The 115,343-nt window shown below is 62.5% G+C and carries 98 protein-coding genes, 1 tRNA gene and 4 pseudogenes (2 of these 103 running past the window's edge); 52 read left to right on the forward strand and 51 right to left on the reverse strand.

Going from position 1 to position 115,343, the window contains the following annotated elements; all coding sequences use genetic code 11:
• The 3 genes in view from LZC95_04440 to LZC95_04450 are tightly spaced (at most 39 nt apart) and all read left to right on the forward strand, a layout consistent with a single transcriptional unit that may run on beyond the window.
• Positions 1–668, forward strand: partial view of a TonB C-terminal domain-containing protein gene (locus tag LZC95_04440; protein ID WXA96088.1) — the end only. It extends 1,036 nt beyond the left edge of the window; only the last 668 of its 1,704 coding nucleotides appear in the window; its start codon lies off the left edge, out of view; it ends in the stop codon at positions 666–668.
• A gap of 9 nt (positions 669–677) precedes the next feature.
• The gene (locus LZC95_04445) at positions 678–1,853 is read left to right on the forward strand and encodes a hypothetical protein (GenBank protein ID WXA96089.1); all 1,176 of its coding nucleotides are present in this window, start codon (positions 678–680) and stop codon (positions 1,851–1,853) included.
• 39 nt (positions 1,854–1,892) lie between these two features.
• Entirely contained in the window at positions 1,893–2,987 is a 1,095-nt protein-coding gene (locus LZC95_04450) for a trypsin-like serine protease (protein WXA96090.1), read from the forward strand.
• Here LZC95_04450 and LZC95_04455 read toward each other — a convergent pair.
• Complete coding sequence (locus LZC95_04455) at positions 2,947–5,076, reverse strand: bifunctional aldolase/short-chain dehydrogenase (GenBank protein ID WXA96091.1); 2,130 nt, start codon at positions 5,074–5,076, stop codon at positions 2,947–2,949. The genes LZC95_04450 and LZC95_04455 overlap by 41 nt on opposite strands.
• Positions 5,077–5,296: 220 nt before the next feature.
• Here LZC95_04455 and LZC95_04460 point away from each other — a divergent pair.
• Positions 5,297–5,368 (forward strand) — tRNA-Val (locus tag LZC95_04460).
• A gap of 168 nt (positions 5,369–5,536) precedes the next feature.
• Here LZC95_04460 and LZC95_04465 read toward each other — a convergent pair.
• Both LZC95_04465 and LZC95_04470 read right to left on the reverse strand, forming a co-directional pair.
• Entirely contained in the window at positions 5,537–5,803 is a 267-nt protein-coding gene (locus LZC95_04465) for a hypothetical protein (GenBank protein ID WXA96092.1), read from the reverse strand.
• A 208-nt stretch (positions 5,804–6,011) separates the two neighbouring features.
• Complete coding sequence (locus LZC95_04470) at positions 6,012–6,281, reverse strand: hypothetical protein (GenBank protein WXA96093.1); 270 nt, start codon at positions 6,279–6,281, stop codon at positions 6,012–6,014.
• 222 nt (positions 6,282–6,503) lie between these two features.
• Here LZC95_04470 and LZC95_04475 point away from each other — a divergent pair, with 222 nt between their 5' ends.
• The 10 genes from LZC95_04475 (at position 6,504) to LZC95_04520 (ending at position 15,061) form a co-directional block, all read left to right on the forward strand.
• A complete protein-coding gene (locus tag LZC95_04475) occupies positions 6,504–6,824 on the forward strand; it encodes a TetR family transcriptional regulator C-terminal domain-containing protein (protein WXA96094.1) in 321 nt (106 codons plus the stop codon).
• 181 nt (positions 6,825–7,005) lie between these two features.
• Positions 7,006–7,680, forward strand: a complete 675-nt coding sequence (locus tag LZC95_04480; GenBank protein ID WXA96095.1) for an RNA polymerase sigma factor — start codon at positions 7,006–7,008, stop codon at positions 7,678–7,680.
• A gap of 84 nt (positions 7,681–7,764) precedes the next feature.
• On the forward strand, positions 7,765–8,211 hold the full coding sequence (locus tag LZC95_04485; GenBank protein ID WXA96096.1) for a cytochrome c: 447 nt from the start codon (positions 7,765–7,767) through the stop codon (positions 8,209–8,211).
• Between the two features lie 52 nt (positions 8,212–8,263).
• Complete coding sequence (locus LZC95_04490) at positions 8,264–8,716, forward strand: hypothetical protein (GenBank protein ID WXA96097.1); 453 nt, start codon at positions 8,264–8,266, stop codon at positions 8,714–8,716.
• Between the two features lie 162 nt (positions 8,717–8,878).
• Positions 8,879–9,643, forward strand: a complete 765-nt coding sequence (locus tag LZC95_04495) for a glutathione S-transferase family protein (protein ID WXA96098.1) — start codon at positions 8,879–8,881, stop codon at positions 9,641–9,643.
• Positions 9,644–9,710: 67 nt separating this feature from the next.
• Entirely contained in the window at positions 9,711–10,208 is a 498-nt protein-coding gene (locus tag LZC95_04500) for a MarR family transcriptional regulator (protein WXA96099.1), read from the forward strand.
• A gap of 21 nt (positions 10,209–10,229) precedes the next feature.
• Positions 10,230–13,010, forward strand: a complete 2,781-nt coding sequence (locus LZC95_04505; protein WXA96100.1) for a winged helix-turn-helix domain-containing protein — start codon at positions 10,230–10,232, stop codon at positions 13,008–13,010.
• 113 nt (positions 13,011–13,123) lie between these two features.
• Positions 13,124–13,516: a hypothetical protein gene (locus LZC95_04510; GenBank protein WXA96101.1), complete on the forward strand. Its 393-nt coding sequence runs from the start codon at positions 13,124–13,126 to the stop codon at positions 13,514–13,516.
• An 11-nt stretch (positions 13,517–13,527) separates the two neighbouring features.
• Positions 13,528–14,313 (forward strand): MipA/OmpV family protein, encoded by a 786-nt coding sequence (locus LZC95_04515; protein WXA96102.1) that lies wholly within the window; start codon positions 13,528–13,530, stop codon positions 14,311–14,313.
• Between the two features lie 31 nt (positions 14,314–14,344).
• Positions 14,345–15,061, forward strand: a complete 717-nt coding sequence (locus tag LZC95_04520; GenBank protein WXA96103.1) for a molybdopterin-dependent oxidoreductase — start codon at positions 14,345–14,347, stop codon at positions 15,059–15,061.
• A gap of 150 nt (positions 15,062–15,211) precedes the next feature.
• Here the strand turns inward: LZC95_04520 and LZC95_04525 are convergent, their stop codons facing one another.
• Positions 15,212–16,372, reverse strand: a complete 1,161-nt coding sequence (locus LZC95_04525) for an alpha/beta fold hydrolase (GenBank protein WXB00298.1) — start codon at positions 16,370–16,372, stop codon at positions 15,212–15,214.
• Positions 16,373–16,461: 89 nt separating this feature from the next.
• Entirely contained in the window at positions 16,462–17,037 is a 576-nt protein-coding gene (locus tag LZC95_04530; GenBank protein WXA96104.1) for a TetR/AcrR family transcriptional regulator, read from the reverse strand.
• Positions 17,038–17,338: 301 nt separating this feature from the next.
• Here LZC95_04530 and LZC95_04535 point away from each other — a divergent pair, with 301 nt between their 5' ends.
• Both LZC95_04535 and LZC95_04540 read left to right on the forward strand, forming a co-directional pair.
• Positions 17,339–18,280 carry an SDR family oxidoreductase gene (locus LZC95_04535; GenBank protein ID WXA96105.1) on the forward strand — a complete coding sequence of 314 codons (942 nt, stop codon included), beginning with the start codon at positions 17,339–17,341 and terminating at the stop codon, positions 18,278–18,280.
• Positions 18,281–18,295: 15 nt separating this feature from the next.
• Entirely contained in the window at positions 18,296–18,820 is a 525-nt protein-coding gene (locus LZC95_04540; GenBank protein ID WXA96106.1) for a hypothetical protein, read from the forward strand.
• 88 nt (positions 18,821–18,908) lie between these two features.
• Here LZC95_04540 and LZC95_04545 read toward each other — a convergent pair whose 3' ends face one another.
• Both LZC95_04545 and LZC95_04550 read right to left on the reverse strand, forming a co-directional pair.
• Positions 18,909–19,292: a hypothetical protein gene (locus tag LZC95_04545; GenBank protein WXA96107.1), complete on the reverse strand. Its 384-nt coding sequence runs from the start codon at positions 19,290–19,292 to the stop codon at positions 18,909–18,911.
• Positions 19,293–19,371: 79 nt separating this feature from the next.
• Positions 19,372–21,195 (reverse strand): glycoside hydrolase family 15 protein, encoded by a 1,824-nt coding sequence (locus tag LZC95_04550; GenBank protein WXA96108.1) that lies wholly within the window; start codon positions 21,193–21,195, stop codon positions 19,372–19,374.
• A 130-nt stretch (positions 21,196–21,325) separates the two neighbouring features.
• Between LZC95_04550 and LZC95_04555 the strand changes: the two genes are divergently transcribed.
• A complete protein-coding gene (locus LZC95_04555) occupies positions 21,326–22,372 on the forward strand; it encodes an SDR family oxidoreductase (GenBank protein WXA96109.1) in 1,047 nt (348 codons plus the stop codon).
• An 18-nt stretch (positions 22,373–22,390) separates the two neighbouring features.
• Here the strand turns inward: LZC95_04555 and LZC95_04560 are convergent, their stop codons facing one another.
• Positions 22,391–22,909: a YbhB/YbcL family Raf kinase inhibitor-like protein gene (locus LZC95_04560; GenBank protein ID WXA96110.1), complete on the reverse strand. Its 519-nt coding sequence runs from the start codon at positions 22,907–22,909 to the stop codon at positions 22,391–22,393.
• A gap of 401 nt (positions 22,910–23,310) precedes the next feature.
• Here LZC95_04560 and LZC95_04565 point away from each other — a divergent pair, with 401 nt between their 5' ends.
• Positions 23,311–25,209 (forward strand): pyrroloquinoline quinone-dependent dehydrogenase, encoded by a 1,899-nt coding sequence (locus tag LZC95_04565; protein WXA96111.1) that lies wholly within the window; start codon positions 23,311–23,313, stop codon positions 25,207–25,209.
• A 139-nt stretch (positions 25,210–25,348) separates the two neighbouring features.
• A complete protein-coding gene (locus tag LZC95_04570) occupies positions 25,349–27,202 on the forward strand; it encodes a hypothetical protein (protein WXA96112.1) in 1,854 nt (617 codons plus the stop codon).
• Positions 27,203–27,218: 16 nt separating this feature from the next.
• Here LZC95_04570 and LZC95_04575 read toward each other — a convergent pair whose 3' ends face one another.
• The gene (locus LZC95_04575; protein WXA96113.1) at positions 27,219–28,289 is read right to left on the reverse strand and encodes an alpha/beta fold hydrolase; all 1,071 of its coding nucleotides are present in this window, start codon (positions 28,287–28,289) and stop codon (positions 27,219–27,221) included.
• Between the two features lie 41 nt (positions 28,290–28,330).
• Here LZC95_04575 and LZC95_04580 point away from each other — a divergent pair, with 41 nt between their 5' ends.
• Complete coding sequence (locus tag LZC95_04580; GenBank protein WXA96114.1) at positions 28,331–31,129, forward strand: helix-turn-helix transcriptional regulator; 2,799 nt, start codon at positions 28,331–28,333, stop codon at positions 31,127–31,129.
• A gap of 182 nt (positions 31,130–31,311) precedes the next feature.
• Positions 31,312–33,414, forward strand: coding sequence for an alginate lyase family protein (locus tag LZC95_04585; protein WXA96115.1), 2,103 nt, complete (start codon positions 31,312–31,314; stop codon positions 33,412–33,414).
• A gap of 17 nt (positions 33,415–33,431) precedes the next feature.
• Here the strand turns inward: LZC95_04585 and LZC95_04590 are convergent, their stop codons facing one another.
• Positions 33,432–35,339, reverse strand: a complete 1,908-nt coding sequence (locus tag LZC95_04590; protein WXA96116.1) for a glycoside hydrolase family 3 C-terminal domain-containing protein — start codon at positions 35,337–35,339, stop codon at positions 33,432–33,434.
• A gap of 648 nt (positions 35,340–35,987) precedes the next feature.
• Here LZC95_04590 and LZC95_04595 point away from each other — a divergent pair.
• From LZC95_04595 to LZC95_04605, 3 genes and pseudogenes are all read left to right on the forward strand, one after another.
• Positions 35,988–37,550 carry a glycoside hydrolase family 5 protein gene (locus tag LZC95_04595; GenBank protein ID WXA96117.1) on the forward strand — a complete coding sequence of 521 codons (1,563 nt, stop codon included), beginning with the start codon at positions 35,988–35,990 and terminating at the stop codon, positions 37,548–37,550.
• 209 nt (positions 37,551–37,759) lie between these two features.
• Positions 37,760–39,010: pseudogene (locus LZC95_04600) on the forward strand (glycoside hydrolase family 6 protein).
• A 76-nt stretch (positions 39,011–39,086) separates the two neighbouring features.
• Entirely contained in the window at positions 39,087–40,334 is a 1,248-nt protein-coding gene (locus LZC95_04605; GenBank protein WXA96118.1) for a glycoside hydrolase family 5 protein, read from the forward strand.
• On the opposite strand, the gene LZC95_04610 is transcribed toward LZC95_04605, so the two are convergent.
• Genes LZC95_04610 through LZC95_04645 form a run of 8 tightly spaced genes read right to left on the reverse strand, consistent with a single transcriptional unit; the run spans position 40,273 to position 50,169 of the window.
• Positions 40,273–41,964: an acyl-CoA dehydrogenase gene (locus LZC95_04610; protein ID WXA96119.1), complete on the reverse strand. Its 1,692-nt coding sequence runs from the start codon at positions 41,962–41,964 to the stop codon at positions 40,273–40,275. The two genes, LZC95_04605 and LZC95_04610, sit on opposite strands and share 62 nt — an antisense overlap.
• Positions 41,961–43,709, reverse strand: coding sequence for an acyl-CoA dehydrogenase (locus LZC95_04615; protein WXA96120.1), 1,749 nt, complete (start codon positions 43,707–43,709; stop codon positions 41,961–41,963). The genes LZC95_04610 and LZC95_04615 overlap by 4 nt, the downstream gene beginning before the upstream one ends.
• Positions 43,710–43,730: 21 nt before the next feature.
• Positions 43,731–44,804 (reverse strand): 3-oxoacyl-ACP synthase III family protein, encoded by a 1,074-nt coding sequence (locus LZC95_04620; protein WXA96121.1) that lies wholly within the window; start codon positions 44,802–44,804, stop codon positions 43,731–43,733.
• On the reverse strand, positions 44,801–46,555 hold the full coding sequence (locus tag LZC95_04625) for an AMP-binding protein (protein ID WXA96122.1): 1,755 nt from the start codon (positions 46,553–46,555) through the stop codon (positions 44,801–44,803). The genes LZC95_04620 and LZC95_04625 overlap by 4 nt, the downstream gene beginning before the upstream one ends.
• A complete protein-coding gene (locus LZC95_04630) occupies positions 46,552–46,782 on the reverse strand; it encodes an acyl carrier protein (protein ID WXA96123.1) in 231 nt (76 codons plus the stop codon). The genes LZC95_04625 and LZC95_04630 overlap by 4 nt, the downstream gene beginning before the upstream one ends.
• Before the next feature lie 32 nt (positions 46,783–46,814).
• Positions 46,815–47,858 (reverse strand): beta-ketoacyl-ACP synthase 3, encoded by a 1,044-nt coding sequence (locus tag LZC95_04635; protein WXA96124.1) that lies wholly within the window; start codon positions 47,856–47,858, stop codon positions 46,815–46,817.
• Complete coding sequence (locus LZC95_04640) at positions 47,843–48,718, reverse strand: hypothetical protein (GenBank protein WXA96125.1); 876 nt, start codon at positions 48,716–48,718, stop codon at positions 47,843–47,845. The genes LZC95_04635 and LZC95_04640 overlap by 16 nt, the downstream gene beginning before the upstream one ends.
• On the reverse strand, positions 48,715–50,169 hold the full coding sequence (locus LZC95_04645; GenBank protein WXA96126.1) for a tryptophan 7-halogenase: 1,455 nt from the start codon (positions 50,167–50,169) through the stop codon (positions 48,715–48,717). The genes LZC95_04640 and LZC95_04645 overlap by 4 nt, the downstream gene beginning before the upstream one ends.
• A 640-nt stretch (positions 50,170–50,809) precedes the next feature.
• On the opposite strand from LZC95_04645, the gene LZC95_04650 reads away from it, so the two are divergent.
• Entirely contained in the window at positions 50,810–51,733 is a 924-nt protein-coding gene (locus LZC95_04650; protein ID WXA96127.1) for an MBL fold metallo-hydrolase, read from the forward strand.
• A 28-nt stretch (positions 51,734–51,761) separates the two neighbouring features.
• On the opposite strand, the gene LZC95_04655 is transcribed toward LZC95_04650, so the two are convergent.
• On the reverse strand, positions 51,762–52,091 hold the full coding sequence (locus LZC95_04655; GenBank protein ID WXA96128.1) for a hypothetical protein: 330 nt from the start codon (positions 52,089–52,091) through the stop codon (positions 51,762–51,764).
• 119 nt (positions 52,092–52,210) lie between these two features.
• Between LZC95_04655 and LZC95_04660 the strand changes: the two genes are divergently transcribed.
• A complete protein-coding gene (locus LZC95_04660) occupies positions 52,211–52,351 on the forward strand; it encodes a hypothetical protein (GenBank protein ID WXA96129.1) in 141 nt (46 codons plus the stop codon).
• A 558-nt stretch (positions 52,352–52,909) separates the two neighbouring features.
• On the forward strand, positions 52,910–53,524 hold the full coding sequence (locus LZC95_04665) for a hypothetical protein (protein ID WXA96130.1): 615 nt from the start codon (positions 52,910–52,912) through the stop codon (positions 53,522–53,524).
• Positions 53,525–53,882: 358 nt separating this feature from the next.
• Here the strand turns inward: LZC95_04665 and LZC95_04670 are convergent, their stop codons facing one another.
• Together LZC95_04670 and LZC95_04675 are read right to left on the reverse strand one after the other, a co-directional pair.
• Positions 53,883–54,920 carry a peptidylprolyl isomerase gene (locus LZC95_04670; GenBank protein ID WXA96131.1) on the reverse strand — a complete coding sequence of 346 codons (1,038 nt, stop codon included), beginning with the start codon at positions 54,918–54,920 and terminating at the stop codon, positions 53,883–53,885.
• A 58-nt stretch (positions 54,921–54,978) separates the two neighbouring features.
• On the reverse strand, positions 54,979–55,452 hold the full coding sequence (locus LZC95_04675; protein WXA96132.1) for a DUF2505 domain-containing protein: 474 nt from the start codon (positions 55,450–55,452) through the stop codon (positions 54,979–54,981).
• Positions 55,453–55,898: 446 nt separating this feature from the next.
• On the opposite strand from LZC95_04675, the gene LZC95_04680 reads away from it, so the two are divergent.
• On the forward strand, positions 55,899–57,353 hold the full coding sequence (locus tag LZC95_04680) for an alpha-amylase (GenBank protein WXB00299.1): 1,455 nt from the start codon (positions 55,899–55,901) through the stop codon (positions 57,351–57,353).
• A 21-nt stretch (positions 57,354–57,374) separates the two neighbouring features.
• Here LZC95_04680 and LZC95_04685 read toward each other — a convergent pair whose 3' ends face one another.
• From LZC95_04685 to LZC95_04700, 4 genes are all read right to left on the reverse strand, one after another.
• Positions 57,375–58,166, reverse strand: a complete 792-nt coding sequence (locus LZC95_04685; protein ID WXA96133.1) for an SDR family NAD(P)-dependent oxidoreductase — start codon at positions 58,164–58,166, stop codon at positions 57,375–57,377.
• A gap of 82 nt (positions 58,167–58,248) precedes the next feature.
• Positions 58,249–59,637 carry a hypothetical protein gene (locus LZC95_04690; protein WXA96134.1) on the reverse strand — a complete coding sequence of 463 codons (1,389 nt, stop codon included), beginning with the start codon at positions 59,635–59,637 and terminating at the stop codon, positions 58,249–58,251.
• Between the two features lie 59 nt (positions 59,638–59,696).
• A complete protein-coding gene (locus LZC95_04695; protein WXA96135.1) occupies positions 59,697–60,242 on the reverse strand; it encodes a GNAT family N-acetyltransferase in 546 nt (181 codons plus the stop codon).
• 68 nt (positions 60,243–60,310) lie between these two features.
• On the reverse strand, positions 60,311–60,586 hold the full coding sequence (locus LZC95_04700; protein WXA96136.1) for a hypothetical protein: 276 nt from the start codon (positions 60,584–60,586) through the stop codon (positions 60,311–60,313).
• A 110-nt stretch (positions 60,587–60,696) separates the two neighbouring features.
• Here LZC95_04700 and LZC95_04705 point away from each other — a divergent pair, with 110 nt between their 5' ends.
• Positions 60,697–61,107, forward strand: coding sequence for a MerR family transcriptional regulator (locus LZC95_04705; GenBank protein ID WXA96137.1), 411 nt, complete (start codon positions 60,697–60,699; stop codon positions 61,105–61,107).
• On the opposite strand, the gene LZC95_04710 is transcribed toward LZC95_04705, so the two are convergent.
• The 4 genes from LZC95_04710 to LZC95_04725 form a co-directional block, all read right to left on the reverse strand.
• Positions 61,066–61,638, reverse strand: a complete 573-nt coding sequence (locus tag LZC95_04710; protein WXA96138.1) for a hypothetical protein — start codon at positions 61,636–61,638, stop codon at positions 61,066–61,068. The two genes, LZC95_04705 and LZC95_04710, sit on opposite strands and share 42 nt — an antisense overlap.
• 139 nt (positions 61,639–61,777) lie before the next feature.
• Positions 61,778–62,224, reverse strand: a complete 447-nt coding sequence (locus LZC95_04715; GenBank protein WXA96139.1) for a DoxX family protein — start codon at positions 62,222–62,224, stop codon at positions 61,778–61,780.
• A 102-nt stretch (positions 62,225–62,326) separates the two neighbouring features.
• Entirely contained in the window at positions 62,327–63,343 is a 1,017-nt protein-coding gene (locus tag LZC95_04720) for an NAD-dependent epimerase/dehydratase family protein (GenBank protein ID WXA96140.1), read from the reverse strand.
• A gap of 66 nt (positions 63,344–63,409) precedes the next feature.
• Complete coding sequence (locus LZC95_04725) at positions 63,410–64,342, reverse strand: LysR family transcriptional regulator (GenBank protein ID WXA96141.1); 933 nt, start codon at positions 64,340–64,342, stop codon at positions 63,410–63,412.
• A 148-nt stretch (positions 64,343–64,490) separates the two neighbouring features.
• Between LZC95_04725 and LZC95_04730 the strand changes: the two genes are divergently transcribed.
• The gene (locus LZC95_04730; protein ID WXA96142.1) at positions 64,491–65,213 is read left to right on the forward strand and encodes a class II aldolase/adducin family protein; all 723 of its coding nucleotides are present in this window, start codon (positions 64,491–64,493) and stop codon (positions 65,211–65,213) included.
• A gap of 99 nt (positions 65,214–65,312) precedes the next feature.
• Here LZC95_04730 and LZC95_04735 read toward each other — a convergent pair whose 3' ends face one another.
• Positions 65,313–65,849, reverse strand: a complete 537-nt coding sequence (locus LZC95_04735) for a hypothetical protein (GenBank protein ID WXA96143.1) — start codon at positions 65,847–65,849, stop codon at positions 65,313–65,315.
• Between the two features lie 985 nt (positions 65,850–66,834).
• Here LZC95_04735 and LZC95_04740 point away from each other — a divergent pair.
• Positions 66,835–67,533, forward strand: a pseudogene (locus tag LZC95_04740) (chitosanase).
• Between the two features lie 352 nt (positions 67,534–67,885).
• A complete protein-coding gene (locus LZC95_04745) occupies positions 67,886–68,773 on the forward strand; it encodes a hypothetical protein (GenBank protein ID WXA96144.1) in 888 nt (295 codons plus the stop codon).
• A 12-nt stretch (positions 68,774–68,785) separates the two neighbouring features.
• Here LZC95_04745 and LZC95_04750 read toward each other — a convergent pair whose 3' ends face one another.
• Entirely contained in the window at positions 68,786–69,595 is an 810-nt protein-coding gene (locus LZC95_04750) for a polysaccharide lyase family 7 protein (protein ID WXA96145.1), read from the reverse strand.
• Positions 69,596–70,121: 526 nt separating this feature from the next.
• On the opposite strand from LZC95_04750, the gene LZC95_04755 reads away from it, so the two are divergent.
• A complete protein-coding gene (locus LZC95_04755) occupies positions 70,122–71,969 on the forward strand; it encodes a hypothetical protein (GenBank protein WXA96146.1) in 1,848 nt (615 codons plus the stop codon).
• Positions 71,970–72,017: 48 nt separating this feature from the next.
• Positions 72,018–72,722, forward strand: a complete 705-nt coding sequence (locus LZC95_04760; GenBank protein WXA96147.1) for a hypothetical protein — start codon at positions 72,018–72,020, stop codon at positions 72,720–72,722.
• 36 nt (positions 72,723–72,758) lie between these two features.
• Here the strand turns inward: LZC95_04760 and LZC95_04765 are convergent, their stop codons facing one another.
• Positions 72,759–74,369 carry an amidase gene (locus tag LZC95_04765; protein WXA96148.1) on the reverse strand — a complete coding sequence of 537 codons (1,611 nt, stop codon included), beginning with the start codon at positions 74,367–74,369 and terminating at the stop codon, positions 72,759–72,761.
• A gap of 189 nt (positions 74,370–74,558) precedes the next feature.
• On the opposite strand from LZC95_04765, the gene LZC95_04770 reads away from it, so the two are divergent.
• A complete protein-coding gene (locus LZC95_04770) occupies positions 74,559–74,756 on the forward strand; it encodes a hypothetical protein (protein WXA96149.1) in 198 nt (65 codons plus the stop codon).
• A gap of 29 nt (positions 74,757–74,785) precedes the next feature.
• Here LZC95_04770 and LZC95_04775 read toward each other — a convergent pair whose 3' ends face one another.
• Positions 74,786–75,160, reverse strand: coding sequence for a DUF190 domain-containing protein (locus LZC95_04775; GenBank protein ID WXA96150.1), 375 nt, complete (start codon positions 75,158–75,160; stop codon positions 74,786–74,788).
• A gap of 467 nt (positions 75,161–75,627) precedes the next feature.
• On the opposite strand from LZC95_04775, the gene LZC95_04780 reads away from it, so the two are divergent.
• The 3 genes from LZC95_04780 (at position 75,628) to LZC95_04790 (ending at position 79,332) form a co-directional block, all read left to right on the forward strand.
• Positions 75,628–77,451: an FG-GAP-like repeat-containing protein gene (locus LZC95_04780; protein WXA96151.1), complete on the forward strand. Its 1,824-nt coding sequence runs from the start codon at positions 75,628–75,630 to the stop codon at positions 77,449–77,451.
• Between the two features lie 79 nt (positions 77,452–77,530).
• Complete coding sequence (locus LZC95_04785; GenBank protein ID WXA96152.1) at positions 77,531–78,220, forward strand: TetR/AcrR family transcriptional regulator; 690 nt, start codon at positions 77,531–77,533, stop codon at positions 78,218–78,220.
• Positions 78,217–79,332, forward strand: a complete 1,116-nt coding sequence (locus LZC95_04790; GenBank protein ID WXA96153.1) for an FAD-dependent monooxygenase — start codon at positions 78,217–78,219, stop codon at positions 79,330–79,332. The genes LZC95_04785 and LZC95_04790 overlap by 4 nt, the downstream gene beginning before the upstream one ends.
• On the opposite strand, the gene bioD is transcribed toward LZC95_04790, so the two are convergent.
• The 8 genes from bioD to LZC95_04830 all read right to left on the reverse strand — a co-directional run bounded on the left by bioD (position 79,310) and on the right by LZC95_04830 (position 93,016).
• Positions 79,310–79,954 (reverse strand): dethiobiotin synthase, encoded by a 645-nt coding sequence (bioD, locus tag LZC95_04795; GenBank protein WXA96154.1) that lies wholly within the window; start codon positions 79,952–79,954, stop codon positions 79,310–79,312. The genes LZC95_04790 and bioD overlap by 23 nt on opposite strands.
• A 179-nt stretch (positions 79,955–80,133) precedes the next feature.
• Positions 80,134–80,451 (reverse strand): hypothetical protein, encoded by a 318-nt coding sequence (locus LZC95_04800; protein WXA96155.1) that lies wholly within the window; start codon positions 80,449–80,451, stop codon positions 80,134–80,136.
• A gap of 103 nt (positions 80,452–80,554) precedes the next feature.
• On the reverse strand, positions 80,555–80,920 hold the full coding sequence (locus tag LZC95_04805; GenBank protein WXA96156.1) for a hypothetical protein: 366 nt from the start codon (positions 80,918–80,920) through the stop codon (positions 80,555–80,557).
• On the reverse strand, positions 80,917–81,396 hold the full coding sequence (locus LZC95_04810) for a hypothetical protein (GenBank protein WXA96157.1): 480 nt from the start codon (positions 81,394–81,396) through the stop codon (positions 80,917–80,919). The genes LZC95_04805 and LZC95_04810 overlap by 4 nt, the downstream gene beginning before the upstream one ends.
• Positions 81,393–86,738, reverse strand: coding sequence for an AAA family ATPase (locus LZC95_04815; protein WXA96158.1), 5,346 nt, complete (start codon positions 86,736–86,738; stop codon positions 81,393–81,395). Before LZC95_04815 ends, LZC95_04810 begins: the two co-directional genes overlap by 4 nt.
• A 266-nt stretch (positions 86,739–87,004) precedes the next feature.
• Positions 87,005–87,901, reverse strand: coding sequence for a DUF6268 family outer membrane beta-barrel protein (locus LZC95_04820; protein WXA96159.1), 897 nt, complete (start codon positions 87,899–87,901; stop codon positions 87,005–87,007).
• Between the two features lie 204 nt (positions 87,902–88,105).
• Positions 88,106–92,386: an ATP-binding protein gene (locus tag LZC95_04825; GenBank protein ID WXA96160.1), complete on the reverse strand. Its 4,281-nt coding sequence runs from the start codon at positions 92,384–92,386 to the stop codon at positions 88,106–88,108.
• A 162-nt stretch (positions 92,387–92,548) separates the two neighbouring features.
• Positions 92,549–93,016 (reverse strand): hypothetical protein, encoded by a 468-nt coding sequence (locus LZC95_04830; protein ID WXA96161.1) that lies wholly within the window; start codon positions 93,014–93,016, stop codon positions 92,549–92,551.
• A 677-nt stretch (positions 93,017–93,693) separates the two neighbouring features.
• On the opposite strand from LZC95_04830, the gene LZC95_04835 reads away from it, so the two are divergent.
• From LZC95_04835 to LZC95_04850, 4 genes are all read left to right on the forward strand, one after another.
• The gene (locus LZC95_04835; GenBank protein WXA96162.1) at positions 93,694–94,869 is read left to right on the forward strand and encodes a sensor histidine kinase; all 1,176 of its coding nucleotides are present in this window, start codon (positions 93,694–93,696) and stop codon (positions 94,867–94,869) included.
• Positions 94,870–94,938: 69 nt separating this feature from the next.
• On the forward strand, positions 94,939–95,757 hold the full coding sequence (locus LZC95_04840) for a phosphatase PAP2 family protein (GenBank protein ID WXA96163.1): 819 nt from the start codon (positions 94,939–94,941) through the stop codon (positions 95,755–95,757).
• A 93-nt stretch (positions 95,758–95,850) separates the two neighbouring features.
• Entirely contained in the window at positions 95,851–97,458 is a 1,608-nt protein-coding gene (locus tag LZC95_04845; protein WXA96164.1) for an MYXO-CTERM sorting domain-containing protein, read from the forward strand.
• A 298-nt stretch (positions 97,459–97,756) separates the two neighbouring features.
• Positions 97,757–98,089 carry a hypothetical protein gene (locus tag LZC95_04850; GenBank protein ID WXA96165.1) on the forward strand — a complete coding sequence of 111 codons (333 nt, stop codon included), beginning with the start codon at positions 97,757–97,759 and terminating at the stop codon, positions 98,087–98,089.
• A 72-nt stretch (positions 98,090–98,161) separates the two neighbouring features.
• Here LZC95_04850 and LZC95_04855 read toward each other — a convergent pair whose 3' ends face one another.
• From LZC95_04855 to LZC95_04865, 3 genes are read right to left on the reverse strand one after another with little or no spacing between them, the layout of a single operon-like run.
• Complete coding sequence (locus LZC95_04855; protein WXA96166.1) at positions 98,162–99,229, reverse strand: HAMP domain-containing histidine kinase; 1,068 nt, start codon at positions 99,227–99,229, stop codon at positions 98,162–98,164.
• A gap of 56 nt (positions 99,230–99,285) precedes the next feature.
• Entirely contained in the window at positions 99,286–99,483 is a 198-nt protein-coding gene (locus tag LZC95_04860) for a hypothetical protein (protein WXA96167.1), read from the reverse strand.
• Between the two features lie 59 nt (positions 99,484–99,542).
• Positions 99,543–99,806 (reverse strand): hypothetical protein, encoded by a 264-nt coding sequence (locus tag LZC95_04865; protein WXA96168.1) that lies wholly within the window; start codon positions 99,804–99,806, stop codon positions 99,543–99,545.
• A 370-nt stretch (positions 99,807–100,176) separates the two neighbouring features.
• Here LZC95_04865 and LZC95_04870 point away from each other — a divergent pair, with 370 nt between their 5' ends.
• Positions 100,177–100,683 carry a DUF1360 domain-containing protein gene (locus tag LZC95_04870; protein ID WXA96169.1) on the forward strand — a complete coding sequence of 169 codons (507 nt, stop codon included), beginning with the start codon at positions 100,177–100,179 and terminating at the stop codon, positions 100,681–100,683.
• 15 nt (positions 100,684–100,698) lie between these two features.
• On the opposite strand, the gene LZC95_04875 is transcribed toward LZC95_04870, so the two are convergent.
• Positions 100,699–102,891 (reverse strand): ATP-binding protein, encoded by a 2,193-nt coding sequence (locus tag LZC95_04875; GenBank protein WXA96170.1) that lies wholly within the window; start codon positions 102,889–102,891, stop codon positions 100,699–100,701.
• Positions 102,892–103,164: 273 nt separating this feature from the next.
• Positions 103,165–104,058, reverse strand: coding sequence for a hypothetical protein (locus tag LZC95_04880; protein WXA96171.1), 894 nt, complete (start codon positions 104,056–104,058; stop codon positions 103,165–103,167).
• Between the two features lie 285 nt (positions 104,059–104,343).
• Between LZC95_04880 and LZC95_04885 the strand changes: the two genes are divergently transcribed.
• From LZC95_04885 to LZC95_04920, 8 genes are all read left to right on the forward strand, one after another.
• Entirely contained in the window at positions 104,344–105,030 is a 687-nt protein-coding gene (locus tag LZC95_04885; protein ID WXA96172.1) for a DUF421 domain-containing protein, read from the forward strand.
• A gap of 4 nt (positions 105,031–105,034) precedes the next feature.
• Positions 105,035–105,547 carry a hypothetical protein gene (locus tag LZC95_04890; GenBank protein ID WXA96173.1) on the forward strand — a complete coding sequence of 171 codons (513 nt, stop codon included), beginning with the start codon at positions 105,035–105,037 and terminating at the stop codon, positions 105,545–105,547.
• Between the two features lie 65 nt (positions 105,548–105,612).
• Entirely contained in the window at positions 105,613–106,761 is a 1,149-nt protein-coding gene (locus tag LZC95_04895) for a DUF2252 domain-containing protein (protein ID WXA96174.1), read from the forward strand.
• 43 nt (positions 106,762–106,804) lie between these two features.
• A complete protein-coding gene (locus LZC95_04900; protein ID WXA96175.1) occupies positions 106,805–107,179 on the forward strand; it encodes a hypothetical protein in 375 nt (124 codons plus the stop codon).
• 47 nt (positions 107,180–107,226) lie between these two features.
• Entirely contained in the window at positions 107,227–108,354 is a 1,128-nt protein-coding gene (locus LZC95_04905; protein ID WXA96176.1) for a hypothetical protein, read from the forward strand.
• Positions 108,351–108,812 (forward strand): hypothetical protein, encoded by a 462-nt coding sequence (locus LZC95_04910; protein WXA96177.1) that lies wholly within the window; start codon positions 108,351–108,353, stop codon positions 108,810–108,812. The genes LZC95_04905 and LZC95_04910 overlap by 4 nt, the downstream gene beginning before the upstream one ends.
• Complete coding sequence (ubiG, locus tag LZC95_04915) at positions 108,779–109,531, forward strand: bifunctional 2-polyprenyl-6-hydroxyphenol methylase/3-demethylubiquinol 3-O-methyltransferase UbiG (protein ID WXA96178.1); 753 nt, start codon at positions 108,779–108,781, stop codon at positions 109,529–109,531. The genes LZC95_04910 and ubiG overlap by 34 nt, the downstream gene beginning before the upstream one ends.
• Positions 109,532–109,566: 35 nt before the next feature.
• Entirely contained in the window at positions 109,567–110,940 is a 1,374-nt protein-coding gene (locus tag LZC95_04920; protein WXA96179.1) for a cytochrome P450, read from the forward strand.
• Positions 110,941–111,029: 89 nt separating this feature from the next.
• Here LZC95_04920 and LZC95_04925 read toward each other — a convergent pair.
• The 5 genes and pseudogenes from LZC95_04925 to LZC95_04945 form a co-directional block, all read right to left on the reverse strand.
• Positions 111,030–111,122 (reverse strand): annotated as a pseudogene (locus LZC95_04925) (stress-induced protein).
• A 69-nt stretch (positions 111,123–111,191) separates the two neighbouring features.
• Positions 111,192–111,215, reverse strand: a pseudogene (locus tag LZC95_04930) (hypothetical protein).
• Between the two features lie 742 nt (positions 111,216–111,957).
• The gene (trpA, locus tag LZC95_04935) at positions 111,958–112,719 is read right to left on the reverse strand and encodes a tryptophan synthase subunit alpha (protein ID WXA96180.1); all 762 of its coding nucleotides are present in this window, start codon (positions 112,717–112,719) and stop codon (positions 111,958–111,960) included.
• Positions 112,706–113,941, reverse strand: coding sequence for a tryptophan synthase subunit beta (gene trpB, locus LZC95_04940; protein WXA96181.1), 1,236 nt, complete (start codon positions 113,939–113,941; stop codon positions 112,706–112,708). The genes trpA and trpB overlap by 14 nt, the downstream gene beginning before the upstream one ends.
• Positions 113,938–114,663 (reverse strand): GntR family transcriptional regulator, encoded by a 726-nt coding sequence (locus LZC95_04945; GenBank protein WXA96182.1) that lies wholly within the window; start codon positions 114,661–114,663, stop codon positions 113,938–113,940. The genes trpB and LZC95_04945 overlap by 4 nt, the downstream gene beginning before the upstream one ends.
• A gap of 209 nt (positions 114,664–114,872) precedes the next feature.
• Between LZC95_04945 and LZC95_04950 the strand changes: the two genes are divergently transcribed.
• Positions 114,873–115,343, forward strand: partial view of an aldehyde dehydrogenase family protein gene (locus LZC95_04950; protein WXA96183.1) — the beginning only. It continues 945 nt past the right edge of the window; 471 of the gene's 1,416 nt are visible here — the first part of the coding sequence; the start codon lies at positions 114,873–114,875; its stop codon lies beyond the right edge, outside the window.

Raw genomic sequence — 115,343 nt, forward strand, 5'->3', positions numbered from 1 at the left:
GGCAGGATCAACTGCGCAAGGAGCGCCTGGCCGACGGCGAGCGGCGCAAGAGCGAGCACCGTGGCTCGTGGGTGGCGTCCAACTTCGAGCGGTGGCGGAGCGCCATCGAGAACTACGTGACGTCGGTGAAGCCGGGAAACACGACCGCGCTCAATACGGCCAAGGTGCCCTTCGCGACGTACCTCGTGTCGATGCACAATCGGATTCACCCGATTTTCGCGGACAATTTCCTGGGATCGCTGGATAGCCTGCCGCCGTCGCACCCGATGAACGACCAAAAGCTGGTGACGCGGCTCGAGATCGTCCTGACGAAGGAGGGGCAGCTTCATCATATGGGTGTCGTGAAGACCAGCGGCATTACCGCCTTCGACATCGCGGCCCTGGACTCGGTGCAGCGCGCATCGCCCTTTGGGACGGCGCCCTCGGCCATCGTTTCGCCGGATGGTCGCGTGTACCTGCATTGGGAATTCCACCGCGACGACTACGCGTGTTCGACCATCAATGCGCGGCCGTTCATGCTTTCCACCCCCCCGTCCTCGCCGCCGGAGGACCCCACCCCGTCGCCGCTGCCGCGTCCGAGGCCCAACGAGGGGCCGCCGCAAGGCAACACCCCGGATACGCGTCAGGGCTTCTTTTTGCCCCCAACACGAATGGGTACATCGGGCTAGACTGCCGCCGTGCTTGCCCCTGCTGATCGTCCGTCGCACGAAGACTCCAAGGGCGACCCTCCGCCCGAAGCGTCCCCGGCGCCCCATTCTTCCGGATCGCCCGGGACGAAGCCTGCTCCCGTCGTGCGCTCGACGTGGATCCTGCGCGTGGCGGCGGTTTGCGGTGTGGTGGCGGCACTATTGGGGCGCATCATCGCGCCGGGGCTTCGGGGCAATGCCTCGGAGAACGTCGTGGTCTTTTGGGATCGCGCGGCGGCCGTCAGCTCCTACGCGATGTCGTGCATCCTCATCGCCACGCTGCTCATGGGGCTCTTCGAGGTGTCGCGCCGGCCGAGGCTCGGATTCGGCGTGCGCATCGCCACCGTCATCAGCGTGGGCATCGTGGTGGCCACGGTGCTTCCCGCGTTCCAACGCCGGTTGCCACTCGCCCTCGCCGTATTGATGTCGATTGCAACGAGCAGCCTGGCGATCAGCGCCGCGCTCAATTCGCTCCGTTCGGCGCATACGCGTGCGGTGGGTGCGGTGTTGGGCTTTTTCGGAGTTGCGGCGTTGGTGCGTTTGTTCGCGTGGGAGCTCGCTGTGGTGGCGGGCGATCACGCGAGTGCGAACTTGTACGGGTGGAGTCGTGTGGCGGCGACGGGTGCGGTGGTGTTCGAGGGCATCGCGCAGTTGATCGCGGCGGCGTGGCTGGGGACGCGCACGCGTTTGCTCGGGCAGATCATGTCCAGCGTGGCCGTGGCCGCGGCCTTCGTGGTCACTTGGGGTGCGGCGCGCGGGGCGCAGCCGGGTGCCGAACCGTGGCAAGCGGTGCTGCATACGTCGCTGGGTGAAGCGGTCGGCGTTCCACCATCGTATGGCCTCGGCGCGATTGCGACCTTTCTCGTGGCGGCGTCGATTCTGTTCGCCGTGGTGGCCGTGCTTCAACGGCGTCAGGTGGTGACCATCACGAGCGCGCTCGCGCTCGCGCTCATCGGGCGCGGTGCCTACGATGCGCCGCTGCGAGCGCTGGCGGCGGCCGCGGCTGCGGTGTGGATGATGCTCGCGTTCTCCGACGACCGCGCCATGTGGCGCACGCTTCTCGCCGAGCGCGAAGAGCGCCTGCGCCGTGAAGATGGGCGCAACGCGAACGAGGACGAGGCGCGGCTCGGCACCGAAGAAGCGGTGGAGAAACCCGGACCCGGCTAGGGCCATCAGAATTCGGGAGTCCCCACTTCCGGAGGTCTGATGCGGGCGAACGCGGGTCGGGCAATGGCGGTGGTGTGCCTCTTGATGGCCGCTGGCTGTGAGCGCAGCGTGCCCGAAGAGGAAACGGCTGCGGAAACCGCGCAGGCCATTCAGGGCGGCGAGATCGACGTGCGCGACGCCTTCGCCGTGGGCATCGTGGATCGGCAAACGTCGGTGCTGTGCTCCGGCACGCTCATCGCGCCGAATCTCGTGCTGACCGCTCGGCATTGCGTCGCGTCCATCAGCAGCGAGGTGGTGCGCTGCGCGACCGATACGTTCGGTCCGGCGCGCGATGCGAGCTCGTTCTGGATCACCAACGACGTGCGCTTGCAGAATTCGCAGGCGGTGATCTACCGGGCGAAAAAGGTGATCGTGCCCGACAGCCCAAAGCTTTGCGGAAACGATATTGCGCTCATCCAGCTGGAGACGATGCTGCCCGAGGGCTCGCCCATGGCCACGCCGGCCATCGAACGGCCGCTCACCGATCCGGGCTACGACCGCTCCGTTGCGGCCATTGGCTACGGGGCCATCTCGCCGGCCGGCAAAGGCGCGGGCACGCGCCGCATCCGCGAGAACATTGCCATCGCGTGCATCCCGGGCGACGCGAAGATCGGTTGCCCGAAGGACGATGAGCTACGGGCGAGCGAATTCATCACCGACGATGGAACCTGCCAGGGAGATTCGGGCTCGGGCGCCTTCGAGCAACGGGGCTACGCCTCCGGCAATGCGCTGACATTCGGTGTGCTTTCGCGCGGGGGCCAGGACCACGACGCCGACAAATGCATCGGCGCTGTCTACACGCGGGTGGATGCGTTTCGTGATCTCATCGTGAACGCGGCGCTGGAGGCTGCGCGCGATGGTCAGTACGAGCCGCCTGCGTGGACCAATGCACCGCGCATCGACTGGGCCGATGCGGGGCTTTTCTCGGACGGAAACAGCGATCTGTCCGGCGCAGGCAAGGCGAATTCGGGCGAAGCCGGCGATAAAGGCTGCACGGCCTCGGCGCACCTGACGGCGGGCGAGGCCATGGGATGGCTTGCTGCGATGGCGCTGCTCAGCGCGGGAAGGCGGAGGAGTTCCCTCCGTCGACGGTGATGACGCACCCGGTGGTGACAGCTGCCAGCGCCAGATAGACGAAAGCGTCGGCCACGTGCTCGCCCTCGACCTCGCGCGAGAGGAGGTTCGAGCGGAAATACTCGTCCACGGTGAGCCCGCGGTTTTTCGCCCGCGACTCGGCCAGGCCGCCGCCGAACAACTGCGTGCGCACGCGATCGGCGTTCACCGCATTGGAGCGGATGCCGTACTTCCCGAGGTCCACGGCGTATTGCCGCATCAAACCGACGAGCGCGGATTTGGCGACGGCATAGGGCCCGAAGCCCGCCCCGGGGTTGAACGCCGCCTTGCTGGCATTGAAGAGGAGCACGCCGCCGGTGCCTTGCGCGAGCATCACCTCCGAGGCCGCCCGCGCCACGTGATTGTGCGCGAGCAGGTTGATCTCGAGCGAATCGCGAAGGACTTCCTCACCGCGCGCGGTATCGAGCCGGCCTTCCGGCGCATTGCCCGCGTTGGAGACGACGATGTCCAGGCCCCCGAAGAAGGCGACGGCGCTGTTGGTGGCGGCGATGACGCTCTTCGATTGGGTGACGTCGCAGGTGATGGCCAGCGCCGTGCGTTTCCCGTGCTTGGCCGCGAGCCCTTCGTGAACGTGCGCCAGCGCCTCGCCATCGCGATCGAGCAAGGCCACGTGCGCCCCGAGTTGGAGGAGTTTTGCCGCGGTGGCCTGCCCGATGCCGGAGGCAGCGCCGGTGACCAGGGCAATCTTGCCGGAAAGCGGGGCCGGGGCTTTCTTGCCGAGCTGCAGCTTGGCCTGCTCGAGGCTCCAGTACTCCATGTCGAACAAGTCGGACCGGCTCACCGGCTCGTACGTCCCGATGTCCGCGGCGTCGGTCATCACTTGCACGGTGTGCTCGTAGATGTCCGCCGCGATGTCGGCCTCTTTCAGGGTGCGCCCCACGGCGCAAATGCCCACGCCGGGCAGGAGAATGACCCGAGGCCAGGGGTCGAGCTTCTTGCGCTGCACGTTCTTCGCGCGGCACATCGACTCGAAGTAATTGTCGTAAGCATGTGCATACTGCACGATGGCGTGCTCGACGCGGTTGCGGAACTCGTCGAGGTCCGCATAGTCGGGCTTGGAAAGGAAGATCGCCGTCGGCTTGGTGCGAATGACGTGGTCGGGCGTGGCGCACCCAATGGCCACGAGCTCCTCGGCATCGGGCCGCTCCAGGAAGGAGAGCACCGTGTCGGTGGTGCGGACGGACAGGAGCGGCCCGGATTCACCGGCCTCGCCGGCGAGCTTGGCGAGCACGCCGCGGATGCGTGGCAGGAGGCGCGCCCGGTCGGAGTTGCCCCAGAGCATGTGGCGCGAGGACGCCAGGCTGCCGGCAGGGGAGATTTGGCCGGGCAGAAAGCTCGTGGTGCGGCGCGAGTCGGTGAGGTACCGCTCGGCGCGGGTCACCGCGGCGATCATGGCTTCGTAGCTTTCCTTCGCCGTCTCGCCGAAGGTGAAGATGCCGTGTTTCTCCAGGACGATGAGCGTCGGCGTTTCGCCCTTTTTGACGACGGCGTCGAAGGCGTCGCTGCATCGCTTCGCGAGCTCGAAGCCGGGCATGACGTAGGGGACCCATACGAGGCCGCGGCCATAGACGTGCGAGCAAATGCGCTCGGCATCGGGCTGGTCGGCGATGGAGAGCACCGCATCGGCGTGCGTATGATCCACGAAGCGCGCGGGAAGCCAGGCATGGAGGAGCGTTTCCACGCTGGGGTTGGGCGCATGCGCATCGAGCAGGGCGAGCCGCAGCTCGTTGACCATTTGCTCGTCGGTGAGGGCGGGGAGGCTGCGAAGCTTGCGAAGTGTGGCGAGGCGCACGGCGGGGTGGCCGGCCGGCTCGATGGAGGCCAAGTCGCTTCCCGAGCCCTTGATGTAGAGGACCTCGACGCCCTCACCGAAAACGTCGCGCTCGACGCCTTTGGCGGAGGTGTTTCCACCGCCGTGCAGGACGAGCGACGCATCTTGGCCGAGCAGGCGCGCCGTGTACGTGCGAGCGGCGACGGTTTCTGCCACCCCGCGCGAGGTCAAAGTCTGCTGAAAATGCGCCGCTTCTGCATCGACGTACCGTGATCTCACCGCTTACCTCATAGCAGGGGCGCACTCCTTCGTGGTGGAGCATTACCTTGCTACGGTAGCGCCCGTCGCAGCGGACAATGCCGGCGCCGAAGCCGTGCGAGACGAAAAGCGCCGAGCCCGCACCGCGGTATTTCCGCTGAGTTGTGGCGATCGTACGAGGAACATTCGCGGTCGCCTTGACAGCGGGAGCGCGCCTCGCTATTCCACGCTCTCGCAAAGCAGGCGCGTAGCTCAGTGGTAGAGCACTACCTTGACACGGTAGGGGTCGTTGGTTCAATCCCAATCGCGCCTACAATTACTCCACGAGACTCAAGTCCGTGGAGTTTTTGATTTTGTGGCCCGCGTCGATTGGCGTGAGCTGCCTCTTCGAAATCGGGTGCGGCGTCTCTGTATCCCGAATTGCATCCCGAAAACGGGAGTCGCATTCGCTCTCCAACGCGTAGTGCTTGCACGTTGCCGTTCAGGGGGAAAGGCTCTCGTCGGACGCGTCGGTGTGGATCGCGGGGTCATCCTCGGTCGCGCGCGTGCCCGATCGTGAATACGACTCGCGACAATTGTCGATGCAATGCTCGTGTTCCTCTTGGTTGTTGCAGCCAAAGGCTGGATGGCGACTGCAGCTATCCTCGCACGGGTCGGAGGCCTGGGCACGACGCACGTGGACGGTGCTGACGAGGGATGGAATCATTACGAGCACCACGCAGGTTGGAATGAATCGGCGTCTGATCATGCAGGGACTCTGCACCGCCCATCGCGGACCTGGCGACTGACACGACCTGACACTTGGGACTCGGAGACCGCTTGTCGCGTGGCCGGCGCGAGGACCGATGGTGCCCATCCAACCCCGCGAATGCCTCTCATTGTCGAGCCGGGGGCATGGAGCGCGTGACTTGACCTGGCGCTCTCCGAAACGGTGTTTCTCTTCAGCCGACTTGCCGTCACCCCATTACCCTGGGCGGGTACACCCATCGATAGAGTTGCCACGCGGTCAGTCCTGCGGGAGCCGCTTGCAAGACTCCGGTGATCTCGAAGAGTACGTCGTTGGGCATTTCGTAGGTAGGCGGTGGAAACAGCCGCAGCATCCACTCCATCGAAACACCCGCAAAATAGAATGCGTCCTTCGCGACGTGATTGTAGAGGCCCTCGAAGGCACCGAAGAAGAGGACGGGAACGACGAGTGTCGTTATTCCGAAAATCCAACGCGCCAAGGAATGCGCTGCGTGTGCCGAGAATCACCAGCGCCGCGGGAATGCTGATCAAGAGAACGTGATAACGCGTGTCGGGGCGACGTCGGACGCTCGACCTTCTATACGCACTTCGCCGACAAGGAAGATCTCCTGGTCAGCGGATTCGACGAGTTTCGGAAGGAGCTCCGCCGGCGATTTCCCTCCACGGGTGCCGGGAGCGAGCCGCTCGCGTTCGCGCGCGCGATGATTGAACACGCGCAGGAGTACCGGCCGTTGGTTCGCGTTCTCATCGGCAAGCGCAGCGGGCAGGTGGTGCAGAATCGTTTTCGCAAGCTGATCGTCGAGCTCGTCCAGGAAGATCTCGCCGGCTTCGCGCCCGCCGGTCCACCTCGGGACGCGATGGTGCACTACATTGCGGGAGCGTTCTTGGAATTGCTCGCGTGGTGGCTTGATACGCGAACCCTGCTGGATGCATCCGAGCTGGAGGAGCTCTTCCATCGATTTACGAAGCCAATTCTGCACCGATGGGTTCCGGGGACGAGAAATGGTACGAAGATACGGTAGGAACACTGCATATATGCCGACGTGCACCGGGCCCGACTGAAGAGCACGGCTCGTGAAGCCCAAAGCGGCGGGGTATCGACCGTCCCCGGCGCAAGTGCGGCCCCCTTGGACCTACGTTCGTCATTTTCCCGGGAACCTTTCACGCCGAAAGGGACTCCCTTCCTTCGTATAGGTATACGACATGAACCTCCCGGAGCCGTCCAGCTTGGAACGCCGCGAGCTTGGCACTGATGAGCAGGTCGTGGCACGCGTTCTCGCCGGGGAGGAGCACCTCTTCGAGGTGATCATGCGTCGCAACAACACCCGACTTTACCGCGCCGCCCGTTCGATTCTTCGCAGTGACGATGAAGCGGAGGACGTGATGCAGGACGCGTATGTTCGGGCGTACGCGCATCTTGGCGACTTCCGCGGGGCAGCGGCTTTCTCAACCTGGTTGACGCGCATCGCGGTGCACGAGGCACTCGCACGACTCCGGCAACGTAAGAAGAACGTATCCATCGATGATGAACTCGATGTCGAGGATGAAAGCATGGGCGCGGAAAGCCGAAGTCCTGAACAGTGCACGCATGACGGGGAGCTTCGCGGTGTGCTCGAAGAGGCAATCGATGCGCTTCCTGTTGCTTTCCGAACCGTCTTCATACTGCGTTCGATCGAAGACTTGAGCGTCGCAGATACCGCCGCCACCTTGGGAATTCCCGAGGAAACGGTGAAGACACGGCTTCACCGGGCGCGAAGGCTTCTTCGAGAGTCTCTGGTCGAACGCCTCGAAGCAACGTCCCGCGATGCATTTGCATTCGAGCGACCACGCTGCGACCGAGTGATCCGCGCGGTGCTCGAGCGAATTCGTGCGCACTGAATGACGTGAGCGGGAACCCCAGGGCTCCTCGCGACTCCTTTTGGTATCCCGACCACTCGCGGGAGAAAAGGGAGCACGCCGACGATGCCTCGAACTCTTCTGTCATTCATCTGTTCTGTCGTACTCGCATTCGGATGCGCAGGTTCGAATCAAGGAGAAGCGCAGTCTCCGCCGCCAACCGCAGCGGATGACGGGGAGGTACAGGCGGCGCGCGGTGCGAAGCTGTACGCTGCACGCTGCGCACTCTGCCACGGAGCAAGCGGCGAAGGCTCCCGTGAAGGTCCTCCGGTCGTGGGGAAGGATGCACTTCCACGAGATCCACGGCCGAATCAAAAATATCGCAAAAGCCAATTCAATACAGCACTCGATGTCGCGCAGTTCGTCAGCAAGAATATGCCTCCGAAGAACCCAGGCTCGCTTAGCGAAAGCGAATACTGGGACATCGTGGCTTTCGATCTAAAGGCGAACGGCGTATCGGTCGCGGGTAAACATATCGACGTGTCGAGTGCCGCCAATATCAAGTTGCACTGACCCAATCCGGGTCGTTGTTTGGAACGCTCGATTTCAGCAAGGAGATTCGATCATGCCGGCTCAGATTACGGAAGCAAATACTGCAATTCCGCATCGCGGTGCCATCGCGGCCCGTGACGCTCTCAAGACGCCGTCGAGGCAAAGCTACGAGGTCCTGCATTGGGGCTTCACGGCGGCGCCGGTCTTATTCGGCGCAGACAAATTCTTTCATGTGATGACCAACTGGGACGCCTACCTCTCACCGGCATTCGCCCAGCTTTCGCCTTTCACCGTGCATGGGACGATGCTCGTGGTGGGTGTGATCGAAATGGCCGCCGGCCTGCTTGTCGCGTTGAAGCCGAAGATTGGAGGCGCGGTCGTTGCGGTCTGGCTTGCTGGAATTATCATGAATCTCGCATTCCTAGGCCATTCGTGGGACATCGCGCTACGCGATTTCGGGCTCATGCTCGGGGCCATTGCGCTCTCGCGAATGGCGGTCGCGCACGAACACCACGAGATTCCCTGACGAAGTTCTGCGGTCCAAGTGTCCACGACGCTCGATCCTTGCTGCCGCTCATACGCGGTACGTTCACGGCGTGAATTGCTCCTCTTCGGTCTCCGTCGCGAACGTTTTCCGTACAGGTATGCTCCCGTGGAGTTGGAATCTGAGCGTCGATGCTTCAGAGTGATGGCGGTGAACTATCCGGAACTATGGCAATTCCGCTTCTCGATGTATCCCGAAAAGGCGCGCTGGGCGCTGGACTACAAGAGCGTGCCACATGTCCGCCGTTCGTTGTTGCCGGGACCGCACGCGCTGACGCTGATGCCACGCTTCGGCCAGAAAACCATGCCGATCCTATGTCATGACGGCCGCGTGCTGAAGAATTCGGGGACGGTTCTGGACTACGTCGAGCGAACCTGGCCCGACCCACCGCTGTACCCTGTGGACCCGCAGCAGCGTGCGCAGGCGCTGGAGATTCAGAAGTGGTTCGACGATATCGGTCCGGCGCTTCGCCGTGCAGCTTTCTTCGAGTGGCTACCGCATACCGAGTACGCCGCACGGGTCTTCGCTATGGGCTTTGCGGAGTGGCAGCAGAAGGTGTACGCGTTTGCCTTTCCTTGCGTCCGTGCGGTCATGCGCATGGACATGCATATCGGTGCGAATGGTGCAGAAACCGGCCGCGAGCTGACCAAGGAGGCGCTCGACTTCGTTGTACGCCATGCCACGAAAACCGGCTATCTGGTCGGCAATCGCTTCAGCATTGCCGACCTGACCGCCGCGACGGTGCTTCAACCGACTTGCCTGCCCCCTGAGTACCCGGCGCTGGCGCCGGAGCCGCGCCCCGCGGGCTGGCAGCACTGGTTGAAACGCTGGCAGGATCATCCCGGCCTCGACTACGTGCGGCGCATGTATCGCGATCATCGCGGACAGAGCTGCGCGGTTTCGGAGTGACGGTATCCGTCGGCTTAGCTTACGGCAAGCATTTGCTCGATAATATTTATCGCGATATAGTTATCGCATGGTAGCGATGAAGGATCTCACGCTCGAAGACCAACTCTGCTTCGCGCTCTACGGAGCCAGTGTTGCGGTCCAGCGTGCGTACAAGCCGCTCCTCGATGAGCTGGGGATCACGTACCCGCAATACCTAGCTCTGAGCTCGCTATGGGAAAACGACCGACAGACCGTGGGCTCGATCGCGCGCCGACTCGATCTCGAACCGAGCACGATCACGCCGATCTTGAAACGGCTCGAGCAGGCGGGGTTCGTGACGCGCAAGCGGCAAGCGAATGACGAGAGGCAAGTTGTCGTCCGCCTCACGGCCGCAGGGCGCTCGATGCGCCAGCGCTCGATGTGCCTTCCGATGCGACTTTTCGAAGCCGCCGGTATGCCCCCTAGCCGGCTCATTTCGCTGTTGAAGGAAGTGAAAGCGTTTCGCGAAGCCGTCGCCCGTTCAAGCCGGCGTGATATCCCCGCGGTGCCCCGCGGGCTAACTGCCCCCGTCAACGCTCCGGCGTAACGTGACTGGAGGTGCGCGTTGGTGACTTCGTCTTCCGAGGTGCTCGCATTCGGTCCATTTCGCCTTTCGAGGCGCGAGCGCCTGCTCACACGGGACGGCGTGCCGGTTGACATCGGAGGGCGCGCGCTCGATCTGCTGACGGCGCTCGTGGAGCAACGCGGGCGCGTCGTGTCCAAGCGTGAGCTGCTCGAGCGCGTTTGGCCCGACGTCGTCGTCGAGGACGGAAGCCTTCGCTTCCACATGGCGGCGCTGCGCAAAGTGCTGGGGGACGGCGAAGACGGCGCTCGCTATATCAGCACGCAGGTCGGTGTCGGTTACGCGTTCGTTGCGTCCGTCGAGGTCATCGTCGCCGAGCGAGCGCCCGCGCAGCACCGGGTCGAATCATCGATCGTGCGTAGCCTGCCCGCGCGCGCGCGGGTGATCGGCCGCGCGCGCGAGCTGACCCTCCTTGCCGAGCAGGTTGCGTCCGCGCCTCTGTTCACGCTCGTGGGGGCCGGCGGGGTTGGAAAAACGACGGTCGCGGTCGAACTCGCACATCGACTCGCGGGGCACTTCGAGCACGTGAGCTTCATCGATCTTGCATCGCTGCAGGACTCCACGCTCCTCGTCTCGACTTTGGCCACTGCGCTCGGAATACCGGTGCAGGCCGAGGACACGATCCGTGTGCTCCTAGGGCACATCAGCAGGCGCAAGCTGCTTCTCGTGTTCGATAATTGCGAACATCTCATCAGCGATGTCTCGAGCCTCGTCGAAAAGATCGGCGACGCGGCTCCTGACGTGTGCGTCTTGTCCACGAGTCGGGAGTCGCTCCGCGTTCGCGGCGAACGCATTCATTGGTTGGGCGGCCTCGAGTATCCGGTCGACCCGGCGGACATGTCGCTGGAACAGCTCCTTGCGTATCCTGCGATCGAGCTATTTGCGGAGCGTGCACGGGCGGCGGACAGCACGCTGCAGATCGATCTCGCCGCGGCTCTCGTCATTGCCAACATGTGTCGGCGGGTCGATGGAATGGCATTGCCGATCGAGCTCACCGCGGTGCGCGTGGCGATGCACGGCTTCGAAGCGACGGCGCGGATGCTGAGCGAGCATTATGCACTCAGTTGGGCCGGACGACGCACCGCGATGCCTCGTCAACAGACGCTGCAGGCAACACTGGACTGGAGCTATGATCTGCTTTCGGATATCGAAAGGCTCACCCTCGATCGCCTGTCGGTGTTCGTTGGTTCGTTTACCCCGGAAGCGGCGCTCGCCGTGGTCGGACGCTCCCCGCTCGCCGCCGGTCGGGCGCTCCCTGCGCTGGACGAGCTAACGGCCAAGTCGTTGGTCGCAACCGATCGCGGGGCGAGCCGCGGAGGCTACCGCCTCTTGGAAATGACCCGTGCGTATGCGCGGGAAAAGCTCAATGCGCGAGGCGCCACGGAGGTACAGGCGACTGCACGCAGCCATGCGACGTATTTCGCGCACGGCGTGGAATTCAATGCATCGCAGTCCGAGCTCGTAGCGTCGCTGGGTAATATCCGGGGTGCCCTCTCGTGGTGCTTTGGGCCCGATGGCGACCCGGCGCTCGCCCTCCAAGTTGCAGCGCGGTGCGTGCCGGTGTTGCTGAAATTGGCTTTACTCGACGAATGCCGCAATTGGTGCGAGCGCGCGCTCGCCCTCATGGAGGATGCGCACCGTGGCACGGCCATCGAGCTCGAATTGCAAGGCGCGTTGGGAACCTGCTTGATGTTGACGCGCGGACATGGCGACAGGGCCGAAGCCGCGCTGCGGCGGGGCCTCGCGCTCTCTTCCGAGCTGGGTGACGACTGGAACGAACTGCGGATGCTGGGACGTCTTCACCTCTTTCACGAACGCATCGGGGACTTCGCGACCGCACTCGCGTGGGCGGAGGATTCCCGGCGGGTCGCCGACAAACTCGGTTCATTCGAAGCACGGGCGGTTTCAGATTGCCTGTTGGGCATCTCGCATCACTTGGCAGGAGAACAGCTACGGGCGCGGGGCGAGCTCGAGCTCTCATTGGATCCGACGTTGCCGCCCGATCTTTATCGAAGCCGCTCCGGGATTGCGCTCGCGCGTTGCCTTTGGTTGCTGGGATATGCGGACCAAGCGCGGGCCGTGGCCGAGCGAACGATTCGCTACGCAGGCGCGTTCGGAAATCCCACCATGCAATCCCTCGTTCGGCTCTGGAACTTGTCGGTGTGTTTGTGGTCTGGCGATCTCGAGAAGGCTCAAGAGGATCTCGGCGTGTTTGCGAGCCTCGCGGAAGCCAATGCATTCGAGCTGTACATCGTGGCGGCGAATGGCTTCCGCGGCCAGCTCGCGATCCTTCAGGGCAGGACGGAGGACGGCGTACGCCAGTTGGAGGCAGCGCTGGCTCGTCTGCGCACGGCTCATTACGCGATGCTGACGAGTACCTTCGTACCGGTGCTCGCAACGGGCTTGATCGACACCGGTCGTAACGATGAGGCTCGCAGGCTTCTCGACGCGACCATCGACGATTGCCGTCGCAATGGTGAGCTGTTCGCACTGCCGGAACTCTTGCGCGTGAAAGCTAGAACGGCGAGCCTTGACGCCGAGAGGTGGCTGCACGATGCCCTCGATTGCGCGCGAGGGCAGGGAGCGCGCGCGTGGGAGTTGCGCGCTTCGAATGATCTCGCACGCGCCTGGCTCGAACGCGGCCAAGTCGAGGACGCTCGGCAGCTGCTACGGCCGCTTCGCGATGGCTTCGACGAAGGCCTCGATACGATCGATATTCGTGAAGCAGATCAGATACTTGCGCAGATCGCTCGCAGCGCCTCATAGCGCCTAACGAGGCATAACGTGCCTCGAGCCGTGCCGGCGGGCAGCTTGGTTCTCGAAACGCGGCGCACGTTGCATGCCCCTATTCGAAAGCCACGCAAACCACGGAGAACGCAATGCAAAATTACCCCGATAACCGAGTTTCGATATCGCCTTCGAACCGTTGGCTCAAAAGCTACTATTTCGTCGGAGCCGCTGTTTCGACTGGTTGGCTCGTTGCGGCGTTGGCGCTTGGAAAAAGCGCGCCGACACTTTCGGCCGTTCTCCTCGTGGCCTATCCGGCCTGGGACGCGATTGCCAATTTCCTCGACGCTCACAAGTCTGGAGGACGGAGGGCCAACCTCAGTCAGACGCTCAATCTCGTGATCAGCATCATCACCGCCATCTGTGTCGGCGTGGCGCTCGGCGTCAGCATGAATGCCGCCTTCGGCGCGTTTTACTTTTTGGTGTCGGCGTTCTGGCTGACCTTCAAGAAGGTCCGTCCGCATACGGCGGCCGTGCACGGCTGAACGTGCCCATCGTGTCCACCAATATTCGATGGCGAAGCACCGTCGCGGTCCTCCTTACGCTAGGTGCCGCGAACCTCGCGGGTGAACGGATTGCACGCGCCGACGAGCCCGACGTGGTCTCCGAGCCCGCACCCGTGCGCCCCGCCGCCGTGCGTGTCGCGGTCGGCGCCGGCGCGATCACGATGCCCGAGTACCCGGGCGCGGCGCGCACGCGCATTCTCCCACTGCCATACATCGACGCGCATGCCGGGCCGCTCTACGTATCGACGCTGAGGGGCATCGGTCTCGAGATCGGCGAAGGGGCACTTTACGGTGGCGCGAGCGTCTACGTGGACCTCGGGCGCAAAGAGAGTTCCGACCCCGAGCGGCTCGCGGGTCGCGGTGATATCGGCTTGGCCGCAGACCCGCGCGTCTACGTCGGGTTGCGGCACGCGCTCGGCAGGACAGCGCTCGTGCGCGTCGAGAGCTCGCTGCATCGGCATCTCGGCGGCAGCGACGCGTTCCTCGCGGACGCGAGGGCGGGGGTGTCCCTCTTTCTCGAGCGCCGGTGGACGCTCGACGGGTCGGTTTCTACGACGTGGATGGACGCACGCTACGCGCGCACGTTCTTCGACGCGAGGGGCAGCGGTATTCGCGACGTCACGATCAGCGTGTTCGGCTCCTACGCCATCAACGAGCGCTGGTCGGTGGGCGCGCTCGCACGCGCGGGTGTGCTCGTGGGAGACGCTGGCGCGAGTCCCGTTGTCGCGACACGGCTACAGCCGTCCACTGTCACGTTCTTGCGCTACGACTTCTGATGTTGGGACACGTTTCACTCGGTGAATTACAATGGATAAACCTTCTCGCGTCATCAAGCCGAGCATGCTCGGCCGGCGCACCCTGCTAAGAGGCATCGCAACCGGCACGGGCATCATCGCCCTGGGCGGTGCGACCCACGTCCTGGCCGACGACGACGCCAGCCGCCGCGCGTCCTCCCTGAAGCGCCCCGATGGTCGCCCCCGGCTGCCGCCGAGCCAGTTCTTACTTCAGCGGTTGCGTCCGATGGGCGGAAGCGAAGGCGATCCGAGCGCGAAGAACTTCAAGCTGCGCGTCTACGGCGAGGTGGAAGCACCCTTCGAAATCGACTTCGCCGAGCTGCTCGAAATGCCACAGGTCGAGCAAACCTGTGACGTTCACTGCGTGACGAAATGGACGGTGCTCGACAGCCACTGGACCGGGGTTCGCGTGGCCGATCTCGCGGCGCGCGCCAAGATGAAGAGGACCGCACGCCACGTCATCTTCGAAGGCGCCAACGGTTACACGTCGAACGTGCTCGTGCGCGAAGCGCTCGCGCCCACCTCGCTCGTCGCCCACCGCTACGAGGGTGCACCGCTGGCACGTCCGCACGGAGCACCGGTGCGTGCGTTGGTGCCGGATCTGTATTTCTGGAAGAGCGCGAAGTGGCTCAGCGGCATTCGATTCAGCGCCGTCGATCAACCTGGCTATTGGGAGGTACGCGGTTACAACAACCACGCCGATCCGTGGAGAGAAGAACGATATGGCTGATGACGGCCCTCCACTGGCGAGAGCGAAAAGATGCTGGGCCGCTTTCTCGTCTCGGAGAAAACAACGCGCTGGACTACGGTAATTACGCGAGCAACGTCTCGCTCGCTCGCGTGCAGTTCGTCTGACCGAAAGCAAGCTGCTGAAACTTCGTCAGTCCTTGGCGAATCGAGCTCGTATCCAAGCGGTAGCCTCGTCGAAGGATTCACCAACGACAATCGAACCATGGTCGGCATTCTCGCGCACGCGCAGCACGACATTGGAACCATTGGCCTCGAACTCCTGACGAAGGAGCTCGGTCCAATGGGGTAGGATGATGCTGTCGGCGCCCCCTTGTAGTATCAGCGCTGGAGTCGAGATGGTGAGCTGACCTGGATTCTGGTCGCCGAGAGCCGTTTCGAGACCCGCCAGATCGGCGTGTTCGGCAAAATACATGTTTGGCGGTAGCCCACCGAACGAGTCCGATGCTTGGAATTGGACCAGACAGGCGGTCTCGGTCTGTGGCCACAATGACTTCGCTTGCGCCGATAGCAACGAAGGTATCTGCAATTGCGGATATGCGACGTCGACACCTCGTATGGCCATCATACCTACGGCACCAAGTACCCCCGTTGGGCTGCTGGTCGCGATGAGAGGTCGAAGCTGCTCACGAAAATGTGAAGCGGGCGCAAACGCCACCGTGCCGACGACGTCGATATCCGGTGTCCACTCTGGCGCCAGGCCCGCGGCCCACAAGGCGGCGTGCCCACCTTGCGAGTGGCCTGCAATGACGACTCGATTGCTCAGCGTGCCGTCTGCCTGCTTCGCCGCTCGCACGATGTCGAGAACGGCACGGCCCTCGGAGACCCCAATGATGTAAGGATGTGGCCCCGGCGTGCCAAGGCCTTCGTAGTCCGTGCGCAGTACCGCCCAACCATTTTGCACCCAACGATCGAGTGCTGGGACGATATACGAATCGATCGAGTGGGTAGGCGCGTCCGGGGTGTCCAAGGATGGTGCGCAGGAGGTCCCTATGCCGGACGTGCCATGGGCATACGTGATCACTGGCCATCCACTTGCCGGCGGGTTTCCGGGCGGGACGGAGAGGATGCCCGAAATGGCAATCGCCGCCCCGTGAAGATTCGTCGATCGGTAAAGCAACAATAGGTTCTTTGCGGCGTGTGGTAGCGCAGCGGTCGACGGAAAGTCGCGAATCCAGATCAGGTCTCCATGGGTGTTCCCGGTCAACGGGGACGGAGGTTGGTAAAATGCGAGCCCTGATGGTCCCCGCGTCGGTCCGGTTCGGCGATCCGCTTGGTCCGTACAACCAACCATCGAAGAGATGATCGGGAAAAGGGTCGCGCAAGCGATCGCCCGCAAGTACGTCGTCACGGCATCCCTCCTAGGAAGTCGAGTTCTCTCGGCTATTTCACGTCACGAGTTTCATCGTTCGGTCGCGCTTCAGCGAAGCGCTCGCACAGAAGCTGGATCCGTCGTCGGAGAACGCTCGTCGACGGGATGTCCGTCCCCGACAACCCTTCGACGGAGAGCATGAAAACCTCCGCGGCACTCTTGTCGCCGAGAATGGCCTGCGTGTATCTCAGACGCATACGCTCTCGTTTATCGACGCCTTCTGGATCGAAACGCTTGCATGCTTGATAGAGCTCGGGCGCCATGGGGGACCCCATCATCTCGTCCCATGGTTCAAGGTATAGAATCTCGTAGATTCGAAGCAGCTTGTCTCGCTTGCTTCCTGCTCCGGCGACGACATGTGCGGCGCGCTCGTAGCGCCCCACGAAGAGGTCCTCGAAGACGGCTTGGAGGAGCTCCTCCCTGTTCTTGAATTTCCGATAGACCAACCCGCGCGAGAGATTGGCTCGCTTGGCAATATCGTCCATCGAAGATTTGTCGAAGCCAAACTGAACGAACACCGCTCGTGCACTTGCCAGAATTTGGCGACGCCGAAGAGTGTCGCGTTCGTCCGTGTCCAAGGTCGTCATTCTGGGTTCCCTAACCGGCGCTCGGCAGATGAACCGCATCGTTGCGGCCTGCTTCTCGTTGTAAGGGAGCGAGCTCGTGCATTCTGTGGACGCGAGTGGCGCGCCTTCCGGCGATCAACCGACCAGACGACATGGTTTGGCGACGTTCGTATCTCACCGTACTCGAGTTACATTTTATACATAGTTTGTCAAAATTTATCTTTTGTCACATGCGTCACGCATTGACATTGGAGCGCTCCATTGTCACATCGAGAGCAAGGCAGCGCTGGGGCGTGACAGGGGCGCGCGGAAGGAGCGAAATATGGATTTGCAGCACACGAAGTGGACGCAGGCGCAGCTTCCGAGCATGACCGGAAGAACGGTGTTCGTGACCGGTGGTGCCAGCGGAATCGGTTTTCAGGCGTCCAAGGCTTTGGCTGCGTGTGGTGCGCGCGTGATCGTGCTTGGGCGCGATCGCATCAAGGGAGAAGCCGCGGTCGAGGCCATTCGCGAGCATTCTCCAGATGCCGTCCTGGAATTTCAGGAGATGGATCTCGGACGCCTTGCGTCGATTGCCGCCTTCGCGGAGCGCTGGCTCGCGACCGGCGACCCGGTACATCTGCTCTTGAACGTCGCCGGAGTCATGGCGGTGCCCCGTCGAGAGGCAACGGCCGACGGCTTCGAAGTGCACATGGGAACCAATTTTCTCGGACATTTTGCTCTTACAGCCCACCTCCTACCGGCCCTGCGCTCGGGCCATGCGCGCATCGTGACCGTCAGCGCGGCGGTCGGCCGCTGGAACATGGCGCGGCTCGATCCGGAGGATCTGCACGCCGAACGACAAAGTTACTCGCCCATGGGAGCCTATGCGCGCAGCAAGCTCGCCGGCATCATGTTCGCGGTCGAACTGCATCGGCGCGCAAGCGCGTGTGGCATCACCAGCGTAGCCGTGGATCCCGGTACTGCCGTCACCAATCTGCAGCGCAATGTTGCCGGTCTGAAAGGGGCCATCGGCAGAGCGCTTTCCACGACACTGGGGTACCCGTTGACGCGCGCGGCGGAGAACGTGCTCTTCGCCGCAACCATGTCGGCGCCCACGGAGTCCTCGCTCATCGGGCCATCGCCGGGGTACGTCGTCCAGCGTTGTGCATCTCCCGGTGATGTTGGCATCCCCCCGCTCGCCCGAGATGCGCGCGTTCGCGAAGCATTGTGGCGGAAGGCCGAATTGTTAACAGCCGTAACCTATTCGTTTACTCAACACTGAGGCGCGAGGAAGGCCATGCACGAGATGGTGCTGCAATACTACGACGCCGAGCGAGCCTCGGGCTTGATCGGTATGGAGGTTGGCCTTGGGTTGGCGGTGCTGGGACTGGTATTTTGGTCCCAGTGCGATAGCGCGACGCTTGGCCGAGGCATGGCGTACGGATTCGTCGTCTTCGGCGTGCTGCTGGCACTCGTCAGCGGACGGTACGCATGGATCGTGGAACGGCGAGCGCGCGACGAAAGTGTCATGTTTGCCGAGCAGTCCGAAGCGGCGGTGGCCTGGCGCGAGCTGGCCCGCGTCGAAAAGGTGCTCCGCACGAGTTATACGGTGCCACTCGCCGCATTCACGGCATTGATCGCCGTGGGCGTCGTCGTCGCGCTTCTCTCGAATCAGGCGCCGGCCCGTAAAGGCGTCGCGCTCGCATTCATGATCGTCGGTGTGCTGGGGCATACGCTCGAGGCACGCTCGCTCGAGAGAAATCAGGCCTATCTCGGGCGAGTCCGCGCGAGTGTGGCCTCGTTAGGAACGGCATTCGATTAGAATGAGTCGTCGCGCAATCAGGTCGTGTACACGAGATGACGTGACCCGGTGGCGGCCCAGCGAGGTCCCCGTGCTTCGAGCAAAGGATTCATCCCGGCGTGTAGAAAACGCCGAGAATGATCCCGAATACCACGTGCGATACGAGCGCGGAGATTGGCGTTCGGATGCCATAGTTTCTGGCAAGGAAACCGGGGGGCTCCAGTTGCCGCGCGGCGGTAGGTACTCCGATCTCACTGGCCATGCGGGGATGCATTCCGGGCATGGCTGGCATCGCCACGGTGAGCACGAAGCCTCCGTGAACGAGCCCAATGGCCGCGCCGAACCACCATGCGAAAAGGCCAGTTGCATGAAAGGCGACAACGTAGACGAGTGAAAAGATCCAGCCGTTCAGAATGTGAACGAAAATGCCAATTATCTTGGCTCTGTCACGATTCGGCGTAAAAATGCTTCCAAGCATGTAGGGAATGCTCATCCGAGTGAGCCCGAGCCCTTGGCTCCCGGACATCAGGGCCGTGAGCACGACCGTGCTCGCAAATCCCCAGACGAGCCAGCTACCCCAGTTCATCGACCGCCCCCTTTGCTGCCCGTCGCGCCTCGATGGCGAGGGCTGCGCAAATGAGCCCGACGTGCGTGAATGCTTGAGGAAAGTTGCCGAGAGCTTCGCCCGTCTCCAGGTCCATCTCCTCGGCGAACAATCCCAGATCATTGGCATAGGACAGGGTCTGCTCGAACCAAAGTTCGGCTTCCTCGAACGTCTCATCGCTGCGGGCCAGAAGCTCGGCCACCCAAAAGCTGCAAATTCCAAAGGCGCCCTCGCCCTGCGCGCGGCTTCCCTCGCCTCGAAAGAGAAGCCCTGGTCGCGCGATAAGGCATTTTCGCACTCGCTCGAACGTATCTCTCATTCTTGGGGCCCTCACGTCGGTGAAGCCGTACCAAGCAAGGAGGAGCAAACTGGCGTCCACCGCCTCGCCCCCGAGCACGTGCGTGTAGCTGTGCAATCGCGGATTCCAGGCTTTCTCTTCGATCTCTGCCCGAATGGCGCGCCGCTCGTCGTGGAACACGTTCATCGGAATACGTCGAACGTGGCCGCGACCATGGAGCTCGAGGAGTCGGTCCAGGGCCGTCCAGCATAGGAGGCGTGAGTGGGTATGATGGCTGGGGTCCTCGCGGGGTTCCCAGAGCCCGTGGTCCGGCTTGCGCCAGTTTGCGCAAACGTATTTACCGAATCGGCGCAGCATTCGTTGCGTCTCTGCGTCGAGCCGGAGGCCCCAACGGCACATCTGGGCGACGGCATCGATGACTTCACCGTACACGTCGAGCTGAATTTGCGCCGCCGCGGCATTGCCGACCCGAACTGGGCGAGAGCCGCGGAAGCCGGTCAGGTGAGTGAGCGTCTGCTCCTTTCGAGGCACCTCGCCGTATACGTCATAAAGCACGCAGAGCTCCGGCTGAGTGAGCCGGGTGCTGTGCAGAAGCCAGCTCACGAAAGCAATGGCCTCCTCGACGTATCCAAGTTCAAGGAGGGCACGAACCGTCAACGAGGCATCGCGTGGCCAACAATAGCGATAATCCCAATTCAGATCCGCCCCCCAACGCTCCGGGAATGACGTCGTTGGCGCGGCCACGATGGCGCCTGACGGTGCATGGCAGAGAAGCTTCAGGACGAGCAGACTACGCATGACGCGCTCTCGGTAGCGGCCTGAATAGGTGCATCGACTTGCCCATCGACGCCACCACATCGCCGTCCGTTCGATCCTCGCCGGGGCGGCGCCGCCAAGTGGTGGCAACACCGCAGGGGCTTCGGTGTCGAAGGTCAATGAGAAGCAACGACGCTCACCGGCGCGAAGCCCGAAGCGGCCAACGACCACGGAGTCACGAAGCTGGAGTGCTTCATCGCCGCGTAACGTGTAAAGGGCGTGTCCGTGCTCCAGCCGCATGCCCAATGTGCCGGCCGAGCGGAGCGAAAGGGTTTTGCGCGCGTAATCTGGTCGAGGTTGAAATTCGAGATCGATTTCGACTTCGCCCCGGATGCATTCGATCATGCGGAGCAGTTCGTGTTCCGGAACGAGCATTCGGCGCGTGTCGTCTTCCCCGAACACCGTCATCGAATCCGTGAGCCGAGCCTCACCGGTGGATGTCTCGAAGGTCGTCACCAGGATGTTCGAGTCGCGCTGGTAAGAGCGTCGGGTTCGGAGTGTGGCGATCGGGGTCACGCGCCAGTGGCCGCCCTTCGCCGCATCCAACGCGGCCGCAAGAAGCGAAGCGCTGTCGAACCGTGGCCAACAGAGCCAGTCGATGGCGCCTTCCCGAGAGACGAGCGCGGCGGATCGGCCGTCGCCGATGATTCCGTAGTCGTGAATCCTTGGCGAGTGCATACCACGTTGGATCGCGAGCAAACGCCACGCCGACGCGGGCCGCTGTCAGGCTGAGCGGGCGTTGCGTCGTGTTCGCCTTCGGATCGGTCCAGATTCCATATCCGGCATCGCCGATGCACTGCGTACCGGCATGATGTCGCATCATGCGTCCCTTGCGGGAAAGGTCGCGGTCGTGACTGGAGCTTCGAGTGGCGTAGGGCGCGCCCTGGCGCGTGCGTTCGGCGACCGAGGGGCCTCGGTCGCGTTGATCGCAAGAACGCGCGACGCCCTGGATGCCGCGGCCGAGGAGATCGTACGAGCGGGAGGGCGGGCGATGGTCTTTCCGTTGGACGTCTCCGACGCGCAAGCGGTGGAGAGCGCGGCCGATCGGGTCGTCGCGGAATGGGGATGCATCGATATTTGGCTGAACGACGCCATGGTGTCGGTATTCGCGCCCGTGATGGATACGCGGCCCGAGGAGTACCGTCGTGTGATGGAGGTGAACTACCTCGGATACGTCCACGGCACGCTGTCGGCGCTCAAGCACATGCGAGCGCGCAATCAGGGACTCATCGTCCAAATTGGGTCGGCCCTCGCATATCGCTCGATTCCGCTTCAAAGTGCCTATTGCGCCTCCAAAGCTGCCATTCGCGGATTCACGGATTCGCTCCGCTCGGAACTCGTTCACGACGGGAGTCGAATTCGCATCGTCATGCTGCAATTGCCGGCGGTGAATACACCGCAGTTCCAGGTAGTGCGCAATCGGCTGCCGAAACATCCGCAACCGGTGCCGCCCATCTATCAGCCCGAGGTGATCGCCGAGGCCGCGCTCTATGCGGTCGAGCACCCGGCTCGCGAGCTGTGGATCGGCTGGAGCACGCTGAAGGCCATCGTGGGCCAGCGCCTATTCCCCGGTCTATTGGATCGATACCTCGCGAGGCGCGCTTATGACGCGCAGCAGACCGACGCCTTGCGGCACGCGCACGCCGACAACGTCGATGTGCCCGTGCCCGGCGATCGCGGCGCCCACGGCGAATTCGACCGCTGGTCTCGCCGCGGCAGCACGGAATTATGGCTGCGGATGCATCGTCACGCGTTCGCGGCGGCGCTGTTTGCCATGTTCATCGCCGTCGGCATCGCCGCGGCCGTACCGCAGGATAGCCCAGCCAGCGATCCATATGGAATCACCTTTCCATGAGTTCTCCGCGGTCATCGCTCAGGGCGTCTTGGCGAAGGTGCCAACGAGCTCCCCACGCCCGAGGACGTGCCCGTCGACGGCCTTGGTGAATTCGGCGAACGTCAGAGGCGCGGTCGTTACGATGCGCGTGTCGAGCGCGTAAATCCGAAACATGTACCGGTGCCGCCCGCTCGGCGGGCATGGGCCTGCATAGCCCATTCGTCCAAAGTCGTTCATCCCTTGCAGGGCGAGGTCGGTGGATTCACGCACGCCGCCCGGTAGTGTGCGCAGCGACGGTGCCATGTTGAATGCGATCCAGTGAACGAATGGATGTCGATCGGGCCCGCTGGTCGCGTCCTGATCGATGACGATGAGCGCAAGGCTCTTCGCGTCCGACGGCGCATCGGTCCACGTCAGGGGCGGCGATAGGTCATTTCCCTGACAGGTACACTGCGACGGGATCGCGGCACCATTTCCAAAGCTCGAAGAAGACAACTTGATGGGAGCGGCCGACGCTGCGGTCAAAGCAAGGCCGGCAAAAAGGACCAGCCATCTCATGATGGACCTCCTTTCCTTCCAGCATTCAAAAAGAGCATCTCGTGTGCCGGCTGGGCGACCAAAGCGTATTCTCGACCGTGGCGCGGAGCGATTTCGCACCGGCGTAGCCGTTTGCGACATCATGCGAGCTCACGGCCGGTCGAGCACGATGCGACCGAAATCTGCAGAGGCGAGATACCTCAGCCACAATCTTCGTCACGTCGCGATGGATCGTCCGCAGTTCGGCGAGTGTCGTGGGCCTCCCATTGGATTCCCCTTCGGGTATAGTCGCGCCGTTCTTCTTGAATCAAATACGACGGGAGAAAAGCATGAATCGTCGTTGCACCCTTCTGTGTGGATTGGGGATTGTCGCGCTTATCGCGGGAAGTGGGAATTGCGCGAGTCCCGGCGATGCGCCGTCCATGAGCACGGAGAGCGCTCTCGGTTTCCCCAACGATGGCGAGTGGCCGGCGTACGGGCGTGATCCAGGCGGCGCGCGGCACTCCCCGCTCACGCAGATCGATCGCGACAACGTCTCGCGCTTGCAGAATGTGTGGACATTCCATACCGGCGATATTTCCGACGGGCGGAATCATCCGACCCCGAGCAACTTCGAGGCGACACCGCTTTACCTTTTCGGCACACTCTATCTGAGCACCGGCTTCGATCGCGTGATCGCACTCGATCCGGATACGGGCGCTCAGCGCTGGGCATTCGATCCAAAAATCAATCTCGACGTCAGGCGGCCGGGCGGGCTCACCTCGCGCGGCGTGGCCGCCTGGGAAGACATTTGGGCGCCCGCGCATGCCCCTTGCCGGCGGCGCATCTTTCTGGCCACCCTCGATGCGCGGTTGATCGCGCTCGATGCGCTCACCGGGAAGCTTTGCACCGATTTTGCGGACGGCGGCACGGCGAGCGTCAAAGGCGGGCTCGACGATCTGGAGGCAGGGCATTTCGGTATGACGTCGCCGCCGGCCGTGGTCAATGGTGTGGTGATCGTCGGCTCGAGCGTGGTCGACGGCGTGGGCGTCGCCGTTCCCAAAGGATTGGTGCACGCGTTCGATGCGCGCACCGGTGCGGCGAAGTGGACGTGGGATCCCATCCCGCGGCGCCCGTCCGATCCGGGCTATGACGCATGGTCCCCGAAAGACGCCGCTCGCACCCGGGCTGCCAATGTGTGGACGGTCATCGCGGTGGATGCCAAACGCGATTTGGTCTTTTTGCCGACGAGCTCCCCGGCGCCGGATTATTACGGCGGTTTGCGCAAGGGCCCGGGCCCTCATGCCGATTCCATCGTGGCCCTGCGCGCCTCCACGGGCAAGTTCGTTTGGGCATATCAACTCGTTCATCACAATCTATGGGATTACGATATTGCGGCGCCACCCGCCTTGACCGTCGTACGGCATCACGGCAGGAAGGTGCCTGCCATTGCGGCGGCCGGCAAAACGGGATTTCTCTTCGTCCTCGACCGTGAAACCGGGGTGCCGCTTTTCCCGGTCGAGGAACGTCCGGTGCCCGCCAGCGATCTTCCGGGCGAAGAAGCCTATGCCACGCAGCCGTTTCCGATCGCGACGCCCAATTTGGTGGGCGATACGACGATTCCGCCGGCAAGCGCCTTTGGCCTCACGCCGGGGGACGTGGCCGCGTGCGCTCGGCTCATCGCGGAGGCTCGTTCCGAAGGCATCTTCACCCCCGTGAGCCGTCGCGGATCGATTCAGTTTCCGGGGCCGGTGGGTGGCGTCAATTGGGGCGGTATGGCCATCGACGAAGCGCGCGGACTCCTGATTACTGCCGTCAATCGCCTGCCCGATCTCGTGCGCGCCATTCCGCGCGACGAGGCGTACGTGCCATTTCCCGGTGAAGCCTTCTACGAGCAGACGGGGACTCCTTATCGCGTCGGCCGGCGCGTGCCGGTCGGGCCCGAACTGGGATTGCCGTGCACGCAGCCGCCGTTTGGCAAGTTGGTCGCCGTGGACCTCGGCACCGGCAGAATTCGATGGGAGGTCCCCGTTGGCCGGCTCCCGGGAACGGAGCAGATACCAGGCGCCGAACGATGGGGTTCGGCAACCCTGGGGGGTCCCATCGTCACCGACGGCGGCCTTGCCTTCATCGCGGGCACGATGGATGACGCCATTCGGGCTTTCGATATCGATACCGGAAAAGAGCTATGGAAGGCACCGCTTCCTGCAGGCGGGCAGGCTACTCCGATGACGTATCGTTCACCGCACGGAAAGCAATTCGTGATCATCGCCGCGGGCGGAAGCACGTTTCTCGGGCGGCCGCCCAGCGACGCACTGGTTGCATTCGCATTGCCCGACTGATCGCGAAACGTGCGTCGTCCCTTCGCCGCGCGTGTTGTGCGATGTACCTCACCACGACCGCAGTGGATTGTGGGATATCGTAGTTGCTTATCGGCAACGCGGCATCGCATGTCCTCATCGATCGGGTGGGGAGGTCGCGATGAAGCGAGTCATGAAAGCCGCGCTCGGCATGTCGTTGGGCCTCTTGGGCGGAATCTCGGCGTGCTCATCGCGTGCGCGCGTGGATCTGACCATCGAGGCGGCGGGGCCCGTGATGGCGCCCGGCGAAACCGGTGCGATCACGCTGCGCGTGGGCAATCGAGGTCACGATGCCGCCCATGGTGCGGAAGTCACCATGGTGACGCCGTTCTTCGTCAACTTCGCGCGACCGGTGCCGCCGGATTGCGAGCTGCGGTACCAGAATTTCGATCCGTATCTTCCGGAGGTGCTGGTCTGCCAGCTCTATGAGACCATCGCGCCTGGCGCGCAGCGGACGCTATCCGTACCCGTGGACTTGGCGCCGGGCGGAGCTAGGGGACGAAGCAGCGGCAGCGTGCTGGTGCTGCCCGCGTCGGGATCGCGGGACAAGGAAATGGCGCTGTCGGACAACCAGACGCAAGCTTCCGTCGTTCGGCTGCACCGTGCGGGCGAGGCTCCGCCGAGCGGTAACGACGTGGGGATCTACCTCGCCGGGGACGAGGTGCCCATCAGCGTGGGGAGCCACACCGCGACCACACTGACCATTGGCAACGCGGGGCCAAACGCCACGAGTGCGCCGACTCGCGTGATTTACCGCACGCCCTTCTTTACGAATATCGATCACGAGACGCCGTTGCCCGTGGGCTGCGAAATGCGATTGACGGATGACGCGCCCAATATCCCCGAAATCGTGGAGTGCGGTATCCCCGCGAAGCTGAAGGCGGGCGAAGAGCAGCGACTTCGAATTCCGCTGACGTTGGTTCCGGACGGCCCAACGGGTCGACAGCTCGGATGGGGGCTCGCGGCTCCCGGAGCGTCATCCGATGTCGATGGGTTCACCGAGGACAACATGGTTGGCATTGGAATGCTCATGTTGACGGGCCCCTATGCGAGTGCACTCGGTCCGGATACGGAGGGCACCACGCTGGCGGGGCCGCCCGTGCGCTGGAGCGGCGAGCCGCCGACGGTACCCTCGCGCGGGGTCGATCTGGTGGTGAGCTCGGACAACCTGGTGGTGACCCCCGGAACGAAGGCCACCGCCGCCGTTCGCGTGGTCAACCGCGGCAATGTCGCAACGCAATCGCCCGCGCGCTTGGTCGTCGTGTCGCCCTTTTATGCCAACATCGATCGCGCCGCACTTCCCGCCGGCTGCGCGGTCGTGGTGAGCAATCCGCTGCCGAACATTCCGGAGGTCGCCGAGTGCAGCATTCCGGCCGGCCTCGGCCCGGGCGAAGAACGCACCGTCGAACTGCCTCTCGACGTGTTATCCGGTGGTCCCACGGGCCTCGGCGTCGGGACGATGTTCGTCGGTACCGGTCCGAGCGGCGTCGAGCTTTTCGTACTCGACAACACGTCGCGCTTTTCCGTCCAGCGTTCCGCCGTCGAGGGCAGGTCGCTCGATGCGAGGGTCGATCTCTGGGTGAGCAATGACCAGCCGGTCCTCGGGCCGAACCAGCCGCGGAGCGTGACCTTGCGGTATGGCAACATCGGCCGGCTTTCCACGAAGGCGCCGAGTCAATTGGTCTATGTGACTCCGTTCTACGTCAATGTCGATCGTGCGATGGCGTTGCCCGCGGGCTGCCGCGTGCAGGCGGATCATCCGGATCCATTGATTCCCGAAACGGTCATCTGCACGATTCCGGCGGGGCTCGGGCCGGGCGAGGAGCGCCCGCTCACACTTCCCCTCGCGTGGGTGCCGGGCGGTTCGGCGGGCCAACTCGTTGGCAAGGTGAGCTTCGTGCCCGGTGCCGGCGACCTGGAGATCCACGAGGACGACAACTTGCACGACGCGAAGGTGATCGTCGTCGGAAAGTGATGGGTGGACTTCACCATTACATGGCGCGAAATAAATGAGCGTACAATCGGCTGACCGGAATTTTCTCCGGGCGCCCGCGCAGGGTCAACTGCAGCTTGCCTGCATCGTCACGTTGTGCCGAATCGATGGCATCCGTGCGCACGACCAGCGCGCGGTGCACCTGGCAGAACACGTTTGGGTCCAATTGCGGTAACAATTGTTTGAGCGGCGTACGAATGAGATATTCGTGTGTGGCGGTCAGCACGCGAACGTATTTGTCGGCGGCTTCGAAATACTGCACCTCGTCCATCGGCACCATGTGCACGATGCTGCCGCCTGCATCGCTGGCAGCAATCCGTTTGAGCGGGGCAATGGGAGGCGTTGTGACGTCTGCGGCGCTCAGCACGTGTCGCCATTGCGACAAGGCTCGTTCGAAGGCGTCGGCATCCGGGGCCCACCCTCCCGCGTTGGGCCGATACGTGGGCGCGCGGCGATGGATGGCGGGCGCCATGAAAAGGTAATTGTCGAACAACGCCTGGCGCGTGCCACCGGCCACGCGGATGGCGAAGCCGCCGCCCGCCGAAAAGCCCACCAGCGTTTTCGGACCTGCTGGTTGCACGGCGTGCATGAAGTCCTCCATATCATCGTCGAGCTGGCCGATGTAAGCGATGTCGCCACGCGGGCCCGAGTCACCGTGGCCGCGCATGTCGAACGCATCGACGGCGAATCCGGCCTGCGCAAAGCACTGTGCGAAGGGGTGCATGCTTCGACTGCTGGCCGAAGAGCCATGCACCAGCACCACGCTCTGGAGACGCTTCTCGAACTGCAAGAGGTGGATGGATCGTGGGCAGGCTGGTTTTACAAATTCGGGTCTACCGGTACCCTCAGCGGAAATCGCGGCCTGACGACCGCGCTTGCCATCAAAGCCATCAAGCCGGCACGGCTCAACGCTCGAGCTTGTCGACACCGCCGTTGTGGCCACTGATCTGATCCCGCGTCGGGTCATATTCCACTTCACGAAGGGGATATAAACCGATCGCCCGGTCCGGATGTGCCAGATGTGGCAGAGGTCGCACTGCTCAAAGGTAGATGCTTCGTTCGCATCCAACGGTAGGCTTTCCTACAGAGGAGCCATTAGATACTCGGCGCATGGGGGCGAATTTTGGCGAGCCAAAGGCAACCGGAGCGACAGGTGTGAGCGGGGTAGGCTACGCCTTTGGCGAGTTTCGCTTTTCGCCCGAGGCGCGCAACTTGTCTTTGTGGGGCGAGTCGCTGCATCTCGGCTCACGGGCACTGGGCATCCTTCGCGTCTTGGTAGAACGCGCGGGGAGCGTCGTCACGGTCGATGAACTACTGACGCTGGTCTGGCCCGATACGACCGTCGAGGAGACGAATCTCCGCGTCCAGATTGCTGCCCTGCGCAAGGTGTTCGCCCGTGGTGAGCAAGGGCGGGGCGCTATCGAAACAGTGCCGCGCGGCTATCGGTTCACGCTTCCCGTATCGCGGTGGGCGGACGATTCGAGTGAAGCTGAATCGCCCGCCGAGCACACCGACAACCTGCCGGCGGTGCTCGCCACCACGGTAGGTCGCGCGGAAACGATTGCTCGCCTCGCGCGCTTGCTGACAGAGCAACGCCTGGTCACCATCTGCGGACCTGGTGGAGTGGGCAAGACCACCGTGGCCATCGAGGTGGCGCGGCATTGCCTGCCGCGCTTTGCCGATGGCATCTGCTTCGTGGATTTCTCATCCATCGCCGATCCTGGCCTCGTCACCAGCGCGATAGCCTCCGCGCTCGGGGTCGCCGTGCATTCGAACGAGCCCATGGCGGGTGTATTTTCCTATTTGCATAAGAAGCGGATGCTGCTTCTGCTCGACACATGCGAGCACGTGGTCGACGCGGTCGCGAGTTCGGTGGAATTGTTGCTTTCGCAACTTTCCCATCTTCGTATTCTCGCGACCAGCCGCGAAGTTCTACGTGCGACGGGAGAATGGGCTTATCGCCTTCCCTCATTGTCCCATCCTACGCATCCGGACGGGTTGACCGCGGCCGATGCGCTCTCGTATTCCGCGGTGGATCTCTTCGTTCAATGTGCGCGGGCAACCTGCGATCAATTCGAGTTGCAGGATGCCAACGCCGCCGTGGTCGCGGCGATCTGCCATCGCCTGGATGGCATGCCGCTGGCCATCGAGTTTGCCGCCGCGCGCGTGGGGGAACTTGCCCTTCGCGAGATTTCCGCACGGCTCGACGACCGGTTCAACACGCTCACGCGAGGCCGCCGAACGGCGCTGCCGCGGCACAAAACGCTGGCGGCCACATTGGAGTGGAGTTACCAGCTCCTGCCGCGCGAGGAGCAAGCCATGCTGCGGCAGCTCTCGGTTTTTCGGGGTAGATTCACCGCCGATGCGGCGCTTGCCGTCGCCGGTACACGATGGGCGCGCTCGACGGCATTAACCTATCTGTCGAATCTTTTTTCCAAATCATTGCTCACCGTCGACGTCGGCGGGGAAGCGCCGCTTTATCGATTGTTGGATACGACCCGCGCCTTTGCGGCCGAACAGCGGACCGCGGAGGAGTGGCACGAGGCCTCACTCCGTCACGCGACGCATATGCTCGCATCGCTCAAGGAGTTCGACATCGATTACGAGTCCGGCGACGATCGCGATTGGACCGAGCACCATCGCACGTTGATCGATGATCTGCGCGGTGCAATCGCGTGGGCCCTGTCCGAGTCCGGGAGTCGCGATTTGGGCCTCCAACTCATAGGTAACGCCCTCCAGATCTGTTACGCGCTATCCCTTTTCGACGAATGTGCACGTCGGCTGAAAGGCGTGCTCGAGGCCACGCCCGAAACCCCTGTCACGGATCCGCTCGCGTTGGGGCGTGTCTGGCAAATGTACGGGCACGCGATGTGGCAGACGGCGGAGCCTATCCAAACAGTGATTGGCGCCTTTCGAACCACCCTTGAGTTGGCCCGGAATGCAGGCTCCATCGAGCAGCAACGGCAGGCGCTCTTTAGCCTGCATCTGGCTTTTGCTCAGAATGGCGATTACGCGCAGTGCTTGTCCGTCGCGAAGGAATACGCATCCATCGCAAAGACGTTCTCTTCGTTCGGGGTCGCGCTCAGGCACCAGAGAATGATGGCCGTGGCGCTTCACGGCACGGGAGAGCAGGAGGGAGCGCGAGCCTACGTAGCGCAAATGTTGACCGATGAGGCAGATCCCGCGGGCAAGGGCCGCCCGCGCGGCATTCGAGTGAGCACGTGCGTGGCCATTCGCCCGACGCTTGCGCGCATTCTCTGGCTGCAAGGTTATCCAGAACAGGCATGGGAATGCGCTTGCAATGGTGTCGAGCGTGCGCGCGCCATCGACCAGCCTCTCCAGGTGGCATGGGCGATCGCTTTCGGTGTGGTTCCCGTTGCGTGTTGGATGGGCAAAATCGCGGAGGCGAAAGAATTCGCGGATTTACTTCTCGCAACCTCGTTGGAGCACTCTCTCATCCTCAACTATCGCTTCGGGCAGGCCTACCAAGCCGTTTTGGACGGTACGTTCGATGCGGGCGGGGAACCACCGGGCGGCCCATACCTCGCGGATCTCGTTGCAACGATGGATGAAGGGGCGGCTACGGAGGCTGCCCTCATGCGCGGCGAACACGGTTCCGAAACATGGTGCACGGCGGAGATGCTTCGGATTCGGGCCGCGCGACTCCTCGCTCAAGGCGATGCTGACGATGATGCGGAGGCTCTTCTCCAGCGATCGCTGGATGTCGCGCGGCGCCAAAAGGCGTTGGCCTGGGAGCTCCGAACGGCCACGACGCTCGCGGAGCTTTGGCAACGTCGAAGCCGACGCACCGACGCGCTGGAGGTGCTCTCCCCAGTGTACGAGCGGTTCACCGAGGGCTTCGACACGCGGGATATGGTGCGCGCCGCGGCAATCCTGAAGTTGAATTGATATGTGGCGATAGCGACGATGTGCCGCGATGCCCCACAAGAATGAGGCAAAACGGCACTTTGCGGTTCCATGCTTACTTTCCCGCGACGTAAGGTTGCGCCATCGATCGATTCCCTCGTTCGCGCGACCGCACGGGAGGAGCTCGGCAATAGCCCTCACAGGGATGCATCGATATGAAGAACATGAGAATCGAAGTGCCTCCGGCATTCCGCCTTTCACGGCGGGGCCTGTTGGGAGGTTTGGGCTCGATGCTGGCGCTCTTTCCAGCATGCGGTGACGGAAATGGTGATGGCCAAGGGACGAATGCGACCACCGATCCGAAGGGCGACGGCGGTGCAATGGTTGGCGATGCCGCCGTCCCGCGCAGCTTCCGCCATCCGGGCCTCTTGCACACGGAGGAGGATTTCGCGCGGATGCGCGCCAAGATCGCCGCCGGGGCCCAGCCTTGGGTCGATGGATACGGCGCCCTCACGCGCAGTGGTCGCGCGCAGCTCGGAAGCGTTCCGCACCCGCTCCAGACCGTGGACCGCGGCGGCTCCGGCGAGAATTTTCGTACGATGGTCGAAGACCTGGAGCGCGCCTACCAATTTGCCCTGCGCTGGAAAGTATCCGGCGATACCGCGTATGCCGATTTGGCGGTGCAGTTCCTCGATGCGTGGTCGTCGACCATGACGACGCTCACGGGTAGCGCGGATCGCTTCATCGCCGCGGGGTTGTACGGCTACCAATGGGCCAATGCCGCGGAAATCATGCGCACCTACCCGGCGTGGCCCGCCGCGAGCGTGGCGAGGGTGCAAAAGCTGCTCCTCGAAGTCTTCTATCCTCTTTGCCACGATTTTTTGCTCGAGCACAACGGCGCTGTCATTACCAACTACTGGGCCTCGTGGGACCTTCTTACGTTATGCGGAATTCTGGCCATCGGCGCCTTTTGCGACCGAGTGGACATTTACAACGAGGCCATCGACTACTTCCAAAACGGACGCGGCAATGGTGCCATCGCCCACGCGGTCTACATGATCCATCCGGGCTACCTCGGCCAGTGGCAGGAGAGCGGGCGCGATCAAGGGCATTCCACCCTGGGCATCAGTTGCCTGGCATCGCTCTGCGAGATGGCCTGGAACCAGGGGGATGATTTGTACGGGTACGACAACAACCGCTTTCTTGCCGGCGCCCAGTACGTGGCGAAATCCAACTTGAAAGATGCGACCGGCAAGAGCTATGAATTGCCATTTTCAACGTACGTCAACAACCAGGGCACGATGACCGCCGTGTCCACGGCCGGTATGCCGAATCTGCGGCCTTGCTGGGAGTCGATTTACAACCATTACGTGAATCGCAAGGGCCTTGCCGCGCCGTGGGTCAGTGCGATTGCCGCGCAAATTCGGCCAGAGGGCGGCACGTGGAATGGCGACGATCCGAGCTTTGGAACGTTGACCCATTCGCTCGATCCCATCGCGGAAGGTCGTGCACCGAGCGGGCTGACCGGCCGCGTCGTGGGTGGGAAGGTGCTCCTTTCGTGGTGGGGGAGTGCACACGCTACGGGTTACCAAGTGAAACGCAGTGCATCCGCGGGTGGTCCCTTCGAGAGCCTCGCCCGCGTCGATGAACCATGTACCTACACGGATGCGCCGGGCCATGGAGTCTGGCACTACAGCGTGGCGGCGATGGGCGCTGGCGGCGAGAGCCTCGCTTCCAACGTGGTGCGCATCGCACTTCCCACGGAGGCGCGGCTGCAGCTCCAAGATGGCGCTCTGAAGGGAGGGGCAAGTTGGGGCGATGGTGGTGTGCTGCTGCTCGATGGCGCCAGCGGCCATCTCGAGCTGCCGCAGGGCGGGCTTTCCGAGTTGGGCGACTTCACCATTGCGCTTTGGGTCTACTGGAACAAGGCTACCGCCAACACGCGCGTGTTCGACTTCGGGTCCAGCGACATCGCCTACATGGCCCTGCTCCCGCGCGATGCTTCGGGGATATTGCGCTTTGCCATGACTGGCACGACCTATTACGGCGAGCAGAGCATCCGTGCGAAGAGCGCGCTGCCGACGACCGCCTGGGTGCATCTGGCGGTAACGCTCTCCGGCACCGCCGGCACGTTGTACGTGAATGGGGCCGTTGCCGGAACCAACGACGCCATCGCCCTGGCGCCATTTCAACTTGGGAGAACCACGCGAAATTGGCTGGGTCGCTCGCAATACGCGAGCGACCCGTACTTCGATGGCCGCATGCGCGATCTGCGCATCATCAGCGGAGCCCTTGGCCCGTCCGAGATCGCTGCGTTGGCCAAATGAACTTCATCGAGCGAGACTCAGTACTTCAATCCGAAGCCATACGGAAACAGCGGATCATACCCCGGATCGTCCTTGTGGCTCGGAAGCTGCGAAATGGACTTGGGCCACGTGATCGGAAGCTTGCCCACGAAGTTGCGCCGGCCGAAAAGGACGTCGGCCACGCCCTGGCCTTCGGTACCCGGTAGCCAGGCGGCGACCAATGCATTCATCGTGTTCACGCGATCGGTCAAGATCAGCGGGCGGCCCGAGACCACGACCACGACGCACTTGGTGGCGCCGCACACGTTGTCGATGGCGGCCTGGTCTTCCGCCCTGAGTGGAAGATCCGCGCGGTCGCCCGGGCCTTCCGCGTATGGCGTCTCTCCCACCACCACGATACCCACGTCGTAGCCGCTCGACTGCTCCGCCGTCGGCGTCTTCACGTAGTCGACGGTGCTGCGCTTGCCGGCGGTCTGACGGATGCCCTCGAGGATCGTCGTACCCATCGTGTGGTGGCCGCTCATGCCCTGCCAGGTGATCGTCCAGCCGCCCGCTTGATTGCCCAGATCGTCGGCGTTGGTGCCGGCCACCAGGATGCGTGTGCCATGCGATGCGAGGGGCAGTACCCGGCCCTCGTTCTTCAGGAGCACGAGCGACTCTTGCACGGCCTTGCGCGCGAGTGCGCGATGCGCCTTGCTGCCGAAGCTATCCGCATAGCGGTCGCTCGAGTACGGATGCTCGAACAGCCCGAAGCGGAATTTCTCCCGCAGAATGCGCGACACCGCATCGTCGATGCGGCTCTGCGCCACATTGCCGGCTTGCACCTCCGCCTTCAACGTGGTGATGAACGGCTTGTAATCGAACGGCACCATCACCATATCGATGCCCGCATTGATGCTCGTGCGAACCTGGTACGGATAATCACCGGGGATCTGCTCGATGGCATGCCAGTCGGACACGATGAACCCCTTGAAGCCGAGCTCCTTCTTCAACACGTCCGTCAGCAGGTACTTCTGCGCATGCATCTTGGTGCCATTCCAACTCGAGAAGGACGCCATCACCGTGGAGACGCCGCGCGCCACCGCCGCCTTGAACGGAGGCAGATGCCGCGCGCGTAGCTCGGCCTCGCTCACCTGCGTGTCGCCTTGGTCGATGAGGTAATTTTCCGTCGTGCTGGTGCCGAACTTCGTTCCGCCGTCACCCACGTAGTGCTTCGCCGCCGCGAGAATGCTGCCGGGCCTTCCGGGCAACCCTTGATACCCATCGATGATCGCCGAGAGCGACGTGGCAATCTCCGGCTCCTCACCGAAGCTTTCGTACGAACGACCCCAGCGCTCGTCCTGCACCACGCACAAACATGGGCTGAAGGTCCAATGCACGCCCGTCGCCGAGACTTCCTCTGCCGTGGCGCGCCCGATCCACCGTACGAGGTTTGCATTGCGACTCGCACCCAGTCCCAAATTGTGCGGGAAAACGGTCGCGCCATACACATTGCCGTGGCCATGCACGGCGTCGGCACCATAGAGCAGCGGAATCCCAAGGCGCGACGACAGGGCGAGCTTCTGAAATTCGTCGACCATCTTTCGCCAGGCCTCGGGTGTATTGCCTTCGGGGGTGCTACCGCCGCCCGAAAGAATGCTGCCGATGCCATAATCGCGAATGTCGGTCGTGGGATTGGTGGCGTTGAACGATGTCCGTTCGGCCTGGGTCATTTGCCCAATCTTTTCGTCGAGTGTCATCCGAGCCAGCAAATCCCGAACCCGCGCATCGAGTTTTGCTTCCAGCGAGGCCGCATCTTCTGCCCCGATGAACGCCGATGTCGATTCTTCCGCCGTGTCTTCTCGCTCCGCATCGCGCGGACCCGATTCCGAGCTACACGAAACGAGAGAAGAGAGGGTGGCCGCGGCCATCACGAGGCCACGCGGCAAACGTGCGAGATGTCTCATGAGCAACTCCGTGGGTTGTTGACGATTGCGAGCGCAACTCAACCCATGGACGAAATGCCAGCTCTACGCGTAAATAGCATTTCGTTCATGGTCCTATGCCTTCGAAAATTTCCGTCGAATAGCTGTTGATGCATTGCGACATTTTGGTCCTGCCGCAATGATAGTATAAGGCAAATTGCCAATCGGTGAGCAGTCGAAATGATTCGAAACTGCGTTCCCGAAATCGTCGAATGCGTTCGACGCGTCACGAAATGTTCTAAGCGCATCACAGGGGCTCCTGCTCGCTCCAAACGAACCAAATGGCGCACTGAATGCGATTATCGACGATGGGTTTGGAAAATGGTTGAGATTGTCGGCCTCGCGCTTGGTCCACGATAAGGTGGTGTTTTCGATTTTACGAATCGCCATGTAAATCGATTAATTTGTTATGTGGATTTCATTTCTCGTTGACTTGCTGGCGTCCAGCAACATAAAGAGCGTCTCCGATGGTCTGAATCTCCAGACCGGGGGAGGGCAATGACCGATGAGATGAAGCGTAGCGGCTTCGGATGACGCGCGGACCGCGCCGCGATCACGAATGCCGTGAATGAATCGTCGCGTTCTTACCGGTTTTCATCGAATCTCATTTATCTCTGGCGGAGGTCCATCATGCGCTCCAAGAGAACCACTCGACTGTTCGTACCGATTGTCGGTGTACTTGCTATCGGATGCAGCCTCGGTCCGGTTGCTTGCAGCAGCCAATCCGAGGAAACGGCGGACAAAGCCGCGGCCACCGTGGCGGTGCCCGTCACCGTCGACACCCCGGCAGCCGCCGCCGCGGTATTCCGGGTCAATCCACAGGGCCGAATCACTAAAAATGGTCAGGTATTCCCGATGCGTTGTGGATCCTGGTTCGGACTGGAAGGCCGGCACGAGCCATCCAACGATCCAACGAACCCCAGCGGCGCTCCGATGGAGTTGTACGTAGGAAACACCTTCTGGGCCAACGGAGGATCGGGGACCGGCCGCACGATCCAGCAGACGATGGCGGAGATCGTCGCCATGGGTATCAACGTGGTTCGGCTCCCGGTCGTTCCGCAAACGCTCCGCGCCGACGACCCGCAGGGCCGCGCCCCGTACTTGAAGAACCACTCATCCGTCCGTGTGGCCAACGCACGGCTGGCGCTGGAGCAGTTCATCAAGCTCGCGGATCAGAACAACATCGAAGTCATCCTCGATGTGCACTCCTGCTCCAATTACGTCGGCTGGAGGAAGGGACGCCTGGATGCCCGCCCGCCGTACAGCGATCGCAATCGAGACAATTACGATTTCAAACGAGAAAACTACTCCTGCTCCGCAACGGGCAACCCCAGCTCGGTGACCACGATTCACGCCTACAATCGAACGATGTGGCTGAACGATCTCCGCACGTTGGCTGGGCTCGGTCAGCAACTGGGTGTGGACAACATCATCGGCATCGACATCTTCAACGAGCCCTGGGATTACACGTGGCAGGAGTGGAAAACGCTCACGGAAGCTGCGTATACGACGATCAACGCCGTCAATCCCAATACGTTGCTGTTCGTTCAGGGCATTTCGGCGACGGCCGGAAATCAGGATGGTACGCCGAGCACCGTCGTCCAGGTGCCGCACGGGGATCCGGCCTCCAACCCGAACTGGGGCGAAAACCTGTTCGAGGCGCGCAACAATCCGATCGGTATCCCGAAGGAGCGGTTGGTGTATTCACCGCATACCTACGGTCCCTCGGTATTCGTGCAGAAGATGTTCATGGATCCCGCCCAGCCGCAATGTGCGGGGCTGGAGGGCGATGCGGCCGGAGACGCGAAGTGCAAGATCGTCATCAACCCATCGCTGCTTCGTGCGGGTTGGGAAGAACACTTCGGTTACCTGAAAAATCAAGGCTACGCGGTGGTCGTCGGCGAGTTTGGCGGCAATATGGATTGGCCCCTTGGCCAAGCCAGCATCCGCGATCGCAACCGCTGGAAGCACATCACTCCCGGCGTCGATGGCGCCTGGCAGAACGCCTTCGTCGACTACCTGGTCTCGAAGGGCATCGAAGGTTGTTATTGGTCCATCAACCCCGAATCGGGCGACACCGCCGGTTGGTATGGCCACGCGTACGATCCCATCAACAACACGGCGGGTTGGGGTGAGTGGCGGCCCTTCGATTCCCGAAAGACCACGCTGTTGAATCGGCTCTGGGGCAGGTAGGGCCGTAACTGCCAAGTATCTCTCCTGCGTCACTGCCATTGAATTTCCGATGGAGGTCCATCATGTACCATCTCGACACGACTCGATTGTTCGTCTTCCTCGTTGGTGCACTTGCTCTCGGACCGGCTTGCAGCAGTCCGGCAGAGGAAGCGCCCGGAAATATCGGCTCGTCGGCTGCGGAGAGCGCCGCGAGCACCGCGCCACTGGTCAAAGTGGATAATCCGTATGCCGGCGCGCGGGTCTACGTCAACCCGGACTGGTCGGCCAAAGCGGCCGCGGAGCCGAATGGCAGCCGGATTGCCAACCAACCCACCGCCGTGTGGCTGGATCGGATCGCCGCGATCAACGGCACGTCGGGTGCGCGCGGGTTGGTCGCGCATCTCGACGAGGCGGTGCGGCAGGCGGGCGGCAACCCGCTGGTGATCCAACTGGTGATCTATGACCTGCCCGGACGAGACTGCGCGGCGCTCGCGTCCAACGGCGAGCTCGGACCGACCGAAATCGGAAGGTACCAGCACGAGTACATCGACGTCATTGCCGGAATCCTTGCCAGGCAGGCATATCGCAACTTGCGGATCGTCACGATCATCGAGCCGGACTCGCTCCCGAACTTGGTGACCAACGCCGATGGTCAGCCGGGCGCGACGCCGCAGTGCGCGACGATGAAGCAGAATGGCAACTACATCACCGGTGTCGGCTATGCGCTGCACACGTTGAACGCGGTTGGTAATGTGTACAACTACGTCGACGCGGGACACCATGCCTGGCTGGGATGGGACTCCAACTTCAACCCGGCCATCGACGTGATGAAGCAAGCCGCGACGGCGGCCGGCGCGACCGTCAACGACGTGACAGGATTCATCACCAATACGGCAAACTACTCGGCCCTCGTGGAGCCCTACTTCAAGGTGACCGACACGGTGAATGGCAGCAGCGTCCGACAGTCGAAGTGGGTCGACTGGAACTACTACGTCGACGAGCGCTCGTTCGCCACGGCATTCCGGAATGGCTTGGTGAGCCGAGGAGGCTTCCCGTCGAATATCGGTATGCTGATCGACACGTCGCGCAATGGGTCGGGAGGATCGGCACGGCCGACCGGACCTGGGCCAATGACCAATGTGGATGCCTATGTGAACGGCGGCCGAATCGATCGTCGCATCCATGCGGGCAACTGGTGCAACCAATCCGGTGCCGGGATTGGTGAGCGGCCGCGGGCGAATCCAGCATCGGGAATCGATGCCTACGTCTGGATCAAGCCACCGGGTGAGTCGGACGGTTCCAGCACGTACATCCCGAACACCGAGGGCAAGGGCTTCGACCGGATGTGCGACCCGACGTACACCGGCAATGCCCGCAACGGCAACAACATGTCCGGAGCGCTGCCCAACGCCCCGCTGTCCGGGCACTGGTTTTCGCAGCAGTTCCAGCAGTTGATGGCCAACGCCTTCCCGCCACTGTAAGCCCCGGCGGGGCGTGCCACGCGAACCCTATTCAATCTCAATGGCCCACACTGTCCGAGCGAGGAGATCTCCCATCATGAAAAGCTTCAATCACCTCACGGCGCTGGTCTTCACGCTGTTCGTCGCGATGACCGCGAAGCCCGCTCGGGCAGCCACGGCCGGCACCGGTTACTGGCACACGAACGGCAGGCAGTTGCTCGACGCCAACAATCAGCCGGTGCGAATGGCCGGGGTCAACTGGTTCGGTCTCGAGACCGCGAACTACACCCCGCACGGGCTCTGGGCGCGGGGCTACAAGGACATGCTGAACCAGATGAAGAGCCTGAAATACAATACGATCCGGCTCCCGTTCTCCAATCAGCTGTTCGATGCCGGCAGCACGCCCAACAGCATTCGATACGACCTCAATCCGGACTTGCAAGGATTGTCCGGCATTCAGATCATGGACAAGATTATCGCCTACGCCGGGCAGATCGGGATGAAGGTCCTGCTGGACCGGCACCGTCCGGATTCCGGTGGACAGTCCGCGCTTTGGTACACGAGCGCTTACCCGGAGAGCCGCTGGATCAGCGATTGGAAGATGCTCGCCCAGCGCTATCTCGGCAATACCACGGTGATTGGCGCCGACCTGCACAACGAGCCGCACGGCCCCAATGGCGCCACCTGGGGCACGGGAAGCATCACCACGGATTGGCGGCTCGCGGCCGAGCGGGCCGGCAACGCGATCCTGGCGGTCAACCCCAACTGGCTGATCGTGGTGGAGGGCATCGACGTCTTCAACGGCGACGCCTACTGGTGGGGTGGCAATTTGCAGGGCGCGGCGCAGTTCCCGGTCCGGCTGAACGTCGCGAACCGGCTGGTCTACTCCGCGCACGACTACGCCACCTCGGTGTATCCGCAGCCGTGGTTCTCCGACCCGAGCTTCCCGAACAACCTCCGTCCACTCTGGAATCGAATATGGGGCTACCTGGTGCAAAACAACGTGGCGCCGGTGCTGCTCGGTGAGTTCGGCACGACGCTGGCCGACCCCCGAGATGAGACGTGGCTGCGTACCTTACTGAATTACCTGGGCACCGGGGTTAATGGCATTAGCTTCACGTTTTGGTCATGGAATCCCAATTCCGGTGACACCGGCGGGATCCTCAACGACGATTGGACGACGGTCAACACCAGGAAGCAGAACATCCTGCAACCGTTCCTCGTCGGTGTGTCGGCTGCCTCACACTCCGAGAGTTCGACAGCGCCAGAAACCACGTCGTGGATCAACCCTTCAATGGTTCGCCATCGAGACAGCACGAGCGATTGTGCTCTACCCGATCTCTGAGCTCGACGAAGAGCGGCTCGACGACCTCCCTGGGCAACGCGGTGCTGTGACCCTGGATGCGCTGTGTGAGCCGGGTCAGAGCTGCCCGTATCCACTCGGTTCCCGCGAGCCAGTGCCCGGGCTCATGGGCTCGATGCTGGCGCCAAGTATGAATGCACGCGCTTGCTGCCAACAAAAGAGGATAGCGTTCTGCGACTCCAAAGGCGGCCGCACTGGCCTCCACACCGCGATCGGCTGGCCGCATATGGCGGGCGGTTTCGGCCAATTGGCCTAGTTCACCGGCCAGACTGCGGATCATCTGGCCGATGGCTTCCTCGCCGGGACGCGCGTAGTCGCTTTCGGCGGCGACGAGCAGCATCGAGGCCAGCGCGTCTTGGTCGAGCCCCGCGATGCGAAGTCGAGAGAAGTCGAGCGGCGGCAGAACTTCGCCATGGCCAAACAGTGCGGCGGGTGCCTCCGCGGCTTTCCAGCCGCGACACGCCATATCGTACAACTGCGGTAAAATGGTAAGCAGGCACGCCGTCGAGCCGGCATGTCCAAGGCTGATTACGGGCACGTCGCGGTAGTGCTTCCCGAAGATGGCATGCGCACCTTCGCGCAAATAGAACCGGGCGCCGAGGATGATCGACAGATCGTTCATGGCCTGTTCAATCATCGACGGTACGAGGTATTTCACGGACGCCGCCCACGCGCTTGCCTGCTCGGGAAACAGGTGCATCCCTCGCGCGACCGATCGCGCGAAGCAATCGGCAATCAGCAAATCCACGAATACCTGTGCCAGCGCGTTCCGCGCGTGGGGGAGCTCGCTCACATGGGTCGAGTACAATCGGCGTTCGGTTGCGAATGCCGTGACCGTGCGCAGCCCCGTGTCCAAGATTCCCAGCGCCATGCCGGGCAATGCCGCCCGGGTGATCTGGAAGGATCGCAATGCCGTCTGTACGCCGGATCCCTCTCGGCCGAGCAGGCTGTCATGGGGGACCGCACAATCATTGAATTCGATCCCGCCCAGCATGCAGCCGCGCATCGCAGAGGTTCGATATCGGGGAAGCAGGCGAACCTGGTCTCGCTCTAGTGCACGGGTATCCACGAACAACAGCGAATGGCTCCGTGCACCGGGCGCATCATTGGTGCGGGCGAAGAGGACCATCGCGGCCGCGCGCGCACAGTTGTTGATGACCTGCTTGTGCCCGTCGAGTCGGAACATCGTCCCGTCGCGGCGCGCTCGAAGCTCGTTGCTGAGGAAGTCGTTGCCGTGCTCGAGCTCGTGATAACCGACGGCAATGCGCTGCCGGGCCAATAGCAACTTGGCCGCCTGCTGCTGCTGGCTGATTGAGCCCGACGCCCAGATGTTGACGGCCGCCATCAACGAGGTGACGCCATATCCGAGTGCCAGTGCAGCGTCCCTGCGGAATACGGTGCGTATTCTTCGCGCCAGATCATCCAGGCCATGCAACCGCCCGCCCAGTGCGACCGGCACGAATTCGGCATTGAAATTCCATTCATCCAATGCCCTTTCCCCCGCAGCCAGAAGCTCGCCGCGCTCGTCCGCCGCCAGAATCTGGGCAAACCCCAATGGGTTCTCGATATCACGCGGGTCGCCGAACGACTCTTCGAGGGGTTGAGCATTCATGACAACTTCATTCCCTCGGCAAGTCGGCAGGGGAGCATCGACAGCATTTGACCGGACTGACTCTGCCTCGTGAGCGCGCTCAGCAAGACATCGTCGGTCGCATCGTGATCGGGAACGCGCACGCCCAGGGCCGTGAGGATTCGGGCGATGACGGCCAAGAGCCACCCGCCTTGCTGCCAAAGGCCGGAATTCGCGGAGTCATCCGCCATGTGCTCCCGGGAGCCTAGCCACAGTCCAATGGCGGCCGCGCCCGCGATACACAACGACATCTGGTGAGCGAGAGCGAAGGCGTCCGCTGGCACGGCGACGGCCAAGGGTCGAACGCCTGCCATCGTCGTCAGGAGTTGCCGAGTATGCTCGTTCAAGGCCCTGCACAGCACCGCCAGCGGCTCGAGGCCGCTGTCGGCACGCAGCAACTGCTCGATAGCATCGAGCGAGCGAGGAAGCGTATCCAGCAGACGACTGCCACGTACGGATAGCAAGCTAAGTCGCTTTCTATCGAAAGGGGGCAGTGGTGCGGAGAGGTCGAATAGGCCGTGGAGATCCCCGGTGGGTGCAGGCTGTTGGGCGGCGCGGGCGAGGACGGGAAACTGGTTGATCAGCGAATTCAAATTGACGAGCGTGTTGCCGTCGAACAACCCGACGACCCGATGATCGCGCTGCACCTTTTGAAACATCCCCTCGGCGAAGACGTCGGCCAGCACCGAACGCGCCCCAATGAATCGAGCCAGCTCACCGATGGTCGTGTCCGTACGCGTGGGAACGAGGTATTTGGCCACCGCGGAGAGGACACTGAGTTCGGGGGTGAGCACATGGATGCTCCGCGCAGCCACGACCGAGAGTGCCTCGCAGAGGAGATGATCCGCGTATGCGTTGGCGAGAATGCGCCGCGCCCGCGGAAGTTCGATGAGCTGACGGCCATAAAGCCGTCGCTCGCCCGCGAATCGGGTGGCCAGCCGCAACGCATGATCGGACGCGCCCAGCGAAAGGCTGCAACAGAGAATGCGGGTAAGTTGCAGACTCTTGAGCACGACCTCGATGCCCGTGCCAGGATGACCAATGACCGCATCGGCGTCGACGAAAGCCTCTTCGAAGACAATCCCGCTGATGTCGGCGCCACGAATGCCGTGGGTTGCAACTTTGGGGAGGCATCGATAGCTGCCCTCGCGGAGCCGTCGCTTGTCCACCATCAGCACGTCGAAACCGCGCGGTCCGCCGGCCGGTGTCGATCGGACCAGCAGGCTAATGATGTCGCCGCGTGTCGCGTTGTTGATCAGCCACTTTTCGCCTCGAACGACATACCCGTCCTGTGTCCGTGTTGCCGTCACCTCATTGGCGAGTAGATCGCTCCCATGATTCCGTTCGGTCAATCCCCAGGAAACGGCTGAGCGTTGCAGAACGCTTTCGGCCAATCGATTGGCTTGGGCGGAGGTTGCCGACGTCCAGGCGCATACGCCACCGAGAAACGTCTTGGCATGTCCAATGGCGACGGTGAGATCACGCCTGGAAATGGCCCGCAGGAGGTGCAGCGGTTCTTGGTAGTCTTCCAATGCGCCGCCATGGACGCTTGGCACGTAATAACGATGCAGCCCCCAGTCCTCCAGGCTCGAGCAGATCGCGTCTGGAAAATGTTCCGACGCGTCGAGTTGGGCGACGTTTTTGAAGGAGAACAACGTATCGGGATCGGTCGGATCTCCGAGGAACTGCTCCAGGTCTTCAACGAGTTCAAGCGGTCGATAACGCATCGAACATGGATCTCCTGCTGCTCATCCGAGCGCGTTGATCCGCGTTTCACCCCACCGCCAGACTTGGGCGCCGAAGCCCCAGCCCGTGGAGGCGCCCGCGATGACGATGGTTTTGCCCGGGCCTACGTGGCCTTGCTCAATCGCATGGTGCAACGTGATCGGCATGGAAGCGGAGACGAGCGAGCCGCGGGTTTCGAGGGTGGTGCAGTAACGGTTCCGCGCGACACCAAGGGCGTTCGCCCAGCCGCGTATCAGAATGGGGGACGGCTGGTGAAAAACGAAGTAGTCCACATCGTCGGCGCGGAGGCGCGCACGTTCGAGCGCCTGTTTCACCATCTCCGGAACGAACACCGGAACGAACTTGCGCATGCCATCTGCCGCGTCCTCACGTAAATCGAAATACGTGTGAAAGTCGTCGGGCACGAGCTCGTTCTTGGGTTTGTAACGAGGATTCCTCCAGCGAAGGGTTGCGAGATCGTAGTGCTCCGGCCTGCTCACGTACGAGGAGCCAAGAAGCGATGCTCCGTCCGAATCCGCGGTCACCACGGCGGCGGCCGCGGCGTCGCCGAAGATGGTGGCTGATTTGTCCGTGTAATCGAGCAAGTCGGTAATATGCTCGACACTGCACACCAGCACGCGCTTGCAGCGGCCCATGCGAATCAAATTCACTGCATTTTGCAGATGGATCAGGAACGAGAGACACTCTTGCTCCACGTCCATGGCAACGGCAGACCGAGCGCGCAGCTCTTCGCGAATCACGGGCGCGAGGCGGGGAAAGAACCTTGGGCCCGTGCTGGTCGAGACCACGAGGTTCGACGTGTTGGCGAGCACGAGATCGATGTCGGCCGCTTCGAGCTCCGCGATCCTCAAGGCTTCACGGCATGCACGAACGGCTAGACGATCGTGCGTCTCGCCTGCTGCCGCGTCGAACATCCCACGGCGTTGAACGCCCCAGAACTGCCACCAGTCGTGAGGAACGTCGGGGATTTGCGTGTACGGAGGCTCGCTGTTCGAAACGCTGCGCGCCGGGAACAGGCATGCGAGGCTGCGCACCGCCACCGGAACTTTTTCCCGATGAGGGGCCGCGAGCATCATTCGTCTCCCAAGTTCGTCGAATCGACCTGGTAATTGCCACTCAGGGAACCGAATAGACTTTTGACGGAAGCGCTCTGCCCGCGACCCGATTCGGGGGGAGTGAGGATACCTTGCTGCCACCGTCGTAGGGTTTCGCCTCGCCGAATTTTACCGGATGTCGTTTGCGGAATGCTGCCGGGAGCCAGCGCGACGACGAGCGCAGGTTCGAGCCCCGTCGCCGAGAGCACCGCCTTCCAGCACTCTTCGGCGAGATTCGCGGATGCTTTTCGCTGCTCCACGAAGACCAGCAGACGCTCGCCATTCTCGCCCACCTCGGCGGCTGCCGCGACGAAGCCCGTGCGAACGGCCGCAACTCGATTCACCGCGTCCTCGATGTCGTGCGGGAGGTGGTTTTCGCCGTTGATGATGATGATGTCTTTGGCGCGACCCGTAATATAGAGTTCGTCGTCGAGTACGACACCGAGGTCGCCGGTATCGAGCCATCCGTTTTCGATCGGGGCGTCGTCGCGATCGAGGTAGCCCGCCATCACGGAAGGCCCACGAACCCAAATGTTCCCTACTTCGCCCGATGCGCAGGGCACTCGGTCCTCCGTTCGACGGAGCTCGATCTCGACGGTGCGAATGGGTTTGCCCACGCTCACGAGTTCGACCCCCGGCCCCGGCACGGGGCGCCCTTCACTCAACGACTTGCGGTCGACGTGAATGGATCGGAACGGCCGTTCTTGGAATGGCGTGAATGTAACCGCGAGAGTGGCTTCGGCGAGCCCGTAGACGGGTGCGAATGCGGTTTCGGCAAGGCCCCATCGTGCAAATCGCGTATTGAATCGACGAGCGACCTCGGCGGAAATGGGCTCGGCCCCGCAGAGAGCCATGGTCCATCCGGAAAAATCGGCTCCTTCCAGTTCCTCGTCGCTGACCTTCGCCGTGCACTGCGCATAGGCGAAATTGGGTGCGACCGTGATGGTGGCGCGGTGGCGAGCCATCGCGCGAAGCCAAAGCGATGGCTTCGCGATGAAGATTTCAGGTGCCATGAGCACGAGCTTGATGCCGCGGCACATGGCATTGAACACGCAACCAATGAGCCCCATGTCGTGATGAAGGGGAAGCCACGATACATGCACCGGCTCGGGGCCGGGCGGGTACATTCGCTCCGCCATCGCATCACAATTGGCCAAAATCTGGCGATGCGTGACCGCCACCGGCTTCGGATGGACGGTCGTGCCCGACGAGAACTGTACGAGCGCCAAGTCATCAGGGGAAATGGCGCTCGGTTCCCGCGTCGGGCCGCGATCCAGCTCCTCGACCAAAAGTGCGCCAAATCTTGGCTCGTACCGCGCGAGCACGGAGTCGAGCGAGCGCCGCACGCGGGCATCGGTCACGAGCGCGGCGGCTCGGGTGGCGCGCAACATCGCGACTGTGCGCTCGCGATACTCTTCGAGGCGCCCCAATCGGCGAGGGGCCGCCAACACGAACGGGATGGCGCCGAGGCTGATGGTACCCAAGAGCGCGAACACGAGTTCCGGACTGGTCGGCAACACGAGTGCGACGCGATCGCCCGGGCCGATTCCGGCGGCCGCGAGCCCTCCGGCAGCGCGCAGCGCGCCCGCGCGAATCGTGTCCCAACCAAACCACGTCTCACCCTCGTCCCGGTCCACGAAATGGATGCCGTTCGATGCGCATGCACCCGCGGCAGACGTCAGTCGATCGATGAGGGTCGCCCCCGGTAAGGTCGGAGGAACCGGGGGCGTCATTTCGCCTCCCGAAGAATCGTCGCGACGATTTGGTCCACCGTATCGATCTCGGCCGCCTCCGTTGGCTGAAGGTAAATGGAAAAGCGCTCCTCGACGGCGTCGATGAGTGTCAGCAGCTGCAGAGAGCTCAGGTGCTCGGACAAGGCACCGGTAGGCAATGGGCCGTTCCACTGCAGTTTTTCCGTGAAGAGTTCGAGCAGTGTGGTTTGAATTTCAATTTCGGGCATAACGCATGGCTTCCGTGTAATTTCACCGAGCATCAGAATCTGTGAATGGCGGCGGACCAGGTCGAGCCCGCGCCATAGGCGAGCAACATGCAAAGTGTGCCGGGTCGCACGCGTCCTTCGTCGATGCTCATCCCGAGTACGACCGGCAACGAAGCCGATCCCATGTTGCCGAGATGATTGGTCATCAGCAATTTGCCCTCGGGGATTTCCAAGAGCTGGTTGACGCGTTCGAGAATGCGCGGGTTCGGCTGGTGCGGGATCACGAGGTCGAGATCCGACACCGAGAGGTGATTCCGGGCTAGGAGCTCCTTCGCGCACGACACCATGGCTTCCACGGCGTGCTCGAAGAGTTGACGCCCCTGCATGCGAAACTGGTGTGCTCCACGGGTCATGAGCTCCGGCGGCAGGAATGTTTCGTGCGCAGTTCCCGGAGCCTCGGTCCAGAGATCCCGAAAGTGGCTTCCGTCCGCGCCCGTGACCTGATCGATCAGGCCCACGCCAACATCGTTGCTCGCCTGCAAAACCGCGGCGCCAGCGCCATCCGCCAAAAGGACCGCGAGGTTTCGCCCGTCGTTGGAGCAGTCCATGCGCTTGGAAAGCACTTCGCCGCTTATGACCAGCACATTTCGGCATCGACGGGTCTGAATGTACTGGGCTCCGATTTCGATCCCGTACAGAAAGCCCGAACATTGAGCGCGGATATCGAAACATGGAATATGCCGCAATCCGAGCTTCGGTTGAATGAGATTCGCTTGAGAAGGATCATGATGATCCGGACTCAACGTGCTCACAATCATCAGGTCGATGTCGGCCGGCGACAGGCGAGCGCGCTCGATCGCTCGGGCCCCAGCCTCCACCATCAACTCGGATGTCGGCACGGAAGGCGTGACGTGACGGCGCTCGCGGAGCCCCGTTCGGGTGACGATGAAATCGTCCGACGTGCTCATGAGCGTGGCAAGGTAATCGTTGTCGATCACCTTCTTTGGAAGGGAAAAGCCGACGCTGGCAATTCGCGCCCGCGGCAGGAGCACTGGGCCGAAGAACGCGCTCTCTGATGTGCTTAAGCTTGCAGCCATTGGTAGCCATACCTCATTTGAAACGGGTTTAAGGTCAGACTGAGGAGGCGGCGCGTCCCATCACCACGGAGCGTCTCGGCAAAATAAGGGAGCCCGAAGGGGCCCAAACGGGTATCGATCGCCGGGTCGAGGCCGACGGCGTCTTTCACCGCGCGTGCGTCGACGTCGCCGGGGAACCACGATTCGATCACCACATGATCGGCTTTTTGGTCGGCCAGTGCGTTTCGCAAGAGGCCTATCGCCGCCTGGTTCAGCTTTTCGGAAACGCCTTGCTGCAACGGAAAACGATACTGGCCGCGGAGTTCGCCCGAGGCGCATTCGGCCCAAGGGAAAGCATCGACCTGGATCGGTGCGACGTTGGTATGCGACCATCCACCGAAGGGTTCCGATTTGCCCCCACCCCAACGGAGTAGCAAACAACCGGCGCCGTCAGGGATACGGAACCCGCTCTCGGGATCTTTGGCGAGACTTCTGCCCCCGCACTCGACGCGGACGAGAAGCACGTGTTTGTAATCCATCTCGTGGCAGAATCCGCGGGCGATATCGATCGCGGCCGACCAATCGTCGTCGTACAGATCGAAAACGAACGCGCGCTCCGCGCCGAGATCTCGTTGCAGTGGGTGGCAGACGCGAGGTCCCGCAACGTTCTTACCGAGCGCTACGCGATCCGGCGAAATGGACATGCTCAGAATCAAATCGAGGCTGCTTGCTTCGATTGATGCCTGGGCAAGTACTTCCCGGGCCACGGGGAGAACGCGATCGACGGCGAGGGGATCGCTTCCTTGCTCGGATTGCGTTTCACCGGGGGACACGCTCGCGTGGGCGCCGATGATGCGCAAGCTCGCCTCCCAGGGCATCACGCCGATTCCGCTGGACGCTGCGCAACCCAGCGGAAACCATCCGCCGAGATGGAGAGTGCATCGGCCCCAGGAAGGTACGGCCCTTTGGCTCCGAGGCCGGACGCAGACGTGACGTCCAGCCATGACGGGATTCCGAAGACGGCATCGAGCGGAATGCGCTTCGTCTCGGAAGGTGGCGCGGATGCTCCCGCAAGCGCTTGAACGTCGGGGCCGGTGCCAAACCCGGCAACGAGACGGACGAAGGCCTGGCGGTCTTCTTCGTACTTCTCGTCTCCGAGCACCTCGTGCGCGGCGCGGAAGTAATCTTCTTGGTCGTTGTTGGAATCGTAAAAGAACTGGAGAAATCGGTAGAAAATCATGTATTCGGCCCGATAACGCCGTTCGTATTCAGTGAAACATGCGGCCTCGTCGACCTCCCCGAGAAGGGTCGTGTGGATGGACCGCGCCGCGAGGAGCGCCGCATACGTCGATAGATGAACGCCGGATGAAAAGAGCGGATCGACGAAACATGCGGTATCGCCGACCAGGACCATCCCTGGTTTCCAAAACTTGGAATTGCAATAGGACCAGTCCTTGCGCACACGGTATTGTCCGTAAATTCCTTCCGTTACGCGCGGCACGCCTTCGAGCATGCCCTTGATGAGGGGGCAGCCATCCAGAAGCTCGTTCATGGCCTGCTCATGCCCCTTCTTCAGGATGGCAGCATTTTGCTGCGGCATGACCACGCCTACGCTCGTGAGGTCCGGCGCGAGTGGAATGTACCAAACCCAGCCCTTCTCCATGGATACGACGAGAATGTTGCCGTCGTTCGGCTCGGGCATCCGCTGTCCACCGCGGAAATATCCAAAGAGGGAGACGTTGCGAAAGAAGTCGGCCACGACGCGCTCGCCGACAATCCGGTGAAAGGGGCTCGAGTGACCGCTGGCATCGGCGACGATGCGGGCCCGTGCCTCGCGCGTGCCGCCGTCTGGCGTCCCATAGCGCACGCCGACGACGCGCCCGTCCTCCTGGAGGATGGCCGTGACGGGGTGGCGCTCGCGCACGTCGACGCCTTTGCGTGCGGCGTTGCGCAAGAGAATCTCATCGAACTTGGCTCGTTCGACCTGGTAGGCGTTTACGACACCAGGCACTTCGCTCTGGGTAAAGTCGAACGTCCACGTTTCTTTTCGACGTCCCCAGTACCAAGAACCTCCGCGCTTGATGGGAAATCCGGCGCGGGCCAACTCGTCGGTGATTCCGAGAAGATGACCAATTGCCCCCGTCGTCGACGGCAAGAGCGATTCACCAATTTGATAACGCGGAAAACTTTCTCGCTCGAGAAGAAGAATCTTGTGGCCCCGCATGGCGAGGATGGTGGCGAGCGTCGATCCGCCCGGGCCACCACCGATAACGATGGCGTCGAAATGCTCAACGCTCCCATTCGTCGAAGCTCGTTTCGTCGAAACGTCCATTGAAGATCCCTTATCGAGAGAAGAAGACGCGCCACCGTTGTCGCGTATCGTCCGAAAATTCGCGCCAACACCATCAGCGCGATCCAGTAACTCCCTGACAGCTCGATTTATTCGGGCTGACCGACCGATGCTTCGGCCCCGAGCATAGCGAAGTACATAGCGCTCCGTTCACGTGTTTCAAGCCCATATGGACAAGTAATTCTTCGACGAGGAATCATGCTGTCGAAGCCACACTTTGCGATGCGACCTGGCCCGAGTGGTGACGGTGTTGCATTGGTGCTGAGGCGTTCTTGTGCCCATTTGGATCAAATTGCGACACGATAACGGATTTGAGTTGTCAAAGTGACGACTTGCGATGCGATCGGCGTAAATTAGCGGTGTGCAGTAGGATACGTATTTCGGATTCATGACTACTTGGCTCGGATCGCGACACGACCTACTTGGAGAACGTGCCTTCCGCCATGCGTTCGTCACGCGGAGAGTTGGTCTGTCGCATCGCGAGTTCGTCTGTCATCATTCACGGCCTCTTGCATCGCCACCATTGCGATCGGATCGACGAATGGGGCACTCTTGACCCAAAGCCGCAGTGGCATGTTCCTCGGTCGACGTAGTTGGCCGCTCTTCAAAGGATTACGATGGTATGTGGTACACGGACGTAGGCTGCGTCGACGAAGACTTGATCGTGCTCGGGACCATCAAGAATCCGGTCTTCTTGACTGGGAGTGGCGACGATTGGGCGTTGATCGAGGGCGGTCTGACACGGCACGCACCGCTCGTTCTCCGTCAGCTCCATCACGTGCTCGGAGATATCCGCCGCATCCGCCGATGGCTGGTGACCCACTCCCACTATGATCATTGTGGGCTTCTCGGTCAGCTCTATCCCTACATGCCTTGGGTTACCGTCTACGCATCGCCCGAAACGGCCAAGGCCTTCCAGAGCGAGCGTGCGCGGGCGGTCGTCCAGAAAATTAGCGATGCGACCAAGTCGCTCGCGGCGCCCGACGAGGAACGTCCGGAGCTACCGAATCCGGTGCTTCCGCCGACCGTACTGTCCGATATACCGATTACCACGGTGGTCGATGGCGATCGCGTCGAGCTCGATGGTCGGCGGTCGATGCTCGTGCGAAAAACACCAGGCCATAGTCGCTGCCAGATTGCCTATTTCGACGAGAGTCGCGGGCGGGCGTTCGTATCCGACGCTCTTGGAGAGCTGGTCGAGGAAAGCTATTTTTGTCCGTTGTCGTTCGACGATCTCGCGGCCTATCGCACGTCCATCGAAAGCATTGCGAATCTCGGTGCGGAGGAAATCGTGCTCGGTCACCACGGAAGGCTCACCGGTGCGCAAGCCGCGCGGGCGGCCGCAGACGCCAAAGACGGGCTCGAACGGTTTGCCGACGACGCGCGAAAGCTTTTGCCAGATGCGCGCGGCGCGCTCAAAACGGTGGCCGAGCAGCTCTCCCAGCGCCTGCACGCGCCGAGTGTTACGTTCGTGCCGCAGGATCTGCACGTTCAAAGCATGCTTCGCATGCTCGATCTTCTCGAGAAAGACCACGCTCTCGCATGATGGACAGCGCATGCGGCGCAAACGGCGTTCAGAGCGCGGTTGCGCGCTGCCGAAGGGAACTCTCGACCCGCTGGAGCGTGGCCTGGACAGCGGACAAATTGTTGCCGATGTTGGCGAGTGCCTCCGTCCGCTCGTCGGTCATTTGAGCGGCCATCCCATCATGTTCGCTCTTGGCCTTTTCCATCTTGCCGAGCGCTGACTTGATGCGGACGAGGTGGTGCCGCAAGTCCGCCAGCGTAGAGGCCTGCTCCTGGGTCGTGCCGTAGCCTATTCGTCGAGACGAGGTCACGATTTGCTCGAGGTCGCCCAGGCACCGATACGCTCGGCAAACGATGTTCGCGACGGTCACTTGCTTCATCTCGAACCCCCCTTTCTTGAGTTGCCGCACCGCAATCGATCATTGCCCGCGAGTGACCCATGATGGCAACGATGTTCGTGTCACGCCATGGGCAAAATTTGAAATGAAGATCGTCCCAATTGGACCTCCGATCAATCGCCATCCTCGAGCGCGGAGCTTCGTCTCGAAGTGCAGGGCATCTGCAGCCGTTGGTCGGCAACGACGAGGTGCCGAAGCTCGATCAATGGTCCGACGAAAATCGATGCGCACCGCCGCGGTAGTCACCGCTCTTCGAGCAGCGCGGCCGTCGGCGCCCGATGCGTATGCACGCGGGAGGCTGCGGCCCCAGCGGTACGACGTGCTCCGCGGATATCCAGCATTCGACGGGATCGTATTCTGCCTCGTGACCCTCAGCGTGGCGGCGATCTCGCCTGGCGTGCAGCCGTCTCGTTCCCAAAGTACGGCCAGCGTTCCGATCTTGAGATGAATTGCCCTGCGCCTCAACGAAATCGCGACTTCATCTCCTCGGCGGTCATGAATCGACGATAAACTCGAAAATCGTCAATCGAACAGTTGCGACAATCGTTCAAGAGCCGTACCTGCTGGGCGTCCGGGCGAAACTGTGAGATATCCGCAGTTGGCGCGCAGATCTTGTCCCCAATGCGAAGCACAAGCGCGGATTGGATACTGCTCCAACTCGCCGCGACATGGACCCATTCACCCCCGGAAACGGCGCGTGAGCATTCCAAGGGTGCCGCGTGAGCATCCGAAGATGATGTCACCAGGTCGACGTCAATAACGTGTTCCCCGCCCACCAACCTGCTGTGGACGTAAACGTTGTGTCGATTTGGATCCGGCCTGTCGAAAATTTCCGCGCTTGCGATACCGATGCCGTCGCCGAGCTTTACGAGGAAGGACACGGTTCCTTCGGATTGGGGGAAAGCCTGGCCGGAGAGTGTTGCGATATCGATGTACCCCGAACTGAGCGTGACCGCGGAACCTCCGTCCAGGCCAGGGCTCCAGCTGGACGTGGACGGGAGGACGGCATTGTTTCCGTTGCCCGTAACGTCGGACGCGAGGAGGCCCGCCCCCTCATCGAAGGGGACGAGCGCCACGAGATCTCGGGGCGGCGGCTTACTGGAATCCTGCAACGCATCGGAGATGCTGAAAGCGTCGAATCCCGCATCTTCGACCGGGGCGGGTTCATCGGGGCCGGTACCATACGCGTCGAGCCCCGTGATGGCTGCACAGCCCATGGCCACATCACAGAGCAACGCACAAATGACCATCGTTCGACGTTCCAACATGTGCATGCAGACTCCACTATTGTCAATTGGTCAACGACAATCAGCGGCGAGGCGGCTGCGATTGATTTAAAATTAGCCTCCGTTGTCGTGTTTGCAAATTTGATTTTGCCGCGCGCGCCAGTTTTCTTGGAAAATGACATCAAATGATTGAAGTCGTGCAACAGGCGACCGTTCGTGTACGGCGTGCCAATTCACGACGCGAAATTTGCGCTTGCCGGTGCGCGCCATAGCTAAGCAGGTCGCCAAGTTCCCCCGTGGTTCGCGAAGTCATATCCGCAAATAGGCTCGCGTTCTATCGAGGAATTGTCGATCGTGCGAGAGGCTATCCGAAGCGACCGATTGGTTGTGGCGGTTGTCCCATTTATGTTTTCGATACAAGGGCCATTTGCAATCCAAATATCGTGTCTCGGACATCCACCAAATCGCCGCGCCGAACGTTTCGGCGGGCAGTGGCCTGCTGCATAGCGGATTTCCGTTTTTCACACGATAGACAGTTATGCGCGCGTCACTCGTTGCGAAACGATACGGGCGTGTTGGGCGCCGGGGCAGCATAAAGAATCAGCTGATGTTGCCCATCGCCTTCGACGATGGCGGAATCGTCCGGCTTCGCGTCCCTGGCGAAGGTACGAAGTGCTTCGAGGTCGCCTCCGCAGATGGGAAGGGCTGTTGGAGGCGTGAGCGTCGGTGCGGGCGTCTGGCCACGAAGCATGGACTGTTGGCGCGACCGCATATCGTTGGCTGCGGCTCGGCAGGCGGCTTCGGCGACCGCATCGTCTTTCGCCGGGTCGAAGGTCTGCATGATGGGGATCCCAGAAGCCTTGTCCGCTCCCGGGCCAAGCAGCGCGGCCATGGATTGGGCCGTGGCGGCGTCCATCGAGGGGGCGGAGGAGCGGCGTCTCAGAATTTCCTGGGCGAGGACCTTGGCGACGCGGGGGGCGATGTCGCGCTGGTAGGCCGCGTAGGATGCGCGGGGGGTCTTGCGGTCTTTTCGAATGATGTGCCAGCCGTAAGGCGTATGCACGGGCCTGCGCGTGAGCTGCCCGGGTCGGAGCGTTTCGGCCACTCGACGAAAGGGGTCGACGAGACGCGAGGTATCCGCACCCACCGAACCCCCGCGCGAGGCCGAGCCGGGATCGTCGGACTCCTCGCGTGCCACGGCCGCGAAGTCCGCGCCCTTGCGAAGGCGCGCAATCAAAGCCTCCGCACGCTTTCTTGCCACCCTGTCGCTGCCCGTTGCCACATCAATCTTGATGAGGATGTGACGTATTTCCGGAATGCGCCCATCCTTCAAGGCCTGGGCTGTCCAGGTCTTCAACTCGTTCGCATCGACGCGAACGAAGGGCGCGAGCCAGCTCGCGCTCACGATGGCATATTCGACCACCACGGACGGCTGCCGCGCGACCGCCTCGGTCTCGGCCGGCGGTGAAGGTGCCGGTGCCGATAACGTTGTGGTTGCGGGATACAACTCCGGCAGCGGAGCCTGGGCCATCGGCGAAGTGCACGCAAAGCCTGTCGCGGCCAACACGGCGAGTGGAGTCCTCATGTCTCGAAGCCATGCTAGCTGGCTTTCGCGCAAGAGTGCCCAAGATCGGGCGTATCGCTCACTTCATTGACAAGTGCTTGCTCATGTAGGACGCCGTGCGGCTCCACTCCGCGCGAAGGCGCGTTTCGAAACTGGATTCCAACAAGAGATCGACGATGGGCACCGTCGCTTCCACCTGGAGATCTCCGATTCGGCGCACGCTCGTCGAACTGATTGGCTCGAGGCGCATCGTGCCATCGAGGCGGATCTTGTCGGCGAGGATGCTCGGGGTCGCGCGCCATCGCCAAATGCCGCTTCCCCGCGTTAGCTCGCCTTCTTCCGAAAGAGAGAATCGGCTCCTCATGGGCCCAGGAAGGCTCCAGTTGGGAGCGAGGTCCACCTTTCGTTCGGTCTCGCTTTGTTCGCGAATTTCATATGCCCGGTAACCGAGCTCTTCGCGGTACATCTTCTCGATGAAGGCTTTGTCCCAGAAGAGCTTCCAGAACTGTTCCTTGTTGCATTTGATCTCGTGAGTAATGACGAACTTGGCCATGATTCCCCCCACCGCGCTGCTGCATGGAGGCAAGTCGGCACCGACCAAGCGATGCTCGCCTCCATGATGATCTCTTCTCGGGGGCATTGGCGTTCGTCAATGAGCCGCCAGAACATCGAAGATGTCTCAGGCGAGAATTTCGCAGGTCGAGATCCAACGTCGTATTCTTTTTACAGAAGTGCACTTCTCTTGGCGGCCAGCGGAATAGCATCTTGCGCCACACGTAAAAACGAACGAAGCCACCAACCGAGCCGATAGCGCAGCCGCAAGGGCCGCCGAGCATGCTGTGCTTGCCAGAACGCGCTCGTGGCATTTTTCCACGTTTCGATGACGGAGGCGCAGCATGTCCCTGAACGATGCGCGTGGATCCACCGCATTCATCCGGGCAGAAGGCTTGGCCCAGGTCGTGCTGTAGCCGCCGTCGAGACATGGAGCTCGATGTGCCAATGCATGGCGTGATGTTTCAGTTCTTCGAATGGAACTTGCCCAACGATGGCTCACTCTGGCGAACCATCGCCGAAAGTGCCCCGTCGCTTCGCGAAAAGGGGATTACGGCGATTTGGTTTCCACCTGCAACCAAGGGGGCCGCTGGCGGGTACGATGTTGGTTACGCCGTATACGATCTTTTCGATCTCGGGGAGTTCGACCAGAAGAATTCCACGCGGACCAAATACGGCACCCGCGAAGAACTGCTTCGCGCCGTCGAGGCGGTGCAGGCTCACGGCATGGATGCTTATCTCGACGTGGTCATGAACCATCGAATTGGAGGCGACGAGACCGAGGAAGTCACGGTGGTGGAGGTCAATCCAGCGAATCGTTTGGAAGCGATCTCCGAGCCCTACGTGATTCGCGCATGGTCACACTATACGTTTCCAGGACGGGCCGGCGCCTATTCTGATTTCCAATGGACGCGCGATCACTTCGACGCCTTCGGGGCGGATGCCAATCAGCCCGAGGTGTCAGGCAAGATTTTTCGCGTTGCCGATCGCGCATTCTCGAGCGAGGTGGATCCCGAGAATGGCAACTTCGCGTATTTGATGGGCGCCAACGTCGACCATTCCCGCCAAGACGTTCGGGACGAGCTGGTCCGCTGGGGTGTGTGGCTCCTCGAGACCACCGGGGCACGCGGCGTCCGCATCGATGCGGCCAAGCATATCTCGCGTTCTTTCGTATTGGAGTGGTTGACGCGTGTGCGAGAGGCCCATCCGGAGCGAGAGGTCTTCGCCGTTGGCGAATATTGGTCGGGTTCGATCGACATGCTGGAGAGCTATCTTCGAGAGACGAAGGGAGCGCTGCGGCTCTTCGACGTCCCTCTCCACTTCCGGATGCACCAGGCAAGTCAGTTGGGCCGAGACTACGATCTTCGGACGCTTCTCGACGATACGCTCGTGGCGCGCAATCCGATGGCGGCCGTGACGTTCGTCGACAACCACGACAGCCAGCCCGGTCAAGCACTCGCGTCGCCAATTGCCGATTGGTTCAAACCGATTGCCTATGCCTTCATCCTGCTTCGTCACGAGGGTTACCCCTGCGTGTTTTACGGTGACTACTTTGGCAATGACGGAGCGGGGGGCGATGACCAGCGCCTGGTGGCTCACCGGCACGTCATTGACGCCATGCTCGTGGCGCGCGCCAAGTTCTTGTACGGAGAGCAGGAGGACTACTTCGAGAGCCCGACATGCGTGGGGTGGATCGTTCGCGGCAACGACGAGCACCCAGGCATCATGGCGGTCGTCGTGTCCACTGCGGACGCTTGCGTCCTCACGATGCAGGCCGGCCGTCCTGCTGTCGAATTTCGCGAGATCACGGGAGCCAGCGAAGACCGCCTTCGCGCAGGTGATGACGGCGCCGTCCGCTTTCACGGCCGGGCGGGCGGCGTCAGTGTGTGGTGCAGCGTTTGAAGCAGCCCTCGTACAGCCGGCCTATTTCGACCTTGGTTGCTCGGTCATCTTTCGATGCTGCTCTGCCATGACGCTCGACGGGGCGACGGCGGAAACGGCGGCGCGAACCTTGTTGCCAACGCCGTGTACGACGCTGGCTTCGCCGCGCATCATCGCGTCGAATCCCGTTTTTGCCACATCGGCCGGATCGTCCTTTTTGGATTGACCGAGCTTCGTATCCGCAAGATCTGCGCGTTCGAAGAACTCCGTTTCGGTTGCGCCAGGCATCAAACACGTGACGGACACTCCGCTGTCTTTGAGCTCGTTGCGAATGGCAGCGGCAAAACTGTCGATGAATGCCTTCGTGCCGTTGTAGACCGCGTTGAATGTGCCCGGCATCAAGCCCGCAATGGATCCGGTGATGAGGATTCGTCCCTTGCCCCGGGCGCGCATGGCGCGGCCGACCTCGTGAATCAGGTAAATTGTCCCTGTGACGTTCGTGTCGAGGACTTTGCGGACCTCCTGGAAGTCCTGATCCAGGAAAGCATGGCCGAGACCTCGACCGGCATTGGCGACGAGGACATCCACGGGGCGGCCCATACCACTGGCGGTTCGGCAGAGCGCGTCGACGCCTTCGATCGTGCTCAAATCCGCCCTCAGGGCCTCCACGCGCGCGCCTGCGGCCCGAAGTTCGTCGCCCGCAATGTAGATGTCGGGTTCGTCGGCGGCGATGATGAGATCGAAGCCGTTCGCCAAGCAAAGCTTCGCAAGCTCACGGCCGATGCCGCTCGAAGCCCCCGTGACGATCGCCAAAGGTCGAAGTGCTGTTGCCATTATCTTACCTCCAGCGGCCGAATGCTGCGAAGCGCATACCAAGTACGAATGGCGTGGCGCGCTGGAGAATAGTCGCGACGAGTCAGTGAACGATGGTGACGCAGAGACCACCGTTGCAGGGGACGCCATTGCAGCACTGGCTGGAGTCCTTGCAGGCCTGCCCGTAGAGCGAGCACGTTCCGGCGCCGCCGTCGGGGGTCGTGGTCGCACCGCAGGTGCCCTTCACGGAGCCCGGCGGCGTATTGCACGTCAAGCCGCTGCAGCAATCGGCATTGACCGAGCAAGCATTGCCGCTTTGGCTGCATTGCGTGGTGGCCGGGGCGCAACGAAGGGTTCCGCTCGAATCGGGAAGGCATTTGGCACCGTTGCAGCAGTCGCCCGAGAAGGCGCACGTCTGCCCCGTGGTTCGGCAGGCGAGGCCACCGTCGACACCGACGACATGACATCGCGGAACGCCCACCGGGTCGAGCTCGCAGTTCGATTTCGAGCCGAGGTGCTCGCAGCAATCGTTGCGGGCCGAGGAGATGCTGCAGACGTAATCCTGGAAGTGGCAGACATTGCCTTCCGGATTGCAACTCTGCGGATTGCGGCAGATGCCGACGGCTGCACCGGGGGCCTTGTCGCAGGTGACGTTGCCTGCCCCGGGAAGGCCGGTGCCGGCGGCCCCGCAGCAGTCCTTGTCGGAGCGACAAAGGTCGCCGTTGACGCGGCAGCCATTGGCAGGCTGGCAGATGTTTACGCCGGACGGTGCGTAGGGGGCACAGAGTCGGCTGCAGCACGCTTGGCAGCCGGCCCCCTCGCACACCGTGCCGTCGACACCTCCGTTGCAGTAGGAGGCGCCGGTGGGCGCACTGCACGTGCCCAGGGTTGCGCCGGTAGCTTTGGTGCAGATACCGCCGCAGCAATCTTCGGCTCGGGCGCACGCGTCGCCGCTTTGGATGCAGTACGATGCGTTGAGCTGACAGACGCCTCCTTTGCACAGTTTGGAGCAGCAATCGCCGGCCCCCGAGCATGCGTTGCCTGCCGTTTTGCATGCCCCTGGATCGGAATTGAGCGGTGCGCAGACTCCACCCGAGCAGTTGCCGCTGCAGCACGATTCGGGCGACGTGCAGGCTTTCGAATCTTGAATGCACGCCGCAGCCGCACACTGGCCCCCCTCGCAGCGCATGCTGCAGCAATCCGTTCCAGCGCTGCACGTGGCGCCGGCAGCCGAGCATTGGCCGACTCCGCCCGTACACTTCTTCGTGGTGGCATCGCACGTGCCCGTGCAGCACGTGTCCCCCGCGGTGCAGGCGGCTCCCGGTGGATCACAGGCCGATGGAACGCCTCCGTCGAAATCGACGAAATCTCCACCGTCGCCGTCCGCCCCGGCATCACCGCCATTCGTGATCGGGGCGTTGTCGTTGCTTCCGCACGCGAAGATCACGGCTGCGAAGAAAATGAGGAGAAGGGCGGTCCTGCGCATCGTCATGTGCCCAAAGTGGTTCGACGATTTTCAAATCAGGCACGGGCCGGCCGATTAATTCGGGTTCAGGCGAATGTAGGTGCATATCGTGGCGTCGCACACGGAGCGCCCGAGTCCGACGGGGGCCGGGAGCCTTCTGGACCTACGTCTGCCGCGATGAGGGACTTGCATAACGCGAGGTAAGGTCCCGACTGGACGCGGGCTGGCGTGTATCCCAGTCGGCTATAAAGATTTCGCGCGCGGGTGTTTTCGACGTCGACCTCCAACTCGCTCGTTGCAAAGCCTCGTGCGACGAAGACCGCTTCCGCGGCGGCGATCAAGCGCGCACCGATTCCGAGCCCCTGCAGGCAATCGATGACTCGAAATGCCCATATGATTCCAATGGACGTGTCACGCTTTCGCGTCAGATCCAGCCAGACCTGCCCGGACGGAAAGCCTTGGACTTCGGCCACGAGGATCAAGGCTTCGTCGCGCTGTTGCTGAAGGTACGTATGTTCGATGATGGCTCGGTCATGGGTAAACTGACCAAACCACTCCAATGCGACCAGGTCGCCTTCGTGGGCGGGACGAATGATCGCGGAGAATGTGGCTTCGAATGTGTCGGTGATCAAGTCACGGAGGACTCTATCCGCTTTCGGCGGCCGTGAGGATCAAGTTTCCATCAAATTCCAGCTGGAGATTAGACGAAGACAGCGCGGAAAATGTCCTTCGTTCCCGCTGGCCCCGAGATGCGAAGGATGAACGTCGTAGAACGATCGATCAAGTCGAACGATGCGAATGGGCAGCATCGACGCTCCAGAGCCAACCAGTCCTCCACATCGCGCCGAATGTGGCGATTCTCGAGGAAGGTGAGTGTCAAACCGTCCGCGGTGTCGGTCAACGTCGGTCGACTCGCGAGCATTCTTCGCGTGCGCTCGTCTTGCGCGGCGCGCTCGGTTTCGCTGAGCGCGGTCAAGTCACACGCAATGGGGGCTCCGGATTCGCCAACTGCCGAGATGATGCTTTTTGAACGGGTGAATGTTCGCATGCCCCAACTGTGCGACTTCAAGTACACTTGAAGTCAAGATGCGCATTGGAGAACTTGCCCGGCGAGCCGGGCTCCGCACTTCGGCAATTCGCTACTACGAGACCATCGGCATCTTGAAGGTCCCCGCACGCGTATCGGGACGACGGGAATACGACGCCGAGGCACTCGATGCACTGCAGCTCGTGCAGGCGGCACGCGAGGCGGGCTTCACGTTGAATGAAACGCGTCAGTTGATCGCCGACTTGCACGAACCCTCGCCGCGTGCCTGGCAAACGATGGTGCGCCGCAAGCTCATCGAGTTGAACGCGGCCATGGCGCGCCTGGGCCGAGCACGGGATGTGCTGCTGAATGCGATGGATTGTTCGTGCGCGGGGCGTGCGGATGCATGCAAATTGGTGGGCCGCGGGTCAAAGGAGCGCGGGGAGCGGCGCGTAGATCGTCGGACTTGAGGACGAGCTTTCGGCGGCCAGGAAAAACCCCGAATACCGAACGGAACCGAGCGCCTGAACTTCGTAGACTACGGCGCCCGCATCGAATTGGAGCTGAATGGCATAACGCCCCGCGTCCATTTCCGAGAGCGTGATCGGAAATGTGTAAGAGGCGCGAAATCCGCTGTGCGTATTCTTGCCGCAGCTCGCGTGGGTCACCGATTCGTCGAATGATAGTGCTGGCATCCCATCGGGGCAGATGCCGGCACCGCGGCAGGGACCCCAGCCGCCCGGAAACGGAAAGGGCGGCGACGAGCGGAGCGCCGCTTTGACGTCGTCGATGGAGCGCAAGGGGCGGATCCCTTGCGGTTCCGGTTCGTCATTGCTGCATCGGGGTCCTGAGTCGGGAGGCTCGACGTCCTGCGTGCCCGCGTCGACGGATCCATCCGCGCTGCCGTCCGGACCGTGAATGGGGCCATCGGCGGCCGAAGGATCGGAATCGCACGACGCAGCCATGGCGGCCAGCACGGGCGTGAGAAGAAATATGGCCATCTTGATCGGAGCCGAGACGCTGCGCATATGAAGGACCAATGACCGACGACGGCGTGATCCGTCTCGAAATACCCGCGCGCGGCGGCGGCGCATCGAGCCAAATCGGAGCTCGTTGCATACGACGTCGAGGGATCGCCAGCTAGTCGTCCCGAGGATGGCGTTTTATCCGTGCGTCGATGGACATTCTCCCCGCACCGGCGCATACGAGAAATAGACAACCGAGTAGCATGGACCAATCGGTGCGGGCCTCGTGGGCCATGGCCCACCATCCCTTCTCGTGCAGGATCGGCAGCTTGGTCGTCGCTATCGCGACCAGCATGTCGATGATGAGCGGGATGGCAGCCAGTCGCGTGCCGAGCCCCAAAAGGATGAGCAGTCCGCAGCCCACCTCCGTGACGCCCACGAAGGGCGTCAGGACACTCGGCGCGGGAATGCCGATCTTGGTGAAGCGACCGATGCCCAGGGCATCCGGAAAGAGGAATTTCTGGATACCTTCGGACAGGAAAACGGCACCCACCAAGAGCCGAACGAGGGCATTGGCGGCGGCGCCACGACCGTCGAGGGCCAAGTGAACGAGGTTGCTCATGTGTTCTCCGCACGACAAATGCTTTGACGCACGATCAGTATGACCAAATCAAAAGAAGAGCACACGATTTTAGATGAAGGTCGAGCTGCAGGTCCCGTGCCCTCAATGGGCATCGGGACGTGGCACTGCGCGTCGACCATCCTCGCTGTCCAGCCAAATGCGCGTTGCGCCGAGGCCCGCGTCGAGGTCGAAGGTTGGGTCGAATCCGAAGTCGCGCACGGCCTTGTGGATGGGAAATCCCTGATCGCGACCGAATAGCATGACGGCGTGGCGGGTCACGAGCGGACGACGCGAAATACGCAGGAGCGCGTACGCGGATTCGAGCACGGCGCCCACGCCGAGCAGGAGCCAGCTGGGCAGATTCCGCCGCGGCCGAGGGACGCCGAGCACATCGGCGAGCGCGTCGCAGAACGTTTGCCACGTCGTGTCGTCCGGGTGCCGCAGGTTGTAAGCTTGGCCCACGGTGCGCGGGCTCGCCGCCGCTGCCATCATCGCCTCGACCACGTCATCCACGAAGATCAGGCCGGCGCGGGCGCGCCCACCGTCGACGAGGAGCATCTCCCGTTGAACGAGCAGCCTGCCAATTTCGACGATCCAGTCCTTGCTTCGAGGCCCGTAGATTGACGCCGGGCGAACGATGGTGACCGGCAGTCCCGTCTCGCGGTGCACCCGCATTACCTCCTGCTCGGCGAGACCCTTGCTGCGGCCGTAGGGCAAGCCCACATCGCGCACGCCGGCATCCTCCTCACACGCGACCGAGGGATAGCCGTAGACGTCGGTCGTGCTCACGTGCAGAAACCGCTCCACGGTGCCCGTCCGAGCCGCCACCTCGAGCAGGTTGCGAACCCCGATCACATTGCTCGAGTGAAACTCTTTCCATGAGCCCCAATCGCTCGACCGCGCCGCACAATGATAGACGAGATGGACGCCCTCGAGCGCACGCGGGAGACTCTCGCGATCCTCGAGCTGGCCGCTCACGATCTGCGCCGCCGTGGACGGCAGCGATCCCAGATCGCTGGTCGGGCGCACCAGCGCAACCACGTTGTGCCCCCTTTCGATAGCAAGGTCGAGCACTCGCCTGCCAAGGAATCCGGTGGCACCCGTCACGAGGATCTTCATGTCATGGAGTTACCTCGCTGTTGGGCGCTGCGGATATAGAGAAAGCGCAAGGGCCCGCTCGCGCCACTACCGAGAAGCGCTTCGCTCTTGGCAGACTCGAAGGAGCACGCCGCGCAACCAGCGGTGCACGGGATCGGCGTCGAGGCGCGGATGCCATATTTGCGATACGACTATTGGTGGCGTGGGAATGGGAAGCGTGAAGTTCTGGATTCCCCCGCGCCCACCGAGCGGTTCGAGCTCCCGCACGGCCTCGAGGAAGGAGGCGGTCAAGAGTGCGACGAGGTTGGAAGCCCTTGCGACCGACAGTGCGGCCCGAAAGCTCGGCACCACCGCGACAACCGTGCGTGCGAGCCCCCGCGCCGCCAGTGCATCGTCCACGGGGCCGGTTGCACGTCCGCGTCGTGATGCGACGACATGACCGCAGGCCGCGTATCTTTCCGGAGTAACCTTGCCGTCGGCCAGAAGGGAATGTCCTTCTCGCACGACGCCGATGAAGCGGTCCCGAAACAGCCTTTGCACGCGTATCTCCGGCCCTGTCTCCGCGAGGACACCGATTTCGAGATCGACCAGCCCCTCGCGCAGCGGGCGCACGTCTTTGTCGGCTTTCGGGGCGAAACGCAGGCGCACGCCGGGCGCCGCGGCAGCCACCGCCGATACCAGCCGCGCTCCGAACGCCTCCACGAAACCATCGTTCGCGCGGAGCGTGAAGGTCTGCTCGACCTTCCGAATGTCCATCGCAGCGGGTGCAGGCCGCAACACGGCGCGCACTTCTCGAGAGAGAGTCTGAACCCGCTCGCGCAATTCCATCGCGCGCGGGGTCGGAACCAATCCACGGCCCGCGCGGACCAGAAGAGGATCCCCCGTCGTAGCGCGAAGGCGAGCCAGTGTGCGACTCATCGCCGATGGGCTGAGTCCCAGCCTGCGCGCCGCCCCCGCCACGGTGCCTTCGGAGAGCAAAATGTCCAGTGCGGTCAGCAGGTTCAGATCCGGTTCCGCCATCGTTGCGAAGGCTAGTCCATACCTTGCACATCCGCCCGCGTTCCTGTTCTGGTATGGCGTCCGGTGCACGAGTGACATGCATTCGGCGCGTCTTCCCGAATGGCCCGACGGCGGTACCTTCTCGTCAGCGAACGATGGAGGTGACGACGTGAGTGTCAGTGTTCAACGGACGGTCGACGAGCTTCGTGCGGCGACCCAGATCTTGGTAGGCGAGGGGATCCTCGATGGATTCGGGCACGTGTCGGCGCGTCTCCCGGACCGGCCCGATCGGTATTTCATGTTGCCGAGTAACCTCGACGGAGTATCTGCCGATGGCGGTGCTCTCGAGCTCGATGCCGACAGCAATCCCATCCGGTCCGGTGACGCTCGTCCGTCGATCGAGCGATTCATTCATGGGGAGATCTATCGGCAGCGTCCCGATGTCTTGGCCATCGTGCACACGCACGCGCCAGCGTTGATTCCCTTTGGCGTGTCCGACGTGTCGCTTCGCCCGCTCTATCATATGTGCGGATTTCTCGAAGACGGGGTGCCGGTATTCGACATTCGGAACGAGCATGGCGTAACGAATATGCTCGTCACCAGCCCTGAAATCGGGCAGTCGCTGGCCGCGTCACTCGGCGGGCGCGCGATGGTGCTGATGCGCGGCCATGGCGCGACGATCGTGGGCACTTCCCTGAAGGAAGCGGTGTTTCGCTCCGTGTATGCGACGCTGAACGCCCAACTTCAGCCCGTGGCGATGCAGCTCGGTCAGCCGACGTTCCTGGATCCTGGAGAGGCAAAGCTCGCCGACGCACTTCATCACGCGGTGATCGAGCGACCGTGGGCGTACTGGATGAAGAAACACGGGGTAGAGCCCGGCCCTCACGGGTGAACAGAAGCGGTCCGCGTTTTCGTCGGGAGATGCGCCCGTGCACGAGAAGACACGGCGCAAGGGCGCCTCCCGGTCATTTTGCGAATAGCTAACGATGAATCACTGCGCGACAACGGTGATACGAGGCGACGTGGTCAGTGTCCCGGAAACCGAACATCCGCCCGACAGGGACGCATTGCTGAAGGTCAGCGATCCATTGGTGTTGTTGTACGCCGCCGCAAGATTGCTGGGCCCGCAGGCGCCAAGTGACGTATTGACCCTGACATTTTGAACGGACACTTGCGTGGTGGACGACGGCACGATGGGCCAGGGGAGGTTGGCGCTCGTCAGGCCACTGCATAGCGAGCTGCCGCTGAAGCTCGCCGCGGTTACCTTACCTGCCCCTGCAGCGTCGGTTGCGCCCGAGAACGAGGCCGTACAATTGAGCGTAACGAGCCCTTTTTTGAGGGTCATCGAGCCGGACGCCGTGAAATTCGTCGAAGCCGGATTCAAACGAAAGGTCGCATCGATGGCGGCGAGCTCGACGCTCGTCGGATCGACGAGGGCGGGATTCGTATCCCCGGGATCCGTATCCGCGCAGCCGAAGATGCTGAGTCCCAGCAGCGACGTCACAACGACAGCCTTGAGTCCATTCATAGCGTCTACCTCCGTATGGTTCGTCGATACGGCACCGGGGTTCGCAGCGCATCGAAGGAGAACTGCAACGACGACCAATCGCTATTTCATTTGTTTCATACCGCCATGCGGACCGGTTCCGATGATGGCCTTTTGGCATCGTCTTGAAAGGGTGAGGGCCCCCGCGAGCTACCCCACCGCCCGCGCAAGCCTTCCTTTGGGAACCAGCCGGTGTCTAAATACCCGCTCCAAAGGAACCGTCAAGTTCCTTAATCGTGACACAACGCATTGAACGGGCGCAATGAACTCAGCCGGAACGCAGTTTGCAGCTTCTCGCGCCGTTGGATTGGATGCGAGTGGCTGAGTCGGTGCCCGAGAAGGGCTACGTCCATGAGACCCTCGAGGATCTCTCGTTGCGCGCGGCGGACGTACCCGCGCCATAGCGTTGGTTCGGTCATTGGAAATCAAAATAGCGAACTTGGAAGATTGCCGTGTTCACGTTATTTGGCATTCTGTGAATGCCGAATACGTCCGTGGTCGTTTTGTAAAAGGAACATTGGTTCCGCCTCGACCCCTCGCAGGCACGCGGCCGAAGACCATCGCGTCGGAGCGCATCTTTCCACCAGCCTGCGCGTCGTTCATTTTTCCGCTCGCGCGGGTGCTTTGCGAACTTCACGAGATTGGATTGACACATTGTGTTGACTCGTTATTCATTAGGAAACTTTACGAATGCGTGAGACTGCAAATGCAAACACGATCGGTTCGACGGTGGTTGAAAGGGCGTCTTCTCGTATCTCTCACTCTTCTGCTCGCGGCGGGCGCTACGGCGACCGCGTGCAGCAGCTCGGACTCCGGCAACAACCCTCCACCGACCGGTAATCCCCCTTCGGGAAATACGCCAGACGGAGGGAGCGGCGGCGGACCCGATGGGGGCACGCTGCCCGATGGGGGCACGCTGCCCGATGGGCAACCCCCGAACAATCCCCCGAAAGGGAGCGATTTGGCGGAGCCACACAAGAAGGATATCGCCATGCAATTGGTGTCGAGCGCGGAAAATTCCTCGCTCGATTGGAAGGCACAATACAAATACATCGAGGACATCAAGGACGGGCGCGGCTACACGGCCGGCATCATCGGCTTTTGCTCGGGCACCGGCGACATGCTGGAGCTGGTCGAAAATTACCAAAAAGCGAAGCCGGGCAATATCCTCGAGAAATATCTTCCTGCATTGCGCCGGGTGAACGGAACGGACTCTCACGCGGGACTCGACCCCACCTTCAAGGGCGATTGGGAAACTGCAGCGGCCGATTCCGCCTTTCAACGTGCGCAGGACGAAGAGCGTGACCGGGTCTATTTCAATCCAGCCGTTCGACAGGCAAAGCAAGACGGCCTCGGTGCGCTCGGGCAGTTCGCGTATTACGACGCCATCGTCATGCACGGCCCCGGCGACACCCCCGTCAGCCTGGGGGGCATCCGCAAAGCGGCCATGAGCAAGGCGAAGACCCCCGCGCAGGGCGGAGACGAGGTTGCGTACATCGATGCGTTCCTCGACGCCCGTGTCGTGGCCATGAAGACCGAGGCGGCCCACACCGATACCACCCGTGTCGACACGGAGCAGCGCGTTTTCCTCAAGGCACGCAATCTCGGTCTGGATACGCCGCTCGTCTGGAAGGTCTACGGCGAGGACTTCCGCATCGACCATTGAGCGCGCATCGCGCCGGCACCCGCCTGGTGTGCACATCATGAAACGAATCATTCGCGAGCCAGCCATTCGCGATAAATTCGCTTCCCGTGAACACCAGGCTCCTCCGAATCCAGATCCCTCCGGCCATCGAGTCGTCGTACTGCGTGTACGTAAAGCTCCACGCGCCCCCGGACAACGTGAAGAGCCTTGGGAGCGAGTGGGCCACTCGGATCTGCCAGGACCCGATAAGGACGGCGCTCATCACGTCGATGGAGTCGCAGCTCTTGAGCGTCCACACCGCGCTCAAAAAGGAGGTCCCCAACCCGCCGATCGACATGCTTCGGGAAATGGGAATGGGACCCGACGCGGATCGATGGATCCGTTCATCACGATCGGGCCACCGGCTTCGTACAGGGGGGAGCTCGGGCAGTGGTATTACGCCATGTTGAACGAGTTCCTCGGTCGACCAGCCGAAGTCCCGCACCCGGCCCGCGATGCAAACGTCGAGAGGCAGGAACGGTCGCTCGCGCGATGGCGCCTCATTTTCCTGGCCCTCGCGCTCGCCCTTCCCGCGGGCTGTTATGGCGTGTTCGAACGACAGGCCAAGCGCCTCGACGCTCTTGGCGACCACGGTGAGCCGGCGACGGCGACGGTCACGGCCGTCCGTCAAAAAGGAACCGTCGATTACTCGTATGTCGTGGGCGGCGCGACGTACACGTGGAACGTGTCGCAAGAGGACGCGCCGCCGGTCGTCGGCAAGACATTCCCGATCACGTATTTACCCGAGGACCCGGCGCTCAGCCGCCCCGGCGCAGACCGCGTCCGAGCAACCCGAGAAGCCGCTTCCAATCGACGCTTTGCGTGGAAGCTGGAGGCCGGGATCTTCGGGTTTCTCGCCTTCAATGCGGTTCTATGCGACGTGCGGCTGCGGAGGCTCCGCAAGACGCGTCGAACGGAGCTAACGGACCCACGCGCGTATCGAACGAGGCTCATTCTCACGGGGGCCATGCTCGCTCCGTTTCTCGTGCTGATTTTTGCCTGGCATCTGAGTGATTCGCTCCGACGCGGCGACTCCGTATGGCCCGTGGTGCTGGGCACCGTGGGCGTTTTCGGCATCCTCGGCGGCACGGGATTCTACATTTTGCGCGAGGGGCTCGCGCAAGCCGGGACGCGATCCACACGGCTTCTCAAATGGGTCGGTCCGATCGCCGTAGGCCTTGCGGTTCTTCGTGCGCTCGCGGGACTCATCGCCCCACAGTAGCCTCGTGCATGGTCAGCTGTGGCTGACTTTTAGCGCATAGAAATGAACCAAGGAGCCGACGTTGGCGTTGCTCCCCGACGACTGAATGTAATTGCCCGCCTTGAAGTACATGTTCTCTTTGTCGAACGACGAGGGCATCGTGTACTTCTTCGTCGAGCCGTTGAGCGTGATGGAGATCGAATGCCCGGAGAGGGCAATCACGTAGCTCCATTTCGTACCAATGGCCACATTGCCAATCTTGTGCGTATCCTGACCGCCGGAGGGGGATCGCTCGACGCCCACGTAAATGTCACCGTTGCTGTGATAATAGAGCTCGACCAGCGGCTTGGTCGATGCCGGTGTCCCCGTGCCAAGGTGAATCTGGCCAACGCACACATTCGACGGCACCTTCGATACCTTGACGGTCGCGCTCAGCGTGTGCTTTCCCGACAACGGGTTCCAATCGGCTGCCGAGCCATTGGAGTTCATCTCCCGAAGCTCGGAGCGGGAATAGTGCGAATTGGGCGTGGTGACGCCGTTTTCCGGGTCCCAGAAGGTCATCGACCCGTCGCCGCCGTCCGTATAGAAATATTTGTCGTGAAATCCGTTCGGCCCTCGGAGCTGGGACGATTTGATCGTGGTCGGATGCCCGGGGGAGCCGACCGGCTCCTGAAGGTCCCATACCGAAAGATCGAAATTTCCGCCCGGAGCAACATTGGGATTGAGCGCAGCTGTCGATTCGGCCGTTTCCTCCGTGTCTTCTTCGTCCATCGGGGACGCGCATCCCACGATTCCAAACCAAGAAACGGCGACCATCGCAACGAGCGTGGAAAAATGTTTCATGTGTACTCCTTGGCGTTGGAGTTAGTAACCGGTGTCATTGCCGAAGGTAACCGGTGTCAGTTATTCAAATCAAGCGTACCAATGCGTCAAATGGATTTAAATCGTCCGCCGCATTGCGTTACGCGTCGTGCGCGTTCGAAGGAGTATATCGATACGAAGTAATTCAACTGTGCACGAAGACAGTTGCATACACACCGAAACAATTGTCCGACGGAGTGCCCATGGCGGATGAGGCTTACGGGAACCCGCGCTCCGTTGTGCTCAACTCACACCACGCGCGCGCCGTGGATTCGTGTTTCCGCAACACGAATGATCTCGTCGAATCGCCAAGACGCCAAAGGATTGTGAAGGAGTGTCTTCTCGGCACTCCAAGGTTCGATCATGCTGCTTGGCAGTCCGTCACTGGAGACTTCAATGGTGACGTGGCTCACGCGGCGCGGATTCCGCGCGAGGCTCAACGCAATTTCCTGCATGATCGAGGGGCGTTGGCGCGCGCATCCCGGCAAGGAACGAGGTAGAATGGGCAATGGCCCAGGTCGAAACGACAGCGCGTGAGCAGGTGCTTGCACAGGCTGCCGGCGCGGATCCCATTGCCGGCGCGCTGGTTGGCGTTCTTTGCGAGCCGGTGGCGACGAGCAGCAAAGGTCGCGCTTACCTCGCGCCGCGGGCGTGGGAGCGCCTTCGCGATGGCGTGCCGCTCTTGCTCGGGTTCGGCGAAGAGGTGCTCGCAGCATCCGAGCGCCTCGTGGAGGCCGTTCGCGCCTCTGCGCTGCCCGAGCCGGAGAAAGAGCAGGTCGTTGCCGGCGCTTCCGTGGTGCGGCAGGTCGTGTTTACGGCTGCGATCACGGCGCCGCCGGATCTGTGGCTCATCTATCATGTGCTCGGCTTCTTCGCCGAGCTTGGGCTACTGGCTCGCCTGGCCGCGGGGGAGGCGCTTCATCCGGCGTGCTGCCAGGTCACCTGGAAGGGGAGCATGCGCGAGCTCGTTCCGGAGGAGCTCGACACGGATTTGCATTTTCTTCTGTCGCGCGGCTTCGTCGAACCGTACGACGAAGGCTTCCGCATCGCGGGCCATCCGCGTGTGCGCGAGACGTTCGAACGCATCCTGACGCAACCGCCGCGCGGGCCGGCGAGCCCCGCATCGCTTTGGCGACGGCTCTTCGCGGGTGAGCCGCTCGAGGTTGCGGAGATTACCGAATTGCAAGCGATTGGCGAAGGAGTACCCCGTCGCCGCGATCCCGCGCAAAACCATTGGATCCCGACCTTCGAGGAGCTCGACCTGGGCCGCCGTCTTCTGCCCATCGTGCTCGGTCTTCGCGCGGCCCAACGCACGGCGGGCCTCGTCGCCGGCGCGGAGCTGGTGCCGGCCGAAGGGGATGCGCGCTACGGGTCGTGCATGGGGGCGGCGTTGTCCGTGCTCACCGCCGCGGGCTGGCTGTCGGAGCAGGATGGCCGGCATTCGGTCACGGTTCTCGGCGCGCGCGGCTTTTCGCGCGGTCCTGGCCCCTTCGGCATCGTCGAGGCCTACCGCACGTACATGGATCGCGGGCGTGAAATCCTGCTTCACGGCCGCGGCGAAGTGTGGGTCCAGCGCGGCGAAAATGTGGGCGCGAGCCAAGATGCCAACCGGGCGACCTTCGAACAGGCCAACGACGCGCTCGATCGCTTCGTGCGCGATACGGGCTTTTCGTACCGTGTCTTCATCGAGCACGCCATCGGTCGCGGCGAAGCCACCCGGCAGCGTTTTGCCCGCTCGGGCGACACGCTCACGTACGTCGGCGCGGACCTCGAGGATGCGGCGATCGACGCCGCCGTTGCCGAGCAAGCGCGCGGCGCGCTTCCCCGTGCGATGCACTTCGTGCGCAACGCAGACATTGGCCAGCCGGAGGTGCTTCTCGCAGCCCTTCGTGCCGAGGGCATCGAGGCACGAGGTGCCGCAATGCTCGTGGGAAATGGGTTTCACGAAGTGCGCAATCAGACCGACCTTGGCATGATCGAGGTCTTCCGCGGCTACGAACGCGCGGGCATCGTGCTTCTCTTCACCGAGGAAAACGCACTCAGCATCGACGATCTGCGCGCCACGGCGTGGAATACGTACCACGCAGGCTTCAAGTACGTTCACGCAAAGAGCGGTCAGGGCCTTCGCCCCGCGGAGCCGAATCCGCGGCCAGCCCGCCTTGGCCGTCCTCTCCGTGCCGCCTGGAGCGAATGTGCCCGCCGCGCCGGCTACGTGCGCGCCGACGCCTACTGCACGCGCACCCGCACCGTCTATCCATCCACGCCCATCGGCGGCTACAACCCATCCATCAGCACGAACCACTTCTTCATCCCCGCATCGCTGGCCCGCACCCTCGGCATCGCGCGCCCTACGTGATGGCACCAGGCTGGCGTTGGGCGCCCACTTCGCATACAGGATGGAGAAATGCGCTCGTTGAATTTGATCGGTGGTGAAAAAGGTGGTGTAGGCAAATCGGTCACCGCTCGGGTCCTAGCCCAGTACTTCATCGACAAGGGCCGACCCTTCGTCGGGTTCGACACCGACCGTTCACACACCTCGTTTGCGCGGTTCTATAGCGACTATGCGTCACCGGTCGTCGTGGACACCTACGAAGGATTGGACCAAATCGCCAGCGCGTTCGAGCAGGCGTCCCCTGACGAGCCGCCGCGAAGCGTCATCGTCGACCTCGCCGCCCAGACGGCGACTCCATTGGCGCGCTGGGCGAAGGAGTCCGATCTGCTCTCCCTGCTGGGAGAGATGGGCGTTGCCGTGAATTTTTGGCACCTCGCCGATACGGGAAAGGAATCCGTCGACCTTCTGGGTCGGCTGGTCGACACGTATGGGCCGGGGCCCAACTACCTCGTCGTCAAGAATCTGGGACGCGGCTCGGATTTCTCGCATCTCGAAGAATCGCAAGCGCTGAAGAACGCGCTGGCCCTGGATGGCAAACTCGTCTCCCTGGGCGCATTGCACGAAACCAGCATGCGCAAGATCGACCTCCAGAACTTGAGCTTTTGGGCGGCCACCAACGCCCGCTCGGGTCCCGATGCCTTGGGCATGATGGAGCGTCAGCGTGTCAAATCGTGGCTCAAAGCAACGTATGCCACGCTGGACGGATTGCAGATTTAAGATCCGTCCCCGTAGTTCGATATCGGGACCGTCGCGCTATCGCTGGAATCTTGCTCGGATGGGGGGCTCGCTCGAGCCGAGCGATGACGTCGGAAGATAGTGCGGTGCGCGCCGTGCGTGCGTGATGCGTTCCACCGCGGCGGCGAGGGAGAGCACGCGGGCGTCCGCCCACCGATTGGCAAAGATGGAGACGCCTACGGGGAGAGGTCCCACGAAGCCCGCGGGCACGGTGGTGTGCGGATAACCGGCAATGGCGGCCGGCGTCGACGATGGAATGATGTCGTTGTCGCCCCGCGCGCAATCCGTCGTCCACGCCGGTGGGTTCGTCGGGGCGAGGATCGCGTCGAGTTGGAATTTCGCCAGTGTCTCGTCGATGGACCTTCGTGATAGATCCGCGAGACGCGCGCGGCGTGCACGATACTCCGGATCGGTCGGTGGCGGTGCCGCCTCGGCCTGCTCGAAGAGCCCTTGGTCCGCAAAGCATGTTCGCTCGGCGGGATCGGTCTTGTTGTACGCGATCAAGTCGGCCAGTGTGCGCGGGCCGCCTTGTCGCGTCGCAAGGTAGGCGTTGATATCCCGCTTGAACTCCGTGAGCAGGGCAGGGAGCTCGTCCGCCGCGAGCTCCGCTTGATACGGGGGCACGACTTCGATGACCGTTGCGCCGTGCGCGCGCATCGTTGCCGCAGTGGCGCGCACGATCCGCTCCACGTCGGGGCCGAGCTCGGGCAAGTTCCACATGCCGATGCGCGCTCCGCGAAGTGCGCGCGGATCCAGCGCCCGAGCGTAATCGGTCGGCTGGTTCGGCGGGACATTCTCCGTGGTTGCATCCGCGGGATCGCGCGCCTGGAGCACGGAGAGCGCAATCGCCACGTCGATGACGTGCCGCGCCATGGGGCCCGTCGTATCTTGCTCGCTCGAAATGGGCACGACGCCCGTACGACTCACGAGCCCCAAGCTCGGTTTGTGCCCCACGACACCGTTCATGCCTGCGGGACAGACCACCGAGCCATCCGTCTCGCTGCCAATCGCCACTTGCGTGAGCGAGGCGGCCACCGCCGCCGCGGAGCCCGCCGAGGATCCGCACGGGTTGCGATCGAGCACGTGCGGATTGTTCGTCTGCCCGCCCACACCGGACCATCCCGAGGTTGGCTTGATGGACCGGAAATTCGCCCACTCGGACAGATTCGCCTTGCCGAGAATCACGGCCCCCGCCGCACGCAGCCGCTTCACGAGAAACGCATCGCCTGCGGCCGCACCATGGAGCATCGCCCGCGATCCCGCCGTCGCAGGCATCGCGGCGGTGTCGACATTGTCCTTGAGCAGCACCGGGATTCCATCCATCGGCCCCAGTGGCGCTCCCGCGCGGTAGCGTGCATCGCTGGCCGCCGCCTCGGCGAGCGCTTGCGGATTGACCGCCAGCACGGCGTTGACCTTGCCATCGATGCGCGCAATGCGGCGCAGATACGCGGACGTGAGCTCTGTCGAGGTGAGCTCTCCCGCGCGCATTCCCCGCGTCAGCTCGGGAATGGTCGCACGCTCCAACGACAGCCCGCCAATGCTCTCGATTGCATCGTCGTTCGCCTCGCCGTTCGAGCTGACGAAGAGAGCCACGAGAGCGAAGGAAACCAGCCTACGAATGGTTCGCATGGGCAAACCACAAACCTCTTAATTACAGGAATTTTTCGAATAACATCCTTCGAAAATACCCTTCTTTGCGGGGTGTCGGTCGAACATCTGGAACCACATCTTCGTTGCTTGTGGGAACAGGTCTGCGATCTACGGGCGTTGGTTACGAGCGTGGCCGCTGGATTCATGAATTTGCTTAGGACTCGTCATGTGAAACGCGCAGTCATGGGCATTGCCGGCCTCGTACTGGCGTCAGACGGATGGATCCTGATCGCCCTTGGCTACTTCAATCTCGGCGTAGTTTTGCCATTGGCGCTCGGTGCTCGGACACCGCTCTACCTGCGATACAACATCTGGCTGCGTGAGTACTTCGCATTGCTAAGCAGTTGGGTCTTGCACGAGTACTGACGCCGTCTCTGTATGACGACGTGGCGCCGTCAGCCGAGTCCCGGAGGTCGCAGGGTCGGGGTGCGCTTATTCGGTGCATACTTGAGCACGTGGACCTTTTCCATCGTGACGAGTGCGCCGCCGGTGATCATTTCATCGAGAATGGGAACGAGCTTCTGAACGTGTGCCTCGTCCTCGACGACCTCGATCACAATGGGCAAATCTCCGGAGAGGTCCACGATGTTGGCCGTATGGATCACGCTGGAGGCACCGAATCCCGCAAGGCCGCGAAACACCGTGGCGCCCGCGAATCCCTCGCGGCGCAACCTCTCGAGCAGAGCGCGGGCGAGAGGCTGGTGACGCCATTTGTCGGAGTCCCCAATGAAGATACGGACCAGAACCTGCTCACCGTCGAGTACGCGCATGGCCGACCTCCCTTTTCTCGCCGAGGGTGCCTTTTAGGATAAGGCAGAATCGTGGGGGGACGCGGCGTTCGCCGACGTTCTTGGAAAATATCCACGGACGTGGCGGCCACAGCTCGGGTACGACCGTCGTGCCGCGGAGCGCACGCGACGGGAGCTGGGTTCTCGAACGTTGTTCAGCACGCGATCTCGAGGTCCGATCCCCGTGGCCGCGCGGAAGTGCTCGTTGTAGCGGCAAATCTCGGCATCGCAGTCGAACATGTTCGATCGTTGCACGGCGCAACATGAACGTTGCAAATTTCGAACGTGTTGTGGCGGAGAGGTGTCCGTTGCCGAGGCATCCATCGAGGCGTCCCACGGTCCGCTCTTTGCTGCCCTTCGCGCGAACACCGTGAGCCTCGGCAGAATTCCGAACGGTGTGATTGCCGGCGAAGGATTCATAACGCTCATAACCAAGTCGAGTTATGCCCATGAAAAGCTGTCATTCTGAAAAGAAGCCCATCGTGTCGGTGTGTTTGTCCGCCATTTTGCTCGCCATGGCCGGGTGCAGCTCCGATGCTCCCGACGCCGAATCGTTCGAGCAAACAAGCTCTCGAGAGGAGCCCCTTTACGTTGCGAGCACGCGGGTGTGGTCGAACCCCAATATCCCCGTTTGCTGGGAGACGGCCGGTTATCCCACCGAGAAGAATTGGGTGCGTTCGACCATCCGTAGGACCTGGGAAAAAGAGAGCAACGTCCTCTTTACCGGATGGGGTACGTGCCCCGCGTCATCTTCGGGGCTGCGCATTCGCGTGAACGACGAAGGGCCGCACACCAAGGGGCTCGGCACCCAGCTCAACGGCCTTGCTGCGGGGATGGTGCTCAACTTCACCTTTGTCAACTGGAGTCCCAGCTGCGCGAGTGCGGCCAATCGCGAGTACTGCATTCGGGCCATTGCGACCCACGAGTTTGGGCACGCCCTCGGTTTCGCGCACGAGCAGAATAGGCCCGACACGCCTTCGACGTGCACGCAAGCTCCCCAAGGATCCAACGGCGATACCACCGTTGGGTCGTGGGACCTGATGTCCGTCATGAATTATTGCAACCCTACATGGAACAACAACGGAAACTTGAGCAACACCGACATCGACGGAGTTCGGCGATTCTACGGTCACCCGCTCGGCCCGGATCAGCAGTTTCTCGTTGCCGATATCAACGGCGACAATCGAAAGGACATCGTGCAAACCTACCGCGGATGGGGCTCGATTCCGTTCTGCACGGCGGGCAGCACGAGTCCTCCTTCCTGGTCCTGCTCCAATCCGTCCGCCACCATTTACAATTGGGACGCGCCCGAGCAGCGCTTCTTGACGGGGGACTTCGACGGCGACGGACGGCACGATGACACGGTGCAAGTGTACCGCGAATGGGCAAGCATCCCGCGGTGCACGTGGAACGGCGCGTGGTCTTGCAACAATTCCGCGGCCACGATTTACAATTCGGGCTCGGCCGAGCAGCGCTTTCTGGCCGGCGACTTCAATGCCGATGGGCGCACGGACATTCTTCAGGCGTACCGAAAGTGGGGTAGCATTCCCGTTTGCAGTTCGAGCGGCGCCGGGTGGTCCTGCAGCAATCCGGGGGCCACGATTTACGATTCGGGTTCCCCCGAGCAGCAGTTTCTCACGGGCGACTTCAACGCGGACGGCCGTGTCGACGTCTTTCAAGTGTACCGGGGGTGGGGGAGTGTTCCGGTTTGTACGTCGACCGGCGCCGGCTGGTCGTGCAGCAATCCAGCAGCCGATATCTACAATTCGGGTTCGGCGGAGCAGCAATTTCTCACGGCCGATGTCAATGCCGATGGTCGTACGGATGTATTGCAGACCTACCGCGGCTGGGGGTCGATTCCCCGGTGCGTATCGACGGGGGCCGGCTGGAGCTGCACCAACGCGGCCGCCACGATTTACAACTCGGGGTCGGTGGAGCAACGCTTTCTCACGGGCGATTTCAACGGCGACGGCCGGACGGACGTGATCCAAACCTACCGTGGCTGGAGCAGCATTCCGACCTGCCTGTCCACCGCAGGTGGCGCGTGGTCGTGCACGAATTCCGCGGCGACCATCTACGACTCTGGGTCGTCCGAGCAAAGCTTCACCGCCGCCGACGTCAATGGAGACGGTCGCACGGACGTCGTTCAAGCCTATCGAGGCTGGGGCTCCTATCCGGTTTGCCTTGCGCTGCCGCCCGGAGCCGGCGGCTCGTTCGGGGGTTGGTCGTGCAACAACCCCGCGGCAACAATCTACGACATCGGTACGTACTGAAGAGCTGGGTAGACGAACAGGTTCGTAACGAACGCGTTCTTGACGAACGCGTTCGTCGATTTACGATAAGGGCATCGTCATGCTCGAGCCCCGAACCCGTCCCAATCGGCGTGAACGCCCGGCGAAGCCTGCTCTCACGCGTGACGGCATCATTGCCACCGCGCTCGCCATCATGCAGGCCGAAGGCCTCGGCAAAGTGTCGATGCGGCGCCTCGCTGCCGAGCTCGATACTGGCCCTGCCTCGCTCTACGTCTACGTGACCGATATCGAGGATCTGCACGCGCAGATCCTCGATGCCCTGCTGGTGTCGGTCCACAAGCGGCTGCCCGCGGGCACGTGGCGTCATCGGCTCTCGGTGCTTTTGCGCCGCTACGCCGATGTGCTCTTCGCCCACCCGGAGCTTGCCCGCATGGCCATGTCGACGCCTGCCAATGGGCCGAATTACCTCCATCTGGTCGACACCATCCTCGGCTTCTTGCAAGAAGGTGGCGCCTCGGATCGCAACGCGGCGTGGGGCGTTGATACCTTGCTGCTCTACGTCACCGCGCACGCCGCGGAACATGCCGCCTGGAAAGAATCGAGTCGCGCCCAGAGCGATATGTCCATGTTGCGCGCCACCATCGCCAGCGCCGACCCCAAGACCCACCCACACGTGGCTCGACTCAAGGCCGACCTGGTGTCCGGACGGGGCGAGCGCTTCGACTGGAACCTCGATCTTTTGATCGACGGCATCGTGCGTGCGCCCGCCGCGACGAAAGGAAAACGATGATCACCGTGATCGGCGCAGGACTCGGCGGGTTGATGCTGGCGCGTGTGCTGCACGTGCATGGCGTAGAGGTCCAGGTGTTCGATGCCGATGCCTCCGCCACGTCCCGGCACCAGGGCGGCATGCTCGACATGCACGAGGAGTCCGGCCAGGCGGCGCTGCGCGCGGCCGGGTTGTTCGACGGGTTTCGCGCGATCGTGCTGGAAGAAGGCGACGCAACCCGCATCCTCGACAAGCATGGCGTCGTCCACCTGGACGAACAAGGCAACGACAGCCGTCCCGAGGTGGCCCGCGGCGATCTTCGGACGCTCCTGGCTACGTCGCTGCCCGACGGCGTCGTTCGGTGGGGTCACAAGGTCTCCAGCGTCGAACGGACGGGGACCGGACCATTTCGTGTCGGGTTTTCGGACGGCACCTCGATCGCGACGGATGCCCTGATCGGAGCAGACGGCGCATGGTCGAAGGCGCGACCGCTCCTCACCGACGCGACGCCCGTGTACTCCGGCATCTCCTTCGTCGAGGCGAGGATCCTGGATGCATCGTCCAGCCATCCTGCCCTCGCCGCCGTGGTCGGCAAGGGTCACCTGTTTGCCCTGTCCGACGAGAAAGGCATCCTCGCCCACCGCGAAACCCATGACGAGCTCTGTGCCTACGCTGCATTCAAGTCCGCACCCGATCGGGTCGAGACGACCAAGGAATCGGTGCTTGCAGAGTTCGCGGATTGGCATCCCGATCTTCGTGGGTTGATCGCTGCCGGGTCAGGCGCACTGATCCACAGGCCCATCTACGCGCTGCCGGTCGGGCATCGATGGCAACGCACCCCGGGGGTGACCTTGCTCGGCGATGCCGCGCACCTCATGTCGCCATTTGCGGGCGAAGGCGCGAATCTGGCCATGCAAGACGGTGCCGAGCTCGCGCTGGCGATCGCGGCGCACCCGGGCGATATCGAGGCGGCGTTTACCGAGTACGAAGCGGCCATGTTCGCGCGCAGTCAGGAGGCGGCCGCCGATTCGGCGCGCTCGCTCCATCTGTGCTTCGGCGCGAACACGCCGCAGGTCCTGGTGGATTTCTTCGCCAGCATGGGCCGCGCAGCTAAGTCTGCAGCGCCCCTGTGAGTGTTTCCGCGAGGCGCGTTGCCTGCTCTTGCACGAAGGCGGCATCGATGTTCGACGCAAAAGGAATATGCCCGAGAAGTGGCCACTTGCTCCAGCGCACGATGTCGGCTTCGTTGGAGTGCTCGACGCCGCTGAAGATCCATCCCAGAACGGGAATATCCGTCTGCTGCAGGACCCTGGCGGTCAAGAGCGAATGGCTGATGCTGCCGAGGTAATTCTGCGCCACGACGATGACCTGCGCCCGCAGCGAGCGGATCAAGTCGATGGTGAACACGTCGTCGTTGAGCGGCACCAGCAGGCCACCCGCGCCCTCGACGATCAAGTAATCATCCTGGGGCTGAATCGCGTCTGCCTGCTGCACGATCTTCGCAGGGTCGATGGTGAGCCCCTCCATCCTTGCCGCCAAGTGCGGCGAGGCGGGCTCGCGGAGGCGGTACGCTTCCTCGTGGCAAACCGAGTTCGTGTTGGACAGCAACGACTTGACGGTCCGAGTATCGGTTCCATCGTCCAATCCGGCTTGGACGGGTTTCCAGTAATGAGCTTTCAGCGCCTCGGTCACACACGCCGCCGCCAAGGTTTTGCCCACCCCCGTTCCAATTCCGGTCATGAAGATACGCTTCATGCGCCGGCACGATATCGAGTCACCGGCACCATCCGCAAGACGATGCTGGCCGCGTCATGAAGAGAAGAAGAAACCGCCAGGAACGCCAAAAGAGAGGCGCCAGGATCGCCAGGTGAACCAACGATAGACTCTCGATTTTGGGGGGATTTATTGTTGGGTCAGTTGGCGTGCTCGCCCATTTAATGGCCGCAGTAGGTGTCGAAGGCTCCCTTGTCGACTGCGAAGCCCTTTTCCTTTGCGAGCTCCCATGAGCGGACGCATTTGTTTTCTTTGGCGCACCATTGATATCCGGCCGACCCGATGCAGCCGTGTGCATCGCGATCGCTGCCGGGCATCGGCGGCGCGGGCCGTGCGGACTCGCTCTCCGGCGGCGACGATGCGCTGGCCGCGCCGCTCGTCGCCTCGGTGGGAGCTGGAGTGGTGGCCGGCGGCTTGCTGCACGCGGCCACGACGATGAACCCGGCCATACAAAGAACACCCCGGACGATCTTTGTCATGGCGTGAGTATAGGCTTTCCGGCCGGCTACCGAGAGCCCGAGCGCGGTTCACCTACGTCTTCAGCGGGGGCGCATGCGATGAGCTTCTCGTGGGCCCGATGGGTCAGGCTCCCTCGACATGGATGTTCTTCAAGGTTCGCGCGATGGTTCGCATGCAGCGGAAGTTCACCCGCTGCCAGGCGAGGGATGTGTCGTAGAGGAGCTTGGCTTGCGTGCAACGACCGTCGAGAGCTTTGATGAAGGCGATGATCGGTCCTACCGTCGACGAGTTCATGTACTCGAAGTGCCGGAAGTCGACCGTCACGCGCTTGCCGGTCGCGCGGATGGCCAGGCGGGTCAGAAGTGGCGTGAGGAACACCTGCGGGTTCCGGTCGTCGCTGGTGCCGCGCCAGGTGATGGTCATCTCCTCGTCGGTCATGGCGAGCGTCAGCACCAAGCCATCGCGTTCGAACCTCTCGACATCTTTCATGGCACTGCCCGCCTTGCCGTGACTACCACCATTTTGTTCCCCGTCGCGCACTGCAGATCGAACGCCCCTTCGAACGCCACACGGTAAAGGCCCAGGCCTCCTGCCACGGTCGACGTGTCCATGAAGTCCTGGAGGCGTTGCAGGTAGAGCGCCTCCTTGTCGGGCTCGCGCATGATGTGCTCGATGCGCGCGCGAAGCGCGGCGCCTTCCGCGTCGGAGTCGACGATGTTGGTCGTCGCGATGGTCAAGGCACCCTCGTCGAGGTGCATTTCGAAGCGCGCCGCCGAAGCGCCTTCGATGGCAACACCGTATTTGAGTGCGTTCTCCAGGAGCTCCGACGCGGTCATCACGGCGGCGTCCTGCACGTCTTCGTCGTAGCTCGCCATCAAGCGCTTCACGCGCTGGCGCACCTCGCGGACTTCGGCCCAGCACCCGGGTGAGGCCAGCAGGTCGAGCTCGATGCACCTCCCGCTCACGCGTCGTCACCGCCCCGCGCGTTGGCCGTGCGCCGGAGCGCTACCACCGTCACGTCGTCGGAGACCTCGCACCCCGCGAGATCATCGAGGACGCTCTCCACGAGGGCGCGGGCGCTCTCGGCCGTGGGAGCGGCCGTGGTCAACCGCTCGATGACCGGCTCGAGCCCGCGCAATTGCCCTTCGCGGCGCGCCTCCGTGAGGCCGTCGGTGAAGAGCAGCATGACATCGCCCGGCTCGAGCACGATGCGCGCGTCGGGGATCAAGGTGCGGATGTCCTCGAGTACGCCGAGCCATACCCCGGTGGTCTCGATGACCTCGACCTCGCCCTTCGCGGCGCGGTAAACGAGGATGTCCAGGTGCAGGCCGGCGTACCACACGGCACCGTCCGTCCCGCCATCGAAGCGGAACGCGGTCGCCGTCATGTATTGCCCGTCTCCGATTTTGCGCAGGTTGCGGTAGATGGCCGCGTTGACGGCGGCGAGCACCTCCGAGGGCATGGGCGGTGCTGTGTCGGAGCCGAGGTGCTGTGCGAGCGCTCGCACGGCGGTTTGGGCCATCATCATGATGAGCCCCGCCGGAATGCCGTGCCCGGAGACGTCGCCTACGACGACCCACTCGGTTCCGCTCGCGCGGAACACGTCGTAGTAATCGCCCCCCACGTCGGACGCGGGGACCATCACCGCGGCCACGTCGTAGCCGGAAAGCGCGGGCTGCCCCGGGAGCAGCACGGTTTGAATCTTGCGCGCGAGGTCGATTTCGCTCCAGAGATCCGCGACCGTTTTGCGCAGTTCCTCGGTGCGCTGCGCGACCTGCTGCTCCAGCGTCTCGTTCGCCTGCGAGAGGCGTGCGGTGGCGGCCTGCATAGCGGCGTACAGGAGCGCGTTTTCGACGGCGGTCGCTGCTTGCGCCGAGAGCACTTGGAGGAGCTCGACGCGCGCCCGATCGAAAACACCGGTGACCAGGCTGTTCTCGAGGTAGAGCACACCGGTGAGCCGCCCTTGATGCGCCATGGGGACGCAGAGGAGCGAACGCGGGCGCGCTGCGGCGATGTGCGGATCGTCGGTGAAGCGTGGATCGGCGCCGGCGTCGGCGAGCACCACGGACTCGCGCGTGCGTGCCACGTAGTGCACCACGGTGGTGGCCAAATCGCTCGCTGTGCCGATTTCCGAGCCCAGACCCACCTGCACGACATCGGGATTCACCGTGGCCACGGCCTCGACCAGCAGCTTTCCATCGCGCTGCAGGAGCAACGAGCCACGCTGCGCCCCCGCGTTGGCGAGAACGATGCGCAGCAGGCGCTCGAGCACGCGATCGAGAACGAGCTCGCCGGAGATGGCATGCGCTGCGCGGACCACGGTGGCCACGTCCAGCCGCCCCGAGCCGGGCACATCGCCCGTGGTGGATCGGGTGCTGCTCGTGGAGTGCCGGCTGCTTACGCCGCCCGTCTCGACGATCGCGTCGGAGCGCAGCAAAAGATGCTGATAACGCCGCTCGAGATCTTCGACCTTCGCGATCGCGCCCCAGCGCGTGTAGTCGAAGTGCGCCTCGGTCATGTACGCCCGCGCCAGTGTGGTACGGCCGCGCGCGGCGTAGAACTTGGACGCGAGCTCGTTGGCGAGGGCATGATCGCGTGCGAAGCCATTGCGCTGCGCGAGTGCGATCGCTTCGTCGTAAAGTTCTGCGGCCTTGCCGTGGTCGCCGTCGAGGCGCGCGCGCTCGGCGGAGACGAGGCGGTCCTTGTGGCCGTAGTTCTCCGGAGCATTCGCGGCGAAGATCGCAAGCTCCGTGGCATTGGTCTCGAGCAGCGCACGGTAGCGCGGCGCATCCTCGGCGCGCGCGTCCGTCAGCAGCGCAGTGGCGGTCAAGCTGGCGTAGAACGGCAGCTCGGTCTTGAAGAAGTGCCCCGTGCTGCTCGCCTTGTTCGACTCTGCGAGCTCGGCCATCTCGAGGGCGCCGGCGTAATCCTCGTAGAGGAACCGCAATTGCAACTTGACGATGTAATACCAAAGTACGACGAGCAGAAAGCCCGATTCGATCATGCGCGCGGCAAATCCCTCTTCGCGGAACGACGCGTCGTCGAGCGCATCGGGCGCGGAGCCGTGGGTCTCTCCGCGCAAATTGGCGAGCATCTGCCGGCCTGCGCGCAGGAACGCGGTGGCCATCGCATCCTTCGTGCGCCCCATGAGCGTGAGGAATCGGTCGGTCTCCGGGACCAGCTCCTCGAGCGGCACACCGAGCCCCAGCTTGCCCATGAGCAGGCTGTAACACGTATAGGACAAATACGGAAAATCACCCGACTCGAGCCCCGCGGCGTAGGCACGCTGCGAGTATTCCAGCGACGTTCGCAGCGGTTGCCGGAAGAACAGGAATACGCCGTACATGAAATTCAATTTGCACGTCAGGTCGACGTTCTTGAATCGCTCGTTCAGCGCGAGGGCCAGTCGACCGAACTCCTGCGCCTGCTCGTAGCGGCCCATGACGCCCGCCAAAACGAGGCCGTGCATCATGTATCCGCACGAGGATACGTCGGAGTGTCCATATCGAAGTGAGATGTTGACCTGTTTGACGATGACCCATCCCAGCAATGCGGGGTGGGTCAAATAGGCGGCCGATATTTGGCTCATCAAGAGCCGCAGCACCGCCTGTCGATCCGGATCCGTGAGGAGCGGCGCGTCCACCAGATCGGCAATGCGGCGGGGTCCGAGGTTGGTCTCCACGTCGGCCAATTCGGCGCCGAGGGCGGTGTCCAGCTCGGGGCCAATCTGGGGCATGTCGATGCCGAAGACGGCGAGGCCCGCCCGCCCGACGTCGATGGCGTCCGCGAACTTGCCCAGGGTCGTGTAGAGCACGATGCGCAGGTTGTGCACGCGGGCGCGCTCGAGCTTGGCGTTCGCGCGCTCGAGGAGACGGTCGAACAGCGGTTCGGCAACATCGAATTGGCCAATCAGGTATTCGCATTCGGCGCGCTCGGTGTGCAGCGCAAAGGCCAAGTCGTAATCGCTTTTCCAGCTCGATTCGGTGAGCATCGCCATGCCCGACGCGGCGAAGGCGGCCGCCGCGGCGTATGCGGTGGCGGCTTTGGCCCGGCGTGCGGCCGTCAGGTTCAAACGCCCCAAGTCGACGCGCTCGCCCTCGGACGTGATATCGCCGGCTGCGAAATTGAGGTGGCGCACGACCTCGAAGAGATCTTCGTCGGCGCGCTGCCGTTCGAGCTTGCCGCGCAGCAGGCGCCCGAGTTTCAAGTGATGCGCGCGGCGCACTTCGTCTCCGACGAGCGAGTCGGCGGCCTGTTGCACGCGGTCGTGCAAAAAGCGATAGCGCACGTCGAGCGTGCCATCGGCGGTCTCCGCCCGCACGAGGGCGGTCGCCGGTCCGTCGAAAAAGCGGTATTCGGCGTCCTGCGGTAACACGAGCCCCTCGCGCAGCGCATCCCAGAGATCCGCTGCGACGTCGGCCGGCGGACGCTCGTCGAGTTCGGCGAGCAGCGCGAGGGAGAAGCTATGGCCAATGCAGGCGGCGTAGGTGAGCACGCGCTGCGTCTCCGGGCCCAGCCGGCGGAGCTTTTCGACGATGAAGTCGACGACGTTGTCCGTCACCATCATGCGATCGATGGCGCCGAGATCCCACGTCCACTGGCGTGCCTTGGCGTCGAACACCACGAGGCCGCGCTCGTGGAGCGAGCGAATGAATTGCGTCAAAAAGAAGGGATTTCCCTGCGTTTTGTCGAGTGCGGCGCGCGCGAGCGGTGTGGCCTCCTCGCACGTGCATCGCAGGGTATCGGCGAGCAATTCGGCCACGTGCCCGAGCTCCAACGGCCCGAGCGCAATGCTGCGCACTTTGGTGTCCGCCGCGCTGGCCGCCCGCAGCTCGGCGAGTGCGAGGCTGAGGAGATGCGTGGAGCCCACTTCGTTGTCGCGGTAGGCACCGATGAGGAGCAAATGACCGCCCTCGGGATCGGTCAACAGGTGCCGAATCAATTGCAGCGAGGCGGGATCGGCCCACTGAAGGTCGTCGAGGAAGACGACCAGCGGGCGATCGCCCGAGCAGAAGACACGGACGAAATTCTGGAAGACCAGGACGAAGCGGTTCTGCGATTCGGCCGCGGCGAGCTCGGGGACCGCGGGCTGGGGCCCGATCACGAGCTCGAGCTCCGGGATGCGGTCGACGATGACCTGGCCGTTGCTCCCTAGAGCGCTCGAGAGTCTTTGGCGCCACACCGCGAGCGCCTCGTCGCGCTCCGTGAGCACCTGGCGCACGAGCTCGCGGAAGGCATGCGTGATCGGTGCGTAAGGGACACTGCGATCGAATTGATCGAATTTGCCCGATACGAAATAGCCACGGCGGCGCGCGATCGGCTTGTGGATCTCGTTGACCAGTGCGGACTTGCCGACCCCCGAATACCCCGCCACGAGAAGCAGCTCCGGGCGCCCGACGACCACGCGATCGAAGGCGACCAGCAGCGCGGCAGCCTCGCTATCACGGCCGTACAGCTTTTGCGGAATCCGCAGCTCGCTGCTGTGATCGTGGGTGGCGAGCACGAACGGTGCGATGGTGCCGGTGGTGCGCCACTCCGCGAGGCACGCGTCCAGATCCGCCCGCACACCCGCGGCGCTCTGGTAGCGCTCCTCGGGGACTTTGCGCAGGAGTCGCATCACGATGTCGGAGATCGCCCGCGGCACCTCGGGCGCCGCCTCGTGCAGGGCGCGCGGCAGCCGCGCGATGTGGCTGTGCACGAGCTCCATCGGATCGGCGGAGACGAAGGGCAGCGCAAAGGCGAAGAGCTCGTAGAGCGTTACACCGAGCGAATACAGATCGGCGCGCGCATCGACACCGCGGTTCATGCGGCCCGTTTGCTCGGGCGCCATGTACGCGAGCGTGCCTTCGAGCGTACCGGGCGGCTCGGCGCCGCGAGCCTCCTGCGAAAGCCGGGTGGCAATGCCGAAGTCGATCAAGGTGACGCGGCTGGTACTTGGAAAGCCGCTTGGGTCGACGAGCACGTTGGACGGCTTGATGTCCTTGTGCAGGATCCCTTGCCCATGAATGGCCGCCACGGCGCCGGCCAGTGCACACGCGACGCCCAACGACTGCTCGAACGACAGGCGCCGCGCGCGCAGGAGGTGCGCGAGCGAGTCACCGCGCACGTCGTCCATGATGATCGCGAAGCGGCCGTCCTCTTGCTCGAGATCGTGAACGCGAACGACGTTATCGAGCGATAGCGTACTTAGAATCGTATACTCGTGCCGTAACTTGGCAATGTCCCGCGTGGTGGGATACGCGCTGCGCAGGATCTTGGCGGCAATGGCACGCCCGTCGGACGCGCGCCGTCCGCGATAGATTAGCACGCTGTCGTTTTCGTGAATCTTTTCTCCGAGAATGCAATGGCGCAGGGACGTCATCGATCTCCCAACGGTCCCCCGAGTGTCGCCGCTCTGCATTTATACCATCACGAGGGGACGAAGACGACGGCGGTATGCCTTTTTGGGGTCGAACTCGCCCGGCGCGGATGTGTGATCTGCGATTTCACCATGCACCGCGACGCTGGATGTGCGCCGCGCATCCGCCCCCCGGCGCGGACCGAACCCGCCAAAAGCGAGGTACTACGAGACGCTCAAGGCTCGCCGCGCCAGCCGGCGGATCCGAACCAGAGACGAGCCCCGAAGGTGATCACCGATGGCAGGTAACCGTCTCGCTTGGAGTCCCCATCGACCATCCATTCGTAACGGCGCATCACGCTGGCCGACGCAAAGATATCGAGGTGCGTCGTGTCGGAGAAGCTCACGGTGGCCTGCGGGCCGACGTTGATCGTCATATAGGAAAACTGCGTGCCGCCTTCACCGTATTTGCGGCCGCTCAGGTGAAAGACGTCGAAATCCAATGCCTCGCGAATGCCCACCGTCAGCCAGGGCGTGGCGCGGAACTCCACGTGGGTCGACGCGGGTATCCAGCCACGAATGCGAAAGCGCTCACGGATGTCCCAATTCAGCGCAACGGCGGGGAAGAACGTACGTGACTGGCGGTTGTAGCCAAGATAAGCGCCGAGCGAGAAGTTGTCGGCGAATTTGTACGTGCCCATGGCCGCGACGGTGAGCGCGAGATCGTCGCTCGAAATGCGCTCTTGGAAATCCGAGCTGAGACCGGATCGGATCTCCCCGCCGATCATCACACGACTGCCGAGTAGCTGGATGAGGCTCACGTTCACCATCGGCGCGTGCAACGTATCGGTGGGCAAACCCTTGCTCGTCGTCTCCGGAAAGTGGAGAAGATCGTACGAGAGTCCGGGAACGAGTATCGTTCGCTCTCCAAGTGGGATTGGATAGGCCGCGCGAAAACGCAATGTCTGAATGCCAATCGAATCCTTGGTATCGCGCGATTGCGGTTTTTCGAGCCCGATTGTCGAGCGCTCGTAGCTGACGGAGGCGGTCGGGCCGGTGGCTTGGGCGCTGGCCGCATTGGTTTCACAAACTACGGCGCACACTGCGAGCGCCGCGAACGTGGTTCTTCGCATGGATGATAAGTCCGTAAGTATTGGCGGGTGAAGTGCCCGGGCATGAGCACATCGTCGACGTGCCCAGCGTTCAGGGCAAAAGATGGGTCATGCGTGACCGCAAGACAACCGGCATTGCCGCAAGCCCCGGGCGCAAAAAAGCAAGACGCTACCGGCGAGGTGATCACGTCCGCATGGGACGAGAAGAACCGCGATCCCCGAACTTCATTTCACGTCGTGTCGGCCATTGGTACTCGGTGAGAGCGGATTGACGAGGGTGGCCACCATCCTCACGAGTGCATCGACCTCGGCGGGCTTGGCGAGATGGCGCTGGTAGCCCACGCGGAGCGCCCGTGCGGCGTCCTCGCTGCGGGCGTAGGCCGTCAATGCAATCGCGGGCACATTTCCCCCCTGATTGGGCGGTAGCGAGCGAACGCGCTGGATGAATGCGAATCCGTCTTCCTCGGGCATTCCAATGTCGCTGACCACCACATCGACGCGACGTTCCAGGAGCAGGTTCATCGCCGAACGCGCCGAGTCTGCCGTGATGACCGATGCACCGGCCCGGCGGAGAGCCTGCTGAACGATCACCCTCGAATCCTCGTCGTCGTCGACCACCAGAACATCCACGCCCACCAGCAACGTCGAATTTCGTTCGGGCGGAGAGGAGGAGCGAGCCGAACTCGCCGTGGGGATCGCCGCGCGAGCTTCCAACTCGGCTTCGTAGATCGCACGGATGGGAAGGGAGACGATGAACGTCGAACCATTGCCTTCGCCCTGGCTTTCGACCGATACGGACCCGCCGTGAAGTTCGGCGATATGACGAGTGATGGCGAGCCCCAGTCCCAATCCGCCGTATTTGCGAGCCATCGAGCTATCGACTTGGCGGAATCGCTCGAAGATGAACGGAAGATGCGCCGCCGGAATACCTGCGCCCGTATCGTGCACCACGAATCGCATCGCGTTGGCTACGCGCTCGACACGCAGCGACACCTTGCCACCCGAAGGGGTGAACTTCACGGCATTGATGAGAAGGTTCCATAGGACTTGCTGAAGGCGATCGGCATCACCCAACAGCGCCACGTTCCGCTCGGCCTTCACCTCCACCTTCAAGGTGACGCCCTTTGCTTCGGCCGCGGGTTGCACGACGTCGCGCGCGGCGTCCACGATGGCTTTGACGTCCACCCGTCGCATGTCGAGCCGCATCTTGCCGCTGATGATGCGCGAGACATCCAGAATGTCTTCGATGAGGCGGGCTTGCGTCTTGGCATTGCGCTCGATCGTCATCAGCGCTCGCTCGAGTGTCGTCGCATCCTGCTCGCCGCCGAGTAGAAGGCCGGACCATCCAAGGATGGCGTTGAGGGGCGTGCGAAGCTCGTGGCTCATGGTCGCCAGAAACTCGTCCTTCAATCGATTGGCGATTTCCGCTTGTTCTCGAAGTTGCTTCTGGTCGTCGACATCGACGTTGGTACCAAACCACCGAACGATACGCCCGCGCGCGTCGCGCAGGGGAATGGCGCGCGAAAGGAACCATCGATATTGCCCATCGTGCCGCCGTAAGCGAAATTCGTCCTCCCAGGGCTCCCCGCTCTCGAGTGCGGCCTTCCATTTGGCAACGACACGCGGCAAATCCTGCGGCTCGTGAACGGATTCCCAGGACCAGCGTTCGGGTTCTTCGGCCTTCATTCCCGTGTATTCGAACCAACGCCGGTTGTACCAGGGAATACGCCCGTCGGGGTCGGCGTACCAAGCAAGCAGCGGCATGGTATCGGCGAGCGTGTGGAACTGCTTCTCGGTTTGATGCAGTGCTTCGGCGCTGGTCTGAAGTTCCGCGCTCAAGGCTTCCGCCTGCTGTCGAGCATAGACCTGTTCGGTCACGTTGAAAGCGCACACCATGATGCCCTCGACGCTGCCGCGCGCATCGAGAAGTGGGGCATAGACGTAGGTGAAATAGACATCCCGAAGTTGTCCGCCCGGTCCGGTTGGCAACCACGCCACCTCGGCTTGGCCATGGTAAGCAATCCCTGTTCGGTAAACGCCGTCCAAGAGACTGGGGAATGGCTGGTTGCTGATTTCGGGGAGGCCCTCCACGAACGGCAGTCCGAGAATGTCCGTCGTCTTGCCCCAGATGTTCAAACATGCTTCGTTCGCGAGCTCCACCACATGATTGGGGCCATGGAAAATGGCCACGGGAAAAGGCGCTTGCATGAAAGCTCGATAGAGATTCGTGCGTTGCTCCTTCGACGCACGGGCCGCTCGAACCGCGGCAAGCCGTGTGGTGATTCGTGCGAAGAGCTCTCGCGCCGTGAACGGTTTGATGAGGTAATCGTCGGCACCGGCCTTGAGCCCTTCGGAAGTCGCCTCCTCGCCGGCACGGGCGGACAGAAGAACCACCGGAAGAGCGCGCGTCGAAACATCGTTGCGCAGAGCGCGAAGGAGCGCAAAACCATCGAGGCCCGGCATCATCACGTCCGACAGCACGAGGTCGGGAGGATTCTGTCGGATGGCCTCCAGCGCGGCTTGCCCATCGCCCACGGAGACGACATCCCAGCGTTCGCGGAGAAGCCGTACGAGGTAATCGCGCATATCGGTGTTGTCGTCCGCCACGAGGATGCGTTCCAGCGGTCCGTCCGTCGCCGGTCTCTCTCGGCCTGTCGTGAATGCGGAAGGCTCCGCGCTGGGGCTCGATACCCAGCGCAGCGCCTCCTCGACGTATGCGCCCGCGGTAACCGCCGTGGATTGGAGCGTGCGGGCGGCGCGAAGGCGATCTTTGGGCAAATGCGCCGCGCCGAACGGAAGACGAATGCAAAACGTCGTTCCCTTGCCCAGCTGGCTCCGCACTTCGATTTGGCCGCCGTGCAGCTGCACGAGTTCTTGCACGAGCGCAAGCCCGATGCCCGAGCCCTCGTAGCTGCGCGAACGGGCCCCTTCGATCCGGTGAAAGCGTTCGAAGAGGCGCGGCAATTCGTCCTCGGCGATGCCAATGCCGGTGTCGCTCACCTCGAGTTCGGCGGCACCGGAGACCGCGCGCACCTGCACCCGAATGGTGCCGGCGAACGTAAACTTGAAGGCGTTCGAAAGCAGATTCAGGACGATCTTTTCCCACATGCCGTGGTCGACGTAGATCGCCTCGGGCAACGGTGGACAATCGATGCCCAGCTCCAAGCCGGCCCGTTCCAGTGCCGAACGAAAGTTGCTCGCGAGTTCGACGGTCAGCGCGGAGAGATCCGTTGGCTCGTAAGAAGCTTCGATACGGCCCGCTTCGATGCGCGAGAAATCCAAAAGCGTATTGACCAACTTCAAGAGGCGGAGCGCGTTCCGGTGAAGAAGATCGATGCGCTCACGCCCTTCCTCCGTCTGGTGCCTCTGATCGGTGCGCATGTCTTCGATGGGCGCGAACATGAGCGTCAGCGGGGTACGAAACTCGTGGCTGATGTTGCTGAAGAAGCGCGTTTTGGCGCGGTCGATCTCCGCGAGCTTCTCCGCCCGTTCGCGCTCGTGCTGGTAGGCCCGCGCATTCCGAATCGCGGATGTCACGTGCTCGGCGGCCAGCTTGAAAAAGGTCTGATACTGCTCGTTCAGCTCTCGATGCGGGCTCGCGGCCATCACCAGGGCGCCGTAGGATCGAGGCTGATCGGGTGCGGTGAGCGGCAGAATGACGGCTTGCCGCGGCGCCTGCTCCCAGGCCCCGCACGGTAGCTCGAACGAGCCAAGATCCACCACGGCGCCGCTCCGTTCGCGCAGAACGCGTCCCAGCGGCCAGCCGTGGGCTTCTTCGTCGAGTGCGAAGGTGGATCCCGCCGAGCTCACCAACTTGGCTGTCTTGCCATCGGGTTGCAGCAGGTAGAAGAACGCGCACGGGATATCCTTGTCGTTCGCCTCCATCGTGCGCGCGGCCATTTCGCACGCTTCCTCCGCGGTCTTGGCGAATGACGATTGCGTCGCCAAATCGCGCAAAGTGGCCAGCTGGCGGCGCGCGTAGACCTCCTCCGTGATCTCGGCGACCGTGGCAAGCACTCCGCCAATGCCGGAAGGCACCGATTCATCGGGAACGGGGCTATAGGCTACTTTGTAATGCGCTTCTTCGACGAATCCCTTTCGATTGAAAAATAGGCAGAGATCATCGCTCGTCGTGGCGGGCTCGCCCCGGAATGGCGCCTCGATCATCGGCCCGATGATGTCCCATATTTCGACCCAGCACTCCGCAGCAGGCTGCGCGAGTGCGCGCGGATGTTTCGCTCCGGGGATAGGCTTGTAGGCGTCGTTGTAAATCTGGATGAACTTCGGGCCCCACCAGAGTAGGAGTGGGAACCGGTTGCGCACCAGAAGTCCCACCATGGTGCGCAATGCCTGCGACCAGCCCGACACCGCGCCGAGCGGGGTGGAGGTCCAATCGATCGCGCTCAGCAGAGCGCCCGTTTCGCCGCCGTGTGCGAAGAGCGACGATGCTTCGGGCGGTAACGGAGAGCCGTTCGAGGATTCGGCGGATTGCCCTTCCTGCGTCATGCTCGCTCACCGAAGCTCAACCACCCGATGCGGACCGCCATGTCTGGATTCTCTACACATCGCTCGCGCCAAGGCCAGAAGAAGCGCTTCTCGAGGAAAATTGGCTGAGCTTATGCCATCGGGCCTCCTACGCTCCCGCTGCCTGATTTCCGCGCGACCAGACTAGAACGTGCCGACCAGTGACATCCCGTATCCGCTGCGGCCAAGGCGGGCTGGTGCCACTTGCCATTGTAGCTTCTGCTGCTGGGCCACGGGCACCGAACGCTTCTGGGCGACGGGCGCAAGGTAACCCTTGCCCTCGATGACTTCGACCCGACGCGTCTCGGGCCAGATGAAGGCGCCCAAGATCTGCAGCGCACCGATGGCTTGGAAGACGCCGTCCACCGCGATGAGCACACGGTTGCCCGTATCGTCGCCGCACGATTGTTGGCCCGAGCCTCCGCAAGGACCACGGTCGGCCAGGTCGATCCAGGGGCCTGCCAACGGTATGAGGAGGCTGCGATCACCATGGTGATCGCTGGTGCTGCCTACGACGGCCGCTGGTGCGTACGCCACGCCGAGGGTGAGCACGCCGCCGATAAGGAGTTTGCGATTGGGCCGATACGTATCGGCGGAAGTGTCACGCTGCACGGTACTTCCCGATTGCGATACGACGACCGGTGCGGACGTGACCGTGGTGGTCGATGGCGTTTGTGAAGCTTGCGGCGTTTGAGGGGTCTGAGGAGTCTGAGGCGCCTGAGGAGTTTGAGGTGTTTGGGGAGCCTGAGGGGTTTGGGGCGTCTGCGGAGTTTGCGACGTTTGTGGCGCCTGCTGCGCCTGCGGGGTGGTAGGGGCCTGGGGGGCCTGTGGAGCTGCTGGCGTTGCAGTCTGTGCGTACGAACTCGCCGTTACACCGAAAGTGCACACCGCTGCCGCGGCTCGAAAAAAGCCTTTCATGACTTCGCTCCTCTCCGATGGGGCGCGCATGTGCGGCCCGCTCGGAGCCCCGAATTGCAACCGCAATGCCCCGCCGTTCGCGATGAATCGAAAAGGGATGTTTTTCAGACGTTCTTTGCGACTTAAGCGCGGATTTGCGAAGCGCACTATTTGCGCAACGCCCTGTGGCCCCTCGTTCTTTACATTTGTGACAAAGCTCGCCTTCGCGGCAAGTTGCTACAAGCGCCGGGTACGACGCGTCGCCAAAGCGTCCTCTTCGCGCGTCATCGTACAAGGCATTGGATGAAATCGTCCTAGGTCTTACCCCGGCATGAGATCGGCAGGCGTTTGATGCCGCGCCAGCTAGAATCTAAAAGCGCCAAAGGGGAACCATGAGCAAACACGAACGCATTTCTGCGGAGCGGTCGGCTCGAGGCCACTTTGCAGGGTTTCTTCATAAGAATCGAAATCTGCTGATCGAACGATGGGTGCAACGGGTCGTGAACGACCCCGAGATCCCGGCCGCCAATAAGCTCTCCCGTCCAGCCCTCGAAGATGATGTTCCAATACTGGTCGACCTGCTCATTGCGAAGTTTGCGCGAAACCCAAGCCAAGAGGTCGAGCACGCGAGCGAAGGCGATCGCGCTTCGGATGTGGCCAGGTCCCATACGCGGCATCGCTTGAATGCGCAATATACGGTCACCGAGGCCCTCCGGGAGCTTTCGCATTTGCGCCGCGCCGTTCACGCGCTCTGCGATGAAAACTTCATCGTGCTCGGCCTCGATGGCGTGGAGCTCCTGCACGCGACCATCGACGAGTGGATGGCGGTTACCGCCAGCGAGTTGGAACGTGCCATCGTTCGCAGCAGCGAGGAAATCATGGCCATCGTGGCACACGATCTGCGAAATCCGCTCCACGTCATTGCGGGGTATGCGCTGCTCTTACAGGAAGGCAGCCCGATCGATGGGCTCGGGGTAGGGGTCGCGCTCGAGCGAAGCGTCCAACAGATGCAGCGATTGATCGAGGATCTACTGGCCATGTCGAAGCTCGAACGGGGACACTTGTCGATCCAGCGGGATCGCGTCGACGCCCGAGCGCTCGTGAAAGGAGTCCTGGAACAACTCCGGCGACTCGCCGATCGAAAGCGGATCACGATGTCGTGCGCCGTCCCGTCGCAGGACGTCTCGATCGAGTGCGATGCCGATCGCATCGAGCAAGCACTTGGAAATCTGATTTCCAATGCCATCAAGTTCACCCCGGAGGGTGGTCGCGTCGACGTGGAGCTGGAGCTGTCCACCACGCACGCCATCTTTTGCGTGCGCGATACGGGGCCTGGCATCTCTGCGGAGTTCCGCGATCGGATTTTTCGGCCGTTCTGGCAAGGATCGAACGATGCAAGGCAGGGCGTTGGCCTTGGGCTCGCGATCGCTAGAGGAATCGTGGAAGCCCATGGCGGTGCCATCGATGTCGGTTCTGCGCCGGGTGGCGGCACGGTCTTCAAATTCGTCATTCCCCTGGTTGAAATGGCTCGCCCGAGCCGGTCCTTTTTCATTGAAAGGTCGAAATAACGACTACGTATCCGTCTTACGACACGACGCGGGGTTGCGCGTCGTCGTGAATCGAGGCTTCATGGGGTCATGAGCTACCTTGGCTGGTCTCGCTGGGCTCCGCTCGCGCTCACGGTGCAGCTCTTCTCCTTGTCGGTCACCTCGACCGCAGCCGCGGAACCAACCGCACGTGGGCCCGCGTACAAGGTCCATCTCGAGCTCGATTTGCCCATCGTTCTCGTGGCCGGGGCGATCGCGTCGAGCTTCTTTTTCTTGCCCGAGGCGCGGGGTGTCGCGTGCGCGCCGAACTGCGATCGTTCGCGGATCAACGGCTTCGACCGGGCGGCCGCGGGGCTCTACGATCCAACGTGGTCCGTCGTGGGGGATATCGCCACGGCAGCCACGCTGATCGGTCCCCTCGTCGTCATCGTGGTCGATGAAGGGCTCGCGAATGGCTTGCGCGACGACCTCGTCGTGGCGGAAGCGATGTTGGTTACCAGCGCGCTGCAGGTTTCCCTGAGCTATGCCGTGGCGAGACCTCGGCCCCGTGTTTACAACGATGACGCGCCGCTCGATGAGCGTACGGATGCGAATGCTGCGCGCTCCTTTTTCAGCGGGCACGTCGCGGACACCGTGGCAACGTCGGTCGCCGCCCTGCGCACGTTCCAGCGACTCGGCAAGCCAGCCTTGGGCTGGGCGGTGTTCAGCGTGGGCCTTGCAGGCTCCGGCGTCGTCGGCGTCGCCCGCGTGGCTTCGGGGGCGCATTTCCCCTCGGATGTCATCGCCGGTGCGGCGATCGGTACGGGAATAGGCATTCTGCTGCCGGCCATCCACGAGTCGGGCGTGCAAATCCTTCCTTTCGCCCAAGCCGATGGCGGTGGGCTCATGGTTGGCGCCGCCTTGCCGTGAGTCCTCCCATGGCTCCGGCATGAGCATTGCGCCGCGAGCACGCTCATGGATTCCCACGCACCTCGCGCGCGATGTCGTCGCGTTCTTGCAACGATGACCACGGTCACCGCGACGATCCTGAGCTTCTTGCCATCGGCCCACGCCTACACGATTTCGAATGTGGCCACGAGCGGATGTCACGAGTCGATCACCAGCGAGGCCCTTCGCAACGTGCGCAAAGTCCGTTCGCAGGCTGCGCCCCTTCCGGCCAACCGCGACGAAACAGCGCTGATCGACGACGTGCAATTTACGCCCGCCGACGATATGAAGGATTTGAACGCCGTGGCACTTTTGCTCGGGGTGCGAGACAACGATCTCAAGGGGGAGGGGGCGAACGATTTGAGCTCGCTCGCGCCCATTCATGGGACGCCCGAGAACCAAAAGGAGCATTGTCTTCGCGGACCGGACCGCAAGGAGCCCAACGGTACATTGCAGGCGGTCGAAGACTGCCACGAATTCATCATGCAGCGCGTGACGGAGGCGCTCGATGGATTGGACGCTGCAGGGGTGCCGAATCCCAATCTGCGAACGGCGCTCACCGTTCACCTTGCCATTCGCGGCCAGATCGATGCGCAACTCCCGACTTATTACGTGCGTATGGGGCAGGCCATTCACGCGGTGCAGGATAGCTTCACGCATACGTACCGCACCGCCGATCAAATGCGGATTACGGTTACCCTCGATTGGCTGGACGCGGTCGCGCGCAGCCACGATGAAGCCCACGATGGCCCGCCGCATTCGTCGGAGCTGGACAAATGCGATGATCTCGACGACCTTCGCCAAAGGCGTCGTGACCTTGCCGTCGAAGCGTCGAGCGCCATCCTCGACGCCACGCTGGATCCGAGCAAAACGCGCGATCAGAAGCTGGAGACCGTTCGCGGGCTCCTCGAGCGGTATCTCGGGTATTCGGCGGGGTGCACCTTCGAGAACAACTGGTGCGACGCGCCGGAGAAACGGTACGCAACCGACGTGGGGTGCGGATGTCGAAGTTCGTCGGACGGGGGGATGGGCACATTCGTGGCCATGGCGGGGCTCATCGCACTCGCCTTGACGGTGCGCCGTCGCCGCCGCCGAGGAGGCGCGGCATTCGGTGCGGCGTTCGCGCTTGCATGGGCGCTCACGACGTCGTCGGCGCGCGCCGAGCCCACGCCCAAAGCGATCCCGCCTGCCGAGCCATTGCCTCCACGAGAGTCGCCCAACGTCGCACTGGGGGTGAGCTTAGGTGTCGCCGGATCGTTCGACAAAACCGCGGTGGCCGGCAACGTTGGCGCGCGCCTACGGGTCAGCAAAATGTGGGTTCTCGGGCTCGACGCGGAGTGGAATCCGTTCATCTCGGCGACCGGCTCCACGTTCCGGATGGGCACCTTCAATGCCTATTTGTCGGGAATGCTGCGGTTTCCGCTTGCCTACGAGAACATCAATTTGCGTACGACGTTGAGCGCCGGGACCTCGACCCTGCTGTTCGATTTGTACGGGGCACCGCGTGCGTCCACCGGCATCTTCGCCCAGCTCTATCCACTGGGAATCGAGTGGAAGGCATCGCGGTTGTTCTACATCATTCTCAATCCACTGGGCGTGGCCGTCCCGGTCCCCCAACTCTCAGGTGTCCCTTTCATGTACCCGCAATACCGGATCAATCTCGCGGTCGAGTTCTATCCGTGAAGTGGCGAGCCATTCTCGAATATGAAGAAGGAACCGCCAAGAACGCCAAAGGCCGCCAGGATCGCCAACTGAACCAACAATAACCGCAAAAAACGAGAGCTTATTGTTGGTTCACCTGGCGATCCTGGCGCCTCTCTTTTGGCGTCCTGGGGGTCCTCTTCCTTTGAATTTTGCCGGTGAGGCCAAACTGCATTGGCCGGGAGAACGCGGCAAAAGTGCCACAGCGAGAAACGCGTTCTCTAGGCAAGGAGGGCATGGCCCAGTTTACGCATAGCCATTGTTTGAAAGGAGCCTCAGCATGCGAACCTCGATGCCATCCCACCTCCAGGAGCGACTCTCGGAGATGCACGCCCTTCGACACGAAGTGCATAGCCGACTTCATCTTGCAGGGCTCGAAGAGATCGTGGAATGGCAGGACTTGGAGGCGGAGTCGATGGAACTCGAGAACGCCCCGGTGTCCGAAATCATCGAGGGAAGGCTCGCCGCCATCATCGAGCGATTCGTAAAACTGCGCGCCTCCATTGCCGAAGGCATTCCAGACTCGCGATCCGTGTTCGTGGCGGCGGCCAAGGTCAGTGAGATCCCAGAGAATTTGGAATCGCCATCAGGCAGGCTTGGAAGGCAAGCCTGAGGGCACTCTCGAACGACGAGGAGGTCGAGCATGAAGACACGCAACGACTCCGCGTCTGATCGCGGGCAGATGCTACGCGGCGGGCAAGCGGATGCAGAAGATGCAGCCTTTGCCGGGAAGATCGCGCACTTCGAGCTTGCCGCCATGAAGTCGGACCGCTTCGTTTACGATTGAAAGACCGAGGCCGACGCCTTCCTTGTCTTTTCGACCGCGAACGAAGGGGGCAAAGAGCGCTTCGCGTTGGTGCGCTGGAAGCCCACCGCATTCGTCCTCCACTTCGATGATGGCTTCGCCGTTCGCGACCCGCGCCCGGACGATGACTTTGCCGTTCTCGTGGCTGTACTTGATGGCATTCTGCACGAGGTTGCTGACCGCAGACGTGAGAAGGAGCGGGTCACCTTCTACTTTGACCTCGCGCTCGCATTCGAGAGCGATGGTGATGTCCCGCTCGAGCACGGCGTCACCGACCACGTTGCGCAGCAGCTCGGTTATCGAGGTCGGCTCGCGTTGTGCCTCGACACCGGCTTCGAGGCGGCTGGCGGTAAGGACTTTCTCGATGAGTGCCTGCATGCGCGCATGGCTACGGTTGATGATGTCTCCCGTCCGACTCTCCGCGCCCAGGCGTCCTTCTTTCAGAATCGCCAGCGCCATGCGCGCCGTCGATAGCGAGTTTCTCAACTCGTGCGCGAGCTGACCGATTTGCTTCGTTTTCGGATCCAGCCCGCGAGATTGCTCGTCGCGAAAATAGGTTTCGAGCGCGGTGGCAATCGCACTATCCACGGACTGATTGAAAACGCGATATTCCGCAGCGGAGAAAGACAAACCACGCGAACCAGCCAGTTCTCCCAGCTGATCGGAGACCGCTCCAAAGCTTGCCACGAGCGCTTGGATCGAAGCGCCTCGCCGTCGCGTCTCTTTGCCGAGCTCCGCGGCCACGGGCTTTACGATATCCAGCGACGTAGGCGATGGGGCAGGACCGGCTGGCTGCTCGATGGCCGCGACGACATCTTCGATGAATCGACGAAGATGATAGGCGAGAATTTCATCCGCCTGCTCCGGCCATCGCTCGCGCACCTTCCCCACTGCGCGTCCTACGAGTGTGTCGCGTTCGCTCTTCAAAAAATCATGCAGATCCATCATTTCGCACCCCATGCGGCCCACGCGAATAGCGCATCGGGGCGCCACGGGTGGATCCGCTATTCCCTCTTTGGAAGGTTTGGCGACGCCTTGGGCTCGAGCGCACTTTGCCCTGGCGCGCGCGTCGTGCCTTCTCGTTCTTGCTCGGGCTCGCGTTGCTCGTGCACGTCGTCCTTGCCTGGCTTCTTCAGGATCTCTCGTTTGGCCGAATCTTCCTTCGGATCCGATTTTTGCGAATGTTGCGAATGTGTGGTCATTCCCTCGCCTCGTTCCGTTGCGCTCATGAATCGTGATCGAAGCAAGCGTCGAGCCTACGTCATCCTTTCGCTCGGCGCGCTTTGGTGGCGTGGATGTTCGCAGAAGATATCGCGAGAAATACGATTTCGTACGTCTCACCCGCGGGTGCCGCAGGATGCGCTGCTGCTCGGAAGGTCGCGGTTCGTACGAGCTGATCGATCATGGTGAGCGCGTCGGCGCGCGATGGTGCATTGCAATGACAACTCAGGGACGGGCACGACGCGGAAACGGTGCCGTCTTCCTGGCATTCGAGATAAACGGGAACGTCGAGCCTCGAGTCCATGGGTCTATGCTCTCCGCTTGGTGGATACGACGAAGTACCGCAGGCCCAGTTTGACGGCTGGGATCGATCTCGTTCGACGCTGCGTCATGATGGCCCTCCTTTCCGTGCGATGGCTTGTCTTGGATAGGAGAGCAGAAAGCAAGCCATGGACGTGCCTGGGCTTCGACCGCCGGCATCTGGACGCAGGATCCGAAACCTGGGGTTGCCTCGAATGGAATCGTCGAGTGGAGACTTGCCACGTCTGTCGCAGGAGCGGCGTTCATTGTGACGATATCGGAAGAAATACCGCACAATTTGCGCGCAAATTGTGCGGTAGAATTCGCCCTTTGCACCCGACGGCCGAGGATACGTTCTTGCTTCGACGCAGCGCATGTCCAACATGGCAGATCGAGCCCATCAAGTGATCGAGTCGTACAAGGGAGACACCGAAGAGGAGCTGCCCATCACGGCGTACGTGGGACTCAGTGTCGCGTTTCTCGGAGGCTTTGTCACCGTGCTCGGTCTCACGGTTCGAAAGCGAAAGCTCCCGATCCGAATGGAAACGAGGGACATGCTCCTCATCGGGCTCGCCACGCATTGGCTGACACGTGTCGTGAGCCGTGAGCGCGTAACCATTCCGCTGCGCGCTCCCTTCACGCGCCGGACGAAGAGCCAGCGCTCCGGTGATATCAAAGAGAAGCCGAGGGGCGCGGGGCTCCGACGCGCAGTCGGCAGCCTCGTAACATGCCCATTTTGCATGGGCCCCTGGACTGCCTCGGTGCTGAGCGTTGGGTTGATTTGGTTTCCCCGCCCGGCGCGATGGGCCATGGGGATGTTCGGAGCGGTTGCCGTCTCGGATTTTCTACATCACATTTATGCACGCGTACGGCAACATTGATCGGGCCTTCCAACATTACACATCTTGGACCGGATCGATTGCCGATCGGCCATCGCGCATGGGCGAATTGGCCGGGCTACGTACCGAGCGACGTACCGTATCGAGCAGGGCATTCAACTGCACGGGCTTCGTCAGAAACTCGACGCCCATGGGAAGTGCATCGTTGGCGAACTCCTTGGTCGAGACGACGACCACCGGTATCCGCGCCAGACGAGGATCGTCCCGGAGCTCGCTCAAGCATTGCCAGCCATCCATGACCGGCATGTGCAAGTCCAGAAGGATCAAGCCGGGCATCTGCAATGATTGCCGCAGATGCTTCAGAGCTTTCTGCCCATCGGGCATTTGCACGACATCGTAGCCTTCGTCCGCGAGAACGCCGGCAAGCATGCCCCGGATCTCCGGGTCATCGTCGACCACCAGGATACCGGTCGCATGAGCGGCAACGGAGTCGGGTGATCGAGCGCCATTTCGAGCGTGCACGTTCCCCATCGGAAGACTGACGAAAAACGTCGTTCCTCGACCCAATTGGCTTTCGACCCAAATACGACCTTCATGGGCCGACACGATGCCTTTGGCGATGAACAAGCCGAGCCCTCGCCCCTTCTGCGACGTCTCTTCGGCTTGCCAGAAACGCTCGAACAGGCGCGGCATCTGGGCTTCCGAAATGCCCACACCCGAATCCGAGACGAGGAAGACGATGTTCTCCCCGCGCTTTTCCGTGCGCAGCGTGATGAGCCCGCCCTCGTCGGTGAATTTCACGGCGTTCGTGATCAAGTTCGACAAGACCTGATGGATGCGTTCCTCGTCGCAGGAGAGCCAAATGGCTTCTCGGGGAGAATGGATTTCGAGCCGAATGTTCTTCTGCATGGCCTGCGCGGAGAATGCCGTTTCCACGTCGGCAAAGAGCTTGGAGACCGTGGTTTCGGACTTGCGGATGGGCAGATGGCCGGACTGGATGCTCGAGCAATCGAGCAGATCACTGAGCAGTCGGTCCATCCTCCGTGCGGAACGCAATGCAATTTGCAGCAATCCATTGGCCTTGGATTCGGCGGAATCTTTGAGGCGAGCCTCCGCCGTGGACGTGGCGAGCACGATGCCATTGAGCGGTTGCTTCAAATCGTGCGACACCATGGCAAGAATATCGTCTCGCGCGCGGATGGCGATCTGCGCCGCCTCGTACAAGCGAGCGTTGTCGAGTGCCATCGCTGCGCGCCGCGCCACGTCTTGCGCGATTGCGAGCTCCCGGCTGCCATAGTGACGGTCGGAATCGGCCATGATGAGCGTCAGCACGCCCAGGGTTCGGCCCCGTGCCGTCAAAGGAATGAGCATGACCGATTTGGCCATGCCGGCGACGGCATCCGGCACGCAGCCAGGCCATGACGAGATGTCGGAGAGCACGCGCGCCTCACCCGATCGTAGAACCTCGGCCTGTGGTGCCATCGAATCGGCTTTCGGGACGGATCGCTTGACCGCATCCGCGAGAACCGCCTTGCTTGGATCCGCGAATGCCGCGTCCAGACGCTCGAGTTGGTTCTGCTCGTCGAGAATGTCCAAAAAGCAAATGTCTGCCAGAACGGGCACCGCGAGGCGTATGACCGCGGAGAGGGTATTCGCATATTCGAGGGACGATGACAGCGTATCGCTTGCATCGGCCAAGAAGCGCAAGACGTTCTCGGAAATCTTCAATTCCGAAATGTTGGTCAGTGCAGTCCTGCACGCGATGACGTTGCCCGACGGCCCCAGCACGGGATTCGAAATCATCTGAACGACCACGGGGGGTTGGCCTTTGGTCGAGAAGGTGACCTCGGTCGTGACGCGCACCCGCTCGGCGGCGCAGGCTTTCAGATGACGCCGGAGCGCGTGCGGGTCAGTCATCCTCACCAAGGAAGTCAATGGCTTGCTTACCGCCTCCGCTCGAGCCACGCAAAAGAGCAATGCTGCAGTCAAGTTGAGCTCGAGAATGCATCCGTTCAGGTCGAAGGTGCAGTAGCCAATCGGGGCGAAGTCGAACAAATCGACGTAACGGCTGCGTGATTCCTCGAGCTGTTCCTGCGCATCTCGAAGCTCACGATTTTGGGCTTCGAGCTCGATTTGATGAACCTGCAGCTCGTGAAGCAGGCGCTGTTGTTCCGTCAGGTCCGGCTTCGAGGCGAGTGTCTGAAGCACATGGACCGGCTCCTTGCTCGGTGAGTCGTGTTCCGTCCTCATGTATTGCCTCCGCGGCGGTCGGAAGTTCATGTCGCTCTTGGCGTCGTTCCGGGCCTCTATGAGTCTGCATCGCCTGCAGACGAATGGAGCAAGCGCGAGGCCAATACTGCGGTGATCCTCGGAAATCGAAGGGGCACGCGGCCCCACTCAATCGGAGTCATGTGCGTCGATGACTCAATGAGCCCTTCTGTCCCACGTCGGGCTCACGTCGGGTTTTCACCTCGAGGTCGATATTCCCGTCGACCACGTCACCAAGGTCGTCGCACGACCGCGTCAAAAATCGATGCTGGCCGAGGCCAAGGCCATCGGTCCGGGGCGCGCGGAGCCGCGCGGCGAGTTCCAAGCGACGAGCCCTTGAAGAACGATGCGCTCGTAGCGCACCGACGCGAGTCCGCCGCCCTGAAGCTGGAATGGGCGTCCGGTATCCTCGTCCGTCTTGTATTCGTCCATGAGCTCCGTGCGCGCGCGCGCCTCGGCGCCCAATTGCAGGGTCCCCACGAGTCGCACGGTGGCGACGGCCGAGGCCGCGAAATCCACGTCGTTTCGGCTTCCGACGCCCTTCCCGATGGCCGCGTTCGACATCAAGAGAACGGGGCCGAATACGCGTCCCAGCGCGAGCGCTGTCTCCACCTGACCACCGGCGGCCTCCGGACCGAGTCCGCGGTACGTAATGGTCGACATCAGGTCCACGCCGCTCCGATCCTGGGACACCCATTGCCGGCGCAACTGCACCGCCGGATACGACAGCGGCTCGGACGAATACATCGAGATCTGCGCGGCAAAGCGCCCATCGATCGACCAAAGCATCCGTGTCTCGATGGCGGCGGTCGACGATTCATTCTCCGCGCGCTCGCGTTCGATCGAACCGATGGCGCCCACGCGAACGATTCCGGCCTGCGGTACAGCTGCGGCTTGCGTAAAGATCGCGTCGGTCGACCGCGGATCGGGCTGGGCAGCCGCCGGCGCCGCTGCAGCGATCGACCCAAGCACGAAGAGCATCGCCAGCGCACGCCTCTCGAACATGCGCGGACGCTCTGCATTGTACGTTCCTACGAAGTCCGCGCTCGTCGCGAGGTCGTTGTCAACGTGGTGGGTATTGAATGCCGTGGAAAGCATCCATGGCAGCATGCTGCCAAAGCGGAAATGCATTTGCGACGTCGTCGACATCCGCGAGCGCGATCCTCGAACGGCGTCACGAAGAGAAGAAGAAACCGCCAGGACGCCAAAAGAGAGGCGCCAGGATCGCCAGGTGAACCAACAATAAACTCTTTTTTTTATTTATTGTTGGTTCAGTCGAGAATCGTGCTCGCCCACTTGGTGTTCGGGTGCTCGAGAGCGAGGGCATGGTGTGTGCACCCATACGGGTATGCCCGATTCGAACCGCTCGCGCTCCCTCGTTCTTGCCGAGCTCAGTGCCGCGTCTGGTCAAGAAGAAGCAATGGGTAGCTGCGCGTGAATCCGGAAGATGTTCGGCTCGGGGATTGGAAGCGTATTCTGCTTGGGAGTACGCCAGCATGGTTCATCGTCGAGGTCCTACTTCGCGCGGCCGTGCTCTATCTCGTGTTGCTCTTGGTTCTGCGCGTGCTCGGGAAGCGGCTGGCGGGGCAGGTCACCATCCTGGAAATGGGCGTGATGATCACCCTGGGGGCCATTGTCTCGGCACCGATGCAGACGGCCGACAAGGGCATCCTCATTGGCATTCTGTTGCTCTGTTGCACCCTCGCGTTTCAACGAGGGGTGGGCGCCGGTGGGGTCGCCTCGGAAAAGTTCGAATTGGCCACGCAAGGCGACACCGTCATGCTCATCAAGGACAGCGTTCTCTTGCTGAAGGCTCTTCACCAAGCAGGCCTTTCCCGCCATGTCATTTTCGCAGCGCTGCGCAGCAAGGGCATTTGCCACTTGGGCGAGATCAAACGCGTGTACCTCGAAGGGAGCGGTAATTACAGCATCGTTCGCCGGGAGGTGGAGGTGGCGGGATTGTGCATTCTCATCGACGACGGCGGCCTCGGCATTCACTGCCCGTGCTCCAAAAATGGATATGCCTGCGAACATTGCGGTTGGGTCGTCGACGAGGATCGCTTTCTCGCACCCTGTCCGAACTGCCGAAGCCTTCAATGGGCCAGCGCCGTAAAGGGGTAAGCTCGTGGCACCCGAGTCCATCGCTCCCACCGACTACCATCGAATCCTCCTGGGGCGCGTACCATGGACCTTTGCCATCGAGGTCGTGATCCGCATCGGTGTCGTTTATGTGCTCCTCCTCGTGGCCATGCGTCTCATGGGCAAACGCATGTCGTCCCAAGCGACCCGAAATGAGCTCGCGGCACTGGTGTCTCTGGCGGCCGCCGTGGGGCCCGCCATCCAGGATCCGAAGAACGGGTTTCTACCTCCCGTCATCGTCGCAGCGGTGGTGGTGGCCACCCAGCGACTTGCGGCGGAAGGTACCATCAAAAGCGCGCGCTTCGAATGGCTCATGCAAGGTTCCCCATCGCTACTGCGGCAGGAACAATGCAAAGACGAGGACCAGCGCGTGTGCGTGCGTTGTGGTCACGTGGAGCCAAAGAAGAATGCCTCTCGACGATGCCGCCGCTGTCACGGGAGCGCGTGGGAGGTTCCCGTCATGCCCTCCGAGCGCTCCGTTCGAAAGACGGGCACATGAAGGCGAAGTTTCGACCCCCAAGAGATACCGAGCAACGAAGGGAGGCTCTTTCGCACCATCGAAAAATGAAGATGGCCAAGTGCGTCCAGGCTTTCGTGCGCGGCAGCCCCGAGAGATTCTCCGAATGGTTCGATACCGCGGCGAATCGAAATGTGCCTGTCGGGCCGCAGATATGGATCTGCGGAGATTGCCACGTGGGCAACATCGGCCCTCTAGGCGACGCGAGCCAGCACGTCTCCGTGGAGGTGCGCGACGTGGATCAGACGGTCATCGGAAATCCCTCGCACGACGTCCTTCGTCTCGCGCTCTCGTTGGCGATGGCCGCGCGTGAGTCCGACTTGCCAGGCGTGACCACGGCTCGGATCGTCGAGCAACTCATTTCGGGATACGTCGCGGCGGTTTCCCGCGGCCATCGCGACGATGGCACGGCGGCACGAAAGCCCGAGTCGATCCAATTCGGTTTCAAGCGGGCGCTCCGGCGAACGTGGAAAGACCTTTTCGAGGAGCGGCTCGAGGATACCTCCCCGACGATACCCCGTGGCGTGCACTTCTGGCCGTTGCTCCAGGAGGAGAAGTCCGCCATCGAGACACTGTTTGCGACGGAAGACGTTCGAAAGCTCGTGGCATTGCCCCCCGAGTGCGCGGAGGTCGCGCGGGTGCGCGTCGTCGATGCGGCATTTTGGCGGAAAGGCTGCAGCTCGCTCGGTCGCCTCCGCATGGCGGTGCTGGTTCGGATCGACCCGCCGCCGAAAGGAAAAGAGAAGCTGTCCTTGATCGATATCAAAGAGGCGGCGAAGCCATGCGCGCCCCGCTACGAACTTGCCCAGATGCCGCGCTCGAATGCCGAAAGGGTCGTTCGAGGCGCCACGAGCATTACACCTCCATTGGGTGCAAGAATGCTCGCCGCGCGGTTGCTGGATCATTCGGTGGTTCTGCGCGAGGTGCTGCCGCAAGATCTCAAGTTCGACTTTGGGCGCCTATCCCAAGACGAGGCAAGAAAGATTGCCCATTACCTCGGGTTCATCGTGGGGCGGGCGCACGCGCGCCAGATGGGCGATTCGGAACGCGAAGCTTGGTGTCGCGAGCTTGGCCGGCATCCGAAAAGCATCGATGTCCCATCGTGGCTTTGGACGAGCGTGGTCGAGCTGGCCGCGTTGCACGAGGCCGCATATCTGGAACATTGCCGCAGGTACGCCTTGGAGAGCCGCGGATAACCAAAGCCGTATCGCGGGAACGCGATGTGCTCCTCCTCCGGCCATGCATGCCAAACAGATCGTGGCCGCGGTGCAGTCCGCCGTTTTCGTTGGTACGGGCATTTGGCCCATCGTGAGCCCGCGCTCCTTCCAATCCGTCACGGGGCCCAAACGCGACATGTGGCTTGCGCAGACAATCGGGCTGCTCATTGCAAGCGTGGGCGCTACGTTGGGGGTTGGCGCCCGCCGACGCATTCGCTCCGAGGTCGCCATGCTCGGTGCGTCGAGCGCAGCGGCACTCGCGATTTGCGATGTCGCGTTCGTCGCGAAGCGACGGATCTCGCGCGTGTACCTCTTGGATGCGCTTCTGGAAACCGGCTTCGTGGCAGGTTGGCTTCTTCCCACCAGATCGCCGCAAACGCGGCTCGAGACCCCCTGAGCGTGCCGAGCATGAAGGAGTATCCCTTGTTGCTGAATCGCTTTTCGATGACGCGTCCCGAATACGAGACGACCCAGGCTGAATCCCTTGCGTGGCTCGCATCGGCCCATGTCCAGGCCGAGAGCACCCTGCATACGCTCGACACGGACGAACGAGAAGGTTTCCAACGCCGCATCGAAAGGCTCATCGAGCATTGCGCCTGCGGCGAAGACCGCATCGCGCACCGCGGGGCGTCGCTGGGTGACATCGAGAACACCGATTGGTCCAGCACGGACCAGATCTACGATCTCGAGAACCATCCGCACGGAAAGGGAACCGGCGCGCGCACGCGCCTGTTCGCGCGCGCGGTCAAGAAATACCTGCGCGAGGAATACATCCATGAGAGCCGCCCGCCCGCGGATTTGATCCATGTAACATGCACCGGATATGCATCGCCAAGCGCGGCGCAACACATGGTCGAATCCCGCGGCTGGGGCGCGCAAACGCGTATCACCCACGCGTACCACATGGGGTGCTATGCGGCGATCCCTGCGCTGCGTATTGCTCGAGGATTCGTTCTCGCCGGTGATGTCATGCCGGGGGCCGCTCCGCGCGTCGACATCGTCCATACCGAGTTGTGCAGCCTTCACCTCGACCCGAGCACGCACACGCCCGAGCAACTCGTCGTGCAAAGTCTTTTTGCCGATGGATTCATTCGCTATTCGGTCTCCGCCGACGCGGACGGGCGCGGATTCGACGTTTTGGCCCTCTCCGAGACCATCGTGCCGGATTCGGCCGATGCGATGACATGGGTCGTCTCGGATTGGGGGATGCAGATGAGCCTAGCGCGCGACGTTCCCGCCCGCATCGCGGCGCCGCTTCGCACCTTCGTTCATGGCCTTTTCGAGAAGGCGGGGCTCGACCCCGTAGCGGATTTCTCCGAATCGGTTTTTGCGGTGCACCCTGGCGGTCCCAAAATCATCGACGAGGTTTGCCAGCTTTTGTCGCTGTCGGATGACCAAGTCACCGCGAGTCGAACCGTGCTTTTCGACTTCGGAAATATGTCCTCGGCAACCCTTCCTCACATCTGGATGCGCATCCTCGACGACGCCGCCGTCGCATCCGGAACACCCGTGCTGAGCTTGGCCTTCGGGCCCGGCCTCACCATTTGCGGAAGCCTATTTCGAAAACGATGAATCCAGCGCTCCTCCTCGTTCCCTTCGCCTTGCAAGGCACCCTCATGGCCGTCGACGAGGGCTGGTTTCACCGACGCCGTGGGCTGCCGCGATGGGAGCGCATTGGACACCCGCTCGATACGCTCACGGTGGCTCTTTGCTTCGGCTGGCTCGTAGCCAAGCGGCCCGAGGACCCTGGGGCGCTCGCGGTGTACGTCGCACTCGCCGTCGTGTCCTGCCTGTTCGTGACGAAGGACGAGGTCGTTCACAAGCGTCTCTGCTGCGCAGCCGAATGCTGGCTTCACGCCGTGCTCTTCGTGCTCCACCCCATCGTCTTTTTTGCGGCGGGATATGCATGGGCCTTGGGGCAAGGGGCTTGGGCTCTGAAAATGCAGCTCGTTCTCGTTTTGGCCTTCGGACTCTACCAATGGATTTATTGGGGACCATGGAATCGAACCGACATTCGCTCCGCGGCGTAAACAATGCCATCTACTCCGAACTCGGCGATCGCTGGTACGAAGCCGACGATGATCCGGTGGCACTTCTCCGCGCCGAGTCACGGCTCTTGGGACCGTGGGTGGCGCAGCAGCTCGAGCAGCGCGCAGGGCGTTGCAACGTACTCGACGTCGGGTGCGGGGCGGGATTCTTGGCGAACGATCTCGCGCGCCGCGGACATCACGTTACGGGGCTGGATTTCGCAGCCGAAGCCCTCGATGTGGCCCGCGCCCACGATCCAACCCGGAGCGTGACGTATTGCCACGGCGATGCTCGGTCGCTCCCCTTCGCGGACGGGTCGTTCGATGCGGTCTGCGCGATGGATTTCCTGGAACACGTGGAGGATCCGGCGCGCATCGTTGCCGAAGTTTCCCGCGTCCTCGCGCCAAATGGCCTCTTCGTTTTTCATACCTTCAATCGAAATTGGCTCGCCTGGCTGGTGATCATCAAAGGCGTCGAATGGTTCGTGCGCAATACGCCGGTGGACATGCACGTCCTTCATCTCTTTCGCAGACCGGCCGAGTTGGCGCGGATCTGCAATGCCTCTGGGCTGCGCGGTGTCCGTTTCATTGGCTCGCGACCGAGGTTCGGACGGGCCCTCTGGAAGATGCTTCGCACGGGCGTCGTGCCTCGCGACTTCCGGTTCACGTTCAGCCGATCCACGTTGCTCGGTTACGCGGGGACCGCTCTGCGCGCTTCTTGAGCCCTGCGCGGTATCGCATTTGCTGAGAGGCCCGCATGGCAACCACGACGTCGATTCCGCGCGATCCGGCCTTCGATAGCACGCTCGCCTTGTTGCGTGAGGGGTACCCCTTCATATGGAACCGCTGCCAGCGGTTTCAGAGCGACCTATTCCAAGCTCGCCTCATGGGCAAGCGTGCAATCTGCATCCATGGGCGCGAAGCGGCAGAACTCTTTTACGATGAAACACGGTTCCAACGACGGGGCGCCGTGCCACGGCGGGTGTTGACGTCGCTTTTTGGCAAAAAGGGAATTCAGACGTTGGACGGCGCCGCACATCGGCATCGGAAGGCCGCGTTTCTTTCCCTGATGACGCCGACGAGCCTCGATCGCCTGATGATTGCGACCGCAAGGGAATGGCGTCGCGCGGTTCATGCGTGGGAGAAAATGGAAGCGGTGGTGCTTTTCGACGAAGCCGAGCGCGTGCTGACGCGCGCAACGTGCACGTGGGCGGGCGTGCCCATTTCCGATCGGGAACTTCCGCGCCGGGCGCGTGACTTTGGCCTCATGGTGGACGCATTTGGAGGTGTGGGGCCGAGGCTCTGGAAGGGCAAACGCGCGCGTGCCCGGGCGGAGCGCTGGATGGCGCGCGAAATCGAACGGGCGCGCCGGGGCGATGCACCGACCGCCTCGGCGAGTGCGCTGCACGTCATGGCGCACTACCGAGGCCCGGATGGTGAGCGGCTGCCTGCAAGAACGGCGGCGGTGGAGCTGCTGAACGTGATCCGTCCTACCGTTGCCATATCGTGGTTCATCACCTTCGCGGCGCTCGCACTGCACGAGCACCCGGAGAGCCGCGAAAAGCTGACCTGCGAAGATGCCGGCGAAAACGCGGGGGCATACGCCGACTCGTTCATGCAGGAGGTCCGTCGGTTTTATCCATTTACGCCCTATTTGGGTGCCAAGGTCCGCAGTTCGTTCGATTGGAAAGGACACCACTTCAAGCCCGGAACCCTGGTCCTGCTCGATGTCTACGGAGCCAATCACGATCCGCAGCTGTGGGATGCGCCCGAATCCTTTCGTCCCGAGAGGTTCGACGGCTGGCGGGGCGATGCATACGGCTTCATTCCGCAGGGCGGCGGTCCGCGCGCCACCGGCCACCGTTGCCCCGGGGAGTGGATCACGATGCACAACGTCGCGCTCGCACTCCATATCCTCACGCGGTGCATGGTGTACGAGGTTGCGCCCGGCCAGGATCTCCGGGTCGACCTCCGGCGGATGCCGACGCGACCCAAGAGTGGATTCATCCTCCGAAACGTCCATGCGACCGCCGCCCTCGATCACGGTCTGCCGCGGCGGCCAAGCCGCATGGCGGCTCAGGATGCCACAGATCGCGCAGGAGGCGTTCATGCCGAGGCCAGCTCGGTATAGCCCCACGCGATTCTCAATCAGCGATTCTTGTGACTATGGGCGCCCGCCTTGGCGTGCTGCTCCGACGAACCACCGCGCTGACCTTGATGGCTGCCGCGTGCCTCGCCGCCTTTGCGCCCAATCTCGGCCATGTGTTGGCGATCCTTGCTCACCGCCTCGCCGCCCTTTCGGCCCGCTTCCCGCGCCTCCTCGCTGGTGAACTCGTGCGCCGTGCCCTTTGCATGGGCGGCATGTCCACCCTGGCTGGCAATCTTGCGCTGCTTCTCTTCGTCCATTCCAGCGAAACCGCGGTTGTTCGTTCCTTGATTGGAATGATGCGTGTTGGTGTGCTGAGCCATTATTTACTCCTTTTCTCGTTGGCCGCGCCTTCGGCACAGCATGCTGGACGCGCCCTCGTGTCCGCGCCCGCTCACAGTGTTTGCACTGTGCATGCCTTGGAGTTGCCACAGGCTGCTTTGAAATGCGCGTATGCGAGTTGCCATTGGCAAGCTGCGCATTTTTGGCCATGAGCCGGCGATTCCGATGCGCATCCAGCATCGTACCATGTGCGCACGACAACGTTGCGGCGATGAGCCGGCAGCACGAGCAGAGGAGTAGTTTCAGATGATAGGCGACTGTTCGTTGCTCGGCGTGCACGTCCTGGTGGTGGACGACGATCCGGAGAATCGAGAGTGCCTTCGAGAGCTGCTCGAGGAGTATGGCTCACGCATCACCACGGCTTCCAATGTCTCCGACGCGCTGGCGAAGCTGGAGCAAGAGCTGCCCGATGTGTTGCTCTCGGATATCGATATGCCAGGCGAAAACGGCTTCGATCTGATACGGCGCTTGCGCTCGCGTCCGAGGGCACAAGGCGGTGCTGTTCCCGCCGCGGCCGTTACGAGTTTCGGGTGCGCCGAAGACCGCGCCCATGCGCTGGACGCGGGGTTCATGGAACACGTGCCCAAGCCGGTGAATCCGGACGCGTTGATTGCCACCGTATGCGCGCTTGCACAGGGTGGCAGCGTGAGCGCTGGGTTTTTACGCTTGGAGCGAGCGGATGAACGGTCCTACGGCTGCGGCCCCGCGCTCGTCCAGCACCCGGATCACCTGCGAGCCAATGACGGCGATATCGATCTTACCGCGCAGGGAGTCGATGTCTTTTTTGGACTTCACACCGAACCCGAGCGCGATGGGCAGCGAGGTTGCCCGCCGGCATCGGGCGAGGTAACTGTCGAGCGCTGCGAATTCGGTGACTGCGCCCGTCACGCCCGTGCGGGCGACGCAATAGACGAATCCGCGAGCGTGCGGTGCAATTTCGGCCAGTCGCGCGTCGGTGGACCGCGGAGAAAAGAAGAATACCGGGGCTAGTCCCGCACGGTTCATCGTGCCGTAGAACGCGTCCCCCTCCTCGGGCGGCAAATCCGCCACGATGACCCCGCGAAGGCCCGCGGCCTTCGTGTCCTCGACGAAACGCTCGACACCGCGCCGAAACGGGATGTTGAAATACGTCATGAAGAGGAAGGGTATGGGAAACTCGCGCGCGAGCTCCGTTGCGAGCTCGAAGCAGCGATCCACCGTGGCCCCGGCGGCAAGCGCCTTTTGATTGGCGTGCGCGATCACCGGGCCGTCCGCGAGCGGTTCCGAAAACGGAATCTGCAGCTCGATCATGTCCGTGCCCGCCTCGACCATGGCCCCCACCACACGGCGCGTTTCGTCGAAGCTCGGGTAGCCGAGCACGACGTGGGTCATGAGCAAAAGGCCCTTCTCAGCTTGTTTTCGACGTAGTTCAGCTTCGAGCACGGTAAGCCTCCGCCTTGTCGATGATGAAATTCCGCCACGACGGATCGTCGAAGGCGTCGGCGATCGTGAAGATGTCCTTGTCGCCGCGACCGGACTGATTGATGAGAATGGCGTCGCTGGGATCGAGCGAGCTGGCCTCTTTGAAGGCCTGTGCAAACGCGTGCGACGACTCCAGCGCGGGAATGATTCCCTCTTTCTTGATGGTGAGGGCCAGCGCGTCCACGGCCTCGCGATCGGTCGCCGCCTCGAATCGCACACGGCCCGTCTCGCGATAATGGGCGAGAATGGGCGAGACACCCACGTAATCCAGACCGGCCGCCACGCTATGCGTTTCATTCATCTGGCCGTCCGGCCCTTGAAGGAAATACGTCTTGTAGCCCTGGGCGACTCCAATGCTTGCATCTTCGGACGAGAGCCGCGTTGCGTGTTGCTTCGAGTCGAGACCGTGGCCGGCGGCTTCTACGCCCACCAACTCCACGCTCCGGTCGTCGAGGAAGCCGGAAAAGACGCCCAACGCATTGGAGCCGCCGCCCACGCACGCGTACACGCGCTTCGGCAAGACGTTCTCCAGACGGAGCATCTGCTCACGCGCCTCGCGCCCGACGATGGCTTGGAAGTAGGTCACCAATTCGGGAAAAGGGTGAGGGCCGCACGCCGTGCCGAGCACGTAGTGCGTCGTGTCCATGTTGGCCAGCCAGTCTCGGAACGCTTCGTTGAGCGCGTCCTTGAGTGTGCGGCTGCCGTCCCTCACCGGAACGACGGTTGCGCCGAGCCGCTCCATCCAAAAGACATTGGGCCGTTGGCGGGCCACGTCGACCTCACCCATGTAGATGGTGCACTCGAATCCGAACTTCGCCGCCATGGTGGCGGTCGCGATGCCATGCTGACCGGCACCCGTCTCGGCGATGACCCGCTTCTTGCCCATCCGCTTGACCAGCAGGCCCTGGCCCATGGCGTTGTTCGCCTTGTGCGCCCCGGTATGGTTGAAATCTTCGCGCTTGATGAAGATGCGCGCGCCTCCGAAATGACGCGTGAGGTTCTCCGCGAAGGTGATCGGTGTGGGGCGGCACGAGTACCTCGACATGAGAGTCTCGTATTCGCGGTAAAACGAAGGATCGTCCTTCGCCTCGCGAAAAGCCGCCTCGAGCTGGTCGAATGTGGCGACGAGAATCTCGGGAATGTACGCGCCACCGAATTGGCCGTAATGGCCGCGCTCAATCATTGGGTACGTCCTCCGATACGCTGGGTGAACACGAAACGCCCCTCCGGGCAAAAGAGACGGCAGAAGATTGCGCTTTCTGCAGTGGCGAAGTGAAGTGTGCGTTCGACGCGAAGCACGGGCGTGTCCTGCGGCTGACCGAGTCGCCGCGCACGCACGCCGTCGAGCTGTTCGACGCCAAACGTCTGGTCCGCGGCGACGGGACGCATGCGATAGCGCTGCTCCACGACCTCGGAAAGGGATTGGCCGCGCAAAGGTATTTTCTCGAGGTCCACGAAGTATTCGGCGTCGAAGTCCATCTCCTCCAGCAGCACGGGCTCGCGCCGGACGGAGGATACGCGGACAATGCGAACCACCTCACGCCCAAACAGGGGATGCGCTTCTTCCTCGATGTGGCAGCGGGCGGGCTTTTCGGGAATGGCCGGGGTGAGAACGACACCGCTCTCGCGAAACGAAGCCAGCGTGCCGCCGAGGGAGAAGAGTTCGACCCGAGCTGGCACGCTTCTCACGAAGGTGCCGCTTCCGCGGCGGCGCACCAGCACCCCGCGCTGAATCAGCGAGTCGGTGGCCTGTCGAACCGTTGGCCTGCCAATTCCGTACTTCGACGCGAGCTCGTGCTCGGAAGGAATGCGCGCACCCGGCGAGTAGGCGCCCGCCGTGATCTGCGCCAAAAGCTCTTCGGCGAGCTGATGGTAGAGCGGTAACGCAGATCCATGATCGAGCACACCAGGAGAGTGCCATATCCGGCCAAGTTGTCAAGACAACTTGTCAGCTGCGCTCGTTCGTCCGATCCCGCCATTCGCGCGGCTTTGCGTCACGGATCACCTGCGTGCGTGTGCCCGCGGCCTATTTCGTTCTCTGCATTGACTTCGCGGCTGTTGCGAGTAAATGATGATGAACATCATCATAGTGCGATCTTGCGAGGAGCGCTCACATGTCCATCGTTCCGCCGAAGCCCGGCGCGGTCATCGAGGTTCGCAATCCTGGCACCGGAGAAGTCCTCGGCCAAATCACGGCCATGACCGACGAACGGATCACGGCGGCCGTCGGCGTGGCGCAGGAAGGCCAGCACGTGATGGCGAAGATGCCAGCCCACGAGCGTGCGAGGTTGCTCCAGGAGGTGGCGTCTCGCATCGAGTCCGAAAAGGCGAGTTTGGCCAAAATGCTTGCCCGCGAAAATGGCAAACCCATTCGGCAGACGCAAGGTGAGGTCGATGCGGCCATTCGGATTTTTCGCGGCTATGCGGCTGAGGCGACACGCTTGTTCGGCCGGCAGATCCCCCTCGATACGGTGCCAGGCTTGGAGCGTCATTTGGCCGTAACCCTGCGGGAGCCGCTTGGACCCGTGGCCGCGCTCGTGCCGTTCAACTACCCCGTGGAGCTTTATGCACATAAGGGAGCGGCT

This window comes from Sorangiineae bacterium MSr12523 (assembly GCA_037157775.1).
Lineage (GTDB): Bacteria > Myxococcota_A > Polyangia > Polyangiales > Polyangiaceae > Pendulispora > Pendulispora brunnea.

What these genes read in the sequence shown, in the direction of transcription:
- LZC95_04555 (WXA96109.1), top strand. Translation starts at nt 21,326, where the DNA reads ATGATGTCGCATCATGCGTCCCTTGCGGGAAAGGTCGCGGTCGTGACT.
- LZC95_04570 (WXA96112.1), top strand. Translation starts at nt 25,349, where the DNA reads ATGAAGCGAGTCATGAAAGCCGCGCTCGGCATGTCGTTGGGCCTCTTG.
- LZC95_04605 (WXA96118.1), top strand. Translation starts at nt 39,087, where the DNA reads ATGAAAAGCTTCAATCACCTCACGGCGCTGGTCTTCACGCTGTTCGTC.
- LZC95_04790 (WXA96153.1), top strand. Translation starts at nt 78,217, where the DNA reads ATGATCACCGTGATCGGCGCAGGACTCGGCGGGTTGATGCTGGCGCGT.
- LZC95_04710 (WXA96138.1), bottom strand. Translation starts at nt 61,638, where the DNA reads ATGGCCATATTTCTTCTCACGCCCGTGCTGGCCGCCATGGCTGCGTCG.
- LZC95_04655 (WXA96128.1), bottom strand. Translation starts at nt 52,091, where the DNA reads ATGAAGCAAGTGACCGTCGCGAACATCGTTTGCCGAGCGTATCGGTGC.
- LZC95_04820 (WXA96159.1), bottom strand. Translation starts at nt 87,901, where the DNA reads ATGCGAAGAACCACGTTCGCGGCGCTCGCAGTGTGCGCCGTAGTTTGT.
- LZC95_04825 (WXA96160.1), bottom strand. Translation starts at nt 92,386, where the DNA reads ATGACGCAGGAAGGGCAATCCGCCGAATCCTCGAACGGCTCTCCGTTA.
- LZC95_04495 (WXA96098.1), top strand. Translation starts at nt 8,879, where the DNA reads ATGGCGGTGAACTATCCGGAACTATGGCAATTCCGCTTCTCGATGTAT.
- LZC95_04585 (WXA96115.1), top strand. Translation starts at nt 31,312, where the DNA reads ATGAGAATCGAAGTGCCTCCGGCATTCCGCCTTTCACGGCGGGGCCTG.
- LZC95_04765 (WXA96148.1), bottom strand. Translation starts at nt 74,369, where the DNA reads ATGCGAACCATTCGTAGGCTGGTTTCCTTCGCTCTCGTGGCTCTCTTC.
- trpB (WXA96181.1), bottom strand. Translation starts at nt 113,941, where the DNA reads ATGATTGAGCGCGGCCATTACGGCCAATTCGGTGGCGCGTACATTCCC.
- LZC95_04750 (WXA96145.1), bottom strand. Translation starts at nt 69,595, where the DNA reads ATGAAACATTTTTCCACGCTCGTTGCGATGGTCGCCGTTTCTTGGTTT.
- LZC95_04895 (WXA96174.1), top strand. Translation starts at nt 105,613, where the DNA reads ATGAAGATGGCCAAGTGCGTCCAGGCTTTCGTGCGCGGCAGCCCCGAG.
- LZC95_04910 (WXA96177.1), top strand. Translation starts at nt 108,351, where the DNA reads ATGAATCCAGCGCTCCTCCTCGTTCCCTTCGCCTTGCAAGGCACCCTC.
- LZC95_04670 (WXA96131.1), bottom strand. Translation starts at nt 54,920, where the DNA reads ATGAGGACTCCACTCGCCGTGTTGGCCGCGACAGGCTTTGCGTGCACT.
- LZC95_04690 (WXA96134.1), bottom strand. Translation starts at nt 59,637, where the DNA reads ATGACGATGCGCAGGACCGCCCTTCTCCTCATTTTCTTCGCAGCCGTG.
- LZC95_04875 (WXA96170.1), bottom strand. Translation starts at nt 102,891, where the DNA reads ATGAGGACGGAACACGACTCACCGAGCAAGGAGCCGGTCCATGTGCTT.
- LZC95_04685 (WXA96133.1), bottom strand. Translation starts at nt 58,166, where the DNA reads ATGGCAACAGCACTTCGACCTTTGGCGATCGTCACGGGGGCTTCGAGC.
- LZC95_04620 (WXA96121.1), bottom strand. Translation starts at nt 44,804, where the DNA reads ATGATGCTCGCGGCCCCTCATCGGGAAAAAGTTCCGGTGGCGGTGCGC.
- LZC95_04880 (WXA96171.1), bottom strand. Translation starts at nt 104,058, where the DNA reads ATGTCGACGACGTCGCAAATGCATTTCCGCTTTGGCAGCATGCTGCCA.
- LZC95_04920 (WXA96179.1), top strand. Translation starts at nt 109,567, where the DNA reads ATGGCAACCACGACGTCGATTCCGCGCGATCCGGCCTTCGATAGCACG.
- LZC95_04775 (WXA96150.1), bottom strand. Translation starts at nt 75,160, where the DNA reads ATGCGCGTACTCGACGGTGAGCAGGTTCTGGTCCGTATCTTCATTGGG.
- LZC95_04835 (WXA96162.1), top strand. Translation starts at nt 93,694, where the DNA reads ATGAGCAAACACGAACGCATTTCTGCGGAGCGGTCGGCTCGAGGCCAC.
- LZC95_04705 (WXA96137.1), top strand. Translation starts at nt 60,697, where the DNA reads ATGCGCATTGGAGAACTTGCCCGGCGAGCCGGGCTCCGCACTTCGGCA.
- LZC95_04680 (WXB00299.1), top strand. Translation starts at nt 55,899, where the DNA reads ATGCATGGCGTGATGTTTCAGTTCTTCGAATGGAACTTGCCCAACGAT.
- LZC95_04465 (WXA96092.1), bottom strand. Translation starts at nt 5,803, where the DNA reads ATGATCAGACGCCGATTCATTCCAACCTGCGTGGTGCTCGTAATGATT.
- LZC95_04845 (WXA96164.1), top strand. Translation starts at nt 95,851, where the DNA reads ATGACCACGGTCACCGCGACGATCCTGAGCTTCTTGCCATCGGCCCAC.
- LZC95_04545 (WXA96107.1), bottom strand. Translation starts at nt 19,292, where the DNA reads ATGAGCATTCCCTACATGCTTGGAAGCATTTTTACGCCGAATCGTGAC.
- LZC95_04615 (WXA96120.1), bottom strand. Translation starts at nt 43,709, where the DNA reads ATGCGTTATCGACCGCTTGAACTCGTTGAAGACCTGGAGCAGTTCCTC.
- LZC95_04565 (WXA96111.1), top strand. Translation starts at nt 23,311, where the DNA reads ATGAGCACGGAGAGCGCTCTCGGTTTCCCCAACGATGGCGAGTGGCCG.
- LZC95_04715 (WXA96139.1), bottom strand. Translation starts at nt 62,224, where the DNA reads ATGAGCAACCTCGTTCACTTGGCCCTCGACGGTCGTGGCGCCGCCGCC.
- LZC95_04760 (WXA96147.1), top strand. Translation starts at nt 72,018, where the DNA reads ATGCGCTCGTTGAATTTGATCGGTGGTGAAAAAGGTGGTGTAGGCAAA.
- LZC95_04860 (WXA96167.1), bottom strand. Translation starts at nt 99,483, where the DNA reads ATGACCACACATTCGCAACATTCGCAAAAATCGGATCCGAAGGAAGAT.
- LZC95_04550 (WXA96108.1), bottom strand. Translation starts at nt 21,195, where the DNA reads ATGCACTCGCCAAGGATTCACGACTACGGAATCATCGGCGACGGCCGA.
- LZC95_04725 (WXA96141.1), bottom strand. Translation starts at nt 64,342, where the DNA reads ATGGCGGAACCGGATCTGAACCTGCTGACCGCACTGGACATTTTGCTC.
- LZC95_04540 (WXA96106.1), top strand. Translation starts at nt 18,296, where the DNA reads ATGCACGAGATGGTGCTGCAATACTACGACGCCGAGCGAGCCTCGGGC.
- LZC95_04530 (WXA96104.1), bottom strand. Translation starts at nt 17,037, where the DNA reads ATGACGACCTTGGACACGGACGAACGCGACACTCTTCGGCGTCGCCAA.
- LZC95_04635 (WXA96124.1), bottom strand. Translation starts at nt 47,858, where the DNA reads ATGGCTGCAAGCTTAAGCACATCAGAGAGCGCGTTCTTCGGCCCAGTG.
- LZC95_04720 (WXA96140.1), bottom strand. Translation starts at nt 63,343, where the DNA reads ATGAAGATCCTCGTGACGGGTGCCACCGGATTCCTTGGCAGGCGAGTG.
- LZC95_04745 (WXA96144.1), top strand. Translation starts at nt 67,886, where the DNA reads ATGGATCCGTTCATCACGATCGGGCCACCGGCTTCGTACAGGGGGGAG.
- LZC95_04865 (WXA96168.1), bottom strand. Translation starts at nt 99,806, where the DNA reads ATGGACTCGAGGCTCGACGTTCCCGTTTATCTCGAATGCCAGGAAGAC.
- LZC95_04805 (WXA96156.1), bottom strand. Translation starts at nt 80,920, where the DNA reads ATGAAAGATGTCGAGAGGTTCGAACGCGATGGCTTGGTGCTGACGCTC.
- LZC95_04535 (WXA96105.1), top strand. Translation starts at nt 17,339, where the DNA reads ATGGATTTGCAGCACACGAAGTGGACGCAGGCGCAGCTTCCGAGCATG.
- LZC95_04800 (WXA96155.1), bottom strand. Translation starts at nt 80,451, where the DNA reads ATGACAAAGATCGTCCGGGGTGTTCTTTGTATGGCCGGGTTCATCGTC.
- LZC95_04485 (WXA96096.1), top strand. Translation starts at nt 7,765, where the DNA reads ATGCCTCGAACTCTTCTGTCATTCATCTGTTCTGTCGTACTCGCATTC.
- LZC95_04785 (WXA96152.1), top strand. Translation starts at nt 77,531, where the DNA reads ATGCTCGAGCCCCGAACCCGTCCCAATCGGCGTGAACGCCCGGCGAAG.
- LZC95_04510 (WXA96101.1), top strand. Translation starts at nt 13,124, where the DNA reads ATGCAAAATTACCCCGATAACCGAGTTTCGATATCGCCTTCGAACCGT.
- LZC95_04645 (WXA96126.1), bottom strand. Translation starts at nt 50,169, where the DNA reads ATGGACGTTTCGACGAAACGAGCTTCGACGAATGGGAGCGTTGAGCAT.
- LZC95_04595 (WXA96117.1), top strand. Translation starts at nt 35,988, where the DNA reads ATGCGCTCCAAGAGAACCACTCGACTGTTCGTACCGATTGTCGGTGTA.
- LZC95_04525 (WXB00298.1), bottom strand. Translation starts at nt 16,372, where the DNA reads ATGGTTGGTTGTACGGACCAAGCGGATCGCCGAACCGGACCGACGCGG.
- LZC95_04580 (WXA96114.1), top strand. Translation starts at nt 28,331, where the DNA reads ATGGGGGCGAATTTTGGCGAGCCAAAGGCAACCGGAGCGACAGGTGTG.
- LZC95_04755 (WXA96146.1), top strand. Translation starts at nt 70,122, where the DNA reads ATGGCCCAGGTCGAAACGACAGCGCGTGAGCAGGTGCTTGCACAGGCT.
- LZC95_04855 (WXA96166.1), bottom strand. Translation starts at nt 99,229, where the DNA reads ATGATGGATCTGCATGATTTTTTGAAGAGCGAACGCGACACACTCGTA.
- LZC95_04610 (WXA96119.1), bottom strand. Translation starts at nt 41,964, where the DNA reads ATGAATGCTCAACCCCTCGAAGAGTCGTTCGGCGACCCGCGTGATATC.
- LZC95_04560 (WXA96110.1), bottom strand. Translation starts at nt 22,909, where the DNA reads ATGAGATGGCTGGTCCTTTTTGCCGGCCTTGCTTTGACCGCAGCGTCG.
- LZC95_04490 (WXA96097.1), top strand. Translation starts at nt 8,264, where the DNA reads ATGCCGGCTCAGATTACGGAAGCAAATACTGCAATTCCGCATCGCGGT.
- LZC95_04480 (WXA96095.1), top strand. Translation starts at nt 7,006, where the DNA reads ATGAACCTCCCGGAGCCGTCCAGCTTGGAACGCCGCGAGCTTGGCACT.
- LZC95_04625 (WXA96122.1), bottom strand. Translation starts at nt 46,555, where the DNA reads ATGACGCCCCCGGTTCCTCCGACCTTACCGGGGGCGACCCTCATCGAT.
- LZC95_04450 (WXA96090.1), top strand. Translation starts at nt 1,893, where the DNA reads ATGCGGGCGAACGCGGGTCGGGCAATGGCGGTGGTGTGCCTCTTGATG.
- LZC95_04650 (WXA96127.1), top strand. Translation starts at nt 50,810, where the DNA reads ATGTGGTACACGGACGTAGGCTGCGTCGACGAAGACTTGATCGTGCTC.
- LZC95_04630 (WXA96123.1), bottom strand. Translation starts at nt 46,782, where the DNA reads ATGCCCGAAATTGAAATTCAAACCACACTGCTCGAACTCTTCACGGAA.
- bioD (WXA96154.1), bottom strand. Translation starts at nt 79,954, where the DNA reads ATGAAGCGTATCTTCATGACCGGAATTGGAACGGGGGTGGGCAAAACC.
- LZC95_04675 (WXA96132.1), bottom strand. Translation starts at nt 55,452, where the DNA reads ATGGCCAAGTTCGTCATTACTCACGAGATCAAATGCAACAAGGAACAG.
- LZC95_04900 (WXA96175.1), top strand. Translation starts at nt 106,805, where the DNA reads ATGCATGCCAAACAGATCGTGGCCGCGGTGCAGTCCGCCGTTTTCGTT.
- LZC95_04850 (WXA96165.1), top strand. Translation starts at nt 97,757, where the DNA reads ATGCGAACCTCGATGCCATCCCACCTCCAGGAGCGACTCTCGGAGATG.
- LZC95_04905 (WXA96176.1), top strand. Translation starts at nt 107,227, where the DNA reads ATGACGCGTCCCGAATACGAGACGACCCAGGCTGAATCCCTTGCGTGG.
- LZC95_04500 (WXA96099.1), top strand. Translation starts at nt 9,711, where the DNA reads ATGGTAGCGATGAAGGATCTCACGCTCGAAGACCAACTCTGCTTCGCG.
- LZC95_04780 (WXA96151.1), top strand. Translation starts at nt 75,628, where the DNA reads ATGAAAAGCTGTCATTCTGAAAAGAAGCCCATCGTGTCGGTGTGTTTG.
- LZC95_04590 (WXA96116.1), bottom strand. Translation starts at nt 35,339, where the DNA reads ATGAGACATCTCGCACGTTTGCCGCGTGGCCTCGTGATGGCCGCGGCC.
- LZC95_04870 (WXA96169.1), top strand. Translation starts at nt 100,177, where the DNA reads ATGTCCAACATGGCAGATCGAGCCCATCAAGTGATCGAGTCGTACAAG.
- LZC95_04475 (WXA96094.1), top strand. Translation starts at nt 6,504, where the DNA reads ATGATTGAACACGCGCAGGAGTACCGGCCGTTGGTTCGCGTTCTCATC.
- ubiG (WXA96178.1), top strand. Translation starts at nt 108,779, where the DNA reads ATGGAATCGAACCGACATTCGCTCCGCGGCGTAAACAATGCCATCTAC.
- LZC95_04735 (WXA96143.1), bottom strand. Translation starts at nt 65,849, where the DNA reads ATGAATGGACTCAAGGCTGTCGTTGTGACGTCGCTGCTGGGACTCAGC.
- LZC95_04520 (WXA96103.1), top strand. Translation starts at nt 14,345, where the DNA reads ATGGATAAACCTTCTCGCGTCATCAAGCCGAGCATGCTCGGCCGGCGC.
- LZC95_04840 (WXA96163.1), top strand. Translation starts at nt 94,939, where the DNA reads ATGAGCTACCTTGGCTGGTCTCGCTGGGCTCCGCTCGCGCTCACGGTG.